Source organism: Lysobacter humi (ex Lee et al. 2017) (assembly GCF_054781815.1).
On record NZ_BAAGTR010000012.1, the window covers coordinates 671402 to 767649 of the forward strand.

At 70.3% G+C, this 96248-nt stretch carries 93 protein-coding genes, 1 tRNA gene and 1 riboswitch (1 of these 95 cut by a window edge); of the genes, 67 read left to right on the plus strand and 27 right to left on the minus strand.

Annotated features, from left to right (window positions below; genetic code table 11):
• Nucleotides 1–1125: the 3' portion of a sulfotransferase family protein gene (locus tag ACYVJJ_RS14170; RefSeq protein WP_460834517.1), read on the plus strand. It extends 399 nt beyond the left edge of the window; 1125 of the gene's 1524 nt are visible here — the last part of the coding sequence; its start codon lies beyond the left edge, outside the window; it ends in the stop codon at nt 1123–1125.
• Between the two features lie 68 nt (nt 1126–1193).
• Nucleotides 1194–1571, plus strand: a complete 378-nt coding sequence (locus tag ACYVJJ_RS14175) for a GFA family protein (RefSeq protein ID WP_460834519.1) — start codon at nt 1194–1196, stop codon at nt 1569–1571.
• 191 nt (nt 1572–1762) lie between these two features.
• Here the strand turns inward: ACYVJJ_RS14175 and ACYVJJ_RS14180 are convergent, their stop codons facing one another.
• Together ACYVJJ_RS14180 and ACYVJJ_RS14185 are read right to left on the minus strand one after the other, a co-directional pair.
• The gene (locus ACYVJJ_RS14180; RefSeq protein ID WP_460834520.1) at nt 1763–3562 is read right to left on the minus strand and encodes a phosphoenolpyruvate carboxykinase (GTP); all 1800 of its coding nucleotides are present in this window, start codon (nt 3560–3562) and stop codon (nt 1763–1765) included.
• Nucleotides 3563–3605: 43 nt separating this feature from the next.
• Entirely contained in the window at nt 3606–4190 is a 585-nt protein-coding gene (locus tag ACYVJJ_RS14185; protein ID WP_460834522.1) for a TetR/AcrR family transcriptional regulator, read from the minus strand.
• A gap of 209 nt (nt 4191–4399) precedes the next feature.
• Between ACYVJJ_RS14185 and ACYVJJ_RS14190 the strand changes: the two genes are divergently transcribed.
• Nucleotides 4400–6874, plus strand: coding sequence for an acyl-CoA dehydrogenase (locus ACYVJJ_RS14190; RefSeq protein WP_460834524.1), 2475 nt, complete (start codon nt 4400–4402; stop codon nt 6872–6874).
• 64 nt (nt 6875–6938) lie between these two features.
• The gene (locus tag ACYVJJ_RS14195; protein ID WP_460834525.1) at nt 6939–7403 is read left to right on the plus strand and encodes a hotdog fold domain-containing protein; all 465 of its coding nucleotides are present in this window, start codon (nt 6939–6941) and stop codon (nt 7401–7403) included.
• A 3-nt stretch (nt 7404–7406) separates the two neighbouring features.
• Here ACYVJJ_RS14195 and ACYVJJ_RS14200 read toward each other — a convergent pair whose 3' ends face one another.
• Nucleotides 7407–8279 carry a metallophosphoesterase gene (locus ACYVJJ_RS14200; protein WP_460834527.1) on the minus strand — a complete coding sequence of 291 codons (873 nt, stop codon included), beginning with the start codon at nt 8277–8279 and terminating at the stop codon, nt 7407–7409.
• Nucleotides 8276–9559, minus strand: a complete 1284-nt coding sequence (locus ACYVJJ_RS14205) for an NTP/NDP exchange transporter (protein WP_460834529.1) — start codon at nt 9557–9559, stop codon at nt 8276–8278. The genes ACYVJJ_RS14200 and ACYVJJ_RS14205 overlap by 4 nt, the downstream gene beginning before the upstream one ends.
• An 86-nt stretch (nt 9560–9645) precedes the next feature.
• Here ACYVJJ_RS14205 and ACYVJJ_RS14210 point away from each other — a divergent pair, with 86 nt between their 5' ends.
• Both ACYVJJ_RS14210 and ACYVJJ_RS14215 read left to right on the plus strand, forming a co-directional pair.
• Nucleotides 9646–11268 carry a GMC family oxidoreductase gene (locus ACYVJJ_RS14210; RefSeq protein WP_460834530.1) on the plus strand — a complete coding sequence of 541 codons (1623 nt, stop codon included), beginning with the start codon at nt 9646–9648 and terminating at the stop codon, nt 11266–11268.
• Between the two features lie 174 nt (nt 11269–11442).
• Complete coding sequence (locus ACYVJJ_RS14215) at nt 11443–12789, plus strand: serine hydrolase domain-containing protein (RefSeq protein ID WP_460834532.1); 1347 nt, start codon at nt 11443–11445, stop codon at nt 12787–12789.
• Between the two features lie 739 nt (nt 12790–13528).
• Here ACYVJJ_RS14215 and ACYVJJ_RS14220 read toward each other — a convergent pair.
• The 5 genes from ACYVJJ_RS14220 to ACYVJJ_RS14240 all read right to left on the minus strand — a co-directional run bounded on the left by ACYVJJ_RS14220 (nt 13529) and on the right by ACYVJJ_RS14240 (nt 18335).
• Nucleotides 13529–14116 carry a histone H1-like repetitive region-containing protein gene (locus ACYVJJ_RS14220; protein ID WP_460834533.1) on the minus strand — a complete coding sequence of 196 codons (588 nt, stop codon included), beginning with the start codon at nt 14114–14116 and terminating at the stop codon, nt 13529–13531.
• A gap of 1075 nt (nt 14117–15191) precedes the next feature.
• Entirely contained in the window at nt 15192–15584 is a 393-nt protein-coding gene (gene gcvH / locus ACYVJJ_RS14225; RefSeq protein ID WP_460834535.1) for a glycine cleavage system protein GcvH, read from the minus strand.
• Nucleotides 15585–15694: 110 nt separating this feature from the next.
• On the minus strand, nt 15695–16798 hold the full coding sequence (gene gcvT, locus ACYVJJ_RS14230; RefSeq protein WP_460834536.1) for a glycine cleavage system aminomethyltransferase GcvT: 1104 nt from the start codon (nt 16796–16798) through the stop codon (nt 15695–15697).
• Between the two features lie 138 nt (nt 16799–16936).
• Nucleotides 16937–17377, minus strand: a complete 441-nt coding sequence (locus ACYVJJ_RS14235; protein WP_460834538.1) for an NfeD family protein — start codon at nt 17375–17377, stop codon at nt 16937–16939.
• A gap of 1 nt (nt 17378) precedes the next feature.
• A complete protein-coding gene (locus tag ACYVJJ_RS14240; RefSeq protein WP_460834539.1) occupies nt 17379–18335 on the minus strand; it encodes an SPFH domain-containing protein in 957 nt (318 codons plus the stop codon).
• Nucleotides 18336–18421: 86 nt separating this feature from the next.
• Here ACYVJJ_RS14240 and ACYVJJ_RS14245 point away from each other — a divergent pair, with 86 nt between their 5' ends.
• The 3 genes from ACYVJJ_RS14245 to ACYVJJ_RS14255 are packed head-to-tail and all read left to right on the plus strand — an operon-like array spanning nt 18422 to nt 21167.
• Complete coding sequence (locus tag ACYVJJ_RS14245) at nt 18422–19045, plus strand: RNA polymerase sigma factor (protein WP_460834541.1); 624 nt, start codon at nt 18422–18424, stop codon at nt 19043–19045.
• Entirely contained in the window at nt 19038–19856 is an 819-nt protein-coding gene (locus ACYVJJ_RS14250; RefSeq protein WP_460834542.1) for a hypothetical protein, read from the plus strand. Before ACYVJJ_RS14245 ends, ACYVJJ_RS14250 begins: the two co-directional genes overlap by 8 nt.
• 36 nt (nt 19857–19892) lie before the next feature.
• Complete coding sequence (locus ACYVJJ_RS14255) at nt 19893–21167, plus strand: PDZ domain-containing protein (RefSeq protein ID WP_460834544.1); 1275 nt, start codon at nt 19893–19895, stop codon at nt 21165–21167.
• Between the two features lie 43 nt (nt 21168–21210).
• Here the strand turns inward: ACYVJJ_RS14255 and ACYVJJ_RS14260 are convergent, their stop codons facing one another.
• Nucleotides 21211–22185, minus strand: a complete 975-nt coding sequence (locus ACYVJJ_RS14260; protein ID WP_460834545.1) for an aldo/keto reductase — start codon at nt 22183–22185, stop codon at nt 21211–21213.
• A 298-nt stretch (nt 22186–22483) separates the two neighbouring features.
• Here ACYVJJ_RS14260 and ACYVJJ_RS14265 point away from each other — a divergent pair, with 298 nt between their 5' ends.
• The 7 genes from ACYVJJ_RS14265 to ACYVJJ_RS14295 all read left to right on the plus strand — a co-directional run bounded on the left by ACYVJJ_RS14265 (nt 22484) and on the right by ACYVJJ_RS14295 (nt 30288).
• Complete coding sequence (locus tag ACYVJJ_RS14265) at nt 22484–23044, plus strand: TMEM165/GDT1 family protein (protein WP_460834546.1); 561 nt, start codon at nt 22484–22486, stop codon at nt 23042–23044.
• A gap of 106 nt (nt 23045–23150) precedes the next feature.
• A complete protein-coding gene (locus tag ACYVJJ_RS14270; RefSeq protein ID WP_460834548.1) occupies nt 23151–24446 on the plus strand; it encodes a NupC/NupG family nucleoside CNT transporter in 1296 nt (431 codons plus the stop codon).
• Nucleotides 24447–24449: 3 nt separating this feature from the next.
• A complete protein-coding gene (locus tag ACYVJJ_RS14275; protein WP_460834549.1) occupies nt 24450–25415 on the plus strand; it encodes a ribokinase in 966 nt (321 codons plus the stop codon).
• 48 nt (nt 25416–25463) lie between these two features.
• Nucleotides 25464–26459 carry a tRNA dihydrouridine synthase DusB gene (dusB, locus tag ACYVJJ_RS14280; protein WP_460834551.1) on the plus strand — a complete coding sequence of 332 codons (996 nt, stop codon included), beginning with the start codon at nt 25464–25466 and terminating at the stop codon, nt 26457–26459.
• Between the two features lie 152 nt (nt 26460–26611).
• Nucleotides 26612–27439 carry a methyltransferase domain-containing protein gene (locus ACYVJJ_RS14285; RefSeq protein ID WP_460834553.1) on the plus strand — a complete coding sequence of 276 codons (828 nt, stop codon included), beginning with the start codon at nt 26612–26614 and terminating at the stop codon, nt 27437–27439.
• A 63-nt stretch (nt 27440–27502) separates the two neighbouring features.
• Nucleotides 27503–29410 (plus strand): 3-oxoacyl-[acyl-carrier-protein] synthase III C-terminal domain-containing protein, encoded by a 1908-nt coding sequence (locus tag ACYVJJ_RS14290; RefSeq protein ID WP_460834554.1) that lies wholly within the window; start codon nt 27503–27505, stop codon nt 29408–29410.
• A complete protein-coding gene (locus tag ACYVJJ_RS14295; protein WP_460834556.1) occupies nt 29407–30288 on the plus strand; it encodes a DUF6999 family protein in 882 nt (293 codons plus the stop codon). The genes ACYVJJ_RS14290 and ACYVJJ_RS14295 overlap by 4 nt, the downstream gene beginning before the upstream one ends.
• An 18-nt stretch (nt 30289–30306) precedes the next feature.
• Here the strand turns inward: ACYVJJ_RS14295 and ACYVJJ_RS14300 are convergent, their stop codons facing one another.
• Complete coding sequence (locus ACYVJJ_RS14300; protein ID WP_460834558.1) at nt 30307–31347, minus strand: metal-dependent hydrolase; 1041 nt, start codon at nt 31345–31347, stop codon at nt 30307–30309.
• Nucleotides 31348–31483: 136 nt separating this feature from the next.
• On the opposite strand from ACYVJJ_RS14300, the gene metK reads away from it, so the two are divergent.
• The 3 genes from metK to ahcY all read left to right on the plus strand — a co-directional run bounded on the left by metK (nt 31484) and on the right by ahcY (nt 36298).
• A complete protein-coding gene (metK, locus tag ACYVJJ_RS14305; RefSeq protein ID WP_460834559.1) occupies nt 31484–32695 on the plus strand; it encodes a methionine adenosyltransferase in 1212 nt (403 codons plus the stop codon).
• Between the two features lie 242 nt (nt 32696–32937).
• Complete coding sequence (locus ACYVJJ_RS14310; protein WP_460834561.1) at nt 32938–34548, plus strand: SDR family NAD(P)-dependent oxidoreductase; 1611 nt, start codon at nt 32938–32940, stop codon at nt 34546–34548.
• Between the two features lie 187 nt (nt 34549–34735).
• A riboswitch (S-adenosyl-L-homocysteine riboswitch) is annotated at nt 34736–34829 on the plus strand.
• Between the two features lie 35 nt (nt 34830–34864).
• Nucleotides 34865–36298: an adenosylhomocysteinase gene (gene ahcY, locus ACYVJJ_RS14315; protein ID WP_460834563.1), complete on the plus strand. Its 1434-nt coding sequence runs from the start codon at nt 34865–34867 to the stop codon at nt 36296–36298.
• Between the two features lie 67 nt (nt 36299–36365).
• Here ahcY and ACYVJJ_RS14320 read toward each other — a convergent pair whose 3' ends face one another.
• Nucleotides 36366–36719: a hypothetical protein gene (locus ACYVJJ_RS14320; protein WP_460834565.1), complete on the minus strand. Its 354-nt coding sequence runs from the start codon at nt 36717–36719 to the stop codon at nt 36366–36368.
• 283 nt (nt 36720–37002) lie between these two features.
• Here ACYVJJ_RS14320 and ACYVJJ_RS14325 point away from each other — a divergent pair, with 283 nt between their 5' ends.
• Nucleotides 37003–37665, plus strand: coding sequence for a hypothetical protein (locus ACYVJJ_RS14325; protein ID WP_460834567.1), 663 nt, complete (start codon nt 37003–37005; stop codon nt 37663–37665).
• An 18-nt stretch (nt 37666–37683) separates the two neighbouring features.
• Here ACYVJJ_RS14325 and ACYVJJ_RS14330 read toward each other — a convergent pair whose 3' ends face one another.
• From ACYVJJ_RS14330 to ACYVJJ_RS14340, 3 genes are read right to left on the minus strand one after another with little or no spacing between them, the layout of a single operon-like run.
• Nucleotides 37684–38400, minus strand: a complete 717-nt coding sequence (locus tag ACYVJJ_RS14330) for a LytR/AlgR family response regulator transcription factor (RefSeq protein WP_460834568.1) — start codon at nt 38398–38400, stop codon at nt 37684–37686.
• On the minus strand, nt 38397–39440 hold the full coding sequence (locus tag ACYVJJ_RS14335; protein ID WP_460834570.1) for a sensor histidine kinase: 1044 nt from the start codon (nt 39438–39440) through the stop codon (nt 38397–38399). The genes ACYVJJ_RS14330 and ACYVJJ_RS14335 overlap by 4 nt, the downstream gene beginning before the upstream one ends.
• 7 nt (nt 39441–39447) lie before the next feature.
• Entirely contained in the window at nt 39448–40359 is a 912-nt protein-coding gene (locus ACYVJJ_RS14340) for an alpha/beta fold hydrolase (protein WP_460834571.1), read from the minus strand.
• Nucleotides 40360–40543: 184 nt separating this feature from the next.
• Here ACYVJJ_RS14340 and metF point away from each other — a divergent pair, with 184 nt between their 5' ends.
• The 4 genes from metF to ACYVJJ_RS14360 all read left to right on the plus strand — a co-directional run bounded on the left by metF (nt 40544) and on the right by ACYVJJ_RS14360 (nt 43779).
• Nucleotides 40544–41365 (plus strand): methylenetetrahydrofolate reductase [NAD(P)H], encoded by an 822-nt coding sequence (metF, locus tag ACYVJJ_RS14345; protein ID WP_460834573.1) that lies wholly within the window; start codon nt 40544–40546, stop codon nt 41363–41365.
• Between the two features lie 107 nt (nt 41366–41472).
• Nucleotides 41473–42114 (plus strand): hypothetical protein, encoded by a 642-nt coding sequence (locus tag ACYVJJ_RS14350; RefSeq protein ID WP_460834575.1) that lies wholly within the window; start codon nt 41473–41475, stop codon nt 42112–42114.
• A gap of 46 nt (nt 42115–42160) precedes the next feature.
• On the plus strand, nt 42161–42805 hold the full coding sequence (locus tag ACYVJJ_RS14355; protein WP_460834576.1) for a hypothetical protein: 645 nt from the start codon (nt 42161–42163) through the stop codon (nt 42803–42805).
• A 56-nt stretch (nt 42806–42861) separates the two neighbouring features.
• The gene (locus ACYVJJ_RS14360) at nt 42862–43779 is read left to right on the plus strand and encodes a branched-chain amino acid transaminase (protein WP_460834578.1); all 918 of its coding nucleotides are present in this window, start codon (nt 42862–42864) and stop codon (nt 43777–43779) included.
• A gap of 84 nt (nt 43780–43863) precedes the next feature.
• On the opposite strand, the gene ACYVJJ_RS14365 is transcribed toward ACYVJJ_RS14360, so the two are convergent.
• The 6 genes from ACYVJJ_RS14365 to ACYVJJ_RS14390 all read right to left on the minus strand — a co-directional run bounded on the left by ACYVJJ_RS14365 (nt 43864) and on the right by ACYVJJ_RS14390 (nt 49823).
• On the minus strand, nt 43864–45186 hold the full coding sequence (locus ACYVJJ_RS14365; protein ID WP_460834579.1) for a sensor histidine kinase: 1323 nt from the start codon (nt 45184–45186) through the stop codon (nt 43864–43866).
• Nucleotides 45187–45238: 52 nt separating this feature from the next.
• Nucleotides 45239–45922: a response regulator transcription factor gene (locus ACYVJJ_RS14370; RefSeq protein WP_460834581.1), complete on the minus strand. Its 684-nt coding sequence runs from the start codon at nt 45920–45922 to the stop codon at nt 45239–45241.
• A 309-nt stretch (nt 45923–46231) separates the two neighbouring features.
• The gene (gene rimK / locus ACYVJJ_RS14375) at nt 46232–47320 is read right to left on the minus strand and encodes a 30S ribosomal protein S6--L-glutamate ligase (RefSeq protein ID WP_460834582.1); all 1089 of its coding nucleotides are present in this window, start codon (nt 47318–47320) and stop codon (nt 46232–46234) included.
• The gene (locus tag ACYVJJ_RS14380) at nt 47317–47772 is read right to left on the minus strand and encodes an ATP-dependent zinc protease family protein (protein ID WP_460834584.1); all 456 of its coding nucleotides are present in this window, start codon (nt 47770–47772) and stop codon (nt 47317–47319) included. Before ACYVJJ_RS14380 ends, rimK begins: the two co-directional genes overlap by 4 nt.
• Before the next feature lie 61 nt (nt 47773–47833).
• Nucleotides 47834–47907: transfer RNA gene (locus ACYVJJ_RS14385), tRNA-Gly, on the minus strand.
• 62 nt (nt 47908–47969) lie between these two features.
• Nucleotides 47970–49823, minus strand: a complete 1854-nt coding sequence (locus ACYVJJ_RS14390; protein ID WP_460834585.1) for an autotransporter domain-containing protein — start codon at nt 49821–49823, stop codon at nt 47970–47972.
• 150 nt (nt 49824–49973) lie between these two features.
• On the opposite strand from ACYVJJ_RS14390, the gene thiS reads away from it, so the two are divergent.
• The 9 genes from thiS to ACYVJJ_RS14435 all read left to right on the plus strand — a co-directional run bounded on the left by thiS (nt 49974) and on the right by ACYVJJ_RS14435 (nt 56802).
• On the plus strand, nt 49974–50189 hold the full coding sequence (gene thiS / locus ACYVJJ_RS14395) for a sulfur carrier protein ThiS (protein ID WP_460834587.1): 216 nt from the start codon (nt 49974–49976) through the stop codon (nt 50187–50189).
• A 63-nt stretch (nt 50190–50252) separates the two neighbouring features.
• Nucleotides 50253–51047, plus strand: a complete 795-nt coding sequence (locus tag ACYVJJ_RS14400) for a thiazole synthase (RefSeq protein WP_460834589.1) — start codon at nt 50253–50255, stop codon at nt 51045–51047.
• A 9-nt stretch (nt 51048–51056) separates the two neighbouring features.
• Nucleotides 51057–51788 (plus strand): tRNA (guanosine(46)-N7)-methyltransferase TrmB, encoded by a 732-nt coding sequence (gene trmB, locus ACYVJJ_RS14405; protein ID WP_460834590.1) that lies wholly within the window; start codon nt 51057–51059, stop codon nt 51786–51788.
• A 65-nt stretch (nt 51789–51853) separates the two neighbouring features.
• Nucleotides 51854–53686 (plus strand): SLC13 family permease, encoded by a 1833-nt coding sequence (locus ACYVJJ_RS14410; protein WP_460834592.1) that lies wholly within the window; start codon nt 51854–51856, stop codon nt 53684–53686.
• A 108-nt stretch (nt 53687–53794) separates the two neighbouring features.
• Entirely contained in the window at nt 53795–54217 is a 423-nt protein-coding gene (locus ACYVJJ_RS14415; protein ID WP_460834594.1) for a YciI family protein, read from the plus strand.
• An 11-nt stretch (nt 54218–54228) separates the two neighbouring features.
• The gene (locus tag ACYVJJ_RS14420; protein WP_460834595.1) at nt 54229–54642 is read left to right on the plus strand and encodes a VOC family protein; all 414 of its coding nucleotides are present in this window, start codon (nt 54229–54231) and stop codon (nt 54640–54642) included.
• A 13-nt stretch (nt 54643–54655) separates the two neighbouring features.
• Nucleotides 54656–55060 carry a VOC family protein gene (locus ACYVJJ_RS14425; protein ID WP_460834597.1) on the plus strand — a complete coding sequence of 135 codons (405 nt, stop codon included), beginning with the start codon at nt 54656–54658 and terminating at the stop codon, nt 55058–55060.
• A gap of 43 nt (nt 55061–55103) precedes the next feature.
• Nucleotides 55104–56366 carry an RNA polymerase sigma factor gene (locus ACYVJJ_RS14430; protein WP_460834599.1) on the plus strand — a complete coding sequence of 421 codons (1263 nt, stop codon included), beginning with the start codon at nt 55104–55106 and terminating at the stop codon, nt 56364–56366.
• Nucleotides 56367–56427: 61 nt separating this feature from the next.
• Nucleotides 56428–56802 carry a YciI family protein gene (locus ACYVJJ_RS14435; RefSeq protein ID WP_460834601.1) on the plus strand — a complete coding sequence of 125 codons (375 nt, stop codon included), beginning with the start codon at nt 56428–56430 and terminating at the stop codon, nt 56800–56802.
• 36 nt (nt 56803–56838) lie between these two features.
• Here the strand turns inward: ACYVJJ_RS14435 and ACYVJJ_RS14440 are convergent, their stop codons facing one another.
• On the minus strand, nt 56839–57147 hold the full coding sequence (locus tag ACYVJJ_RS14440; protein ID WP_460834603.1) for a Rieske (2Fe-2S) protein: 309 nt from the start codon (nt 57145–57147) through the stop codon (nt 56839–56841).
• A gap of 74 nt (nt 57148–57221) precedes the next feature.
• Here ACYVJJ_RS14440 and ACYVJJ_RS14445 point away from each other — a divergent pair, with 74 nt between their 5' ends.
• From ACYVJJ_RS14445 to ACYVJJ_RS14475, 7 genes are all read left to right on the plus strand, one after another.
• Nucleotides 57222–57530 (plus strand): hypothetical protein, encoded by a 309-nt coding sequence (locus ACYVJJ_RS14445; protein ID WP_460834605.1) that lies wholly within the window; start codon nt 57222–57224, stop codon nt 57528–57530.
• Between the two features lie 2 nt (nt 57531–57532).
• Nucleotides 57533–58246 carry a fumarylacetoacetate hydrolase family protein gene (locus ACYVJJ_RS14450; protein WP_460834606.1) on the plus strand — a complete coding sequence of 238 codons (714 nt, stop codon included), beginning with the start codon at nt 57533–57535 and terminating at the stop codon, nt 58244–58246.
• A gap of 4 nt (nt 58247–58250) precedes the next feature.
• Nucleotides 58251–58673, plus strand: a complete 423-nt coding sequence (gene mscL, locus ACYVJJ_RS14455; RefSeq protein ID WP_460834608.1) for a large conductance mechanosensitive channel protein MscL — start codon at nt 58251–58253, stop codon at nt 58671–58673.
• Nucleotides 58674–58740: 67 nt separating this feature from the next.
• On the plus strand, nt 58741–60174 hold the full coding sequence (locus ACYVJJ_RS14460) for a M28 family peptidase (RefSeq protein WP_460834610.1): 1434 nt from the start codon (nt 58741–58743) through the stop codon (nt 60172–60174).
• A gap of 9 nt (nt 60175–60183) precedes the next feature.
• Complete coding sequence (locus ACYVJJ_RS14465; protein WP_460834612.1) at nt 60184–61923, plus strand: EAL domain-containing protein; 1740 nt, start codon at nt 60184–60186, stop codon at nt 61921–61923.
• Between the two features lie 123 nt (nt 61924–62046).
• Entirely contained in the window at nt 62047–62349 is a 303-nt protein-coding gene (locus tag ACYVJJ_RS14470) for a type II toxin-antitoxin system HicB family antitoxin (protein WP_460834614.1), read from the plus strand.
• A gap of 119 nt (nt 62350–62468) precedes the next feature.
• The gene (locus ACYVJJ_RS14475) at nt 62469–62795 is read left to right on the plus strand and encodes a hypothetical protein (RefSeq protein ID WP_460834615.1); all 327 of its coding nucleotides are present in this window, start codon (nt 62469–62471) and stop codon (nt 62793–62795) included.
• Nucleotides 62796–62802: 7 nt separating this feature from the next.
• Here the strand turns inward: ACYVJJ_RS14475 and ACYVJJ_RS14480 are convergent, their stop codons facing one another.
• From ACYVJJ_RS14480 to flgA, 4 genes are all read right to left on the minus strand, one after another.
• Complete coding sequence (locus tag ACYVJJ_RS14480) at nt 62803–64035, minus strand: ATP-binding protein (RefSeq protein ID WP_460834617.1); 1233 nt, start codon at nt 64033–64035, stop codon at nt 62803–62805.
• A complete protein-coding gene (locus tag ACYVJJ_RS14485) occupies nt 64032–64400 on the minus strand; it encodes a flagellar protein FlgN (RefSeq protein WP_460834619.1) in 369 nt (122 codons plus the stop codon). The genes ACYVJJ_RS14480 and ACYVJJ_RS14485 overlap by 4 nt, the downstream gene beginning before the upstream one ends.
• Before the next feature lie 4 nt (nt 64401–64404).
• A complete protein-coding gene (gene flgM / locus ACYVJJ_RS14490) occupies nt 64405–64719 on the minus strand; it encodes a flagellar biosynthesis anti-sigma factor FlgM (RefSeq protein ID WP_460834620.1) in 315 nt (104 codons plus the stop codon).
• 98 nt (nt 64720–64817) lie between these two features.
• On the minus strand, nt 64818–65483 hold the full coding sequence (flgA, locus tag ACYVJJ_RS14495) for a flagellar basal body P-ring formation chaperone FlgA (protein WP_460834622.1): 666 nt from the start codon (nt 65481–65483) through the stop codon (nt 64818–64820).
• An 81-nt stretch (nt 65484–65564) separates the two neighbouring features.
• On the opposite strand from flgA, the gene ACYVJJ_RS14500 reads away from it, so the two are divergent.
• The 23 genes from ACYVJJ_RS14500 to ACYVJJ_RS14610 all read left to right on the plus strand — a co-directional run bounded on the left by ACYVJJ_RS14500 (nt 65565) and on the right by ACYVJJ_RS14610 (nt 88697).
• Nucleotides 65565–66506 carry a chemotaxis protein gene (locus ACYVJJ_RS14500; protein WP_460834623.1) on the plus strand — a complete coding sequence of 314 codons (942 nt, stop codon included), beginning with the start codon at nt 65565–65567 and terminating at the stop codon, nt 66504–66506.
• Between the two features lie 172 nt (nt 66507–66678).
• Nucleotides 66679–67053: a flagellar basal body rod protein FlgB gene (flgB, locus tag ACYVJJ_RS14505; protein ID WP_460834625.1), complete on the plus strand. Its 375-nt coding sequence runs from the start codon at nt 66679–66681 to the stop codon at nt 67051–67053.
• A gap of 10 nt (nt 67054–67063) precedes the next feature.
• The gene (flgC, locus tag ACYVJJ_RS14510; protein WP_460834627.1) at nt 67064–67471 is read left to right on the plus strand and encodes a flagellar basal body rod protein FlgC; all 408 of its coding nucleotides are present in this window, start codon (nt 67064–67066) and stop codon (nt 67469–67471) included.
• A 20-nt stretch (nt 67472–67491) separates the two neighbouring features.
• The gene (locus ACYVJJ_RS14515) at nt 67492–68154 is read left to right on the plus strand and encodes a flagellar hook assembly protein FlgD (RefSeq protein WP_460834629.1); all 663 of its coding nucleotides are present in this window, start codon (nt 67492–67494) and stop codon (nt 68152–68154) included.
• A 31-nt stretch (nt 68155–68185) separates the two neighbouring features.
• The gene (gene flgE / locus ACYVJJ_RS14520; RefSeq protein WP_460834631.1) at nt 68186–69403 is read left to right on the plus strand and encodes a flagellar hook protein FlgE; all 1218 of its coding nucleotides are present in this window, start codon (nt 68186–68188) and stop codon (nt 69401–69403) included.
• 773 nt (nt 69404–70176) lie between these two features.
• Complete coding sequence (locus tag ACYVJJ_RS14525) at nt 70177–70923, plus strand: flagellar basal body rod protein FlgF (RefSeq protein WP_460834709.1); 747 nt, start codon at nt 70177–70179, stop codon at nt 70921–70923.
• A 24-nt stretch (nt 70924–70947) separates the two neighbouring features.
• Entirely contained in the window at nt 70948–71733 is a 786-nt protein-coding gene (gene flgG / locus ACYVJJ_RS14530) for a flagellar basal-body rod protein FlgG (protein WP_460834633.1), read from the plus strand.
• Between the two features lie 5 nt (nt 71734–71738).
• Nucleotides 71739–72515, plus strand: coding sequence for a flagellar basal body L-ring protein FlgH (locus ACYVJJ_RS14535; protein ID WP_460834635.1), 777 nt, complete (start codon nt 71739–71741; stop codon nt 72513–72515).
• Between the two features lie 10 nt (nt 72516–72525).
• Complete coding sequence (locus ACYVJJ_RS14540) at nt 72526–73674, plus strand: flagellar basal body P-ring protein FlgI (RefSeq protein WP_460834636.1); 1149 nt, start codon at nt 72526–72528, stop codon at nt 73672–73674.
• 136 nt (nt 73675–73810) lie between these two features.
• Entirely contained in the window at nt 73811–74806 is a 996-nt protein-coding gene (gene flgJ / locus ACYVJJ_RS14545) for a flagellar assembly peptidoglycan hydrolase FlgJ (protein WP_460834638.1), read from the plus strand.
• Nucleotides 74807–74809: 3 nt separating this feature from the next.
• Nucleotides 74810–76684, plus strand: a complete 1875-nt coding sequence (gene flgK, locus ACYVJJ_RS14550) for a flagellar hook-associated protein FlgK (RefSeq protein ID WP_460834640.1) — start codon at nt 74810–74812, stop codon at nt 76682–76684.
• A gap of 11 nt (nt 76685–76695) precedes the next feature.
• Nucleotides 76696–77898 carry a flagellar hook-associated protein FlgL gene (gene flgL, locus ACYVJJ_RS14555; RefSeq protein WP_460834642.1) on the plus strand — a complete coding sequence of 401 codons (1203 nt, stop codon included), beginning with the start codon at nt 76696–76698 and terminating at the stop codon, nt 77896–77898.
• A 61-nt stretch (nt 77899–77959) separates the two neighbouring features.
• Nucleotides 77960–78718, plus strand: a complete 759-nt coding sequence (locus ACYVJJ_RS14560) for a flagellar brake protein (protein WP_460834644.1) — start codon at nt 77960–77962, stop codon at nt 78716–78718.
• A gap of 76 nt (nt 78719–78794) precedes the next feature.
• Nucleotides 78795–79763, plus strand: a complete 969-nt coding sequence (locus ACYVJJ_RS14565; protein ID WP_460834646.1) for a sodium-dependent bicarbonate transport family permease — start codon at nt 78795–78797, stop codon at nt 79761–79763.
• Nucleotides 79764–80069: 306 nt separating this feature from the next.
• A complete protein-coding gene (locus tag ACYVJJ_RS14570; RefSeq protein WP_460834647.1) occupies nt 80070–81536 on the plus strand; it encodes a flagellin N-terminal helical domain-containing protein in 1467 nt (488 codons plus the stop codon).
• 276 nt (nt 81537–81812) lie between these two features.
• Nucleotides 81813–83150: a flagellar filament capping protein FliD gene (gene fliD / locus ACYVJJ_RS14575; RefSeq protein WP_460834649.1), complete on the plus strand. Its 1338-nt coding sequence runs from the start codon at nt 81813–81815 to the stop codon at nt 83148–83150.
• 14 nt (nt 83151–83164) lie between these two features.
• On the plus strand, nt 83165–83578 hold the full coding sequence (gene fliS, locus ACYVJJ_RS14580) for a flagellar export chaperone FliS (protein ID WP_460834652.1): 414 nt from the start codon (nt 83165–83167) through the stop codon (nt 83576–83578).
• Complete coding sequence (locus ACYVJJ_RS14585; protein ID WP_460834653.1) at nt 83575–83859, plus strand: hypothetical protein; 285 nt, start codon at nt 83575–83577, stop codon at nt 83857–83859. The genes fliS and ACYVJJ_RS14585 overlap by 4 nt, the downstream gene beginning before the upstream one ends.
• Complete coding sequence (locus tag ACYVJJ_RS14590) at nt 83856–84431, plus strand: PilZ domain-containing protein (RefSeq protein ID WP_460834654.1); 576 nt, start codon at nt 83856–83858, stop codon at nt 84429–84431. The genes ACYVJJ_RS14585 and ACYVJJ_RS14590 overlap by 4 nt, the downstream gene beginning before the upstream one ends.
• A 62-nt stretch (nt 84432–84493) precedes the next feature.
• Entirely contained in the window at nt 84494–85138 is a 645-nt protein-coding gene (locus ACYVJJ_RS14595) for a response regulator transcription factor (protein ID WP_460834655.1), read from the plus strand.
• 246 nt (nt 85139–85384) lie between these two features.
• Nucleotides 85385–86794 (plus strand): RNA polymerase factor sigma-54, encoded by a 1410-nt coding sequence (rpoN, locus tag ACYVJJ_RS14600; protein WP_460834657.1) that lies wholly within the window; start codon nt 85385–85387, stop codon nt 86792–86794.
• A gap of 23 nt (nt 86795–86817) precedes the next feature.
• Nucleotides 86818–87216: a response regulator gene (locus tag ACYVJJ_RS14605; protein ID WP_460834659.1), complete on the plus strand. Its 399-nt coding sequence runs from the start codon at nt 86818–86820 to the stop codon at nt 87214–87216.
• A complete protein-coding gene (locus ACYVJJ_RS14610) occupies nt 87213–88697 on the plus strand; it encodes a sigma-54 dependent transcriptional regulator (protein ID WP_460834661.1) in 1485 nt (494 codons plus the stop codon). The genes ACYVJJ_RS14605 and ACYVJJ_RS14610 overlap by 4 nt, the downstream gene beginning before the upstream one ends.
• 387 nt (nt 88698–89084) lie before the next feature.
• Here ACYVJJ_RS14610 and ACYVJJ_RS14615 read toward each other — a convergent pair whose 3' ends face one another.
• Complete coding sequence (locus tag ACYVJJ_RS14615; protein ID WP_460834662.1) at nt 89085–90134, minus strand: integron integrase; 1050 nt, start codon at nt 90132–90134, stop codon at nt 89085–89087.
• A 482-nt stretch (nt 90135–90616) separates the two neighbouring features.
• On the opposite strand from ACYVJJ_RS14615, the gene ACYVJJ_RS14620 reads away from it, so the two are divergent.
• From ACYVJJ_RS14620 to ACYVJJ_RS14635, 4 genes are all read left to right on the plus strand, one after another.
• Entirely contained in the window at nt 90617–90877 is a 261-nt protein-coding gene (locus ACYVJJ_RS14620) for a hypothetical protein (RefSeq protein ID WP_460834664.1), read from the plus strand.
• A 69-nt stretch (nt 90878–90946) separates the two neighbouring features.
• Nucleotides 90947–91348, plus strand: coding sequence for a hypothetical protein (locus ACYVJJ_RS14625; protein WP_460834665.1), 402 nt, complete (start codon nt 90947–90949; stop codon nt 91346–91348).
• Between the two features lie 1510 nt (nt 91349–92858).
• The gene (locus ACYVJJ_RS14630) at nt 92859–93146 is read left to right on the plus strand and encodes a hypothetical protein (protein WP_460834667.1); all 288 of its coding nucleotides are present in this window, start codon (nt 92859–92861) and stop codon (nt 93144–93146) included.
• 1446 nt (nt 93147–94592) lie between these two features.
• Entirely contained in the window at nt 94593–95153 is a 561-nt protein-coding gene (locus ACYVJJ_RS14635; protein WP_460834669.1) for a hypothetical protein, read from the plus strand.
• The last annotated feature ends 1095 nt before the right edge of the window (nt 95154–96248 follow it).

Below are 96248 nucleotides of genomic sequence, written 5' to 3' on the forward strand. Positions count from 1 at the left end.
CGCGCGATCGCCGTCGGCGAAGCGGGTCGCGGCGGGCGCGATGCCGAGCTGCAGTACGAGGCGCTCGCCCGCAGCGCGCGGCTCGCACCGCCCGCGGGCGTCGACGATCCCGTCATCGCGCGCCTGCAGGCCGCGGCTGCGGCGCCCACCAGCATCCTTGTCCGCGCGAACGTGCTGTTCGCACTCGGGCAGACGTTCGAAAAGCTCGGCGCGCACGACGCGGCCTTCGATGCGTTCGCACGTGCGAACCGCTGGCTCGTCCGCGAGCACGGTCGGCGCTACGACCGGCCTCGCATGGAAGCCACGATGGCCGCGATGCGCGAGGCCTTCGCGACGCCGGCGCAGGCGGATGCGGCGCCCACTTCGCCGGAGCCGCTCTTCGTCCTCGGTATGTGGCGATCGGGCTCCACGCTGATCGAGCAGGTGCTCGGCTCGCATCCCCAGGTGACGGCGGGCGGCGAGCTCGACTTCCTGCCGCGGCTGGCCGTCGAGCGGCTCGCGCCGTTCCCGCAGTCGATGGCGTCGCCCGACCCCGTGCGGGACGCCGAGCTCGCGAAGGACTACCGCGCGCACCTGCTGCGTCTGTTCCCCGACGCCGCGGGCGATCGCTACATCACCGACAAGCGGCCCGACAATTTCATGCTGGTCGGGCTCATCAAGCGGATGTTCCCGCGCGCGAGGATCGTCCACACGATCCGCCACCCGGTCGACAACGGCCTGTCGGTCTTCATGCAGCACCTGCACCTGCAGGTGGCAGGCTATTCGGCGGATCTTGCCGACATCGGCCACTACTACGGGCAGTACCGTGCGCTGATGGCGCACTGGAAGGCGCTGTACCCCGAAGACATCCTCGACTTCGAGTACGACGCCTTCGTCGCCGACCCGCGCCCCCATCTGGCGCGATTGCTCGAGTTCCTCGGCCTACCGTGGGACGAGCGCTGCCTGTCGTTCCACGAGCTCGGCAACACGGTCAAGACGGCGAGTTACTGGCAGGTGCGCCAGCCGCTCAATACGAGCGCGTCGGGTCGCTGGAAGCGCTACGAGCGTCACCTGGCGCCGCTGGTCCGCGAGCTGCGCGCCGCGGGTATCGAGGTCGACGACACGGTGCGCGATCGCGACGTCTGAGCCGCGGCCGCCTACGCTCGCTGCGCGCTGGGCTATTAGCCTCGCATCTCCCCTAGCGGAGGCCTGTCATGCATCGCGGATCCTGCTTATGCGGTGCCGTGCGCTTCGAGATCCGCGGCGAGCTCGCGCCGCCCGACGCCTGCCATTGCTCGCAGTGCCGCAGGGCCTCGGGCCATGTCTGGGCCTCGACCGACGTCGCCGAGCACGACCTGCACGTCGAGGGCGATGACCGCCTGACCTGGTATGCCTCGTCCGAGAAGGTGCGCCGCGGATTCTGCTCGACCTGCGGCTCCGCCCTGTTCTGGAAACCCCTGGGGCAGGGCAGGATTGCGGTGGCGATGGGCGCGCTGGAGGCGCCGACCCGTACGCACCTCGCCATGCACATCTTCGTCGCCGACAAGGGCGACTACTACGCGATCGCCGACGACGCGCCACAGCGGCCCTGATCGGACGGCGACGGCGACCCGGGCGCCCACGATGAGCCCGCGTGCCGGCCCACGGGCCGAGCGCCAGCGGATGTGGACCCCAACTGCGGGCGATGCCCTGTCCGGGCATCGCGAGTTCCCCGACGCCGACGGCGCGGCTTCAAACGAAACGGCGGCCCGCAGGCCACCGTTTCGCCGAGGTGCAGCGCGGATCAGCGCAGCTGCTGCGCGATCCGCTGCTGCTCGTCATGCAGCGCCTGCGGCATGCGCGGGCCGTACTCGCGCAGGTAGTCGCCGATCGATTCGAACTCGGCGCTCCAGCCGGCACGGTCGAAGCCGAACAGCTTCTCGCGGGCTTCGTCGGAGAGCGTCACGCCGTCGAGGTCGAGATCGACCTCGCGCGGCAGCGCGCCGATCGGTGTCTCCACCGCATCGGCCCGCCCTTCGACGCGCTTGATCATCCACTCGAGCACGCGCAGGTTGTCGCCGAAGCCCGGCCACAGGAACTTGCCGCCGTCGCCCTTGCGGAACCAGTTGACGTGGAAGATCTTCGGCAGCCTGTTGGCGCCTTCGTCGAACGACAGCCAGTGCGCGAAGTAGTCGGCGAAGTTGTAGCCACAGAAGGGCTTCATCGCCATGGGATCGCGGCGCATCACGCCGACCGCGCCCGTCGCGGCGGCGGTGGTCTCCGAACCCATCGCCGCACCGACGAGCACGCCATGCGTCCAGTCGCGGGCTTCGAACACAAGCGGGACCAGCGAGGCGCGGCGGCCGCCGAAGACGATCGCGGAGATCGGCACGCCCTGCGGGTCCTCGGCCTTCTCGCTGTAGCTCGGGCACTGCTTGGCCGAGACGGTGAAGCGCGCATTCGGATGCGCGGCGGGACCGCCGTTGCAATTGTAGTCATTTCCGCGCCAGTCAAAGACGGGCTGGCCTTCGTCGAGACCCTCCCACCACGGCTGGCCGTCGGCGGTCAGTCCGACGTTGGTGAAGATGGTGTTCCTGCGGATCGTCTCGAGCGCATTCGGGTTCGATCCGGCCGACGTGCCCGGCGCGACGCCGAAGAAGCCCGCCTCCGGATTGATCGCGTACAGGCGGCCGTCCGGGCCCGGGCGCATCCAGCAGATGTCGTCACCGATCGTCCAGACCTTCCAGCCCTTCTCGCGGTAACCCTCGGGCGGGATCAGCATGGCGAGGTTGGTCTTGCCGCAGGCCGACGGGAACGCGGCGGCGATGTAGTGCGTCTCGCCCTGCGGATTCTCGATGCCGAGGATCAGCATGTGCTCGGCGAGCCAGCCCTCGGTGCGCGCCTGGTGCGAGGCGATGCGCAGCGCATGGCACTTCTTGCCGAGCAGCGCGTTGCCGCCGTAGCCCGAGCCGTACGACTTGATCGTCAGCTCTTCGGGGAAATGCATGATGAAGCGGCGGTTCGGGTCGAGTTCGCCCGTCGAGTGCAGGCCGCGGACGAAGGTGCCCTCGCGCTCGATGCGCGCCAGCGCCGGCGCGCCCATGCGCGTCATCATGCGCATGTTGGCGACGACGTACGGGCTGTCGGTGATCTCCACGCCGCAACGCGAGATCGGCGAGTCGATCGGCCCCATGCAGTAGGGGATGACGTACATCGTCCGCCCTTCCATGCAGCCGTCGAACAGCGCGTCCATCTGCGCATGGCCGTCGGCCGGCGCCATCCAGTGGTTGTTCGGGCCGGCGTCGTCCTGGCTGGACGTGCAGACGAAGGTCAGGTGCTCGACGCGCGCGACATCGTCCGGATGCGAGCGGTGCAGCCAGCTGCCCGGGTTCGTCTGCTCGTTGAGGCGGATCAGCGTGCCGTCGGCCTCCATCTGCGCGATGAGCGCGGCGTTCTCGGCATCCGAGCCGTCGCACCAGTGGATCGCGTCCGGGCGCGTGAGCGCGGCGACGCCGGCGACCCACTGCGCGAGGCTCTGGAGGGAGGTCCCTGTCGCGGCTCCCGGTTTCGGCGGGTGGGCGACATCCTGTACGAGGGCGTTCATCGTGGACCTCCGGTCGGTACTTGAGAAAGGAGCAGCCGATCCCTCAGGGAATCAGCGTGGCCATCATGTGTTCCACATAGGCCTCGAATTCGTCGTGCTGCAGGCGGGTCTGGTTGAGCTGCAGGTTGAGCTGCAGGAAACCCACGTAGGCGGCATACGCCAGGCGCGCGCGGTGCAGCGCGTCGGTCGGTGCCAGCCCGGCCTGCCGGAAGGACGCGGCGAGCCATTCCAGGCGCCGCTGGGAGACGCGCCCGATGACCGGGGCGACGATCGGATGATCGAGCGCCTTGAGCAGCGCCGAATAGATGATGTGCGAGGTGACCTCGTGCGCGACGAGGTTGAACAGCTCGCGCAGGCGCTGGCGCGGGTCGGCGATCTCCTCGAGCTGGCCGAAGATCGCCTCCTGCTCGGTCTTTTCCCAGCGCTCCAGCGCGGCGACCAGCAGCGACTCCCGCGACGGAAAGTGCCAGTAGAACGACCCCTTGGTGACGCCTAGGCGCCGTGCAAGCGGCTCGACCGCCACCGCCGCCACGCCCTGCTCCGCGATCAGGTCCAGCGCCGCCTGCGCCCAGTCGTCGGCGCTGAGGCGCCCGGTTCGGTCGGACTTCGCGGGCGTGTCGGTCGTCATGTGATCAGTTTAACCGTACGGGGGCGGCCGGGACAGTATGTATTCAGGAATTCGCGCTTCCGGCCGCTTTCCATCGATTGACAGGGGCCGATCGACGTTACCATACTCGCCCGTATGTCAGGCGTTTCATGCTGCCGTTTGAATCGCCCGGCTGACACGACCCCGAGACCGTATGACCTGCGCGGACGCACCGTCCGCTGGAGCGCTCCATGAGCATCGCCGCACCGTTCCTCGTCCTGCTGATCCTCGGCGGCGTGGCCGCCTACCACCGCCTGCGCCTCGCGCCGTGGGTGGCGCTCTCGGCCGCCGGCCTCGTCGCCTGCTGGCTGTTGGGGGCCGATCGCACCGCGACGACCGTCGCAGCGGTCGCCCTCGGCGTCGTGGCCATCCCGCTGCTGATCCCGCCACTGCGGCAGGCGCTGTTCACCGGTCCGCTCTTCGGCTTCTACAAGAAGATCCTGCCGCCCCTCTCGGAGACCGAGCGCGTCGCGCTCGAAGCCGGCACGGTGGGCTGGGAAGGCCAGCTGTTCTCGGGCAAGCCCGACTGGAACGTGCTGCTCTCGCAGCCCAAGCCGACGCTCCGCGAGGACGAGCAGGCCTTCCTGGACGGCCCGGTCGAGGAGCTCTGCCGGATGGTCAACGACTGGGAGATCACCCACGTCCATGCCGACCTGCAGCCCGAGCTCTGGGACTACATCAAGAAGAACAAGTTCTTCGGGATGATCGTGCCGAAGGAGTACGGCGGCCTCGGCTTCACCGCGCTCGGCAACCACAAGGTGATCGAGAAGCTGGCGTCGATCTCCTCGGTGGTGAGCTCGACGGTGGGCGTGCCCAACTCGCTGGGCCCGGCCGAGCTGCTGATGCACTACGGCACGCAGGAGCAGAAGGACTATTACCTGCCGCGCTTGGCCGACGGCCGCGAGGTCCCCTGCTTCGGACTCACCGGCCCGTGGGCGGGCTCGGACGCGACGTCCATCCCCGACTTCGGCATCGTCACGATGGGCGACTGGAACGGCGCGCGCGTGGTCGGCGTCAAGCTCACCTTCGACAAGCGCTACATCACGCTCGCGCCGGTGGCGACGCTGATCGGCCTCGCCTTCCGCATGTACGACCCGGACAGGCTCTTGGGCGAGAAGGAGGACATCGGCATCACGCTCGCGCTGCTGCCGCGCGACACGCCGGGCGTCGACATCGGCCGCCGCGCGATGCCGCTCAACTCGACGTTCCAGAACGGGCCGATCAAGGGCCGCGAGGTCTTCATCCCGCTCAGCCAGCTCATCGGCGGCGAGGCCTATGCGGGCAAGGGCTGGCAGATGCTGGTGGAATGCCTGTCGATCGGCCGCTCGATCACCCTGCCCTCCACCGCCTCGGGCGGCTCTCGCATCGGCGCGCTGGTGACGGGCGCCTACTCGCGCATCCGCAAGCAGTTCGGCCTGTCGGTCGGCCGCTTCGAGGGCGTGGAGGAAGCGCTCGCCCGCATCGGCGGCAATGCCTACACGATCACCGCGCTCGCCGAGGCCTCGGCCGCGGCGGTGGCGCGCGGCGAGCTGCCGGCGGTGCCGTCGACGATCTCCAAGTACCACTGCACCGAGATGGGCCGCGAGCTCATCCAGGACGCCATGGACATCCACGGCGGCAAGGGCATCATCCTCGGCCCGCGCAACTACCTCGGCCGTGCATGGCAGGCCTCGCCGATCTCGATCACCGTCGAAGGCGCGAACATCATGACGCGCTCGCTGATGATCTTCGGCCAGGGCGCGATCCTCTGCCATCCGTGGGTGCTCGCGGAGATGAAGGCTGCGAACAACCCCGACCGCGCGGCTGGTCTGCGCCAGTTCGATGGCGCGCTGTTCGGCCACATCGGCTTCGCGATCTCGAATGCGTTCCGCTCGTTCTGGTACGGCCTGACCGGTGCGACGATCGGCAGCGCGCCGGGCGATGCCTACACCAAGCGTTACTACCGCAAGCTCAATCGCTACTCGGCGGTGCTGGCGCTGCTGGCGGACACGTCGATGCTGCTGCTCGGCGGCAAGCTCAAGTTCAAGGAGTCGCTGTCGGGACGCCTGGGCGACGTGCTGAGCCAGCTCTACATCGCCAGCGCGATGCTCAAGCGCTACGAGGACCAGGGCCGCCCGGTGGCCGACCAGCCGCTGCTCGCGTGGTCTTTCCACAATGCGATGCACAAGCTCGAGCTTGCACTGTCGGCCGCGCTTCGCAACTTCCCGGTGCGCCCGGTGGGCTGGCTGCTGTGGGCGTTGGTGTTCCCGCTCGGCCGTCGCGCGGTCGCCCCGAGCGATCGCCTGAGCCACAAGGTCGCGTCGATCCTGATGACGCCGAACGAGGCCCGCGACCGCCTCGGCCACGGTGCCTTCCTCGCGCCGACCGAGAACCACCCCGCGGGCCGCATCAACAGCTACCTCGCCGCCGTCATCGCCGCCGAGCCGGTGGAGCGCAAGTTCCAGAAGGCGATCAAGGCCGCCGAGTTCGGCACGCTCGACTACGCGGGCCAGCTGTCGCTCGCGGTCGAGCGCGGCCTGATCACCGCCGACGAGCGTCGCCAGCTGGAGGAGCTGCGCCGCATCACGATCGACACGATCGCCGTCGACGACTTCGATCCCGAGGAGCTGCGCTCGGCGGGCTACGCGAAGCTCGTCGAGAGCCCGGCGCCGCGCGCCGCGGCCTGATCGCCACCTCGTCACCACGCGACGGCGGGCTCCGGCCCGCCGTCGTCGTATCCGGAGACCGGACATGCACCTGCTCGACCTGCACGCGCGCCTGACGCGCCTGCCCCTCGGCCGCGCGCTGTTCTCGCGCGCCATCTGCTGGAAGGCGCCCTACTTCGCGAGCATCGCACCGCGCATCGATGCACTCGCACCGGGGCACTGTGTCGTCTCGTTCGCGCACCGGCGTCGCGTGACGAATCACATCGGCACCGTGCATGCGATCGCGCTGTGCAATGCGGCCGAGCTGGCGGCGGGCCTTGCGACCGAGGCCAGCGTGCCGGCGTCGATGCGATGGATCCCCAAGGGCATGCAGGTGGTCTACCTGCACAAGGCGGTGGGCCGAATGACGGCGACCGCACGCGTCGCCGCCGCGCTCGATGCCGGTGACGCGCGCGAAGTGCCGGTCGAGGTCGAGATCAGCGACCCCCGGGGCACGCCGGTGTTCCGTGCGACGGTCGCGATGTGGATCTCGCCGCGCCCTGCCCGGTGATGCCTAGCGCGCAGCGCGCAGCGTGAGCTGCGAGATCTCCGGCGGCACGCCGATGCGCACCGGCAGGATGCTCGTGCCGATGCCGGGCGAGACGAACAGGTTCCGCCCGCCGTCGACATAGTGGCCGACGACGTAGCGCCCCTCCTCGCCCTTGCCCCACATCGCCGGCTGGCCGACGCCCGGCAGCGAGATCTGCCCGCCATGCGTATGGCCCGCGAGCATGAGCACGCCGCGCGGCGGCAGGCGTGGGAACAGCGCGGGGTTGTGGGTGATCGCGATCGCGGGGTCGCCGCCCGTCACCGTCGAGAAGGCCTTGCCGACGTCGTGCGGCGTCTCCCAGAGGTCACCGATGCCCACGATCCACAGCGGGCAGCCACCGAGGCGCACGTGGCGTGCCTCGTCCTCGAGCATCACCACGCCCGCCGCCTCGAACGTGCGACGGATGTGCGCGCCGTTTTTCCACCAGTCGTGGTTGCCGAGCACCGCGTACACCGGCTTGCGCGCGGTCAGCCGCCGCAGGCGCTCGGCGATCGGCTCCGGCCCGACGTAGGTGCCGAGAAGCACGCTCAGGATCACGTAGTCGCCGGTCATCACCACCGCCTCGGCATCGCTGGCGACCAGGCGGTCGACGATGCGATCGAGGTTGCGGAGCCCGTTGTGCGGCGAGCCGGTGTGGACGTCCGTGATGTGGTCGATGCGCAGGCCGTCGCAGGCGGCCGGCCAGCGCGGCAGCGCGATCTCGTGCGGACGCTCGACGAGCCGCGTGGGCTCCCACGCGAGCCCGTACACCGCGAGCGCGCAACCGGCCCCGATCCACAGCATGAGCGTGCGTCGCAGCCAGGGCCGGCGTCGCAGGACGTCGACGAAGCGCCTCATGCGTTGCGCATTCGCTCGCCACCGGACCGCGACAGGCGCCAGCCGATACCGGCCGCGAGGGCCGCGACCCCGGCACCCAGCGCCGCGAACCCGGCGACGCCGACGCCCGCCGCGCGTCCTGCATTCATCAGCACTGCGACCACCAGATCACCGAAGCGCCAGACGGCCGTGTCGACCGCGTTCTGGCCCTTGTAGCGCTCGTTGCGCGCGACCTGCGTGAACAGCGCATGGCGCGCGGGCTCGGCCATGCCGTAGGCGAGCGCGCGGCTCACGATCGTCGCGATCGCGACCGCCGGCATCCCGGCGAGCACCGCGGCATACGGATCAGCGGCGACCACCACGACCCCGAGCGCCAGCATCGCGATCGAGGCCCAGACGATCAGGATGCGGCCGGGACCGAGCAGCGGCAGCAGCCACCAGGTGATCAGCGCCTGCAGGCCGATGATGATGCCATTGGTGTAGAGGTCGACCGTCGCGAAGAAGGCGGTGCGCGCGGCCTCGTCGGCGAAGGTCGCACGCGCATAGTCGGCGAGCAGCGCGTAGTTCACGCCGCCGATGCCGTCGGACAGGATGAGCAGGATCGCCATGTAGCGCATGAAGGGCGTGGCGATGATCTGCTTGAGGCCGTCGAACATCCCGCCGCCGAGGGGCGCATCGTCGAGCCCGGCCATCCGCGTATGGTCGCGCGCCCATCGCCCGATCAGTACCGACAGCAGCGTCGCGGCGGCAAGCAGCCCGGCCGACACGAGCAGCAGCGAGGCGACCCCGATCACCTCGACGAGCGAGCGCGTCAGCACCGGCCCGACGAGCGAGCCGAGCGTGCCGGCGAGCGCGATGATCGGAAAGAGCCGGCGCGCCTGCACGGGTGTCCAGACGTCGGACATGAATATCCAGAACACCGAGACGACGAACAGGTTGAAGACGCTCACCCAGACGAAGAACACGATGCCGAGCGTGCGCGCACCGAGCAGCGCGGTGTCGAGGAACAGCGGGACGAAGCCGAGCAGGCAGGCGACGAACACGCCGTAGACCACCGGCACCATCACGCGGCGCGGCCAGCGCGAGACCAGGCCGGCGAACAGGGGCGTGAGCGCGAGCGTGGCGATGAACGTGGCCGCGTAGAACCACGGCAGCTGGGTGGAACCGACGGCGCCGACGAGCTGTTCGCGCAGCGGACGGATCACGTAGTAGGCCGTCAGCACGCAGAAGAAGTAGGCGAGCGACACGGCGAGGGCCGGCCATTCGCCATGTCGCACACGCCCGCCGTCGGATGGGTTCACGGAGGTCGACCGCCGGGGAAAGCGCGCACCCTACTCCGCGCGGCGGCGTGCCGCCACCTCCCGTATGCTCGCCGCAGGAGGGGTGCATGTACGACTACATCATCATCGGCGGCGGCTCGGCCGGCTGCGTGCTCGCCAACCGCCTCTCGGCCGACCCCGACGTACGCGTGCTGCTGCTCGAGGCCGGTCCCGCCGACCGCAGCCCGTACATCCACATGCCCGCGGGCCTCGCCAAGCTCGCGACGCGGCGCGACATCAACTGGAACTACGCGACCGAGCCCGAACCGCAGCTGGGCGACCGTCGCCTGTGGTGGCCGCGCGGCCGCGTGCTCGGCGGCTCCAGCTCCATCAATGCGATGTGCTACGTGCGGGGAAACCCCGCCGACTACGACGAATGGGCCGCCGACGGCGCCGACGGCTGGAACTGGGCCTCGGTGCGCCCGGCCTTCCTGCGCGCGGAGTGCAATACGCGCGGCCCCGGCGAATGGCATGGCGACGCCGGCCCGCTGCACGTCGCCGACCTGCGCCACGTCAATCCGCTCTCGCGCATGTTCATCGAGGCCGGCGTCCAGGCGGGCTATCCGCGCAACGAGGATTTCAACGGCGCCACGCAGGAGGGACTGGGGCTGTACCAGGTCACGCAGAAGGACGGCGCGCGCTGCTCGAGCGCGGTGGCCTACCTGCATCCGGTCCGGCAGCGGCGCAACCTCGTCGTGGAGACGGCGGCGCATGCCACGGGCATCACCTTCGACGGCCGCCGCGCGAGCGGTGTCACCTACGTGCAGCGCGGCCGCGCGCACCACGTGCGCGCCGGGCGCGAGGTCCTGCTGTGCGGCGGCAGCCTCAACTCGCCGCACCTGCTGATGCTCTCGGGCATCGGCCCCGCCGGCATGCTGCGCCGCCACGGGATCCGCGTGCTGCACGACGCGCCCGGTGTCGGTGCCAACCTGCAGGACCATCTCGACATCTGCACCCTGCATGCCGCCACGCGCCGCATCACCTACGACCGCGCGAGCGACCTCGCCATCGCCTTCGACTACTACCTGCGCGGGCGGCGCGGCATCGGCACGAGCAACATCGCCGAGGCCGGCGGTTTCGTCCGCTCGCCGCTTGCGCCCGACGACCGCCCCGACATCCAGCTGCACTTCGTCCCGGCGCAGCTCGACGACCACGGGCGGCGACGCCTGCCCGGCGACGGCTACACGATCCACGCCTGCCACCTGCGACCGCGCAGCCGCGGGCGCATCGAGCTCGCGAGCGCGAGCGCCGGCGACGCGCCGAGGATCTTCGCGAACTATCTGTCCGACGACGGCGGCTTCGACCTGAGGATGATGCTGGAGTGCGCGCGCCTGTCGCGGGCGCTGCTCCGCCAGCCCGCGTTTGACGGCATCCGGGCCGGCCCCGTCATACCGGCGCGTGACGACCTCGACGACGCGCAGCTCGTCGACTTCATCCGCGCGAAGGCCGAGTCGGTCTACCACCCCGTCGGCACCTGCCGGATGGGGCGCGACGACCGCAGCGTCGTGGATCCGGAGTTGCGGGTGCGCGGGGTCGAGGGCCTGCGTGTGGTGGACGCCTCGGTGATGCCCCGCATCGTCGGCGGCAATACCAATGCACCCACGCTGATGATCGCCGAGCGCGCGGCCGAGCTCATCCGCATGGCCGCCTTTACGGAATCCTCACGAATCGCGAACAGCATTCACGCCTGAATTGCCGTTCAGCGCCGTGCCCTGTCGCCCGCAACTGTGGACGCGCGTGTGAAAGCGGCCGGCGTGACATCACTAAACCCAACAGAAACAGAAACGTGAACGCTGTTTCTGTAGCGGGACGTGAGCACGGCGTTATGATCGATCCTCGTGAATGTCCTGTGGAAAGCCCCGCCCATGACTGACGCCGCTCCCCGCTCCGTCGCCCGTCGCACCTGGTCCGTCGGTGCGCTCGCGTTCCTGCTGCCGATGGCACTGGGTTCGGGTGCCGGCGCGCAGACGTCGTGGTCCGCGGGCAATGCCGCGGCGACGCGCCCGGCGATGCCGGCGGTGGTGCGCAATCCGCTGCCCATCGCGCCCGAGTTCAACGTCGCGCAGATGGAGAGCCTGGCGCAGACACTCGTCGCCGGCCAGAAGGTGCCGGGCCTGGCGATGGCGATCGTGCACAAGGGTCGTGTCGTCAGTGCACGCGGCTACGGGATTACCGATGTCGCCGCCGCCGAGCCGGTCGACGCGCACACCGTGTTCCGCCTCGCCTCGCTGTCGAAGGGCTTCGCAGGCACCCTCGCCGGCCTGCTCGTGCAGGACGGCTCGCTGCGCTGGGACGGCAAGGTCTCGCAGTACGTGCCCGACTTCCGCCTGAGCGATCCGAACGCCTCGCAGATGGTCACCGTCGCCGACGTGCTGAGCCATCGCGTGGGCCTGGGCCGCAATGCCTTCGACCGTGACCTCGAGGCCTACGTCGATTACCCGACGCTCACCCGCCGCCTCGCGAACGCGCCGCTCAAGTGCGCGCCGAGCACCTGCTACGCCTACCAGAACGTGGCCTTCAGCCTGATCGGCGACGTCGTCTTCGCTTCGACCGGCAAGTTCTACGGCCAGGAAGTGCAGCGCCGCATCCTCAAGCCGCTCGGCATGAACGACGCGAGCGTCGGCCTGGAGGGCATCCTCGCGAGCCCGCGCTGGGCGCGTCCGCACGTGCATGCGCGCGGCGGCTGGGTGTCGGTGCAGCCGAAGTCGACCTACTACCAGGTGCTGCCGGCCGCAGGCGTCAACGCGAGCGCGAGTGACATGGCGCAGTGGCTGCTCGCACACACGGGCTATCGCCCCGACGTGCTGCCGGCCCCGCTGCTCGCCACGCTCCACCAGCCACTGGTGGACACCCCCGGCGAGACGCGTGCGTCGGCCTGGCGCCGCGAGCGCCTGAACTCGGCCGGCTACGGTATCGGCTGGCGCGTCTACGACTACTCCGGCAACAAGCTGGTCTTCCACGGCGGCGCGGTGCAGGGCTACCGCGGCGCGGTGGCGATCCTCCCCGACCGCGACTTCGCCGTGGCGCTGATGTGGAACAGCGAGAGCTCGCTCCCGAGCGCGCTGGTGCCGACGATCCTCGACCGCGCGCTGGGCATCCCGGGCAGCCGCTGGATGCGCGACGACTTCGACGAGCCGACGCTCTACGTGCAGCAGGAGGCCGACGGCGCGCCGGGCACGACCGCGACCAAGTCCACCGCCGCGCCGCACTGAGGTTACTGGCGGGTCGGAAAACGGCCGGCCGATGCCGGCCGTTTTTGTTTCTGCGCGAAGGCGGGCGCCCGGGTCGTCGGACGCATCGGTGCTTCAGCTGCCGTGATGTGAGGAGTCCGGGCCGAGCCGTCGCTCCGAGGACTCTGGCACATCCCTCTACGTGCGGGGCGCTCGCCTCCGCTTGGCCGGAGCGTCGCGATCACGGTCCAACGGGTGCGTGATCGGCGCGGATGCTCGGCAGCCGTTCTACGGTAATCGGTGACTACTGGTCGGTGGTCGGTGGTCGCGACGATCGCCTACAGCCGCGGCACGCGACGTGATCCGCACGTCCCGTCGCCCCACCGGCAGGTGGGATGGCTCGTCATGCCGAATACGGCGTTTCTCGCGCCGTCCCGGACCCTCGGATCGGCAGCGCTGTAGCCGAGCACGAGCGGCGCACTGCAGTCACAGGTCTCCAAACTGTGGTTGACGTCCTGCATCGTGCCACTGCCGCTTGAGACACCCGTCGTGCCCACGCGCGCGCGACGACGACGACCGTCTCGTTCGCCCCCGATCACCGGTCCCACAGCGCCTTCGCGATCGCGACCGCCATCGCTACCACCATCGCGAACCCCGCCGAGCCAAGCTGCGCGGCAATGCTTTGCCGACGAACCCGTCCGAGGAAAGCGCAAAAAAAACTCTCCCCCGCCTGGGCCGCGGGAGAGAGTCGGGTGTCGCGATAACCGGGGTCTGTTTCTTCTTAGATCATCGGCGCCGGGGTGGCCGGCATCGTCATCGGGCTGGCGTCAGCCGAGTTGCGGGTGCGACGCGAGGACGACTTCCGCGCGCCGCCGGCCTTCTTCGCCGTCGACTTGCGAGCGCCGCCGGCCTTCTTGGCGGCCGACTTGCGGGCGGTCGACTTGCGCGCGCCGCCGGCCTTCTTGGCGGTCGACTTGCGCGCGCCGGCCTTCTTCGCGGTCGACTTGCGTGCGCCGCCGGCCTTCTTGGCAGCCGACTTGCGGGCGCCGCCGGTCTTCTTGGCAGCCGACTTGCGGGCGCCGCCGGTCTTCTTGGCGGTCGCCTTCTTCGCGGTGGACTTGCGCGCGCCGGCCTTCTTGGCCGTCGACTTGCGGGCGCCGGTCGCCTTCTTGGCAGCCGACTTGCGGGCGCCGCCGGTCTTCTTGGCGGTGGCCTTCTTGGCGGTCGACTTACGCGCGCCGGTCGCCTTCTTGGCGGTCGACTTGCGGGCGCCGGTCGCCTTCTTGGCGGCGGTCGACTTGCGCGCGCCCGCCTTCTTCGTGGCGGACTTCTTCGACGCGGACTTCTTCGTTGCCTTCTTCGTGGCCATGGGGTGGCTCCTCGTTAGTGGTCTATCGGGGTATTGCCCAGTTCAAGACGACGTCGCGGGAACAGCCCGGCGACTGACCGCCCTTCCGATGGAGGGAAGGACGGAAGCGACGGCGGGACATCGGAACGCCCGCCGAAATCGACAGCACCTGTCTGGTCTGCAGCACGCATGCGCTTACGAAAAAGCCCGCCTCGCCAAGGGCGAGCCGGGCTGTCGGAAGTGCGTGGTGCGTTTTCGCGAGGGAAACGGATCCTGCGTCCACCGTCATCTGTCGCCGGGCGGAGGTCCGTTTTGTGGTGCGCGTTGTCGCGTCTGATTTGATCACTCGCTTTCGCAGGTTTCGCTGCTGGGGCGAAACCTAATCACGGTTTTTTGGTGTGTCAACAACTTGGAACATTTTTTTTCGCACCGCGTGCTCGCACCCGGCGTCCGATCACCCGCTCGGCCCGACGACGATGTCGCCGATGCCGCGCGTCGTCGATTCGCCGCGATGGACGACGCAGAAAAGAAACCACTTTTTTTCAGCGGTTTTTTTCATGCACCGCTCCGTGCACGCCGTCGCACACGCTCGCGACGCGCGCTCGCGGCGAACCCCAACGGCAGCCCAACGGAGCACTGCGGCGACGTGTGCGTCATGCGAAGAAAACCGACCTGCTTGCGCGTCGCACAAGCCCGAATGCGCAAAATTGCGCGAACTCCGCGCGGGCGCGGAACCGGTGGTGTGCCGCATTCGCGAGCGCCGAGCGGCTGCATCGCGACGCGTCGGGCGTGCGGTGCATCACCGGCGCGCGCCATCGGATCGCGCTGCCGAGCACCACATCGAACGTCTGTTCCGAGAGCGACCCCGCGCATGCCGGCTGCGTCCTCGGCGATGGCGATGGCCGGCCGGACGATGCCCGGGTGCCGACATCGACGGCGCTCGCGATCGCTCGCGAGCGCGACCACGTCATGTCGGGTGCGTGCCGCTCACGGCCGGGCTGGCGTCCATCGCGCCACGCACGCCGTTCGCAAAGGGAAAAACGAAGAAGGCCGCGGAGTTCCGCGGCCTTCCGAAGGTGACGCCTGAGCTCTCGACTCAGTGGTCGTCGTCGAGCTGCTCGGCGTAGTCGTCGGGCTCGAGCAGCTCGTTGAGCTGCTCGGCGTCCTCGATCTCCAGGGTAAACAGCCAGCCCTCACCGTAGGCGTCCTCGTTGATCGTCTCCGGCTTGTCGGCGAGCGCGGTGTTGACCGCGAGCACCTTGCCGCTCACCGGTGCGTAGACGTCGGAAGCGGCCTTGACCGACTCGACGACGGCGCAGGCATTGCCCGCCTCGACCCGATCGCCGACGCCCGGCAGTTCGACATAGACGAGGTCGCCGAGCAGACCCTGCGCATGGTCGGAGATGCCGACGGTCACCTTGCCGTCGCCCTCGACGCGGGCCCATTCGTGGGTCTTGAGGAACTTCAGGTCGCCAGGGATCTCGCTCATGGGGGCTCCGGGTGCGCGGCAGGTGTGCGTGGGCAGGTGGGGGTACGACGCGGCGCTAGTGTAGCGGCGCGATGCCGGCGCGGCAGCCGCCGGTCGGCATCGATGACGCATCAGGCATCGGGGACGAGGCAGGCGCCCTCGCGCACGAAGGGATACTTCACCACGCGCACCGGCACCTCGCGGCCGCGGATGTCCACGCGCACGTCGCCGAGCTCGCCCGCCGGCACGCGCGCGAGCGCGATCGCCTTGCCGATCGTCGGCGAGAACGTGCCGGAGAGGATCTCGCCTTCGCCCGCCGCCGTGAGCACGCGCTGCCCATGGCGGAGCACACCCTTCTCGTCCATCACGAGGCCCACCATCTGCCGCGCGGTGCCTTCGGCGAGCTGCCGCTCGAGCGCGGCGCGGCCGATGAAATCGCGGCCCTCGTCCATCGACACCGTCCACGCCAGACCCGCCTCGTACGGCGTGATCTGCTCGTCCATGTCCTGGCCGTAGAGGCACATGCCCGCCTCGAGGCGGAGGGTGTCGCGCGCGCCGAGGCCCGCGGGTTTGACGCCGGCGTCGAGCAGCCGATCCCAGAAGTCGCTGGTGCGGTCTTCGGGCACGAGCACCTCGAAGCCGTCCTCGCCGGTGTAGCCGGTGCGCGCAACGAAGACCTCGAGGCCGTCGTCGGTCGACGCGCTGCCCGCGGAGAAGCGCGCGAGCCTGTCGATCGAGGCGCGGTCGGACTCGCGCAGCAGGCCGATGACCTTCGCGCGCGCCGTCGGGCCCTGGACCGCGATCATCCCGTAGTCGGCGCGCTCGGTGACCTCGACGCCGAAGTCGAGCGCCCGCTCGCGGATCCAGGCGAGGTCCTTCTCGCGGGTGGCGGCATTGACCACCAGCCGGAAGAAGGTCGCGTCCATGTAATAGACGATGAGGTCGTCGATCACGCCGCCCTGCTCGTTGAGCATGCAGGTGTAGAGCGCCTTGCCCGGCTTCTTGAGCTTGTCGACCGAGTTGGCCACCAGCCGGCGCAGGAAGTCGCGCACGCGCTCGCCGCGCAGGTCGACCACGGTCATGTGGGAGACATCGAACATGCCGGCGTCGCGGCGCACCTGGTGGTGCTCCTCGATCTGCGAGCCGTAGCTGATCGGCATGTCCCAGCCGCCGAAGTCGACCATCTTGGCGCCGAGGGCGCGGTGGGCGTCGTTGAGGACGGTCTTGCTGGGCATGGCGGACGGATCGCGGCGTGAGGGAACGCGATTATCGCCGAGCCGCGCCGCGGTGCGGGGCGGCGCCGTATGGCCGGGTTCGCGAGCGGCGATCGCCGTCAGGCCACCGGCCGCGACGACGCGCGGCGGCGCGGGCGATCAGCCCTGTGCGCGCACCAGCAGCGTCATGCCGCGCGCGCCCACGATGCGCACGCGGCTGCCGGCCGGAAGGTCGGGCCCTTCGACATCCCAGAACGCATCGGCGATCTGCACGCGGCCGCGGCCATGCTCGATCGCCTCGAGCAGCGGCACGACGCGTCCCACCAGTTGCTCGGCGCGGCGATTCAGGGCCGGCTGGTCGGTCTCGCGCTGCTGGCCGGCCCAGCGCAGGCGCAGGAAGCGGATGGCGAGGAAGCTCAGCACCGCGAAGGCGATGCCCTGCACGACGAACGGGGTCTCCGGCAGCACGATGACGATGACGCAGACCGCCGCCGCCGCGACGCCGAGCCACAGCAGGAAGGCACCGGGCGCGATCGCTTCGGCGGCGATCAGCACCACCGCGATCACCGCCCAGACCGTGGCCTCGAAACCCCAGCGCACGTCAGCCCCGCTCGCGCGGCAATGCGGGCGGCGTCGCCTTCGCCGGTGCGTTCGCGAAGGCTTCCTTCGCGAGCTCCGCGATGCCGCCGAGCGAGCCGACGATCGCCGACGACTCCATCGGCATCATCACGAACTTCTGGTTGGGGGCCTCGGCGAGTGCCTTGAAGGCCTCGATGTACTTCTGCGCGACGAAGTAGTTGATCGCCTGCACGTCGCCCTGCGCAATCGCGGTGGACACAAGCTGCGTGGCCTTCGCCTCGGCCTCGGCGAGGCGCTCGCGGGCCTCGGCTTCGCGGAAGGCGGCCTCGCGCTTGCCCTCGGCCGCGAGGATCGCGCCCTGCTTCTCGCCCTCGGCGCGCAGGATCTCCGACTGGCGATGGCCCTCGGCCTCGAGGATGTTCGCGCGCTTCTCGCGCTCGGCCTTCATCTGCCGCGCCATCGAGTCGACGAGGTCGCGCGGGGGCTGGATGTCCTTGAGTTCGATGCGGTTGACCTTGATGCCCCACGGATGCGTGGCCTGGTCGACCGACAGCAGCACCTTGGCATTGATCTCGTCGCGTTTGGAAAGCGACTCGTCGAGGTCCATCGAGCCGATCGAGGTGCGGATGTTGGTCATGACCAGGTTGAGGATGGCGATCTCCAGCGTCGCGACCTCGTAGGCCGCCTTCGCCGCATCGAGCACCTGGAAGTAGACGACGCCGTCCACCTTCACCACGGCGTTGTCCTTGGTGATCACGTCCTGGCTGGGGACGTCCATCACCTGCTCCATCATGTTGATCTTGCGGCCGACGCCGTACATGACCGGGATCAGGAAGTGCAGGCCCGGGTCCAACGTGTGCGTGTACTTGCCGAACCGCTCGACGGTCCACTCATAGCCTTGCGGCACCATCCGCACGGCCTTGAAGACCATGATGACGGCCGCGAAAACGAGCACGGCGCCCAGGATCGTTCCGAACATGACACCCCTCCCCAGGTGGATGCGACGAGTATAGGCATCGTCGCGGGGCTGCGACGCTTTTACACCCCCGTGCATCCATGAGCCCGATGCCGCCCGAAACCGCCCTCGCCGCGCCGCCTGCCCGCCCCGCCCCCGCGGTGCGCAGCAGCTTCGCGCTCGACGTGCCCGATGCCGTCCTGGCGCGCGCGCGCGCCGGCGAGCACGCCGCCTTCGAGCAGATCTACCGCTGGTTCGAGCGGCCCGTGTACACGCTCGCGCTGCGTCTCTGCGGTGGGCCCGACGATGCCGCGGACGTGCTGCAGGAGACCATGCTCAAGGTCTTCAGCGGGCTGCACGGCTTCCGCGGTGGCAGCCCGTTCTGGGGCTGGCTGCGCCAGGTCGCGGTCAACGAGGCACTGATGCGTCTGCGCAGGCGCCGCCAGCTCGATGACGAGCTGCCGATCGGCGGTGCGTTCGGCGAGCGCGAGTTCGAGGACACCGCGCCGCCGCCGGCCGCGGCCGCCGACGCCGCGCAACTCGCCCGTGCACTGCTGAAGCTCCCGCCCGCGACGCGCACCGTGCTCTGGCTCTACCACGCCGAGGGCTACACCCACGAGGAGATCGCGGACCTGATGCAGCGCACCGCGAGCTTTTCGAAATCCCAACTCGCGCGCGGCGGCCGTCGCCTGCGCGCGCTGCTCGAAACCCCCACGGAGACCGCCCATGGCTGACGCCGGCATCGCCCCGCGCCCTGCGCCGTCGAGCTGGAGCGAGGCCTTCGCCTCGTTGCCCCTCGAGCATGCGCCGCACGGCGGCTGGTCGCGGATCGCGACGCGCCTGCCGGTCGCGGCATCGGTGCCGCGACGCGCGCGGCGTCGACCGTGGACCATCGCCGCACTCGCAGCGACGCTCGCCATCGCATTGCCCGTCGCATGGCAACTGATGCGAGAGCCGTCGATGCCCATGCCGCGGACGACGACGGTGCGCAGCGCCGCCGACACCCCACGCGCCGCGCAGCGCTCCGATGCAGCGCCGCGCGCCGCGGCCGTGGCGGAGGGACCGCGCATGGCCGCCGCCGTTCCCGTAGACCAGACCACCACGGCGCGCCCCGCACCGCGCAGCGCCCGTTCCGACCTGCCACGTCGCGCCGCGACGACGCGACGCACGGTTACCGCCCGCCCCACACTCGCGGCGGACGTCGCGAGCATCACCGACCGCTCCAACGACGCGTCACCCACCACCACGCCGGCGGCCGACCTCGCCGCGCTGCGCGACGAGTCCGCGCGACTCGAGGCGCTGGTCGCCTATGCACGCGACGAGACGATGGCGAGCGGACCGGCGGCGGTGATGAGCGCCGCCGTCGACGACCGGCTGCGGCTGATCGATGCAGCGCTCTCCCAGCCCGGCACGGACGACCGCGCGCTCGCCGCGCTCTGGCGCGGACGCGTCGACGCGCTGCAGGAGCTCGCCGCGCTCGAAGGCACGCAGCGCTGGATGGCGGTCCACGGCGCCTCCATGGACACCGTCGCCCGCGTCGACTGACTCCCTCCGACACCCGATTCCGACACCGAGGTCACCATGCGAGACACGCCCATCTACCGCTCCCTGCTCGCCACCGCCGTGGGCAGCCTGGTCGCCTTCGCGGCGGTCGCCCAATCCGGCGACCGCGCCGCCAAGGAGAAGGAGCTCGAAGCCGCGCGTGCGCAGCTCGAGCAGTCCGCGCGCCGCGTCGCCGAACTGTCCCGCGAGCTCGGGCATCCGGGCGACGGGCCCTTCATGTTCGAGCGACGCCTGCTCGCCAAGCCCCGGCTCGGCGTGCTGCTGGACGCCGATGATGCGAAGGGCGTGCGCATCACCGGCGTCACCCCCGACAGCGGCGCGGCGAAGGCCGGGCTGCGCACCGGCGACCGCATCCTCAGCATCGATGGCGCCACGCTCGCCGGTGCGAACGGCGCCGAGCGCCTGGAACGCCTGCGCGTGCGTCTCGACGGGCTGAAGGAAGGCACACCGGTCCGGATCGGCTATGAGCGCGACGGTCGCGCGGCGACCGCGTCCGTGACGCCGTCGAAAGGCGCATCGGTCGCGATGCTCGACGTCGACGGCGCGCCCGGCATGCGCCGCCTGATGACGGGCCCCGGTTCGCTCGAGCACGACGGCCACCGCATCGAGATCCACCGCGCGCCCGGCGCGCCCGGCGGCGCCACCGTCACCGAGCACGAGGTCGACGGCAAGAAGATCCGCCGCGTGATCCGCCACGACCTCGCGGGCGCGGAGGGCATGCCCCACCCCATCGAGATGGGGCCGCCCGGCGTGGCGCCGGAGGTGCATCGCGAGATCATCCGCCTCGCGCGCGATCCGATGTGCAAGGACGGCAAGGACTGCCGCACGCTGGCGCTCGCCGAGGCCTTCCGCTGGAACGGGCTGAACCTCGCCTCGGTCGACGCACAGCTCGGCCGCTATTTCGGCGCCACCGACGGCGTGCTCGTCGTGCGCGCGGGTCCGCAGATGGAGGGCCTGCAGTCGGGCGACGTGATCCGCTCCGTCGCGGGGACGCGCGTCACCACGCCGCGGGAGGTGATGGACCTGCTGCGCGACCGCCCCGAAGGCGCGACGGTCGCCGTGGAGTACCTGCGCGACCGCAAGCCGGGCACCACGCAGATCCGGGCGCCGAAGGCGATGCGGATCCCACTCGCCCCGCCTGCGCCCCCGGCGCCGCCCGCACCGCCGCGTCAGGTGCCGCCGCCTGCCCCACCCGCGCCGCCGGCACCGCCCGCCGCCGCGCGACTCCCGGCCCCGCCGGCCTTCGCGAGTGCGCCGCCTGCGCCGCCCGCACCCGTTTCACGCGTCGACTGATCGCGACGCGGGTCCCGACGCGCCGGTCCTGCCGGCGCGTTTTTTATGCGGCCGCGGCCTCGACCTGCTGCCACTGCGCCGGGTCGAGCGCATCGACCAGCGCGAGCGCCTCCAGGTTCTGCAGCAGCTGCTCGACGCGGCTCGCGCCGAGGATCACCGTCGACACGTGCGGATTGCGCAGGCACCAAGCGATCGCGAGTGTCGCCGGCGGATGGCCGAGCGCACGCGCGGTCTCCGCGAAGCGCTGCGCACGCGGCAGCCGTCGCTGGCTGGCATCGCCGACCACGATCCGCTTGAGCCAGCCCATGCCCTCGCGCTCCAGGCGCGCGGGCTCGTCGGCTGCGGACTCGGCGTACTTGCCGGTCAGCAGGCCCGAGGCGAGCGGCGAGAACGTGGTCGTGCCGAGTCCGAGCTCGGCATACAGCGGCGCGTACTCGAGCTCGACCCGCTCGCGATGCAGCAGGTTGTACTGCGGCTGCTCCATGGTCGGCGCATGCAGGTGGTGCGCGCGCGCCACGCGGTGGGCCTCGCGGATGAGCGCAGCGGGCCATTCCGACGTGCCCCAGTAGAGCACCTTGCCCTGGCGCACCAGCGTGTCCATCGCCCAGACCGTCTCCTCGATCGGCGTGTCCGGATCGGGGCGATGGCAGAAGTAGAGGTCGAGCGCGTCGACGCGCAACCGCCTGAGCGCCGCGTTGCAGGCATCGTGCACGTGCTTGCGCGAGAGGCCGCGCTGCGTCGGGCGCGGCTCGTCGGCCGCGCCGAAGAAGACCTTGCTCGAGACGCAGTAGCCGTCGCGCGGCAGGCGCAGGTCGGCGATGACGTCGCCCATCACGCGCTCGGCGTCGCCGTTGGCATAGCCCTCGGCATTGTCGAAGAAGTTGATGCCGTGGTCCCAGGCAGCGGCGACCAGGTTGCGGCATTCGCTGCGCGGCACCTGGTTGCCGAACGTGAGCCACGCGCCGAACGACAGCGCGGAGAGCTGGAGGCCGGAGGCCCCGAGGCGGCGGTACTGCATGGACGGCTCCTGCGCGATGGGCGAGGCATCCTAAACCGCAGGCATCGGCGCCGCCGCTGCATACGGTTGCAGGCGCGGGGTGTGGTCCGCGTCGCGTCGCGCAGGGCGCGGCGCCGTATAATGCGCGCTCCTCTCGGGGAGTAGTCCGCCGTCGCAACGACGGCCCGCGCGTCAACACACTCGGCCGGCCGGCCGTGGTGCGCGGAGGATCCATCGGATCTGGGGCAAGACCGAAGGCGGACGCGACCGACCGGGCGCGACCGCCTTCGCGTCCGCCGCCCGGTCCGGAGTCCCCGATTTGAGCGCCCTGCTCGTCTCTACCGCCACCGTCGCGCTCGCCGAGATCGGCGACAAGACGCAGCTGCTCGCGCTCCTCCTCGCCGCGCGCTACCGCCGGCCGTGGCCGATCGTGGCCGGGATCACCGTCGCCACGCTGCTCAACCACGCGCTCGCCGCCTGGCTGGGGCATTGGGTCGCCGGTGCGATCTCGCCGTCGGCGCTTCGCTGGCTCGTCGCGGGGAGCTTCCTCGCCGTCGCGCTGTGGACGCTGAAACCCGATCGCCTGGACCACGCCGGGCCGTCCACGCTGCGCGGGGCGTTCATCGCGACGACCATCGCGTTTTTCCTGGCCGAGATCGGCGACAAGACGCAGGTCGCCACCGTGCTGCTCGCGACCCGCTTCGACGCGCTCGCGCAGGTGATCCTCGGCACGACCCTCGGCATGTTGCTGGCGAACGTGCCCGTCGTCGCGCTGGGGAGCCGCTTCGCCGACCGGCTGCCGTTGCGCGCCGCGCGGCTGGCGGCCGCCGCGGTGTTCGCGGCGCTGGCGGCGTGGGTGGCCGTCCGCGGCCTCGGCTGAGGCGATCCGGAATGCGTTAAGCGACCGGCGCTTGCCGCCCGCGCGGCGCCTCGTCTAGGCTGCCCGGTCGCCGTCACGTCGGCATAACGATTTTCTCGGGGGTTCCGTGGACGCATTGGCCCGCATCGGATTCGGCCTGTTCGGGCTGGCCGTGCTTCTCGGCATCGCCTGGTTGTTCTCCAACAACAAGCGCGCGGTCGACTGGAAGCTCGTCGCCACCGGCGTGGCGCTGCAGATCGGCTTCGCCGCGCTCGTGCTGCTGGTGCCGGGCGGCAAGGACGTCTTCGACGCGATCGGCCAGGGCTTCGTGCGCATCCTCTCGTTCGTCGGCGAAGGCTCGAAGTTCATCTTCGGCGACCTGATGGACACGACGAAGTTCGGCTTCATCTTCGCGTTCCAGGTGCTGCCCACCATCATCTTCTTCGCCGCCTTCATGGGCGTGCTCTACCACCTCGGCGTGATGCAGTGGATCGTGCGCGGCATGGCCTGGGCGATCACGCGAGTGATGCGCGTATCCGGCGCGGAAACCACCTCGGTCTGCGCGAGCGTCTTCATCGGCCAGACCGAGGCGCCGCTCACCGTGCGCCCGTACATCCCTCGCATGACCGAGTCCGAGCTCATCACGATGATGATCGGTGGCATGGCCCACATCGCCGGCGGCGTGCTCGCGGCCTACGTCGGCATGCTCGGCGGCGGCGATCCGGTCGCGCAGGCCTTCTACGCCAAGCACCTGCTCGCGGCCTCGATCATGGCCGCGCCGGCCACGCTGGTCATCGCCAAGATCCTCGTCCCCGAGACACAGGAGCCGCTCACGCGCGGCACCGTGAAGATGGAAGTGGAGAAGTCCACCGCGAACGTCATCGACGCCGCGGCCGCGGGCGCGGGCGACGGCCTCAAGCTCGCGCTCAACATCGCCGCGATGCTGCTGGCCTTCATCGCGCTGATCGCGATGGTCAACGCGCCGCTCACCTGGCTCGGCGAAGTGACGGGCCTCTCGGCCGCGATCGGCAAGCCGACGGACCTCGCCACGATCTTCGGCTTCGTGCTTGCGCCGATCGCCTGGGTGATCGGCACGCCGTGGCAGGACGCGCAGGTGGTCGGCTCGCTGATCGGCCAGAAGATCGTGATCAACGAGTTCGTGGCCTACCTGCAGCTCGCCGACATCATCAATGGCAAGACGCCCGGCGTCGTGCTGACCGAGCAGGGCCGCCTGATCGCGACCTACGCGCTCTGCGGCTTCGCCAACTTCAGCTCGATCGCGATCCAGATCGGCGGCATCGGCGGCCTCGCGCCCGAGCGCCGTGGCGATCTCGCGCGGTTCGGCCTGCGCGCGGTGCTCGGCGGCTCCATCGCCACCTTCATGACCGCGACCATCGCGGGCGTGCTGACCTACTTCGGCTGAGCCATGGGCGCGGGTGTGCTGGTGGTCGGCAGCTTCAACGTCGACCACGCCTGGACGCTCGACGCACTGCCCGTGCCGGGCGAGACGCGCTCGGCGCGGTATGCGAGCGGGCCCGGCGGCAAGGGCTTCAACCAGGCCGTGGCGGCGGCGCGCTCGGGTGCCGCCACGCGGTTCGTCTGCGCGCTGGGCGACGACGCCGGCGGCCAGCTCGCGCGCGCGCTCGCGGTCGCCGACGGCATCGACCTGCGCGATGCTATCGCCGCGGCGCCCACCGGCAGCGCCGGCATCTTCGTCGATGCGGCGGGCCGCAATTCGATCGCGGTGGCGGCGGGCGCCAATGCCCTGCTGGGTGCGGCGCACGTCGAGCACGAATTCGGCGGCGATGCCGGCGTCGTGCTCGTGCAGCTCGAGACGCCATCCGCCGCCGCATCGCGTGCGCTCGAGCTCGGCCGTGCGGCGGGCGCGACAACCGTCCTCAACCCCGCGCCCGCCGATGCACCCACCACCCCCTCGCTGATCGCCCTCGCCGACGTGCTGACGCCCAACGAGACCGAGTTCGCCGCGCTCCTCGCGCGGCACGGCGGCGGGGCGCTCGACCCGAACGCCGTCGCCGGCTCACCGGACGAGGTCCTGCACGCGCGATGTCGTGCGCTCGCGCCGGAGGCTAGCGTCGTGGTGACGCTCGGCGCGGCCGGCTGCTTCGTCTCCCACCCTCCGGACCGGCTCCGCGGCGATGCGGCCGACCGCTACCGCATGCCCGCGCTCGCGGTAAAGGCGATCGACACCACCGGCGCGGGCGACGCCTTCAATGGCGCGCTCTGTGCCTCGCTCGCGAATGCGCCCGGGCGGCCCTTCGCCGAGCACGTGCGGCGCGCCGGGGCGTATGCCTCCGTCTCCACCGAGCGCACCGGCGCTGCCCTGGCCATGCCGCTGGCGGCCGAGGTGGAGCAGCGCCTCGCGGCCGGCTGATCGCCGGCCCGCGCCGGGCCTGGCCGCGACCCGCTTTACAATGGCGGCATGCGCATCGGAGCCCATGAGATCACCCCGCGGGTGATCCTCGCCCCCATGGCGGGCGTCACCGACAAGCCGTTCCGCCTGCTCTGCAAGCGGCTCGGCGCGGGACTCTGCGTGTCCGAGATGACGACGTCCGATCCGCGCTTCTGGAACACCGCGAAATCGCGCCATCGCATGGACCACGTCGACGAGCCCGCGCCGATCAGCGTGCAGATCGCCGGCACGGTCCCCGAGGTGATGGCCGAGGCCGCGCGATACAACGTCGACCACGGCGCGCAGATTATCGACATCAACATGGGCTGCCCGGCCAAGAAGGTCTGCAATGCCTGGGCGGGTTCGGCGCTGATGCGCGACGAGGCACTCGTGGGGCGCATCCTCGACGCGATGGTCGCGGCGGTCGACGTGCCGGTGACGCTCAAGATCCGCACCGGCTGGGCGGCCGACGCGAAGAACGCGCTGCGCATCGCGCGCATCGCCGAGAGCGCCGGCATCGCCTCGCTCGCGATCCACGGCCGCACGCGGGACCAGCAGTACACCGGCGTCGCCGAGTACGACACGATCGCCGAGGTGAAGGCCGCGCTGTCGATCCCGGTGGTGGCCAACGGCGACATCGACTCCCCGCGCAAGGCCGCCGAGGTGCTCGCGCGCACCGGCTGCGATGCGGTGATGATCGGCCGCGCCGCGCAGGGGCGGCCGTGGATCTTCCGCGAGGTCGCGCACTACCTCGCCACGGGTGAGGAACTGCCGCCGCCCTCGCTCGAGGAGGTGCGCGACGTGCTGCTCGGCCATCTCGAGGCGCTGCACGGGTTCTACGGGGAGGTTTCCGGCGTGCGCATCGCGCGCAAGCACCTGGGCTGGTATGCGAAGGACCGCCCCGAGAACGCGGCCTTCCGCGCCGTCGTCAACCGCGCGGAGACGGCCGATGCGCAGCTGCGGCTGACGCGCGAGTACTTCGACGCGCTCCTCGCGGGCGGCACGCCCGTACCGCAGGCCGCCTGAGCGACATCCCGCGACCGGCGGGCCGCCGGCGCTGCGCAGCGCGTTGCAGCGGCAAGCCGGATGCAAGCGAGTGGCATGCTGAATCGCCTGCATGTTGACGACGCACACCGCCCCGAAGGGCTAGCCTGCGCGTCACCGCCGGAGCCGCGACGATGACCGAACGACCGCACGACACCCGCTACCTCCACGGCTTCTCGAAGACCGAGCAGGCCCGCCTGCTGCGCCAGGCACGCATCGCCGAGCCGCTGGTCTTCCGCGACATCGACTACACGGGCGCGCGGCGCCTGCTGGAGGTCGGCAGCGGCGTCGGCGCGCAGACCGAGATCCTCATGCGCCGATTCCCGGAACTCCACGTCACCTGCGTGGACCTCAGCGAGGCGCAGCTCGCCACCGCACGCGAGCAGCTCGCCGCGAAGCCGTGGCTCGAGGGCCGCTACGAACTCCACCAGGCCGACGCGGGCGACCTGCCCTTCGAGCCGCGCAGCTTCGACGGCGCGTTCCTGTGCTGGGTGCTCGAGCACGTGCCGTCCCCGGCGCGCGTCCTGAGCGAGGTCCGGCGCGTGCTGATCCCCGGCTCGCCGGTCTACGTCACCGAGGTGATGAACTCCGCGCTGCTGCTCGATCCGTATTCGCCGAACGTCTGGCGCTACTGGATGGCCTTCAACGACTACCAGTTCAATCAGGGTGGCGACCCGTTCATCGGCGGCAAGCTCGGCAACCTGCTGCTGGCGGCCGGGTACCGCGACGTCGAGACCGCGATCAAGACGTTCCACCTCGACAACCGCGAGCCCGCGCGGCGGAAGGAGCTGATCGCGTTCTGGGGCGAACTGCTGCTCTCGGCGGCCGACAAGCTCATCGAGGCCGGCGCCGTCACCTGCGAAGTGGTCGACGCGATGAAGCGCGAGCTCGAGCTCGTGCAGAACGATCCGAACGCGGCGCTCTTCGACGCCTTCGTGCAGGCGCGCGCCGTCGTCTACTGAGCCGGGGATGCCCGCCGCGGCGGGAGCCGTCAGAATGCGCGCACCGGGGACACGATCGCGCGCATGCCCACCTATTTCGAACGCACCTGGGTGACGGCCACGGGCCGCCACCTGCCGGGCCCGCCTGTCGACAACGAGGGCATGGACGCCTACGTGGCGCCGCTGGACCGGCTCTCGCCGCGCATCAAGCGGCGCATCCTGGGCGAGAACGGCATCCGCACGCGCCACTACGCGCTCGATGCCGAGGGCCGCACGGCGATCAGCTGCGCTGGGATGGCCGCCGCGGCCGTCGGCGACTGCCTCGCCCAGACCGGCCTGCCCCTCGACCGTATCGGCCTGCTCGCCTGCGCCACCTCCGGCGGCGACACGCTCATGCCGGGCTTCGCGAGCATGGTGCAGGGCGAGCTCGCCGCGCCGCCGATGCAGACGCTCTCGGCGCACGGCATCTGCGCCTCCGGAATGGGTGCACTCGAAGCGGCCGCGTCGGCGATCGAGCTCGGCGGGCATGCGCATGCGCTGGTCGCCGCGGCCGAGATGCCCTCGCGCCTGTTCAAGCGCTCGCGGTACGCCGCCTGCGGCTACAGCACGGATTTCGACGCGCACTTCCTGCGCTGGATGCTCTCCGACGGCGCCGGCGCGCTGCTGCTCACCTCGGCGCCCCAGCAGGGGCTTCGACTGCGGCTGCGCTTCATCCACCAGCGCTCGTTCGCCGGCGACTACCCGGTGTGCATGCAGGTCGGCCTGACGCCGGATCGCATGCGCTCCCACCTCGACTTCGACGCGTGGAGCGATGCCGAGGCCGCCGGCGCGCTGCAGCTTCGGCAGGACATCCGCTTGCTGCCTCACCTGTTCGACGTCGGCGTGCACGAGTACGCGCGGCTCGCGCACGAGGGGCACATCGACCCGTCGCGAATCGACCACTTCCTCTGCCACTACTCGTCGGAGCGCTTCGCGCCGGTGGTCGACGAGCTCATGCAGAAGGCGGGCCTCGCGATCCCGCGCGAGCGCTGGTACAGCAACCTCGTCACACGCGGCAACACGGGCGCGGCGTCGATCTTCATCATGCTCGACGAGTTCGTGCGCAGCCGTGAGCTCAAGGCCGGCGAGCGGATCCTGTGCTTCGTGCCCGAATCCGGCCGGTTCACCGTGGCCTTTGCATTGCTGGACGTGGAAGCCGCCGACGGCCCAGCGCCGGCATCAACGTCGCGGCCCGCGCACGCCCCGGTCTCGACCGATACCGCTGCCGTCCCGCCCCCGCACGATCCCGACGCCGCCCCGCCCGCCCTGCGCCACGTGCTCGGCGAGCTGGCGACGATCTGGCACGACTACCGATCGCGCGTCTGGCGCACACCGATGATCCGCGCACTGCGCGAGGGCCGCTTCACGGCATCCGACTACCGTGCCTGGATGCGCGACTGGATCCCGCAGGTGCGCGAGGGCAGCAAGTGGATGCGCGAGGGCGCCGCGTCCGTGAGCGCGCCCTACGAGGCACTCGCAGCACTGATCGAGACCCATGCAGGCGACGAGCAGGACGACTTCAGGATCCTCTTCGACGACTACCGCCGCGCCGGCGGCGAAGTCGACGACATCGACCTGCTGCGCCGCAACCCCGGCGGCGAGGCGCTCAACAGCTACCTGCACGCGATGGCCGCGCGCCCGAACCCGGTCGGGCTGCTGGGCGCGATCTACGTCATCGAGGGCACCGGCCAGCGCATCATTCCGGCACTGCTGCCGCTGATGAAGGCCGCGCTCGACCTGCCCCCCGATGCCTACCGCTTCCTCGACTACCACGGCGCGAACGATGAGCACCACCTCCTGCGCTGGCTGCGCGGCGTGGAGATCGTGCTCGAGCACGATGGCGAGGCCGTGCCGGGGCCCGGCGCGCGTGCAATCGTCGAGACCGCGCGACGCACGGCCGAGCTCTATCTGATGCAGTTCGAGCACCTCGAAGTGGGAGGCGCGACCCCGTGAAGCGCGCCGACTTCCTCGATCGCCCCTACGACCCCCGCGACCCCGACCCGTGGCTCGCGCTCTACCTCGACCGCAGCACCCCGATCGACGACGAGGTCAAGCGCGCCTGGCTCGCGGATTCGAGCTCGTGGTCGCGGCAGTTCGTGCTGCCCTTCGTGCGGCCGTTCGCGCGGCTCGCGATCATCCTGATCCAGGTCATCAAGCTGTTCATGCCGCGCACCGCCTACTCGCGCACGCTGCACCGGCTGCTCGCCTGGGGCATGGAGAACTTCATCCGGCCGGAGGCCAACTGGCTGATCCTGCGCCACTTCCACCTGGGCTCGCAGGTGCTCGAGTTCATCGGACGTAATGCGCCCGTGGAAGTACCCGTGAACCCGCTGCGCCCGATGGCGCCGTGCGACGTGCGCGAGGACATGTTCCTCGTGCACGACCTCAACCTCTACAACTTCGTGATCCGGCTCAACCTCGCGCTGCGGGAGAAGGGCCTGCAGCTCGAGCACGTGCGCGAGCCCGACCTCTCGATGATCGTGGACCCGCCCGTGCGGCTCGAGGACATGCCCGCGCGCGGCCGCAATTTCCTCGACCTGCAGAGCTCGATCGAGCTGTTCACGCCGATCTACCAGCTGCTGCTCACCGACAGCGACTTCTGGCGCGCGACCAACTCGCTGCAGCTCGACGAGACGATCGGCATGTACGCCGCGACGTTGCTGGACGCGCGCAACCATCTGGTGCTTGTGAACAACCGGCATCCGCTGGTGCCGATGTCGACGCTCCGCGCCGGCTTCCGGCTGAGCCTCCATGGCCTGTCGACCGAGATGCTGCACGGGCTGCTCCGCCAGCTGCGTGTCTCGCGGGAGGCGCGCGCTGTAGTCATCTGATCGCGGCAGCGGCCGCGCTCAGGGTGTCCGACCGCCCGCGGCTGCCGGTTCGCCCGGCGCCGGGTTCCAGATCCGCGTCCACATCTGCGAGAGCCGCTTTCGCGCCTCCCACGGCCATTCGGGCTGCTCGACCGGGACGGGCACCCAGCGGTCACCGTCGCGGCGTGCCACGACGAAGCGGAAGGTGTAGTCCGGCTCGCTGCCCATGCGCAGGTCGCTGAGCACGAGGCGCCCCTCGCGCACTTCGGCCTTCATGAAGCCATGGTTGAACCAGGCGAGCTCGCGCACGATCGGCCAGCCGCGCACCGCCGCGAGCGCGGCGACGTCGGAGCGATAACGCCGGAACCGCATCGGGCCGTCATCGGCGACGATCGAGCGTTCGCCCTCCACGAAGCCATCGGGCGTCATCGCGACGACGCGCCAAAGCAGCGTGTTGAACGGCATCGGCACCGAGAAGCGTGGCGCATCGGCCAGGCCCATCGTCGCGAGGCTGCGCTCGGCCGCGCGCTCCACCATCGACTTCGCCAGCAGCGACCAGCCCAGGTAGGCGCTGCTGATCGCGAGCGCGGCCACCAGCGCCCGCTGCGCGCCGCGGCGCTCGCCGAGCCACGCGGCGATCGTACAGGCAGCGAGCAGCCAGACCGTATAGAGCGGATCGATGATGAAGACGCTCGCGCCCATCGTCGGCGGCCGGCGCAGCGGCCAGAGCAGTTGCGTGCCGTAGACGGTGAAGGCATCGAGCAGCGGATGCGTGACGAGCGCCAGCTGGATCGCCCAGAACCAGCGCGTCGGCGCTTCGCGCACGCGCCATCCCCAGCGCCGGAACGCTGCCCACAGCAGCAGCCCGATCACCGGCAGCACCAGCAGCGAATGGCTGAAGCCGCGATGCCAGGTCATGCGGTGCACCGGGTGCTCGGTCAACGCATTGATGACGAGGACGTCGAGGTCGGGAAGCGTGCCGAGCGCGGCACCTGCGAGCAGCGCGGCACGCCGATGACGGGGCGGCGCGATGGCGGCGGCGACGGCCGCGCCGAGGACGAACTGGGTGACGGAATCCATCCGCCGATGCTACCGGCCGTGGGCGCGGCACGTGGCTTAACCGTTGGACGACCCGGCTGGGTGCAGAATGCGCGGCCGGTCGCGAATCTGTATGATGCGCGCCCATCCTTCTATCCGGATACGAGGATATATCCCGATGTCCAGCTACCTCTTCACCTCCGAATCGGTCTCCGAAGGCCATCCGGACAAGATCGCCGACCAGATCTCCGACGCCGTCCTGGACGCGATCCTGGCGCAGGACAAGCGCGCGCGCGTGGCCTGCGAGACGCTGGTGAAGACGGGCGCGGCCATCGTCGCGGGCGAAGTCACCACGAGCGCGTGGGTCGACATCGAGCAGCTCGCGCGCAACGTCATCAACCAGATCGGCTACGACAATTCGAACGTCGGCTTCGACGGCCACACCTGCGCCATCATCAACATGCTCGGCAAGCAGTCGCCGGACATCGCCGCGGGCGTGGATCGCACCTCCCCCGAGGAGCAGGGCGCGGGCGACCAGGGCCTGATGTTCGGCTTCGCCTGCGACGAGGCCCCCGAGTTCATGCCGGCGCCGCTGTACTACAGCCATCGCCTCGTCGAGCAGCAGGCGCGCGTCCGCAAGGACGGCACGCTGAAGTGGCTGCGCCCGGACGCCAAGAGCCAGGTCACGCTGCGCTACGACGCGAACCACAAGGTGATCGGCCTCGACGCCGTGGTGCTCTCCACGCAGCACGATCCGGAGATCTCGCAGAACGACCTCGTCGAGGCCGTCTACGAGACGATCCTCAAGCCGGTGCTGCCGGCCGAGTGGCTCGCGAACCTGCCGAAGAACAAGGTGCACATCAACCCGACCGGCATCTTCGTGATCGGCGGCCCGGTCGGCGACTGCGGCCTGACCGGTCGCAAGATCATCGTCGACAGCTACGGCGGCATGGCCCGCCACGGCGGCGGCGCGTTCTCGGGCAAGGATCCGTCGAAGGTCGACCGCTCGGCCGCCTACGCCGCGCGCTACGTCGCCAAGAACATCGTCGCGGCCGGCCTCGCCGAGCGCTGCGAGGTGCAGGTGTCCTACGCGATCGGCGTCGCCGAGCCGACCTCGATCTCGGTCACCACGTTCGGCACCGGCAAGATCAGCGACGACAAGATCGAGCAGCTGATCCGCGCGCACTTCGACCTGCGCCCGTACGGCATCGTCAAGATGCTCGACCTGATCCACCCGGTCTACCAGCCGACCGCCGCCTACGGCCACTTCGGCCGCGCGCCGTACGAGCTGACCTACACCGGCCAGGACGGCAAGTCGGAGACCGCCACGGCCTTCTCGTGGGAAAAGACCGATCGCGCCGAGGCGCTGCGCAAGGAAGCGGGGCTGTAATCGGCTTCGCGATGCGACGACAGAACGGGCCGCGAAAGCGGCCCGTTCTGCTTTCGGGGCCGCGTGGACCCGGCGCACGAAGTCAGCCCTCGGTCGCCCGGCCGGCCCCAAGAGGCGGGGCCAGGCACCCGTTCAGGCAGTCGATCCGCCTCGCGGGGCCATCGATGCGAGAATGCGCACCCGCCGGCCATTCGGCCCGGCCCGACGCGAACGCAGCCTGCGTCGCCTGAGCGCTACCTACCATGACCGACACCATCGCCGCCCGCCGGGCGGACGCGCACGCCGATGCGCCCTCGCCTGCACGCGAGCTCGTCGAGCGCGTACGCGACGCCGCCGCTCTGCTGGCCGACATCGCGAGAGATCGAACGCTGCTGGACGGCGTGCCCGCCGAAGACCGCGCGCGGCTGCATGCTTACGTAGCGGAAGTCTTCCTGCCGGACCCTAAGGCCCGCCGCGCGCGCCTGAAAGCGCTGGAGCGCGAGCGCGCTGCAGAGAAGGTGCGTCGCACCGAGGCGCTGCTCGACTCCACCGGTATCCGAGAACTGCGCCGCAAGCCGGTCTTCACCACGCCCAACTATTTCCCGCCGACTGCTCCCGGCCAGCCGATGCTCGAGGCGTACGCGCCGCATATCGCCACCCCCGGGCGCGAATCGCCCGAGCTGCTGCACTGCTACGTCTGCAAGCAGAAGTACACGCAGGTCCATCACTTCTACGACCAGCTCTGCTCGCCGTGCGCGGACTTCAACTTCTTCAAGCGAACGGAGCTGGCGGACCTGAGCGGTCGCGTGGCACTCCTCACCGGCGGCCGCGTGAAGATCGGCTACCAGGCCGGCATGAAGCTGCTGCGCGCCGGTGCACGGCTGATCGTCACCACGCGCTTTCCGCGCGATTCCGCGATGCGCTATGCACAGGAGCCCGACTTCGAGGACTGGGCGCACCGGCTGGAGATCTTCGGCCTCGACCTGCGCCACACGCCCAGCGTCGAGGCGTTCTGCACGGAGCTGCTCAAGACCCACGACCGCCTCGACTTCATCATCAACAATGCCTGCCAGACCGTGCGCCGCCCCCCCGAGTTCTATGCGCACATGATGGAAGGCGAGACCGCGGCGCTGCACGAGGCGCCCGAGCGCATCCGCCGCCTGATCGGCCGCTACGAGGGCCTGCGCAGCTACACCATGCTGCCCGAGGGTGATGGCACGCACGGGCTGGTCGCGCGCGACAGCGGCGCGTTGCGCGAGGCACCGGGGCTCGCGCGTGCGGCCGAGCTCTCGCAGATCCCGCTGCTCGCCGAGGAGCTGCTCGGCCAGAAGCACCTGTTCCCCGAGGGACGCCTCGACGCGGACCTGCAGCAGGTCGACCTGCGCGGCCGGAATTCATGGCGTCTGCTGATGCACGAGGTGCCGACGGTCGAGCTGCTGGAGACCCAGCTCGTCAACGCGATCGCCCCGTTCATCCTCAATGCCCGCCTGAAGCCGCTGATGCTGCGCACCCCGGGCCGCGACAAGCACATCGTGAACGTCTCGGCCGTCGAAGGGCAGTTCTATCGCAACTTCAAGACGACCAAGCATCCGCACACGAACATGGCGAAGGCCGCGCTGAACATGATGACGCGCACGTCCGCCGCCGATTACCAGGCCGACGGCATCCACATGAATGCTGTCGACACCGGCTGGGTGACCGACGAGGATCCGGTCGAGATCGCCGCGCGCAAGGTCGTCGAGGAGCGCTTCCACCCGCCGCTCGACATCCTGGACGGCGCGGCGCGGATCGTCGATCCGATCATCCATGGCCTCAACACCGGCGAGCACGTCTGGGGGCAGTTCCTGAAGGATTACAAGCCGACGGACTGGTGAGGCCGGGTTCCCCGCAGCGGTCGCGGACTCCAGGTGCCGGCGTGCGACGCCGGCCGGACAGGGCGAGGTGACTGTTCCGCCGCATCAAGCGGCCGCGGCTGGGCGCGAACTGCCGCTAGTCGCGCACCCGGTGCGTTCCGGGCGTGTTGCACGTGCGGAGCTGCGCGGCGCGATAGAATGGCGGCGCCCTGCCGAGGGGCGCTGCAAGTCCGGCCGCCGTGCAGGCGTGTCCAACCGGAATCAGGCTCGGCAAGGTTTTCCTGCAACGGCGCCCGTTTGACGCGAGTCCACGTCGGACTCCTGAACGGAGCAATCCATGAACGCACAGATCAAGACCTTCTCCACCGAGGGCGACTACAAGGTCGCCGACATCGCGCTGGCCGACTGGGGTCGCAAGGAGATCGACATCGCCGAGCAGGAAATGCCGGGCCTGATGTCGATCCGCCGCAAGTACGCCGCGCAGCAGCCGCTCGCCGGCGTGCGCGTGACCGGCTCGCTGCACATGACGATCCAGACGGCCGTGCTGATCGAGACGTTGAAGGACCTCGGCGCCGACGTGCGCTGGGCCTCCTGCAACATCTTCTCGACGCAGGACCACGCCGCGGCCGCGATCGCCGCCTCCGGCACCCCGGTGTTCGCCTGGAAGGGCGAATCGCTCGAGGAGTACTGGGACTGCACGCTCGATGCGCTGACGTTTCCCGGCCAGCTGGGCCCGCAGCTGGTCGTCGACGACGGCGGCGACGTCACGCTGCTGATCCACAAGGGCTACGAGCTCGAGCAGGGCGACGCGAGCTGGGTCAACGCGCCGGCTTCCTCGCACGAGGAGCAGGTGATCAAGAACCTCCTCAAGCGCGTCGCAAAGGAGCGTCCGGGCTTCTGGGGCACCGTCGTGCGCGACTGGAAGGGCGTCTCCGAGGAGACCACCACCGGCGTGCACCGCCTCTACCAGCTCGCCCAGCAGGGCAAGCTGCTGGTGCCGGCGATCAACGTCAATGACTCGGTGACGAAGTCGAAGTTCGACAACCTCTACGGCTGCCGCGAGTCGCTGGCCGACGGCCTGAAGCGCGCGCTCGACGTGATGCTTGCCGGCAAGGTCGCGGTGGTCTGCGGCTATGGCGACGTCGGCAAGGGCTCGGCGGCTTCGCTGCGTGCCTACGGCGCGCGCGTGGTGGTCACCGAGATCGATCCGATCAACGCGCTGCAGGCCGCGATGGAAGGCTTCGAGGTCAACACGATCGAGTCGACGCTCGGCCGTGGCGACATCTACGTGACGACGACCGGCAACAAGGACGTCATCACGCTCGAGCACATGCAGCAGATGAAGGACCAGGCGATCGTCTGCAACATCGGCCACTTCGACAACGAGATCCAGGTCGATGCGCTGAACCAGTCGGGCGCGCAGCGCACCAACATCAAGCCGCAGGTCGACAAGTACACGTTCGCGAACGGCAACTCCATCTTCCTGCTCGCCGAAGGCCGCCTGGTGAACCTCGGCTGCGCCACCGGCCATCCGAGCTTCGTGATGTCGAACTCGTTCTCGAACCAGACGCTCGCGCAGATCGACCTGTGGGCGAAGAAGGACGAGTACGAGGCGAAGGTCTACATCCTGCCGAAGAAGCTCGACGAGGAAGTCGCGCGCCTGCACCTGGAGAAGATCGGCGTGGTGCTCACGCGCCTGACCGACGAGCAGGCCGCCTACCTCGGCGTCGATCCGGAAGGCCCGTACAAGCCGGACCACTACCGCTACTGATCGCGGTCCACGCATACGGAAACGGGCGCCTCGGCGCCCGTTTCTCGTTTCGGCCTCCCGCGTCCGGTCAATGGCGGAACGGCGTGGTCGTGCCGTTGCCCGGCCCGTTCCAGCGCCCGGAGCGTTCGGCCTGCGGGCAGATGCGCAGGTAGACGAAATAGGACTGGATCTCCGTCTGCGTCCATCCGCGCAGGTAGGGGCCGCAGTTCGGGGTCGGACCCGGGCAGTACCCCGGCGTAATCGCGAAAGCGCCCGTGTAGTTCGGCACCGGAAACCAGGCCTTGGGCGTCTGGTCGAGGCCGTAGCGGCAGAAGACGAAGGGATCGCCCGCACGCCACATCAGGCCCTGTTCGCCCTGCTGGGCGGCGGAGGTCGACGGCCACAGCGCGGCGGCCAGGAGAAACGGGATCCAACGCGTCACGACACGCTCCTCGGTGAGTCCATTCACGCGGGCAGTCTAGCTGACGGCCGTGGGTAGGGCGCAAGCGCCGCCAGTCGACGCCCGCGCCGCTCGCACGAGCTGCCGAGCGCGCCGTCCGCCACCAACGGCCGCTAAAGATCTGCGCCCCGCGGCCGGGGGTCGGCAGTGAGCTTCGCGACCATCACATTGCCTTCACTCACTGGTCGGATGTGCGACGCGCGACACACCGTTGCCTTTCCCGGCGACCAAGGATTGGCCCGGGGGATCAACCGGTTCGACGTACGTGAAACACCATCTCATCAAGGCCGCGCTCGGCGCCCTTATTGCCATTAGCAGTGCCATGGCCGCGGGGAGCGCGCCGGCATCCGACCTCGGGGACGCGAGCGTGATCGCCGACCCGGCGCACCGCAGCGTCATGGTCGACGGGCCGATCGGGCCGAAGTTCGAATCGCACGTGCAGGCGATGCTGCGCGAGCATCCGCAGACGCGCTGGCTGGTGCTGCGCAGCCCCGGCGGCATGCGTGGGCCCGCGCTGCGCGTCGCGCAGCTGGCGAACCGGCGCGGGATCACGGTGCGCATCGCGGGACGCTGCTCCAGCGCCTGCGCGCTCCTGTGGGCCGCCGCCCGTTCGCGTGAGATGACCACCGACTCGCGCGTCGGCCTGCATCGCAGCAGCCTCGACGCCACGCTGCCGATCACCGAGGGCATGCGCCAGCAGCTGATGGCCCGCAACGATCGCGAGACGGACGACGTGCTGCGGCGCGCCGGCTTTCCCGAGGCGGTGATCGCACAGGGCTCGGCGACGCCGCCGACCACGATGAGCTGGTTCGGCGCCGTCGAGCTGCAGCACGGCGGCGTGCCCTTCGTGCTGCTCGATGCCGCGGGGATCGCGTCGGCGTCGAGCGGCGGAGGGAGCATCGCGCTGGAGACGTCCGCGCCCCACTGAGCGGCGCGCCGCCGTCCTTCAGAGCGCGAGCTTCTCGCGCAGCTCGCGCGCCTGCCGCCGCGAAACCTCCACTTCCGCACCATCGCGCAGCGTGAGCGTGTAGCCGTCGCCGACCGCGAGGTCGATCGCCTGCACCATGCGCAGGTTCACCAGCGTATTGCGGTTGGCGCGGAAGAACAGGGACGGATCGAGCCGCGCCTCCAGCGTCGCGAGGCTGCGGCCGAGCATGGCCTTCTCGCCGCGGAAGTGCACGGTGGCGTAGTTGCCGTCGACCTCGATGCGGCTGATCTGCGCGAGCTGTACGAACCAGCAGCGTTCGCCGTCGCGCAGGAAGACCTGGTCCTCGCCGCGCAGCAGCTCACGCGCGGCGTCGGGCGGTGCCGCGCCACGCGCCTTGGCGAGTGCCGCGGCCAGCCGGTCGGCCTGTACCGGCTTGAGCAGGTAGTCGAGCGCGTTCGCCTCGAAGCCCTTCACCGCGTACTGGTCGTAGGCCGTGGTGAAGATGACCTGCGGCGCGACCTCGAGGCTGTCGAGCAGGTCGAACCCGGTGCCGGAAGGCATCTGGATGTCGAGCAGCACGACGTCGGGTGCGAGGCGCTCGATCGCCTCGCGGCCGGTCGGCACGTCGTCGGCCTCGCCGACGCAGTCGATGTCGGGGATGTCGCGCAGCAGCGTGCGCAGCTCCTGGCGCGCCAGGCGGGTGTCGTCGACGATCAGCACGCGCAGCGGCTTCATTGCGGGATCTCCATGCGGGCGACGACGTCGGCGCCGTCCTGCGCGATCGAAAAGCGCCCGCCCGCCTGCTGCAGGCGATGGCGCAGGAAGGCATGGCCGACGCCGGTGCCCTCGCCCGCCGCCTCGAGGCGGCCCGGATTGCGAACGTCGACCACCAGCGTGGCGCCCTTGCGACGCGCCGCGAGGGCGAGCACGCCGCCACCGGGCGTGCGCGAGATACCGTGCTTGATCGCGTTCTCGACGAGGAGCTGCAGGGCCATCGGGGGGAGGCGTGCGTCGAGCACGTCGGCCGGAACGTCGATCAGTGGACGCAGGCGTGTCTCGTAGTGCACCGCCTCGACCGCCAGATAGTCGTCGACCACCGCGCACTCCTCGCGCAAGGTCGTCCAGTCGCGCTGGCTGTGCTCGAGCGCATGGCGCAGCGTGCCGGACAGGCGCGTGACCAGCTCCCGCGCGCGCTCCGGATCCTCGAGGATCAGCGCGCGCAGGTTGTTGAGGGCATTGAAGACGAAGTGCGGATTGAGCCGCGCACGGAGCGATTCGAGCTCCAGCGCGCGCCGCTCGGACTCCGCGCGCAGTGCCGCGAGCTCGCTCGTGCGCGCACGCCGCAGGATGCGCCAGCCGGACCATGCGCCCGTCCACAGGCCCAGCACGATGACCGTATTGATCCAGTACCCGAGCACCTGCCCGACGCCGTAACCCGTGTAGGCGGGAAACGCGATGAGGCCCAGGCGCACCGACGGGATGGTGATCGCGGCGACCGCCACCTGCACCAGCGCGGCGCCGACCGCGACCGATGCGAGCAGCCGGACGGCGATCGCGCCCCCGTCCCGCTCCAGCCATCGTTGCCGCAGCGCGACCGCGCGGATCGCGCCGCTGATGACAAGCAGCGACGCGCTCAGCGCGACGCTCACGATCACGATCCCCGACGACAGGGCCCCGCCGAACACCCGCCCCATCCCGATCGACAGCAGGCCGTAGAGGGCCCACACCGCGACATTGGCGATCCAGAAGCGGCGTGCGGACGGGGCGGTCGTCATGTCGGGCTCACTTGGCCGGGGGATTGGCTTTCAGGAAGCCGGCGACCTGCGACTGCAGCCACTTCGGGTCGTCCCACATCAGGAAATGGTAGCCGTCCTCGCTCATCTCCAGGCGCATGCCGTCGAGCTTCGCGAACTGCGTGCGGAAGATCTGCGCGGTGGATTCCTTCGTTGAGCCGTAGGGCTTGTAGGCCGACCAGGCACCGAGTACGAGCGTCGGCGACTTCACCGCGCCCAGTTGCGGCCGCAGGTCCGTCGTCATCAGCTCGTACATCGCCTGCGAAGTCACGCGGCGATCGCTCTGCGCGCCCCACGTCCTGATCTGCTCGGTGCGCGCGGCATCGTGCGTCATGTTGCGGATCGCGGCCTGCGCCTGCTGGCGGTACGTCGCGTCGTCGGCGGCATCCATCTGCGCGCGCATCGCGGCGGCCATCGGGCGTGCGCTTTCCTCCGTTGCGGCCGGGTTGGTGATGGCCGACATGAAGGGCAGCGAGTCCACGATGACGAGCGGTCCGACGGCCTCGGGCTGCCGGATCGCCATCTGCAGAGCGAGTACACCGCCGAGGCTGTGGCCGACCACGGCAGGGCGCTTGAGGCCCTTGGCCTTCGCGTAGGCGAGCAGGCGATCGCGCATCGCCTCGAGGAACGGGCCTTCCGTGGCGGCCGGCAGGCCGGCGAAGCCCGGCAGGTGGACGAGGTGGCATTGCACCTTTTCCGCCTGCAGCGCGGTGCAGGTGTCGCGCCACGTGTCCGGGCCGCTGTTGAGGCCCGGGATCATCAGCACGGGGCGGCCCTTGCCGACCACTTCGACCTTCAGGCCCTGGAACTCGGCAGGCGCGGCGCGCACGGCGGTCGCCGTGGTGGCCAGGATGCCGGCGACGATGGCGGTGCGGAACGTGGCGGCGATGAGCTTCTGCATGGCGGGTCCTCCGTGGAAAGTGGGCCCAGGTTGCCGACGCCCGGCGGGCTGGCGGCCGGAAAAATGACGAGCGGCCGGGGGCGTCCACGAGCGGTCGCGGAGGCGGGCGCCCCGGGCGCCACGGCCTGTTCCTATCCATCGCGATGGAGAGATACAATTCCGGCACCTTCCGGTGGCGAGCGCCATGGTCCCCGTCAGCTTCGAGTTCTATCCGCCGAAAACCCCCGACCAGCATGCGCAGCTCGACAAGACCGTGGCGAAGCTGCGCGCGCACGGCCCCGAGTACGTCAGCGTGACCTTCGGTGCCGGCGGCTCCACGCTCAGCCACACCCCCGAGACGATCCAGAAGCTGCGCGCCACCGGCTTCGATGCCGCGCCGCACATCACCTGCATGGGCGGCTCCCGCGAGGAGATCCGCGGCCTGCTCAAGCTGTACCGCGCGCTCGGCGCCAAGCGCCTCGTGGCGCTGCGCGGCGACCTGCCTTCGGGCATGGTCAGTGCCGGCGAGCTGCGCTACGCGGACGAGCTCGTGGCCTTCGTGCGCGAGGAAACAGGCGATCACTTCCACATCGAGGTCGCGGCGTATCCGGAGATGCATCCGCAGGCACGCGATGCGCAGGCCGACCTGAAGAACTTCGTCGGCAAGGTGCGCGCGGGTGCGAACGGCGCGATCACGCAGTACTTCTACAACGCGGACGCGTATTTCCGCTTCGTCGACGACGTGCGGCGCCAGGGCATCGACATCCCGATCGTGCCGGGCATCATGCCGATCGCCAACTTCAGCCAGATCCGGCGCTTCTCGGAGCTGTGCGGCGCCGAGATCCCGCGCTGGATCGCGCAGCGCATGCTCGCCTATGCCGATGACGCGGACAGCATCCGTGCATTCGGGGCCGAGGTCGTCGCGCAGCTGTGCCGTCGCCTGATCGAGGGCGGCGTGCCGTCACTGCACTTCTACACGCTCAATCTCTCCAAACCGACTCTGAACGTGCTCGCACAGATGCGCTGAAAACCCGGGATTTATTGAAAGTCGATTCAGTTACGGACGTCCGTCACACTTCGTGTTGACGCAGGCGCGCCGAGCATTCGTGGCGTCTCCCGCCGCAGGTGCGCGCCATGAAAGTCCCGTCCGCCGTCGCCACGATCACGCTCGGCCTCGCGCTCAGCGTGCCCGCCGTGCAGGACGTCCAGGCGGCCTACACGGGCATCCAGCGCTGCCGCGCCGCCGACGGCACCGCGGTCTACACCGACAAGCCGTGCACGATGGTCGGTGCGCAGAGCGACGTGATGTCGGGCGAGCTCTCGATGCGGCTGCGCAGCGAAGCGATGCGCGATCCGGCAGCGGAGGGGCTGCACAACGCCTCCTTCGCGCAGGCGGCTTCGATGCCCGTCGGGCGTCGCTCCGCGGCCTCGGGCTGCGCGCGCAGCACCACCCAGCTGGCCATGGACATCCAGGGCTCGGTCGCGCTGCACGACGTCAATCGCCTCGCCGAGAGCTACCACTGGGTCGGCATGGGCCATCGCGAGTCGATCCCGGTGATGCAGCGGCTCGATCGGGTCAGCCGCGGCCAGGTGGTCGCCACCCAGTACTTCGATGCGCAGATCGGATCGGCCTACGGCTTCGCCTCGAACGGCGAAGGCTTTCCCGACGACGGCGCGGCCGGAATCCTGCAGGTGCAGCTCGCCGGCAATGACGGCGCGCAATCGCTGGAACTGAACGTCGAGCGCTACGCGGGCTGCTACTTCATCCGGTTCTGAGGCATCGCCCCTGCCGCGCGGCGCGCGGTCGCACTACCCTTGGCGGGTGCGCATCGCCCTGCCCGTCCTCGCGCTCTGGATCGCGTCCACCGTGCCCGTCGCACCGGCAGTGGCGCAGGTGCGCCGTTGCGCGCTCGCGGACGGCACGACGGTCTATACCGATCGTCGATGCGACAGCCTCGGCGCCGTCGAGCAGAAGCCGTCCGCACCCGGGGCCGCGCAATTGCGTAACCACCGCGCGGCCTGCCCCCGCACGCTGCGTGATCTCGCCTTCGAGGTGTCCGCGGCGATCGAGTCGAAGGACGTGAACCGCCTCGCCGCGGTTTACCACTGGCCCGGCATGTCGACGTCGCAGGGTTATGCGCAGATGGCGCGCCTGCAGGCGATCGTCGATCGCCCGCTCGTCGACCTGCAGCCGATCTACGCCGGACAGTCGGCGGACGAGCCGTATCCGCCGATCGAAGTGCGGCGCGCGCCCATCGGGCTGCGCGTCGAGCAGGTCTCGCGCGGGGGCAGCACGCCGGTGCGGGCGGTGCTCGGCCTGCGCAAGCACCTCGATTGCTGGTGGGTGACGGAGGGCGGGCTGCGGCGCGTACCGCCGCCGCCCGTGCGTGGCCCCAATGGCGAGATCGACCTGCCCGATACCGGGCCGCAGGTGCCCGTCGACGTGCCGCCGGCCGCGGCCGACTGAGCGTCCGAAGCGGCCGCGAGGCACAATACGCGCTCTTTTCGACCGGATGCGCGCGCATGCAATACCCCGAATGGATCTGGCACAACGGCTCGATCAAGCCGTGGGCCGAGGCCACCACCCACGTGATGTCGCATGCGCTGCACTACGGCTCGTCGGTGTTCGAGGGCATCCGCTGCTACGAGACGCCGAACGGCCCGGCGATCTTCCGCCTGACGGACCACAACCGGCGCCTGTTCGCGTCGGCGCGGATCTACGACATGGCGATCCCGTATTCGCTCGACGACATCAACGCCGCCTGCCGTGACGTGATCCTGCGCAACGGCCTGACGCGCGCCTATCTGCGCCCGCTCGCCTACCGTGGGCTTGGCGGCTTTGGCCTGTCCGCGGAGACGCCCGTGGACGTCTCCGTCGCGTCCTGGTTCATGGGGCCCTACCTCGGCGAAGGCGTGCTCGAGCAGGGGATCGACGCCTGCGTCTCGAGCTGGCAGCGCTTCGCGCCGAACACGATTCCGGCCGGTGCAAAGGCCGGCGGCAACTACCTCTCCGGCCAGCTCATCGCGCGCGAGGCCCGGCGTCTCGGCTTCGGCGAGGGCATCGCGCTGGCCTCCACCGGCCTGCTGAGCGAGGGCGCCGGCGAGAACCTGTTCCTCGTCTTCGACGGCGCGCTGCACACCACGCCGGTGAGCGCGGCGCTGCTCAACGGCATCACCCGCAATTCGATCATCACGCTCGCGCGCGACGCGGGCATTCCTGTGGTGGAGCGCGACCTGCCGCGCGAATACCTCTACCTGTGCGACGAGCTCTTCATGTGCGGTACCGCGGCGGAGATCACGCCGATCCGCTCGGTCGACGGCCGTCAGGTCGGCAGCGGCCAGGCCGGTCCACTCACGCGCCGCATCCAGTCGATGTTCTTCGGCCTGTTCGACGGCACCACGCCGGACCGCTACGGCTGGCTCGAGCCGTTGAACGGCTGAGGCAGCATGCATCGCACGATGACGGCGCCTCCGGGCGCCGTTCTCGTTGGTGCGCTCGATGACGCGTGTACCGTCGTCCCGTCGTCAGCCGAACGTCAGGGTGGCCACGACCCCGCGCGTCGCCCCGGGCTGCACGCGGACGTCCCAGCCGTAGAGCTCGCAGAGCCGGCGCACGATCGACAGGCCGATGCCACCGCCCTGCGAATGCCCGGCATGCGTGCCGCGGTAGCCACGCTCGAACAGGCGCGCGGCGTCCTCCGCGCTCAGGCCCGGGCCGGAGTCTTCAACCACCACCGCGTGCGGCGACAGGCGCACGACCACGTCGCCCTCGGCCGTGTACTTCACCGCATTGCCGATCAGGTTGCCGAGCGCGACGGTCACCGCCGACTCCGGTGCATCCACGCGCAGCCCGCGCTCGCCCTCGACGCGCAGCGTGACCGGCTTGCCCGCGATCTGCGCGCGATGCGCATCGAGCAGCTGCTCGGCCACGCGGCCGACATCCGTCGTGCCCTGCCCGCGCTCGCCACGCGAGAGCAGCAGCAATGCCCCGATCAGGTCGGTGCATTGCTGCTCGGCGCGCTGGATGCGCAGCAGGCGGCCGCGCGCCTTGTCGTCGAGGTCGGTCTTGGCGAGCAGCAGTTCGACCGCGCCACGGATCACCGCAAGCGGCGTGCGCAGCTCGTGGCTCACGTCGGCATTGAACTCGCGGTCGCGCTGCACCACCTGCGTGAGCCGCGCGGCGTAGTCATCGAGCGCCGATGCGAGCTGCCCGACCTCGTCCTCCGCGAAGTCGTTCGCCAGCGGCTCGGTGAGCCCCCCGCGCGAGCGCTTGAGACGCTTGGCGAGCTCGAGCACCGGACTCATGACGCGCGAGGCGGACCACCAGCCGATCAGGAACGAGAGCACCGTGAAGAACACCACCACGACCACGAGCTGCTGGTTGAAGCGCTCCTTGCCGCGCTCGGAACTGGTGAGGTCGTAGGCGAGGAAGAACCAGGCCTCGGGCGTCTTGCGCACTGCGAGGCGGTAGGTAAACGGCGCGCCGGCTTCGTCGACGCCATGCACGGTGTGCAGGCCGTCGCCGAGCGAATACCACTCGGGATACTCGGCGCGCAGTTCCTGGAACTTGTCGCGCGTCACCACGCGCCCGCGCATCTGCTCGACGGGCAGGTCCGGATTGCGCCCCGGATCGGCATAGAAGCGCCGCGCGTACTCGTCGATGTTGCGGTTCATCACGTCGGAGACGAGCTCGTCCTCGACGCGGTCACGCACCCAGTTCGTCGCGAAGACGAGCATCAGCGTCAGGCTGAAGCCGAGCAGCACGAAGCCGAAGATGATTCGGCTGCGGAGGCGGCGGCGGTAGCGGGTGCGCCCCCGCGCACGGACGGGGGACGAGGCGGTGGCCATCGGAAACCGGCGGTTCGGCGGGCCGCCAGTCTAAGCGGCGGCCCGGCGGGCGTCAGGCGCCGCCGTCGGGCGCCGCGATGCGGTAGCCGATGCCGTGGCGGGTCTGGATCAGCGGCTGCCCGAACGGCTTGTCGACGACGGAGCGCAGGCCGTGGATGTGCACGCGCAGGGAGTCGGAATCCGGCAGCTCCTCGCCCCATACGCGCGTCTCGAGCTCCTGCCGCGTGACCACCGCCGGCGAGGCTTCCATCAGCGCCTGGAGGATCTTGAGCGCGGTCGGATTGAGCTGCAGCAGCTTGCCCTGGCGGCGCACCTCGAGCGTATCGAGGTTGTACTCGAGGTCGGCGGTGGTCAGCACGCGCGTCTGCACGCCGCGCCCGCGACGGGAGAGCGCCGCGAGCCGGACCTCGACCTCCTGCAGCGCGAACGGCTTGATGAGGTAGTCGTCCGCGCCCGAATCGAAGCCGGCGAGCTTGTTGTCGAGCGAATCGCGCGCGGTGAGCATCAGCACCGGCGTCTGCTTGCGCGCCTCGTTGCGCAGCTTGCGGCACACCTCCAGGCCGTCGAGGCCCGGCAGGTTGAGGTCGAGCACGATGGCGTCGAAGTCGTGGACCACCGCGAGGTGGAGCCCGGTGATGCCGTCGGCGGCGAAATCGACGGTATGGCCGCGGTCTTCGAGGAAGTCGCCGAGATTCGCGGCGATGTCCTGGTTGTCCTCGATGACGAGAATGCGCATTGCGGTTTCCTGGGGCTGGAGCCGGCCACCGGCGAGCACCGCGGGAGACGGGCCGGTGGAGGGGCGGGATTCGGTGGGGTACGTAGGCATCGGCCGGATTGTGTCAGACGGCTGTTCATGGATCGTCTTCACGTCCGACCGCCGACACCAAAAAAAGTGCCCGGGCATGGTGGCCCGGGCAAAAAGTGTTACCCCGATTACCGCGGCCTCGCCGAGGAGCCACCCCGGGGTGAGTCGCGGTCGGGGCACGCTACGCCCCGGAGGCTTAAACGCGGGTTAAGGGCGGCCGGAATTCAGGTTAATGACGCGTTATTTCCGACGCGCGCGGGGATTGGCCGCCGCGGCCCGGTCCGGGCGGCTGCGGGCCGGTTCCCGATCCGTGGCTGCCTTGGGGGCGGACGGCTTCGGTTTTTTCGCCGGCCGGTCGGGCGCCGGGGCGACCGCGACCCCGCTCGACCGGGCGGCCTTTCCTGGCCTGGGCGCCGCGGTGGCGCGTGGCGCGGCCCGGGTCGGCTTTCCGCGGGGCCGGCAGCCCTGTGCAACGAACCGCACGATCTCGCCGGCCACGTCCTCGCCGGAGGCCTTCTCGATGCCTTCGAGGCCGGGCGAGGCGTTCACCTCGAGCACGAGCGGGCCGCGGGCCGAGCGGATGAGGTCGACGCCCGCGACGCCGAGGCCGAGGACCTGCGTCGCGCGGATGGCGACCTCGGACTCGGCCGCACTGGGCTCGACGCCGACGGCACTGCCGCCGCGATGCAGGTTCGAACGGAACTCCCCCGCGGGCGCCTGGCGGCGCATCGCGGCGATCACCCGGTCACCCACCACGAAGCAGCGCAGGTCCGCGCCCTTGGCCTCGGCGACGAATTCCTGCACGAGGAAATTCGCGTAGAGCCCGCGCAGCGCCTCGGTGACGCCCTTGGAGGCGGAGAGCTTCTCCGTGAGGATCACGCCCGCGCCCTGCGAGCTCTCGGTGAGCTTGATCACGTGGGGCGCCGGCCCGAGCAGGTTCAACAGGTCGGCCGTGTCGTCGGGGTTGTCGCCGAAGACCGTCACCGGCATGTGGATCCCCTGCGCGGCGAGGAGCTGGTGGGCGCGCAGCTTGTCGCGCGCCTTGACGATCGCGTCGGACGGATTCGGCGTGCAGGTGCCCATGTGCTCGAACTGCCGCAGCACCGCCGTGCCGTAGCGGGTGACCGACGCGCCGATGCGCGGGATCACCGCGTCGTAGCCGGTGAGCGGCTTGCCCTTGTAGTGCATGTCGAAGCCATCGCTGGCGATGCGCATGTAGCAGCGCAGCGGGTCGAGCACGCGGACGGTGTGGCCCTGTTCGCGGGCGGCTTCCACGAGCCGTCGCGTCGAATAGAGCGAGCTGTTGCGCGAGAGGATCGCGAGTTTCATGCAGGTGGTCGTCCCCGGGTGGACCGGCGCTTCGGGCGCCCGTGCAGGAAGGAGCGTGACGGATCGACGGTGAAGAGCCCGGCGAGCGCGCTGCGCCCGACGAGCATCGGAAAGCGCATGCCGCGGCGGTCGGTGAGATTGATCTCGGCCTCGCGGTCGACGCCGGCGATGCGCAGGCGCGTGCGGAGGAAGATCCGGCAGGTCCGATGGCCGCCGGAGTCCACCACGTCGCGCTCGTCGTGGATCGGCGCCGCGGTGTCGACGGTGAGCCCGCGCCCCGGGCTGAGGCGGAACCCGACCCAGGGCCCGCCGCCCTCGGTGAAGCGCCAGTAGGCATCGACGTGGAGCGACGAGCTGCGCGCGCCGGTGTCGACCTTCGCCCGCACCGTGGCGAGCTCGAGGTCCGGCAGTGTCACGCATTCGCGCCAGCCCAGCACGATCGGGGTCGACATCGAGTCCTCCGACAGGCCCGGAAACCGAAACGGCGGCCACGAGGGCCGCCGTCGGGAAAACTGGAGCGGGTGATGGGAATCGAACCCACGCTAGCAGCTTGGGAAGCTGCAGTTCTACCATTGAACTACACCCGCATGCGGCGAAGTCTAGGCCGCGCGCGCCGTGCTTGGCAACGCGCGACCCGGACCCGGCGACCTCAGAAGCGGCCGCCGACCGTCATGAACAGCGTGGCGTCGTTGCCGCCCTTCTGCGCGGTCGTGAGGTTCGCGCCGATGTCGGTCTCGAAGCCGAACATCTCGCCGCGCACGCCGAACTGCGCGGTCGCGTAGCGCTCGTCGAACTCCACGCCCGGCACGGCGTAGTCGCCGGTGGCGGGAAGCGACTGCACGCGCGCGAAGGCCTCGCCGCCCTCGTCCTCGAACTCGCGGTCGAAGGTGATGCGGGCGTACGGGTTGAAGTGGCCCGTCTCCAGGCGCATCTGCCAGCCGATCTTGCCGATCAGCGAGTCGATGTCCTGCTCGCGGTAGGCGAGCGAGGTCGACAGGTCGGCCTGGTCCTCGGCGAAGCCGTCGATCTCGATGCGCTGCGAGAGCACGCCGAGCACCGGGCCATGCTTCAGCGCGCCCGAGCCGAACTCGAAGCCGCCCTCGACGCCGACGCTCACGTTCGAGCCGTCCGCCGAGCCGCGATGCACGCGCTCGGCGACACCGAGCTGCACGCGGCGCTCGATGTCGAAGTCCAGGCTCGTGTAGCTCGCCTGGCCGTTGACCCAGGCGCCACCCGAGCGCCAGCCGATGTAGCCGCCGAGGGCGGCCTCGCTCTGGTCGAACTCGCCGCCGCGGCGACCCCAGTCGAGCATGCTGCGGCCGAAGCCGCCGAAGCCGCCGAAGGTCAGGCCACCGGTGCGCCAGTCGACGCCCGCGGTGAGCGCCGGACCGGCGCCGTCATAGAGGTTGCCGTGCTCGTAGCGCTGGAAGTCGCCGCGCACGTCGGCCCACCAGCGCATGCCCTCGCCCTCGGCCAGCGTGCCGGCCTCGGCCTGCGCGAGCACGCGGTCGGCGCGCGAGCGGCCCACGGTCGACGCCGAGTGGCCGAGGATCGCCACCTGGCGCGGCGCCTCGAGGATCGACAGCGCGTAGTCGGCGAGGATCTCGTGGCTGGCCTGCGACGGATGCACGCCGTCGGCGAAGGCGTAGCTGTACGGCGCGTTCGGCGTGGCGTAGGTGCCCGGGTTGCAGGTCAGCGACGAGGCCGTGATCTGCGGGTTGCAGGCGGTGCCGGTCACGTTGGCGATGCCGAACTGCGCCGGGTTCGCCGTGACCTCGCGCAGCAGCGCGAAAGTATTGAGCGGGATCACGCGCAGGCCGGCCGACGCCAGGCCGCCGAACAGCGCGGTGTTGTACTGCGTCGACAGCGCGGTGCCGGTGGCCTGCGCCGTCGCGCCCTGTGCGCGGAACGCGGGGGTGCCGCCGATGTCCGGCAGCGTCGGCACCAGGATGTAGCGCGCACCGGCGGTGGTGAGCGTGTTGACGATGCCGACCTGCGCGGTCACCGCGGACCCGATCGTGGCCGCGGCCGGTGCGCCGGCGTTGGTGATCGCGAAGATGTCGTTCGCGCCGCCCCAGACGGTGTAGAGCGCGTTGGCGTCGGCGCGGCCGCCGTTGGCGGCGAGGTAGGCATTCACCTGCGTCTGGAGCGAGGGCACCGCGCCGAACGGGCTGGCCGCGGTCGTACCCACGCGCGCGCCGCCGACGGCGAAATTCGTGCCCGCCGCGTTCTGCACGCTGCCGTTGGCGCCGTAGTACGGGTTGGCCGCGGTGCCGTAGTACTCCGCGATCAGCTCGGCATAGACCAGGCCGGGGTTGGTGGTGAAGCGGCCGAGGCTGGCGGCCTGCGGCCCGCCCTGCTGGATCAGCGCGGGGCGGAACGCGCCGGCGTCGGTCAGGCTGTCGCCGAAGAAGACGGTCTGCGTGTAGGGGCTCTGCTGCGCGAAGGCCGGCGCGGCGGCGAGCGCGAGGGCCGCGGCGAGGGCGGTACGGACGGGTTTCATGCGTTGCATCCTTGGAATCGTCGGGAAACCGCCGGACGGTGGGGCGTACGCTGGCGGATGGGCGGGCATCGAATCATGAGCCTGCACGGTCCGCAAGCGGCGAGCGTCATGCCGGTTCCGCCGGAAGCGTCCCGCGGCGACAATGCGCGGATGACCGACGCCGCCCTCCGCCTGACCGTCAACGGTGAACCGCGCGCCTTCGAGGCGCCGCTCGACATCCCCGCCCTGCTCGTCGCCGAGGGCCTCGGCGAGCGCCGCGTCGCGGTCGAGGTCAACGGCGAGATCGTGCCGCGCAGCCGGCATGCGGGCTTCGCGCTCGCGACCGGCGACCGCGTCGAGATCGTGCATGCCCTCGGTGGGGGCTGACGCCGCGGCGCCGCGCGAGAAGCCGGCCCCCGCCCGCCGCCGCGCGGGTGCGATAATCGCCGGATGATCGATCTCGCCACGACCGACCCGCTCGTCATCGCGGGCACCGCCTACGGATCCCGCCTGCTGACCGGCACCGGCAAGTTCAAGGACCTCGACGAGACCCGTCGCGCGACCGAGGCGGCCGGCGCGCAGATCGTCACCGTCGCGATCCGCCGCACCAACATCGGCCAGAACCCGGGCGAGCCGAACCTGCTCGACGTGCTGCCGCCGGAGCGCTACACGATCCTGCCCAACACGGCCGGCTGCTACACCGCCGACGACGCCGTGCGCACCTGCCGCCTCGCCCGTGAGCTGCTCGACGGCCACAGGCTGGTCAAGCTCGAGGTGCTCGGCGACCAGCGCACGCTGTATCCGGACGTCGTGCAGACGCTCGCCGCCGCCGAGCAGCTCGTCGCCGACGGCTTCGACGTGATGGTCTACACGTCCGACGACCCGATCCTCGCCAGGCGCCTGGAGGAGATCGGCTGTGTGGCGGTGATGCCGCTCGCCGCGCCGATCGGTTCGGGCCTGGGCATCCAGAACAGGTACAACCTGATCGAGATCATCGAGAACGCGAAGGTGCCGATCATCGTCGATGCCGGCGTGGGCACCGCCTCCGATGCCTCGATCGCGATGGAGCTCGGCTGCGACGGCGTGCTGATGAACACCGCGATCGCCGGCGCGAAGGATCCCGTGCTCATGGCGCATGCGATGAAGCTCGCGGTCGAGGCCGGTCGTGCCGCGTTCAAGGCCGGGCGGATCCCGCGCAAGCGCTTCGCGAGCGCGTCGTCGCCGGTCGACGGCCTGGTCGGCTGACGCGCGGGCATGACCTCGCCTTCCGACGCCCACGGCCCCGGCAGCAAGCCGTTCACGGTCGAGGCGGGCCACCGCCGGATCCGCAGCTTCGTGCTGCGCCAGGGGCGCTTCACCGCCGCGCAGCAACGAGCGTTCGACGAGCAGTGGCCGCGCTATGGCCTCGACTACGCCGGCACGCCGCGCGACTTCGATGCCGCGTTCGGCCGCGCTGCGCCACGCGTGCTCGAGATCGGCTTCGGCAACGGCGAGGCACTGCGCTTCGCGTCCGCGAACGATCCGGCGCGCGACTACATCGGCATCGAGGTGCATGCGCCGGGTGTCGGACGCCTGCTCAACGGGCTCGCCGCCGATGGCGCGACGAACGTGCGCGTCTACCACCACGATGCGGTCGAGGTGCTGGAGAACGAGGTCGCCGACGCGGCGCTGCAGGAAGTGCGCATCTACTTCCCCGATCCGTGGCATAAGGCGCGGCACAACAAGCGCCGCCTGGTGCAGCCCGCGCTCGCGGCGCTGCTGGTGCGCAAGCTCGCGCCGGGCGGCCTGCTGCACCTCGCGACCGACTGGGAAGCCTATGCCGAGCACATGTGGGACGTGCTCGATTCGACGCCGGGCCTGGCCAATCGCGCCGGCCCGCGCGGCCATGTCGAGCGCCCCGCCTGGCGTCCGCAGACGCACTTCGAGTCCCGCGGCCTGAGGCTCGGCCACGGCGTCTGGGACCTGCTGTACGACCGGGTGGGATGACGGCCCCGCGTGCCCGCGTCCCGCACCGCCCGCGACCTGCGCGCCGCAGGCGCATCGGCTGAGCGATGGACGACACCGCGCTTCCGCTGACCCGCGACATGGTGATGGTGCTCGGCTTGGCCGCGTTCACCATGATCATGTTCCTGTTCGAGCGGATCCGCGCGGACGTGGTCGCACTCGTGGTGCTGGTGCTGCTCGGCCTCACGGGCCTCGTCGAGCCGGAGGCGCTGTTCGGCGGTTTCTCGGGTAACGCGGTGATCTCGATCATCGCCACGATGATCCTCGGCGCCGGCCTCGACCGCACCGGCGCGCTCAATCGCCTCGCCGGCTGGCTGCTGCGGCGCTCGCACGGCGACGAGCAGCGCCTGCTGCTGCTCACCACGGCGGTGTCGGGGCTGAACTCGTCCTTCATGCAGAACCCCTCGGTGATGGCGCTGTACATGCCCGTCGCCGCGCGTCTGTCGTCGCGCACCGGCCTGTCGCTGCCGAAGCTGCTCCTGCCGATCGCCGCGGCGATCATCATGGGCGGCGCGCTCACGATGGTCGGCAATTCGCCGCTGATCCTGCTCAACGACCTGCTGGTGGCGGCGAACGCCAACCTGCCCTCGGGCGCGGCCACGCTCGAGCCGCTGCAGATGTTCACGCCGCTGCCGATCGGCCTGGTACTGCTGGGTGCGTCGCTCGCCTACTTCCACTATCGCGGCCTGCGCGCGCTGCCGGACGACGACGGCAAGGGCGCGACCCCCGGCCGCACCGAGAGCTACTTCGCGCAGGCCTACGGCATCGAGGGCGACGTCTTCGAGCTCGAGATCACGGCCGACAGCCCGCTCGTGGGCCTGACCATCATCGAGGTGGAGAAGCTGCGCGGCGCGCCGCTGATGCTCGCGCTGCGCACCGGCGACGACAGCCGGCTGTCGCCGCCGGCGGACTCGCGCGTCTGGGTGGGCAGCGTGCTGGGCGTGATGGGCACGCGGCAGCAGGTGACGGACTTCGCGCAGACCCACTTCCTGCGGGTCGGCGTGCGGCTGCGGCACTTCGGCGACCTGTTCAATCCGGCGCGGGCAGGCGTCTCCGAAGCCGTGGTGCCGGCCACGTCGCGCTACATCGGCAAGACACCGGGCGAGCTGCAGCTGCGCCGCCGCTACGGGCTCAACCTGCTCGCGATCAACCGCGACAAGGACGTCATCCGCGACGTGCGCGACGTCCCGCTGCGCGCCGGCGACATGCTCGTCTTCCATTCGATCTGGGCGGACCTCGCGCAGGTGGGCCGCGAGCTGGTGGTCGTCACCGACTACCCGAAGGGCAAGCAGCGCCCGCACAAGCTGCGCGCGGCGCTGGTGATCTTCACCGTGGCGATGCTGCTCGCGCTGTCGTCGCGGCTGCCGGTCTCGATCGCGCTGATGACGGGCGTGGCCGGCATGCTGATCGCGGGCGTGCTCGACATCGACGAGGCCTATGCGGCGATCAGCTGGCGCACGGTGTTCCTGATGGCCTGCCTGATCCCGCTGGGGTGGGCGATGGACTCCAGCGGCGCCGCGGCCTGGCTCGCGGGACACACGGTCGAGCAGCTCCCGCGCGCGACACCGCCGTGGCTGCTGCAGATCCTCATCGCGCTCGGCACGACGGCGTTCTCGCTGGTGATCAGCCACGTCGGGGCGACGATCGTGGTGGTGCCGCTGGCGATCAACCTGGCGCTCGCCTCCGGCGGTGATCCGACCGCGTTCGCGCTCACGGTGGCGCTGTCGGCCTCGAACAACTTCATGACCGCGTCGAACCCGGTCATCTCCATGATCACCGGTCCGGCCGGTTACACGGCGCGGGATCTGTGGCGCATCGGCGGGCCGCTTTCGCTGGGCTATGCGGTCATCACCGTGGCGATGGTCAACCTGCTGTTCTGAGCGCCGATCGACCGTTCGTCGGCCGGCGCGCGGCCGATGTCGAAATCGCGCCACCCCGTTCGTCGTACCCCTGAAGGCCCGGCACTCCGCCGGCCAAAGGAGAGTCCGATGCGCGTCATGGTGATCGTCAAGGCCACCCCCTCGTCCGAAGCCGGCGCCCCGCCGAGCACCGCGCTGATGGAGGCGATGGGCCGCTACAGCGAGGAGCTGGTGAAGGCGGGCGTGATGCTCGCGGGCGAAGGCATCAAGCCGTCCTCGGCCGGCGTGCGCCTGCGCTTCTCGGGCGACGCGCGCAGCGTGGTCGAGGGCCCGTTCGCCGCCACCGGCGAGCTCGTCGCCGGCTTCTGGCTGTGGCAGGTCGCCTCGATGGACGAGGCGATCGCCTGGGCGCGTCGCTGCCCGAATCCGATGCCGGAAGAGTCCGAGATCGAGATCCGGCCGCTGTACGAGGCCGAGGACTTCGGCGCCGAGTTCACGCCCGAGATGCGCGAGCAGGAAGCCCGGCTGCGCGACCAGCTCAGCGCGGCGTGAGGACGACCACCATGCAGCTGATCGCCTACCTCGCCTTCGACGGCACCTGCCGCGAGGCCTTCGACTTCTATCGCGGCGTCTTCGACGGCGAGATCGTGGCCCGCTTCACCTACGGCGAATCGCCGATGGCCGCGGAGATTCCCGCCGACGGCCACGATCGCATCATGCATACGCACCTGCAGGCGCGCGGCGCCGAGCTGATGGGCGCCGACGGGCCGCCCGGCAGCGGCCCCGGCCGAACGTGCGTGAACGTGATGGCCGACAGCGTCGAGGACGCCGAGCGCATCTGGTCGCGCCTCGCCGACGGTGCGAACGTCTCGATGCCGCTCGCCGAGACGTTCTGGGCCGAGCGCTTCGGCATGCTCGTCGACCGCTTCGGCACGCCGTGGATGGTCAACCGCGTCCGCCCCTGCGAGACCCCTTGATCCCGGAGCCGCCATGTCCCGCCAACTCTTCGTCAACCTGCCGGTGCGCGACCTCGCGCGTGCGGTCGACTTCTTCACCCGCCTCGGCTTCACCTTCAATCCGAAGTTCACCGACGCCAACGCGACCTGCATGGTCGTGTCGGACAGCGTGCAGGTGATGCTGCTCGTCGAACCGTTCTTCGCCGGCTTCACCCGCAAGCCGCTGGTCGACGCACATTCGGCGACCGAAGTGCTGCTCGCCATGTCCGTCGACAGCCGCGACGAGGTCGACGCCCTGCACGCCCGCGCCCTCGAGGCCGGCGGCACCGACGTGCTCGAGCCGAAGGACTTCGACTTCATGTACCAGCGCAGCTTCGCCGACCCGGACGGCCATCAGTGGGAGCTGTTCTGGATGGACGAGAGCCGGATGCCGGGGTGAGGCCGCTTGTCGGCGCACCGGGCGGGTGCTGTGATCATGCGCGATGACCGCGATCCCCGACCTGCTCGCCGCGCTGTCCCGCAGCGAATCGCCCCGCCTGATCGCCCGCACCGCCCGCGTGACCGGCGACATCGCCGTGGCCGAGGAACTCGTGCAGGACGTCCTGCTGCAGGCGCTGCAGCACTGGCCGCGCCGCGTCCCCGACAACCCCGCGGCATGGCTCATGACCGCGGTGCGTCGTCGCGCGATCGACCACCTACGGCAGCGCGCTCTGCATGCCGACCGCACGCAGGACTACGGCGTCGAGCTGGAGGCGCAGGGCCGGCACGCCACCGCCGACGAAGCCGCGATGCTCGCCGATGACGACATCGGCGACGACCTGCTGAGGCTCGTTTTCGTCGCCTGCCACCCGGTGCTGCCGATCGCCGCGCAGGTCGCGCTCACCCTGCGCCTTCTCGGCGGCCTGCGCACCGACGAGATCGCGCGCGCCTTCCTCGTGCCGGAGCCGACCATCGCTCAGCGCATCGTGCGGGCCAAGCGCATGCTCGGCGCGGCGCGCGTGCCCTTCGAGGTGCCACGCCGCGAGGAACTCGGCGAACGCCTCGCCGCGGTGCTGCACGTGCTCTACCTGATCTTCAACGAGGGCCATTCGGCGACATCGGGCGATGCCTGGACGCGCCCACCGCTGTGCGACGAGGCGATCCGCCTCGGCGGCGTGCTCGCCGACCTGCTGCCGCACGAACCCGAAGTGCATGGCCTGCTCGCGCTGATGGACCTGCAGGCCTCGCGACTCGAGGCACGCCAGGACGCGGACGGCACGCCGGTGCCGCTCGCCGAGCAGGATCGCAGCCGCTGGGACGCGGCGCGGATCGAGAGGGGCCTGCAGTCACTCGCACGTGCCGAGCGCCTCGGTGGACGCGACGGGCCGTATGCGCTGCAGGCCGCGATCGCCGCGTGCCATGCGCGCGCGGGCACGGCGGATGCCACCGACTGGCCACGCATCGCGGCGCTCTATGCGCGGCTCGCAGCGCTCACGCGCTCGCCGGTGGTGGAGCTCAATCGCGCGGTCGCCGACGCGATGGCCTTCGGACCGGAGGCGGGACTCGCGCGCATCGAGCCCCTGCGCGACGATCCCGCGCTCGCGCAGTACCATCTGCTGCCGGGCGTGCGCGGCGACCTGCTCGAGCGGGTCGGGCGCCTGAGCGAGGCCGCCGCCGAGTTCGGCCGCGCCGCCGCGCTCACCCGCAACGAGCGCGAGCGCCGCGTGCTGCTCGACCGTGCCGCGCGTTGCGCGCCCGCCGATTGAGGCGCCACTGGCGCGCCGCGTGCGGGCATCGCAGCATGGGCGCCCCGAGGAGGCACGCCCGATGAAGTTCATGCTGCTGGTCCACATCGACGAGGCGCGCATCGCCGAGCTGCCGGAGGGCGAGTTCGACCGCCTCATGCACGGGTGTTTCGCCAAGGCCGACGCCCTACGCGAGGCCGGCTGCCTGCTCGATTCCCAGCAGCTCGAGCCGGCGTCGACCGCGCGCACGCTGCGGCAGCGCGAGGGCCGCATGGCGATCACCGACGGGCCCTTCGCCGAGACGAAGGAATTCCTGGCGGGCTTCAACCTGATCGAGGCGGCCGACTACGACGAGGCGCTGCGGATCGCGGCGGACTTTCCGTGGACGCAGCTGGGCTCGATCGAGGTGCGTCCGGTGCGCGACATCGGCGCGGTGCGCGCCCGCGTCGGTGCCTGACGCGTCGGCGCCCGCGGACTGCTGGCCGCAGCGATCTCAGCCCGCGCCGCCGTCCACCGCGCGCAGCGAAGCACCCTTGCACGGCCCGGCAACGCAGACGCCGGTCGCCATGTCGAACGACGCGCCGTGCGCCGCGCAGACGAGCAGCCCGTCGCGGCTCAGCAGGAACTTCCCGGGCGCGTAGTCGAGGCGGCGCCCGGCATGCGGGCAGACGTTGAGCCAAGCGCGACGCGTGCCGTCCACCTGGACGAGGATCACCGACTCGCGGCCACCGTCCACGAGGGCTTCGGACTCGACCGGCTGGCGGTCCTGCAGGGGCTCGTCGCCGGATTCGATCGCACTCATGCCTTAACGTTTCCCTCACACCCTCGGCGATAGGGCGCCGGATACTCGACCGCCCGCGTGCCACGAAGTCTCTCATGCGCCCCCAGACGCTGCTCCGCGCCGCCGCCCTCTACGCCCGATTCGAACGCCCGGTCCGCAGCGTGCTGCGCGCCGTGATCGAGCCGCGCAAGCCGCGCCACCGCGTGCTGCGCGTGCTGCTCGCGGCAGTGGGCCTGGTGGTGCTCGCCGGCCTGCTCGTGGTCGGGCTCGTGCTCGGCACGCTCGCGATCGTCGGTGGCCTCGCCTGGCGCCTGCTGCGCCCGTCGCCCGCGCCGCGCACGCGCCCGAGCCGCGTCTTCGACGCCGACTACCGCATCGTCGGCCGCCAGCTGCTGCCGCGCTGAGGATGCGCGACCTGTTCGAGGCGCCCGTCGCGCCGCGTATCCCGTTCGCCGATGGCGGGGCCGCCTTCCCGGTGCGCCGCATCTACTGCGTCGGCCGCAACTTCGCGGACCACGCCCGGGAGATGGGGGCGAGCGTCGCCGCGACGGCGGCCGAGCGCGGGACGCCGATCTTCTTCCTCAAGCCCGCCGACGCGATCGTGCTCGACGGGCAGGTGCCCTATCCGCCCGGCACGTCCGACCTGCACCACGAGGTCGAGCTGGTCGTCGCGATCGGCCGCGACGCGGGGCCGGGCGTGCTCGATCCCGCCACCGCGGTCGCCGGGCTCGTCGCCGGTTACGGCGTCGGCCTCGACCTCACGCGTCGCGATCTGCAGGCCGCCGCGAAGGCACGCGGCCTGCCCTGGGATACCGGCAAGGCCTTCGACCATTCCGCGCCGGTGAGCGCCCTGCTCACGCCCGACCGCGTCGGCGCGCTCGATGCGCGCTCGATCTGGCTCGACGTCGGCGGCGAGCGGCGCCAGACCGGCGCGCTGTCGGATCTGGTCTGGGGCGTCGGCGAGATCCTGCACGAGCTTTCGAAGCTCTATGCGCTGCGCGCCGGCGACCTCGTCTTCATGGGCACGCCGGGCGGCGTGGCGGCGCTGCGCCCCGGCGACGTGTTCGTCGCGGGGCTCGACGACGTGCTGCGGCTCGAAGGCCGCATCGTCGGACGCTGAGCCGATGCGCCTCGTCGACGAGTTCAAGGCCTTCATCGCGCGCGGCAACGTGGTCGACCTCGCCGTCGGCGTGGTGATCGGCGCGGCGTTCGGCAAGATCGTGAGCGCGCTGGTGGACGGCGTGGTGATGCCTCTCCTGGCGATCGCCACGGGCGGCATCCGCGTCGACCAGTGGAAGCTCGTGCTGCGCGCCGCGGAGCTCGATGCCGCGGGCAAGGTGATATCGCCCGAGATCGCGCTGCGCCACGGCCTGCCGCTGCAGGCCCTGCTGGATTTCCTGATCATCGCCGCGGTGATCTTCCTGGTGCTGCGCGCCTACAACCGCATCCGCGCCCGGCGCGACGAGGCGCCCCCGCCGCCCGCCGAGGACGTCCTCCTGCTGCGCGAGATCCGCGACCTGCTGGCGAGGCGCGACGACCGGGCATGACGATGGTCATGCGGCAGTGCACGGCCGCATTGCTAAGCTCGGCAGCTCCCCGGTGCGAGGTGCTGCGATGCGGAAGTGGGCGATGGCGACGGCGGTCGCAGTGGCGGTCTCGATGCTGGCTCCCCTTCCGCGCACGGCCGATGCCGCGCCCCCGCGCCCGGCCTCGATCCCGGATTCCGCGGCCGCGCATGCCGAACGCCTGCGCGACGAGGCACTTAAGAGCGACCTCGCCTACCGCATCGTCGAGTCGCTCACGACCGAGGTCGGCCCGCGGCTGGCCGGCAGCGAAGCCGATGCCCGCGCGGTCGAATGGGCGAAGGCGAAGTTCCGCGAGCTCGGCTACGACCGCGTGTGGACGCAGCCGGTGACCTTCCTCAAGTGGGAGCGCCGCGGCGAATCGGCCGCCGTACTCGGCCGCAATGCACAGCCGCTCGCCCTGAGCGCGCTCGGGGGCAGCCCGGGCGGCACGGTCGAGGCCGAGATCGTCCGCTTCCCCGACCTCGCCGCGCTCGAGGCGGCCCCGGCCGGCTCGCTGACGGGCAAGATCGCCTACGTCGACTTCCCCATGGCGCGAGCGCAGGACGGCAGCGGCTACGGCGCGGCCTCGCGCATCCGCAGCCGCGGTCCCACCATGGCGGCGACCAAGGGCGCGGCCGGCTTCCTGATGCGCTCGGCCGGCACCGACTCGCACCGCATGCCACATACCGGCATCACGCGCTTCGACGACGGCGTCACGCCGATCCCGGCGGCCGCGCTTTCCGTCCCCGATGCACTGCAGCTCTCCCGCCTTCTCGCCATGGCGCCGCAGCGCGTGCGCATGGCGCTCGACTGCGGCTGGACCGGCACCGCGACGTCCTACAACGTGATCGGCGAGATCCGCGGCACGCGTCACCCCGACGAGGTGGTGGTCATCGGCGGGCATCTCGATTCGTGGGACCTCGGCACCGGCGCGGTCGATGACGGCGCGGGCATAGGCATCACCATGGCCGCCGGCGCGCTGGTCAAGCGCATCGTGAAGGCACCGGAACGCACGATCCGCGTGATCGCGTTCGCGAACGAGGAACAGGGCCTGCACGGCGGGCGCGTGTACGCCGAGTCGCAGAAGGGCGCGATCGCGAAGAACGTGATCGGCGCGGAGAGCGATTTCGGCGCCGGCCGCATCTACGGCTTCGCCACGTCTGCCCCCGCGCAATCGCAGGCCGCCACCGCCGCGATCGCGCGCGCGCTCGAGCCGCTGGGCATCCGGGCGATGCCGGAAGGCGGCCCGGGGCCCGACATCGGCCCGATCGCGCAGCTCGGCATGGCCTGGGCGCAGCTCAAGCAGGACGGCACCGACTACTTCGACCTGCACCACACGCCCGACGACACGCTCGACAAGATCGACCCCGCGGCGCTCGCGCAGAACACCGCCGCCTATGCGGTGTTCGCCTACCTGGCCGCATCGACGGACGGCGGTTTCGGCAGCGCGCCCGTGACGCCGGCCGCGCCGCCGGCGCGCTAGTCTCGGCCGATGGAGCAGCGCTACGACGAGTACGGCAGCGTCCCGGTCGACCCCGTCACCGGGCTCTACCGCCTCGGCGCCAACGGGCCGAGCCTGGCGACCGCGATCGCCGCGGCCGCCGCCACGCGGCGAAAGGTCGCCTTGCTGCACATCGACATCGACATGTTCGGGTCGATCAACAGCAACATGGGCGAGAACGTCGGCGACCAGGTGCTCGCAGCGGTCGCGCAGCGCCTGAAGAACGCGATGCCGACCGACGCGTGGATCTGGCGTCGCGGCACCGACGAGTTCATCGCCGGCATCGGCTACCGCGAGGGCGAGACCGATGGCGAGGCGCTCGCCGAACGCATGCGCGATGCCTTCGAGATCCCGCTGTCGATCCCGCCCTACACGCTGCCGGTCACCCTCTCGATCGGCATCGCGGTGTTCCCGGACCACGCGCAGAACGCGGCCGCGCTGCTCGCCTCGGCCGAGCATGCGCTGCGGCATGCGAAGCAGACCGGTCTCGACAACGTGGGCCTCTACAGCGGGCGCCCGGAGCGCGGACCGATCAACGACGGCTTCGCGCAGCGCTTCGCCGATGCCTTCGACCGCGACGAGTTCCGCCTCTACTTCCAGCCGTTCGTGCACGGCCACGACGGCTCGCTCGCGGGCTTTTCCGCGCTGCTGCGCTGGAACTCGGAGAACAGCGGCCTGCTGCGGCCCAACCGGTTCCTGGACATCGTGGAGCGCGTCGGCCTGTCGGCGCGCCTGGGCTCTTGGGTGGTCGAGGCCGCGGCACGCCAGCTCGCGCAGTGGCGCATGCAGGGGTTGGATTACCTCACGATCTCGGTGCACCTGCCCACCACCCTGCTGTCGCAGCCCGACTGCCGCGACCGCGTCGGCGAGCTGCTGCACGAGCTCGACCTGCCCGGCAATGCGCTCGAGTTCGAGGTGCCGGAGGGCGCGCTCTCGCTCGACGCGCGCCACACCTTCGAAACGCTCGTCGGCCTGCGCGAACTCGGTGCCACGCTCACCGTGCAGGACTTCGGCCTGGGCGGCCTGTCGTTCGCCGCGCTCGCGCAGTACCCGCTCGACCGCCTCAAGATCGATCGCAGCTTCATCCGCAACGTCACCAGCGACACGCGCTCGGCGGCGATCGTGCGCGGCATCATCGCGATGGGCCACCGGCTCGACATGAAGGTGTGCGCGAAGGGGGTGGAGAGCGAGGCCGAGCTCGGCTTCCTGCGCCGCAACCACTGCGACTTCTTCCAGGGCTACATCTTCAGCCCGCCGCTGCCGGCCGAGCAGCTCGGGGACGTGATCCGCAAGCGCTTCCTGCTGCCCGAGGCCTTCGCACAGACGCGTCCCGAACGCACGCTGCTGCTGCTCGACGACGAGGAGAACGTGCTGCGCTCGCTCGTGCGCCTGTTCCGCCGCGACGGCTACCAGATCCTTACCGCGAACTCCGTGCGCGAGGCCTTCGACCTGCTCGCGAGCAACACGGTGCAGGTGATCCTCTCCGACCAGCGCATGCCCGACATGAGCGGCACCGAGTTCCTCGGCCGCGTGCGCGACCTCTACCCCGATACGGTGCGCATGATCCTGTCGGGCTACACCGACCTCGCGACGATCACCGACGCGGTGAACCAGGGCGCGATCTACCGCTTCCTCACCAAGCCATGGAACGACGACGAGCTGCGCGAGCACATCCAGGCGGCGTTCCGTGCGCACGAGCGGCGCGCGGCCGGCGAGGAAGTCGGGTTCTAGCGGACGCCGCCTGCGGCACGACGGCCGCTTCATGAACCGCGCCCGACGCAAAGCGGCCGCGGTGATGCGGCACTCACGGCACGCTGCCTAGGCTCGATCGCAACGCATCACGGAATCAAACGCGTGGAGTACGTCGCCTACGTGCAGCGCGATCAGTCGGGCCTCTATCGCGCGACGCTGCCGGATTTCCCGGGCTGCGTGGCGCTCGCGGGTTCCTGGTTGCAGGTCGAGGACGCGGTGCGCGATGCGGTGCGTTCGCACGTGCAGATCGCGGACCTGCCCGACCCGACGCCCATCGATGCCCTCAGCGAAGCAAGCACCCCGCGCGATGCGTGCTGCATGTACGTTCGCCTGTTCGCGCACGAGGCCATGCCGCCGCCGATCGTGCGGTCCGTGGACGCGACCACGCGTGTACTCGCCCGCTGAACGGTTCCGCAACCGCGCACTGCGCGAACGGGCGTCGTGCGAGCTGAACGGGAGGCCGTGACGGAATGGTGACGCTCGGCCCCTCAGACTCGCCTGTGTTTCCGCCGTGCGATACCCCGATGCAGGACGCTTCCTCCGCGCCCCCGCTGTATTCGCGTTCCGAGCTGGAGCTGGAACTCGGTCGGCTGGCGCTCGCGATCATGCGTGCCGCGCCCGACGCGTTCGAACTCGAGGCGCCCGAACTCGCCGGCCCGATGACGGCCGAGCGCTTCGCGAAGGTCGCCGACGAACTGCTCACCCGCACGCGCGACGAGCATCGGGGCTTCGTGATCGCTCGCCTGCGCGAGCTCGCCGACAGTTCCGCCGGATTGCGGCTGGACGGCTTCGAGCGCGATGCCTTCACGATCCCGCGGCCCGGTGCGGGGACCGGGCCCCTGCACCGCTGAGGCGTAATCAGGGGGCGGGAGCGTCGACCGGCTGCTTCACCGGCAGTACCACGCGGAACGTGCTGCCCTGCCCGGCCGTGCTGCTGACCTCGATGCGGCCGTGGTGCTTCTCCACGATCCGGTACGAGATCGCGAGGCCGAGCCCGGTACCGCGGCCGATCGGCTTGGTCGTGTAGAACGGATCGAAGATGCGGCCGAGCGTCTCCTCCGGGATACCGCAACCCGTGTCGGTGATCGCCACCCAGGCCTCGTCGCCTTCGCTGCCGCAGGCGAGGGTGATCGTGCCGCGCTCGGAGATCGCCTGCCCGGCATTGATCAGCAGGTTCATGAAGACCTGGTTGATCTCCGACGGCAGGCATTCCACCTGCGGCATCTCGCCGTAGAGCCTTTCCAGGCGGACCTTGTACTTGAGGTCGTTCCAGACGATGTTGAGCGTGGACTCCAGCCCCTTCACGAGGTCGGAGGGGCGCATCGTCTCGTTGCGGCCGACGTGCGAGAACTCCTTGAGGTCCTGCACGATGCGCGTCACGCGCTCGATGCCCTCACGGGATTCGTCGAGCAGCTGCGGCAGGTCGCCCAGGATGAATTCGATGTCGAGCCGCTGGCGCTGCGCGCGCAGCTCCTCGCGCAGTGCCGCCGGATCGGGCGCGGCCATGGCGTTCGCATAGCCTTCCAGCATCGCGAACAGCGAACCCATGTATTCGCGCAGCGTGCCGATGTTGGAGTGCACGTAGCCGATCGGGTTGTTGATCTCGTGCGCGACGCCGGCGGCGAGCTGGCCGATCGAGGCCATCTTCTCGGATTGCAGCAACTGCTCCTGCGCACCGGCGAGCGAGCGGTAGGCGCGCTCGAGCTCGTCGTGGCGCTGCTGCAGCTCGCGCTCGCGCGCCGAGCGCGCGGAGATGTCGGTGATCGCGACGAAGCGCAGGCCCTCGTTCTCGCCGGTGCCGCAAAAGGCCTCGACGGCGAGCGTGAAGCCCGGCTGGACCTCGAGGTCCTCGCGTGCGTGGCCCTGCACGCAGGCGCGCTCCCAGCTCACCGCGCTTACGAGGTCGAGCAGGCGCGCGAGCGCGATCGACTCGTCGACGTCGGGGGCGAGGCGCGCCGCGAGCCGATGCGCGCTGCGGTTCGCATAGCGCAGCTCGTCGCCTTCGCCGAGCAGCAGCACGGCCATCGGCGTCACATCCGCCGCCCAGCGCATCTGCGCGGTCCAGGGATCCTTCGTATCGACTTGCGTCATCCCACGCCCAGGTATCGCGACTGCGGGCGGGCGCCCGCCTGTCCGCCCGCATCGTACACGCCGACGCTGTCCATGCGGCCGAGGTGCCGCAGGGCCCAGCTGACTTCGCGACGGCGCCGCGACAGCAGGATGCTGTTGGCGCGGTTGAGCTCCGCGAGCGCGGTGACACGCGTCGCATCGGCGTAGCCGGGCGGGACGCGCTCGGCCTGCCGCAAGGCCACGAGCTTGGCCTGCGTCGAGCGCAGGAGCGCTTCGGCGTCGTTGTCGAGCAGTGCACGCCGCTCGTCCTGGAGCGCCTGCTCGAGGGCATCGAGCACGTCGGCCGCCGGGGCGGCCTGCGGGACGTTCATCGCGGCGGCGTACATGGCATCACCCCATCAGCTGGCGCTCGAGCGCCATCAGGCGCGTCGCGATCTCCTGCGGGTTCACCTGGTAGGAGCCCCCCGCGATCGCGGCGCGGATCGCATTGATCTTCTCGACGTTGAAGCTCGCAGGCATCTGCAGCTGCTGGTCCACTGCGGCCTTGAGGCCGGTGGCCTCGCCGGTCAGGCGCAGGCTGTCGGCCGCGGGTGCGGCGGCTACGGGCTCCGAGCGGTCCCCCCCCGCACGGGCAACGGAGGCGCCCTTCGCGGCATCTACAGGCCGGGCCGGGGGAAGGCTCGGTCCATCGATCTTGGTGGTCATGTCGAACTCCGGTGTGAGCGGTCAGGGCCAGTAACGGCGCCCGCCGGCCGGACTTGAGGCCTGGTCCGCATTTTTTTCGACGCGGTTCAGCCATGGCCTTACTGGAGCACCTCGACCACGCCCTCGCCCACCACCCGGCCGCGCACGATCCGCTTCGACTGCAGGTTCTCGACCGCCACCACCGCGCCGGGCAGGGCGCTCCCCAGCGCCCGCCCGCCCATCCGCACCTCGATGCCCCCGGCCTTCGAGACCAGCACGACGGGATCCCCGCGCTTGAGCGCCCCCGCGCCGTCGGCGAGATCCCCGGCCGACACGACCGCCCCCGCGGGTAGTGCGCGGCGCGCGATGCGGCCGGCCACCTGCGCCGGATCGGCCATGCCCGCGCCGGTGCCCCCGACATCGCGGCGCTGCACGGTGATCTGCGTGGCATCGATCGGCTGGCCGACGCGCACGGGCGCGGTCAGCACCACGACCTCGGCCTCGCGGCGCACCCGCGCCGGCACCGTGAGGCGCCAGCCGGGCGTGGCCGGGCAGCGCACCTCCGCCATGCGCGGGCCGGTCGCCACCGCCTGCAGCGGCGCCGGGCAGGCCGGCATCCGCAGCGACGCGTCGACGCTCGCCTCCACCTGCGCACCCCCCACCGCGAGGGCCCCCTCGGCCGCGCGGACGATGTCGGCCACCGGCGTGAAGCCCGCCGCATGCACCGGCGCGAGCGCCGTGAGCAGCAGCAGGAGCGACAGCAGGTGGCGACGGAGAGCGTGCATGCCGGGGCTCCAGCAAGCGCCGTGCCGAAGCCTGCGCTGCGAGGTGCTCAAGGAAGCCGCGGGCACGCCGACAACGCCTCCATGAGCCGCGACCTCCTCGACCGCATCGATCAACGCACGCGCCTGGCCGGCCACAACCGGCTCGCCCTGCTGCTGTTCCGGCTGGGCTCGCGTCAGCTTTTTGGCGTGAACGTCTTCAAGGTGCAGGAGGTGATCCCGCGCCCGCCGCTGTTCACGCTGCCGCAGCTGCCGCCCGCTTTCAGCGGCGCGGCCGACGTGCGCGGCCGCACCGTGCCCGTGCTGGACCTCGCGCGGGCGGTGGGCCACGCCGCGCCCGTCGGCGCGAGCGAGCCGCCCTACCTGGTGGTGACCGAGTTCAACCGCACCGTGCAGGGCTTCCTCGTGTCGGGCGTGGAGCGGATCGTGAACATCGCGGTGGAGGACATCCACCCGCCGCCGGATCTGGGTGGCGAGTGCCATTACCTGACCGGCGTGACGCGCTTCCAGGGCGAGCTGATCCAGCTGCTGGACGTGGAATCCGTACTCGCAGAATCCGCCCCCCGCGCGATCGAGACCAATGGCCTGCAGCCGCTCGCGCTTGGCGCCGGCGTACCGCGCGAGGTGCTGGTGGTCGACGATTCCCGCGTGGCGCGCAACCAGATCCGCCAGTTGCTCGAGCAGCTCGGGCTGGGCTCGACGCTGCTGTCCGACGGCCGCCAGGCGCTGGAGCACCTGCAGCAGCTCGCCGACGGCGGCCACTCGCCCGAGCGGCGGTACGCGATGGTGATTTCCGACATCGAGATGCCCGCGATGGACGGCTACACGCTCACGACGGAAATCCGGCGGAGCCCCGCCCTGCGCAGCCTGCACGTGCTGCTGCACACCTCGCTTTCCGGCGTCTTCAACCACGCGATGGTCGAGCGCGTGGGCGCGGACGACTTCGTGCCGAAGTACTCGGAGCGCGAACTCGCCGGGCGGATCACCGACCGGCTGGTCGCGCTCCAGCGGCAGTTGGCCGCCTGATCCATCCCGCTTGGCGCTGATGCGACGGCCGCTGCGGCGGCCGTCGCCGTTTCCGCAACCGGGCGCTTGGGGCGCCGTCCGTCGCCCTGATTGGTCATCGGGGCGGCCCGCGGGCGGCCGTGGCACGCCGCTTGCCTCGTGCCCGGCGTACGTCAAGCCCCTCGGAGGGCCCATGGCTTCGCCGGACTCCTCGTTCCTCGGCATCCACGGCACCGCGCTCGCGCTCCGCGAGCAGCGGCTGCAGCTGCTGTCGGCCAACATCGCCAATGCCGACACGCCCGGTTTCCGGGCGAAGGACCTCGACTTCAACGCGGCCCTGCAGGCCGCCCTCGCCCCGGGTGCCGCGGCGAGCGGCGACGCGATCCGCAGCGCCGCGCAGGCCGCCGGCTTCGACGCGCCGTCCGCGCAGCCGAGCCTCGACGGCAACACCGTCGACGCCGAGCGCGCCAAGGCCGCGTTCGCGCAGGCCTCGATGGAATACCAGGCCTCGATGCGCTTCGTCGAATCGAAGGTGCGCACGATGCTCACCGCGATCACCGGGCAGTGAGGGCTGACGCATGAGCAACCTGCCCATCTTCGACGTGGCCGGCAGCGCGATGACCGCGCAGTCGGTGCGCCTGTCCACGGTCGCCTCCAACCTCGCAAATGCCGACTCCGTCGCGGGAAACCCCGACGCGGTCTTCCGCGCCAAGATGCCGGTCTTCGAGGCCACGCCCGTCGAGGGCAACGACGCGCTCGCCGGCGTCAAGGTGCAGGCCGTCACCGAGTCCAACGCCGCGCCGGTCAAGCGCTACGAGCCGGGCCATCCGCTCGCCGACGCACAAGGTTACGTCTATGCGCCGGACGTCGATCCGGTCGCGCAGATGGTCGACATGATCTCCGCCTCGCGCAGCTACCAGGCGAACGTCGAGGTCTTCAACACGGCGAAGGAACTCGCCCTCGCCACCCTCAACATGGGCCGTTGAGGCCCGGAGCGGACATCACGATGAGCATCATCGGCGCCACCTCGAACGATTTCGCCGCCCACGGCCTCGCCGTCACGCAGGAAGCGCGCAAGTCGCAGCTCGGCCAGGCCGATTTCCTGCGCCTCATGACCGAGCAGCTCAAGAACCAGGACCCGCTCAAGCCGCTGGAAGGCACGCAGATGCTCGGCCAGCTCGCGCAGTTCTCCACGGTGCAGGGCATCGAGAACATGCAGAAGGCGATGGGCGCCGTCGCCACGGTGATGGAGTCCGACCAGACGTTGCGCGCCGCCGCGCTCGTCGGCCACAACGCACTGGTGGATGTCGACAGCGTCGAGCTGAAGGCCGGCGCGGGCGTGGCCGGTGAAGTCATCGCGCGCGGACCCGGCACGGTCCAGCTCGAGGTCGTCGACGGCGCCGGCCAGGTCGTGCGCCGCGTGCCGGTGCAGGCCACCGCCGCGGGCCCGGTCAGCTATCGCTGGGACGGCACCACCGGCGACGGCAGCACCGCGCCCGCGGGCCGCTACACGTTGCGCGCGGTCAGCGGCACCGGGCCGGACGCGCAGGCGCTCTCGGTGCGCGTGGCCGCGCGCGTGGACAGCGTCTCGATCGAACAGAGCGGCCTGATGCTCAACCTCGCCGGCATCGGCGCCCAACCGCTGTCCGCCGTGCGTCGCATCGGCTGATCCGCGCACCACGAATTCCACGGAGCACACCATGTCCTTCCGCATCTCGCTCAGCGGCATGAACGCGGCCTCGGCCGACCTCAACGTCACCTCGAACAACATCGCCAACTCGAACACGACCGGCTTCAAGCAGTCGCGCGCCGAGTTCGCGGACGTGGTGCCGACCTCGGCCTACGGCCTGTCGAAGACCACCGTCGGCGCCGGCGTGCGCCTGCAGGCCGTCGCGCAGCAGTTCTCGCAGGGCACGGTGGAGAACACCGGCAACGCGCTGGACCTCGCGATCAACGGCAAGGGCTTCTTCACCCTGTCGGCGAACGGCACCACCGTGTATTCGCGTGCCGGCAACTTCGGCACCGACCGCGACGGCTTCGTGGTGAACCCCGCGGGCCAGCGCCTGCAGGTCTACCAGCCGAACGTCAACGGCGGCTTCGACATGGGCAGCGTCGGCGACCTCCAGCTCAGCACCGGCGACGCCCCGCCGAGCGCGACGACGCGCGCGTCGATCGGCACCAACCTGCCGGGCAATGCCGCGGCGCCGACGGTGACGCCGTTCGCGCCGACCGATCCGAACACGTACAACCACACCACGTCGATGACGATCTACGACTCGCTGGGCGCGCCGCACAGCCAGTCGATCTACTTCGTCAAGACCGCGAACCCGAACGAGTGGCAGGCGCATACGTACATCGACGGCAACGCCGTCGGCGGCGCGCAGACGCTGCAGTACTCGCCGACCGGCGCGCTGGCCTCGCCGTCGCCGGGCCAGATCGCGCTGCCGGCCTACACGCCCGGCACGGGCGCGGCGCCGCTGTCGATCACGCTGGACCTCGGCAATTCCACGCAGTACGGCAATTCCTTCAGCGTCTCCGAGCTCACGCAGGACGGCCACACGACGGGTCGCCTGACCGGCATCGAGGTCTCGAGCGCGGGCGTGGTGCAGGCGCGCTACTCGAACGGCGTGTCGACGCCGCTCGGCCAGGTGGTGCTGACCAACTTCGCGAATCCACAGGGCCTGCAGCCCGTCGGCGACAACGGCTGGGCCGAGACGTTCGACTCCGGGCAGCCGCGGCGCGGCTTCGGCGGCTCGTCGGAATTCGGCGCGGTGCAGGGCGGCGCGCTCGAGGCGTCCAACGTGGACCTGACCGAGCAGCTGGTGAACATGATCACGGCGCAGCGCAACTTCCAGGCGAATGCGCAGATGATTTCGACGCAGGATCAGATCACGCAGACGGTGATCAATATCCGCTGACGCGTCACAAGTCTCCTGTGGGGGGAGTGGGCCGCTCCGGCCGGGGGATATCCCGGGCGGGGCGGCTTTTTTGTGTTCGCTTGTGTGCTTAGTCGTGCGCCTTTGGAGCAAGGCCAAAGCGTTTCGTGCGCTGACGCGCCCGAGTCACTTTTCTTTGCGGCTGCAAAGAAAAGTAACCAAAAGAAAGCAGCTTCCCCGACGGATCTGCAGCTCGCGATCGGGCGACTACGCCGGGGATCGCCACACTCGCCATCCTGGCTCGGGTGGCGACGGCGCGCGTCCTGCGCGCCGCCCTTCGGGTCTCACGGTTGGCACCGGCACTTGCAAGCTCGCATAGGCGAAAAGGCGAGAAGAGGCAACGGGAGGGACGGCAGGACGGCGTCCTCTGCTCTTCCGAGCAGTAACGTGAGCCGAGCGAACCGGAGGCCCGGAGGGCGGCGGCCATGGATGGTCGCCGCGTCCACCCGAGGCAGGATGCCGAGTGTGGACGCCGCCCGCGCCTTATCCGGTCGCCTGCTGTGGGCTCCACCCGGGGAAGGCCCTTTCTTTTGGTTCCTTTTCTTTGGGCCAGCAAAGAAAAGGAACTCGGGCGCGCCAGCGCACGAAACGCCTTCGCATCAAAGCTATGCCAAGCGGCAGTGACGCGACGCCGGTGACAACTGATTTCGCGAAAGGGGAGCGTTGCGCGAGAGAGAACCGCCCCGCAGGAACGCCCCTTGCAAGGCCTCCCCCGCCGGCCCCAAGCGGCCACACCACCACCCGGCGGGACCATGATCGACAAGTCGCTCTACATCGCCATGACCGGCGCCAGCGCCTCGCTCCGCGCGCAGGCCGGCGTCGCGCAGAACCTCGCGAACGCCGACACCGTCGGCTTCCAGGCGACGCTCACCGCGACCACCGCCGTCCCCGTCACCGGCCAGGGCCTCGGCTCGCGCGTCGCGGCGATGCCGCAGATGGCGGGCGTGAGCGGCGCGCCGGGCCAGATCCGCACCACCGGCAACGACCTCGACGTCGCGCTGCACCCGGATCGCTGGCTCGCCGTGCAGGCGCCCGACGGCAGCACCGCCTACACGCGCGCCGGCGACCTCCAGCTCACGGCGAACGGCCTGCTCACCACCGCCGGTGGCCTGCCGGTGCTCGATGCCGGCGGCGCGCCGCTGTCGGTGCCGCCGCACCAGACCATCTCGATCGGCGGCGACGGCACGATCTCGATCGTGCCGCAGGGCCAGCCGGCGAGCACGATCACCGAGGCCGGCCGCCTGCAGGTGGTCGCGGCGAAGACGACCGACCTCGTCCGCGGCGAGGACGGCCTGTTCCGCACGCCGCCGGGCGCGGATGCGCCTCCGCCTGCCGCCGGGGCCGCCCTGGTTTCCGGCGCGGTCGAAGGCAGCAACGTGCAGGCCACCACGATGCTCGTCTCGATGATCCAGCTCGCGCGCCAGTTCGAGATGCAGGTACGCGTCTTGCAGAGCGGTGACGAGAACGCCCGCTCTTCCAACTCCCTCCTCTCCTCGCGCTGATCGCGCACCTGACGGGACACCGCCATGACCCAGGCACTCTGGATCGCCAAGACCGGCCTCGATGCGCAGCAGACGCGCATGGCCGTCACCTCCAACAACCTGGCGAACGTCAACACGGCCGGCTTCAAGCGCGACCGCGCGAGCTTCGAGGACCTGCTGTACCAAACCGTGCGCCAGCCCGGCGGCTCCACGTCCGAACAGACGCAGCTGCCCACCGGCCTGCAGGTCGGTACGGGCGTGCGCGTGGCGGCCACGGCGAAGAGCTTCTCGCAGGGCAACCTGTCGACCACCGGCAACGCACTCGACGTGGCGATCAACGGCCGCGGCTTCTTCGAGGTGCTGATGCCCGACGGCTCGTCGGCGTACACGCGCGACGGCACGTTCCAGGTGAACTCGCAGGGCGAGCTCGTCACCAATTCCGGCTATCCGGTGCAGCCCGGCCTGCAGCTGCCGCAGGGCACGCAGTCGCTCACCATCGGCGCGGATGGCACCGTGACCGCGCAGGTCGCCGGCCAGGCCGAGGGCGTGCAGGTCGGCTCGCTCACGCTCGTCGACTTCGTGAACCCCGCGGGCCTGCAGGCGAAGGGCGAGAACCTGTTCGCCGAAACCGGTGCCTCGGGCCCCGCGCAGCAGGGCAATCCGGGCAGCAGCGGCCTCGGCACGCTCGTCCAGGGTTCGGTCGAAAGCTCGAACGTCAACGTGGTGGAAGAGCTCGTGTCGATGATCGAGACGCAGCGCGCCTACGAGACCAATGCCAAGGCGATCAGCACCGTCGATTCGATGCTCGCCTACCTCAACAACAACCTGTGACCGCGATGAAGACGACCGCCCTGCTCCTCGCCCTCGCCTCGCTCACCGGCTGCGCCGCGGTGGTCGGCGACGTGCGCACGTTCCGCCAGGACGAGACCGTGCCGACGCCTTCGCAGATCCACGCGCGGATGGCCGCGCAGGCACAGGCCTACCGCGCGGCGACCGCGCAGCCCGTGGCACCGGCAGTGCAGCCGGTCACGCTCGCGTCGGCGGGCGACGGCGGCGGCTCGATCTACGCATCGGCCAGCGGCGGCGGCACGCGCCGCATGCGCCTGTTCGAGGACAACAAGGCGCGCGAGGTCGGCGACATCCTCACGATCATCCTCGTCGAGAACACCGCCTCCACCACGCAGGCACAGACGGCCGTCACAAAGAGCTCGTCGATCGACATGGCGGCGCCGACCATCGCGGGCCAGTCGGTCACCTACAAGGGCCGCAACATCCTGCAGGTCGGCGTGGAAGGCTCGCGCGACTTCGCCGGCGGCGGCGACAGCAAGCAGAGCAATTCGCTCGACGGCACGGTGAGCGTCACCGTGGTGCAGGACCTCGGCAACGGCAACCTGCTGGTGGCCGGCGAGAAGAAGCTGCGCCTCAACCAGGGCGACGAAGTCGTGCAGGTGCAGGGCATCGTGCGCACGTCCGACATCGCCGCCGACAACACCATCAGCTCCGAGCGGGTGGCCGACGCCAAGATCGTCTACGGCGGCCGCGGCACGCTCGCGCGGTCGAACGCGATGGGCTGGCTCGGCCGCTTCTTCAACTCGGCCGTGATGCCGTACTGAGGCCACCGACATGACCGCCGCGACCTTCTTCCGCCGCACCGCGCCGACGCGCAGCGCGCGTCTGACGTTCCTGCAGGCCGCGCTCGCCGTGCTCGGCCTGTTCGCGATCGGCGCGCCCGCGCAGGCCGAGCGCATCAAGGACCTCGCGCAGGTCGCCGGCGTGCGCGGCAATCCGCTGGTCGGCTACGGCCTGGTCGTCGGCCTCGACGGCTCGGGCGACCGCACCTCGCAAACGCAGTTCACCGTGCAGTCGCTCAAGTCGATGCTCGACCAGCTCGGCGTGACCATCCCGCCGGGCGTGAACCCGCAGCTCAAGAACGTGGCCGCGGTGGCGATCAGCGCCGAGCTGCCGGCGTTCGCCAAGCCGGGCCAGACGATCGACATCACCGTCTCCAGCATCGGCAATGCCGGCTCGCTGCGCGGTGGCCAGCTGCTGATGGCGCCGCTCAAGGGCGCCGACGGGCAGGTCTATGCCGTCGCGCAGGGCGCACTCGTGGTGAGCGGCTTCGGCGCGCAGGGCAAGGACGGCTCGCGCATCTCCGTCAATGCCACCAACACCGGCCGCATCCCGAACGGCGCGATCGTCGAGCGCGCGGTGCCCGGCGGCGCGCAGGGCGGCACGGTCACGCTCAACCTCAACCAGTCCGACTTCACCACCGCCACGCGCATCGTCTCGGCGATCGACGGCGCCTTCGGCCCCGGCCATGCGCGCGCGCTCGACGGCGTCACCATCGAGATCAATCCGCCGACGGGCGACCGCATCGCCTTCCTCGCGCGGCTGGAATCGCTCGACATCGCGCCCGGCGCCGCGGCGGCGAAGGTGATCGTGAACTCGCGCACCGGCACCGTCGTGATGGGCGGCCAGGTCTCCGTGCTTCCGGCGGCGGTCTCGCACGGCTCGCTCACCGTCTCGATCACCGAGTCCACGCAGGTCAGCCAGCCGAACGCGCTCGCCGGCGGCGGCACCGCGGTGATCACGCAGTCGACGCTCGAGGCCACGCAGTCCGGCGGCCGCATGTTCAAGTTCGAGGGCGGTGCGTCGCTCGACGCGATCGTGCGCGCGGTCAATGCCGTCGGCGCCGCGCCGGGCGACATCGTCGCGATCCTCGAGGCGCTCAAGCGCGCCGGCGCCCTGCGCGCCGAGCTCGAAGTCATCTAAGCCCGCGCCCCAGCGGCCGTTAACGATCCCGGGCCGGCCCTCTCCGGCCCGTCGTCCCTGCCCCGCCCGAGTTCCGATTCCCGCGCCAAGACCCCGTCACCGCCGCCTGCGGCATGCCCTTTGCATCGGTCCTGCCATGCGCCTCCAGACCGCCATCGCCCTCGACAGCGCCGCCGCCAAGGCGACGTCCCGGCCCGCCATGGAGAAGGCCGCGCAGGAACTGGAGACCCAGTTCGCGCACATGATGATCAAGTCGATGCGGGCCACGACCGGCGGCGATCCGCTCGGCGGGAACAATTCGACCTACCGGGACATGTACGACCAGCAGCTGTCGCGCGAGCTCACCAGGGGCCGCGGGCTGGGCCTGACCCCGATGATCATGCGCCAGCTCGAGCGCTCGACCGCCCCGCAGGGGCCGATCGCGCCGACCGCCCCGCTGCCGCTCGCTCGGCCGTCCGCGCCGCTCGCAATGGCGCAGCCCGCCGGCGGTGGCTTCCGTCTCGACTTCGGCAGCAGCCTCGGCCTCGCCCCGACGAACGCCGGCGTCTCCATGCCCGCCGCCACGCCGCTGCCCACGCCGCCCGCGCCGCGCATCGGCAAGAGCACTGCGGCGAGCGCGGCCGACTGCGGCCCGCTCACCCCGCTCGACTGCAGCAGCCCCGAGGCCTTCGTCAAATCCCTCTGGCCGCATGCGAAGAAGACCGCTGAGGAGCTCGGCGTGTCGGCGAAGGCGCTGATCGCGCAGGCCGCGCTCGAGACCGGCTGGGGCCGTCGCCTCGTCGGCGGCGACAAGGGCGCGGTCTCGCACAACCTGTTCGGCATCAAGGCGACGGGCTGGAACGGCGCGAAGGTGGCCTCGGGCACGCACGAGTACGTCAACGGCGTGCGCCAGAACATCCGCGACAGCTTCCGCGCCTATGCCTCGGCCGCCGAGAGCTTCGCCGACTACGCGAAGCTGCTCGGCCGCTCGCGCTATGCCGACGCCCGCGGCACCGGCGAGGACGTCCACCGTTTTGCGAGCGCGCTGCAGAAGGGCGGCTATGCGACGGACCCGTCGTACGCCAACAAGATCACCGCGATCGCGAACGGCGCCACGATGCGCCGCGCGCTCGCCTCGCTGGAGCAGGGATAAGCCATGAGCGTGCTCTCCACCGGCTCCTCCGCCCTGCTCGCCTTCCAGCGCGCGCTCGGCACCGTCGGCCACAACGTCGCCAACGTCAACACCCAGGGTTATTCGCGCCAGCGCGTCGAGCTCGAAAACCGCGTCGGCCAGAACACCGGCGTGGGCTACGTCGGCAACGGCGTATCGGTGGCGCGGCTGCAGCGACTCGCCGACGGGCTCGTGTTCGCGCGGCAGGTCGACAGCAGCGGCGAGATGGGCCGCCTGCAGCAGCTCAACGACGCCGCCGGGCGCCTGGACTCGGTGCTCGGCAATCCCGCCACCAGCCTGTCGAAGCCGTGGGCCGCTTTCTTCGGCGCGGCGAAGTCGGTCGTGGCCGAACCGGGCTCGTCGATCGCGCGGCAGTCGATGATCGATGCCGGCGACGCGCTCGCCAGCCGCTTCCGCACGCTCGACGCGCAGATGGCGACGCTCGGCCGCGACACCGAGGACCGCCTCGCCGGCCAGGTCGACATGGCCAACCAGCTCGCGGGCGAGATCGCGCGGCTCAACCGTGACATCGTGGTCGCCGGGCCGAATGCCAGCAACGACCTGATCGACCAGCGTGATCTGCGGATCACCCGGCTCGCGGGCCTCACCGGTGCCGAGATCGTCGAGCAGGACGACGGCGCCATGAACGTCTTCGCCGGCGGCCAGCCGCTGGTGCTCGGCGACCGCGCCGGAAAGCTGGCGCTCACTGCCGATCCCTTCCGCGCCGACCGCAAGGTGCTCGCGCTCGACAGCGTCGGCGGCCCGGTGCAGCTGCCGCCGGGCGCGGTCTCCGGCGAGATCGGCGGCATCCTCGAATTCCGCGGCCGCGTGCTCGACCCGGCGCGCGCCGAGCTCGGCCGCCTCGCCACCGCGTTCGCCGCCAGCTTCAATGCCACGCACCGTGGCGGCGTCGACTACAACGGCGCGCCCGGCACGGACTTCTTCTCGATCCCGGCGCCGCCGGTGCAGGGCCACGGCGGCAACACGGGTACCGCGACCTTCACCACCGGCATCGCCGACGTCGGTGCGCTCAAGGGCCTCGACGTCGAACTGCGCTTCGCTGGCGGCAGCTGGAGCGCCGTGCGCCCCGGCACCGGCGAGCCGGTCGCGATGGCCGGTGCGGGCACCTCGGGCAGCCCGTTCGTGATCGAGGGCGTGTCGCTGGTGGTGGGCGGCGCGCCCGCGAACGGCGACCGCTTCAGCCTGCGTCCCACGCTCGACGCCGCCGCGGGCCTCAAGGTCGCGCAGCGGGATCCGAATGCGATCGCCGCCGCCGCGCCGTTCCGCGTGGCCGTCGACGCGACGAACCTCGGCAATGCGCGCCCCGGCAGCATGCAGGTGACGAATGCCGCGGCCTTTTCCGGCTTCACCACCGCGCGCATCGACTTCATCGACGCGACCAACTACACCGTCGACGGCGCCGGCCCGTTCGCCTACACCGCCGGCCAGCCGATCACCGGCGCGGGCTGGTCGGTCACGTTCGACGGCGCGCCCGAGGCCGGCGACACCTTCGACCTCTCGCGCACGCCCGCGCGCAGCACCGACAACGGCAATGCGCGCCTGCTCGGCGGGCTCGACCAGCGCGGCCTGCTCGACGGCGGCGCCACCGGGCTCACCACGGGCCTGAGCCGCCTGACCGCGCGCGTGGGCAGCGAGGCGCAGCACGCCGCGCTCAACCTCGAGGCGCAGACCGCCCTGCACGACCAGGTGATCGCCGAGCGTGATTCCACCAGCGGCGTGAACCTCGACGAGGAGGCCGCCGACCTGCTGCGCTTCCAGCAGGCTTACCAGGCCGCGGCGCAGGTGATCTCGACCGCCGACAACATGTTCCAGACCCTGCTCGGCGCCGTGAGCCGCTGACGGAGACGACGATGACCATGCGCATCTCCACCGCCGGGCTGCACCAGCAGGGCCTCACCGCACTGCTCAACCGCCAGAGCGAGCTCGCCAGGACGCAGCAGCAGCTCTCCACCGGCAGCAAGCTGCAGCGCGCGGCCGACGATCCCACCGGCATGGCGCAGACGCAGCGGCTGGATCACGCCGTCGCCTCGCTCGAGCATTTCGGCCGCAGTGCCGACCTGCTCGACAACCGCCTGCGCGCCCAGGAAGGCGCGCTCGGCGATGCCGGCGACTACCTCAACCGCGCGCGCGAGCTCGCGGTGCAGGCCAACAACGCCACGATCTCGCGCCAGGACCGCGCGCTCATCGCCACCGAGATCCGCCAGTTGCGCTCGAGCCTGATCGCCGTCGCCAACCGCACCGACGGCAACGGCCGCGCGCTGTTCGCCGGCCAGCGCGACGGCGTCGTGCCGTTCACCGACGCCGCGGGCACGGTCACCTACCACGGCGACGACGGCCAGAACCGCGTGGACGTGGGCCCCGACGTCGCCCTGATAGACGCCGATCCCGGCAGCGAGGTGTTCATGCGCGCGCTCGGCGGCGACGGCGAGATCCGCGGCCGCGCCGGCGCGTCGAACACCGGCACCGGCGTGCTGCAGTCGGTCGTCGCGAGCGACCCGTCTGTCTGGGCGGGCCGCAGCCTGAGCCTGCAGTTCACCTCGCCCACGCAGTGGCAGGTCGTCGACGCCGCCAACGCGGTGGTCGGCACCGGCACGTATGCCGGCAGCGATGCCACCCTCACCGTGGCCGGGGTGACCACCCGCATCACCGGCAGCCCCGCCACCGGCGACAGCTTCGCGATCGCGCCGGCGCCGCGGCAGGACGTCTTCTCCACCCTGCAGCAGCTCGCCGACGTGCTCGTCGCGCCGCAGGCCACCCCGGCCGAGCTGGCGCGCGTGGGCAACGGCGTGGGCGCCGCGCTGCGTGACATCGCCACCGCGCAGGAGCATTTCATCGGCTTCCGGACGTCGACCGGCGCGCGGCTCGCCGCCCTGGAGGCCACCGCCGACGACCGCGCCGAGTCCGACATCAGCCTGCGCTCCACGCTCTCGGGTCTGCGCGACGTGGACTATGCCGAGGCGAGCAGCCGCCTGAGCCTGCAGCTCACGGCGATCGAGGCTGCCCAACGCAGCATGCTCCGGGTACAGTCCCTGTCCCTGTTCGACAAGCTGTAAGGCCCGACCGATGTCGAACCTGCCCGGAGCCGAAGGCTCCGCCCCGCCCCTGGACGACCGCATGACCGAGGCCCTGACCGGCCCCGCCGCCGACGGCGAAAGCCTGTACGAGAAGTACATGCTTCATCACCCCGCCGACATCCGCGGCTGCCTGCGCCAGCTCGTCGACAAGCGCTGCACGCTGCTCGTCCACGCGGCCGGCACCGCGCAGGCCGTCTCCGCCGTGCTCGGCTTCGGCGAGGGCTCGCTGTGGGTCGACGTGCCTCGCGACGACGCACTCACCGAGCGCCTGCTCGCCGCCGATCGCCTGCGCTTCGAGAGCTCGGTCGACCGCATCACCGTGCGCTTCGCCACCGGCGCCGCGCGTCGCGGCACGTTCGAGGGCCATCCGGCGCTCGAGGTCGCGCTTCCGCAGAAGGTGATGCACCTGCAGCGCCGCGAGTTCGTGCGGCGCGAGCCGGCCGGCCAGCTGCACTGCCTGATCCCCGCGCAGTCGCCCGACGGTAGCGCGCGAACCACCCGCGCGACCATCGCCGACATCGGCGGCGGCGGCCTGGCGGTGCTGTCGAGTGACGACCATTCGCTCGTACTCACCACCGGCGGGACGATCCCGGGCGTCGTGCTCGACCTGCCGGAGCAGGGCCCGATGACGGTGACGCTGCGCGTGCAGCATGCCGAGCGCATCGACCAGCGCGGCCGCAAGGTCTGGCGCGCGGGCTGCAGCTTCGTCGACCTGCCCGTGCAGGACCAGGCACGCCTGCTGCGCTACGTGATGCAACTCGACCGCCTGCACGCCGCGAAGCTGCGCGACCCGGACTGAGCCGCCCGTACGGCGCCGTCCCGCGGCGGCGCGGACGACGTATATCCTCGCGCCCGCCTTCGACCCGGTGCCGCGCATGCAGAGCTTCCTCGACCCCGCGATCCTGTTCTTCGTCTTCGGGCTGATCGCGGGCACGCTGCGCTCGAACCTCGAGATCCCGCAGCCCGTCGCGCGCTTCCTCTCGCTCTACCTGCTGATGGCGCTCGGCCTGAAGGGCGGGTTCGCGCTGCACAAGTCGGGCCTCACCGCGGACGTCGCGCTCGGGCTGGCCTGCGCGCTCGCGCTCGCCGTGATCGTGCCGGCGGTCGGTTACGTGCTGCTGCGGCGGCGCTTGGACGGGTTCAACGCGGCGGCCATCGCCGCGACCTACGGCTCGGTCAGCGCGGTCACCTTCATCACCGCCGTGCAGCACATGGACACGCACGGCCTGCCCTACGGCGGCCACATGGCGGCGGCGATGGCGCTCATGGAATCGCCGGCGATCATCATGGCGGTGCTGCTCGCGAACCTCGTGCGGCATCGCCAGGCGCGCGTCGCATCGACGCAGGCCGCGTCCATGCCGATCGGCAGGGTGCTGCACGAATCGTTCACCGACGGCGCGCAGCTGCTGCTGCTCGGCGCACTCGTCGTCGGACTGCTCACCGGCCCCTCGGGCGAGGCGGCGATGAAGCCGTTCGCGGGCGACCTCTTCAAGGGAATGCTCGCATTCTTCCTGCTCGACATGGGCCTGTCGGCGTCGCGCCATCTCGGCAGCCTGCGCGGGCAGTCGCCCTGGCTGCTCGCCTATGCGCTGTTCGCGCCGCCGGTGCACGCGATGCTGGCGCTCGGCCTGTGCCGCACGCTCGGGGTCGCCGAGGGCGACACCGCCCTGCTGATGGTGCTCGCGGCGAGCGCGTCGTACATCGCGGTGCCCGCGGTCGTACGCCATGCGATTCCGGAGGCGAATCCGTCGCTGTATTTCGGCATGTCGCTCGGCATCACGTTCCCGATCAACATCCTCGTCGGCATCCCGCTGTACGTGGGGATCGCGCACGGCACTGCCTGACGCACGACGGCCTCCAGCCGGCCGCGCGCTGGCCGATACCGACGCGGGCACCTGCGGACGACGTTCCGCAACGGCGGCCGCCCGCCCCGCCTAAAGTTTTCGCGCGCCGCGCCGAACGTGCGTACGCGTTGCTGCCGCTTGCTTCGCAAACGCCTGCACGTCAAGCGTTTTTTCCGCAAGCGGCCTAAAGCCCGCGAGGGAGGTGCCGTTACTCCTCACAGCAGCGGCGAAGGCAATCCCGCCGAACCCTGCAAAGCCGGCACAAAGGGCCTTCGCCGCCGCCGGCATTCACTGGGAGACAAGACGATGTCCATCATCAATACCAACGTGATGTCGCTGAACGCGCAGCGCAACCTGTCGACGAACAGCGCGAGCCTCTCGACCTCGATCCAGCGCCTGTCCTCGGGCCTGCGCATCAACAGCGCCAAGGACGACGCCGCCGGCCTCGCGATCTCCGAGCGCTTCACGACGCAGATCCGCGGCATGAACCAGGCCGCCCGCAACGCGAACGACGGCATCTCGCTGGCGCAGACGGCGGAAGGCGCCCTCGGCGAAGTGTCGAACAACCTGCAGCGCGTCCGTGAGCTGGCCGTGCAGTCGGCCAACGCCACGAACTCCGATTCCGACCGCGCCGCGCTCCAGGCCGAAGCCTCGCAGCTGACGTCGGAAATGAACCGCGTCGCTTCGCAGACCGAGTTCAACGGCCTCAAGCTCCTCGACGGCTCGTTCGCCAACAAGGACTTCCAGGTCGGCGCCAACAGCGGCCAGACGATCAGCGTCGCCGGCATCGTCGATGCCCGCACCGCCTCGCTCGGCGCGCACACCCTGACGGCCGACGGCACGATCACCGGCAATGTCGTGACCGGCGCGTCCGGCGCGGTGACCAACGGCGTCGACGCCGCCACCGCCGCCACGGCGTTCACCATCACCACCGCGCAGGGCGGCACCACGAGCCCGATCACCTACGCCGCGAACTCCGGCGCCGATGCGATCGCCGCGGCGATCAACACGGCCGGTTCGGGCGTGGGCGTCACCGCCACGGCCTCGAACAGCACCACGCTCTCGGGCATCAGCGCCGCCGGCGCGGTCTCGTTCACGCTCAACGGCTCGGCGGTCTCGGCGAACGTCGCGGATCCGAACGACCTGTCGAACCTGGTCTCGGCCATCAACGGCGTGTCGAACAACACCGGCATCACCGCGACGTTCACGTCCTCGTCCTCGAAGAACTCGATCACGCTGTCGACCACCGACGGCCGCAACATCGAGCTCCGCGACTACGCCAACGGCGGCGGCGCGACGGAGACGGCCAACTTCGGCGGCACCACGCTGACGGAAGGCACCACGGTCTCGGCGATCAAGACAGGCACGGTCTCGCTGTCGAGCAGCAAGGGTGCGATCGCCACGGCGAACGCCAATGCCGAGGTGTTCGGTTCGGCCGGCGTCAACAACTCGAGCTTCAGCTCGGTCGCCGCGCTCAACATCAGCACGGCCCAGGGCGCGAGCGCTGCACTGAGCACGATCGACTCGGCCCTCGCGCAGATCAACAGCTCGCGTGCCGACCTCGGCGCGGTGCAGAACCGCTTCCAGTCGGTGATCTCGAACCTGACGACCACCTCCGAGAACCTGTCGGCCTCGCGCAGCCGCATCCGCGACACCGACTACGCGAAGGAGACCGCCGAGCTCTCGCGCACGCAGATCCTCTCGCAGGCCGGTACCGCGATGCTCGCCCAGGCCAACCAGGCCACCCAGAGCGTGCTCAGCCTCCTGCGCTGATCCCGGCGACGGCGGGCGCTCCGGCGCCCGTCGACCCCGCGGGCCGATCCGGCCGCGGCTCGCAGCTCCACGAAGAACCCCGCTCCGGCGGGGTTTTTCTTTGCGTGCACGGTCGCTGGCGCGCGCATTGCATGGCGGGGACGCGTGCAGCGTGTCGCCGGTCGCCCTTCGGTCGATCGGTGCGCGCGCGTTCTCAAGGCGCGTCCGGGCAGGCCGATAAAGCCTCCACGAGGAACGGCATCCCGCCGCTCCGGCCCGATCAGCAGGAGGTGCGTCATGGCGATATCCAGCCCCGGCGTCGGGTCCGGCCTCGACGTCAACTCGCTCGTCTCGCAGCTCGTCGCCGCCGAGCGCGCGCCGACCGATGCACGCTTCGCGCGCATCGAGAAGACGACGCAGGCGCAGATCTCGGCCTTCGGCGCGCTCAAGGGCGCGATGAGCGGTCTGGAGAGCGTGCTCAAGCGCTTCGAAGGCGCCGGCTCCACCCTCGGCCGCAAGACCGGCGTGGCGGCCGACGCGGGCTACACCGCGAGCGCCGCGGCCACCGCGTCGATCGGCAAGTACCAGGTCAGCGTCGAGCGTCTGGCGACCGCGCAGAAGCTGCAGTCGGCGCCGGTCGCCGCGGCGACGCAGGTCGGCCACGGCACGCTCGAGATCCGCATCGGCAGCGGCGATCCGATCCGCGTGACCGTCGAGCCGGGCAAGGGCACGCTGTCGGACATCCGCGACGCGATCAACAAGGCATCCGGCAACCAGCTCGGCGCCACCGTGGTCCGCGGCGACGCGGGCGACGTGCTCATGCTCGCCTCCAACAAGGTCGGCACCGCCGGCACGCTCGCGATCACGGCGAGCGGCGGCGACGGCGGCCTCGCGGTGCTCGCCACCCCGGGCGGCACGATGACCGAGACGGTGCAGGCGCGCGATGCGCAGGTGATCGTCGACGGCGTGACCCGCACCGTGACCTCGAACACGCTCACCGACGTCATCGACGGCGTCACGCTCAACCTCACCAAGGCCGACCCGGGCAAGACGTTCCAGCTCGAGGTCGCCGGCGACACCAGCCCGCTCAAGGCGTCGGTGCTGAGCTTCATCAGCGCCTACAACGTGGCGCTCTCGCAGCTGCGCACGCAGGGCGCGGCCGGCGGCGAAGGCAAGGTCGCCGGCCCGCTCAGCGGCGATCCGGCGCCGCGCTCGATCACGCAGAACCTACGCAATGCGGTCGTCTCCAGCTACGACGCGCTGACCGCGCTCGGGGTGAAGTCGTCCGTCGAAGGCTCGCTGAGCCTGGACGGCGCGAAGTTCGACGCCGCCATGGCCGCCGATCCGGCCGCCGTCCGCAAGCTCCTGGGCGACGACAGCAGCCTCGGCGCCACGATGCGTTCGCTCGCGAAGAACTACGGCGGCGACAAGGGCCTGCTCGAAGGCCGCAGTTCCGCACTCACTTCGCGCATGAAGTCGCTCTCGACCGAGAAGCTCAACTTCGAGAAGCGCATCGAAGGCTTCGAGGCGGCCTACCGCCGCCAGTTCACCCAGCTCGACACGCTCGTCTCGAAGATGCAGAGCATGAGCAGTTACCTCACCCAGCAGATCGCCGCGCTGCCGAAATCCTCCTGACCGAATCCTCCGCCATGAACGTCCGCGCCTACGCCAACCAGTACCGCCAGACCGCCGTCAGCAGCGCCGTGCTCGACGCCGATCCGCATCGACTGATCTCGCTGATGTTCGCCGGCCTGCGCGAGCGCCTGCGCCGCGCCGCCGCCTGCATCGAGGCCGGCAACCAGCCGCGCAAGGGCGAGGCGATCAGCGAGGCCTCGCTGATCGTCGGCCACCTCGACGGCTGCCTCAACCACGACGCCGGCGGCGACATCGCCGGCAACCTCGCCGCGCTCTACGACTACCTGCAGCGCCGCCTGCTCGAGGCGAACGTGCGGAACGACGCGTCGATCCTGCTCGAATGCGACGGCCTCGTCGCCGACATCGAATCGGCCTGGAACGCGATCTCGCCGGCGCCCGCGCCCGCCGCCGACGGGGCCGCCGCATGACGGTGGTGCTGCCGACAGAGGCGCTGCGCGAGGCGATCGCCGCGGGCGACTGGGATCGCGCGCACGCGCTGCTCGAACACCACGAGACCGGCCTGCGCGCCGCGCTCGAAGGCGGCTCGGCCGCGGAGTCCGGCGCCCGGCAATCGTGGGTCGACCTGCTCGCCGCGCAGCGCGCGCTGATCGACGAGCTGCGTACCGCCCGTGACGAGGCCGGCCGCGCGCTCGAGCGCCTGGGCCGTGACCGTCGCGGCATGGCCGCCTACCAACGCGACGGCGGATGAGCCCGGAAAGCGCCCGCGACACGCTGTTCGGCGATGCGCTCAGCTGCGACGAGACACGCCCCGTCGCGGTGCTGCCGGAATGGCCCGATGACGCGCGCCGCCGTGCGCTCGTCGCCCGCGCCGAGGCCTTCGTGCGCGCGCTCGCCCTGATCGAGGACAGCCGCGCCGAGGACCCGGAAGACCACGGCCCGGCCGCGGACGCGATCCGCCGCGTCGAGGCGAAGGTCGACCTGCTCGTCGGCCTGGTCGCCACGCTCGTGCAGCGCGACCTGCCCGCCGACCCCGTGCGCCCGCTGCAGTGGTCCGAGCGGGGCCTGGTGATCGACCTGCCGTTCGCCGACGCCAGCGGCTTCGTGCAGGACGCGCCCGCGGTGGTGCGCATGGGCCTGTCCGATGCCCTGCCCCAACCCCTCGTCCTGCCGGTCACCGTGCTCGCCCTCGAGCCCACGCCGAGCGGGCGCCGCCTGTGGCTGCGCTTCGACGGGCTCACGCCCGCGCTCGAGTCGCTGCTCGGCCGGCACCTCTTCCGCGTGCATCGCCGCGCCGTCGCCGAGAGCCGGCGCCAGCGCTGAGCCGGCTGGCGGAGCGCGCGGCCGCTCGGCTAAGGTGCGGCAAACCATCGGCGGGACATCGCGTGCGGGTCCTCATCTGCGACGACCACACCCTCATCCGGGCCGGCCTGCGCCGGCTGGTCGCCTCGTTCGAGGGGATGGAGGTGGTCGCCGAGGCCGCAAATGCCGACGAGGCGGTGATGCGCACGCGCGAGCACCGGCCCGATGTCGTCCTGCTCGACCTCTCCATGCCCGGCCGCAACGGCTTCGACGCGCTCGACGAGTTGCAGCGCACCTGCCCCGACGTCGCCGTGGTGATCATGTCGATGCACGACGACGCCGGCCACGTGCGCGAGGCGCTGGCCCGCGGCGCGCGCGGCTTCGTGGTCAAGGAGGCCGCCCCCGCGGAGCTCGAGATCGCCCTGCGCGCGGCCCAGGCCGGGCGCATGTTCCTGAGCCCGCAGGTGTCCGCGTCCGTGATCGAGGGCGCCGGCAACGGCGCGGCGCGTGCCGCGCGCCGCGCGCCCGACGCCACCGCGCTCTCGCCCCGCCAGCGCGAGATCCTGGCCGCGCTCGGCGCCGGCCGCACCACCAAGCAGATCGCCGCCGAGCTCGGCATCTCGGTCAAGACCGTCGAGACGCACCGCGCGCGGCTCATGGAGGCGCTTGGCTGCCGCAATGCGGTCGAGCTGCTGCGCGCCGCGATGCAGTGGGCCGAGCGGATCTGACCGGCGCGGTGTGACCGCGTCCGTAGTTCGCGAAAGCCGGTCTTACCGCGCCGACTGGGACAGCGTCCACGGAACACGCCGGAAATCCGGCGGTCGTGTCGGGGATTCCCCGACATCCCCGACGCGCCATACCGCCGCTTCGTAGGGATCGCCCCGATTCGGGCTCTGGCACGCATCCTGCACGCTCGCCTGCAGGATTCATGCCGCGCTAACGAACAGCACTTAGCCCAACCCCCGGGGAGTTCCATGAAGGCGACCGTCCGCGCCCAGATGTCGCAGTCGCTCAACCTGACGCCGCAGTTGCTGCAGTCGATCCGGTTGCTGCAGCTGACGGCGCCCCAGCTCGAAATGGAGCTGCGCCAGGCGCTGGACCGCAATCCGATGCTCGAGGTGGACGAAGGGGACGAGGCCGGCGAGACCGATGCCGACGGGCACGAGGCCGGGCAGGACGAGGCCGCGCTCGACGCCGCGGCCTGGGACGAGTTGCCGGAACCTGCATTCCTCGCCGGTACGGGCAGCGGCGCCGTCGTGGGGGACGACGACGCGACCGCGCGCATCGCCGACGGGGAGTCGAGCGATTTCCGCGTGCGGGTGCTGAAGGCGCTCGAGCTCTCGTGGCGGCCGGCCGACCTCGCCATGGCCGCGTTCTGGCTCGACCACACCAGCGACTTCGGGCTGCTCGAAGCGCCGCTCGCCGAGCTCGAGGCCGTGGGGACGGCCTCGCTCGGCGTGCCGGCGCGCGCGCTCGAATGCGTGCGCCAGCGCCTGCTGCACGGCGAGTGGCCGGGCCTGTGCGCGGTCGACGCGGCCGAATGCCTGTGCGCGCAACTCGACCTGCTCGCCGACAGCGAGGAGAAGGTGCTCGCCCGTCGCATCGCCCGCGAGCACCTCGCCCTGCTCGCCCGCCACGACGGCCGTGCGCTCGCGCAGGCGCTCGGCGTGTCCGTGGCCGAGTCCGATCGCGCGGTCGCCCTCCTGCTCTCGCTCAATGCCTGCCCGGTGCCCGAGCCCGCGCATGCCGGCGACGAGCACGTCATCCCCGACGTCGTCGTGCGCAAGCTGGGCGGCACGTGGCGCGTGAACCTCAACGGCCGCACCCTGCCGAAGGTGCGCGTCTCGCCGCATTGCGAGCAGGGCCTCTCGGGTGCGCCGGGCGACGTGTCGGCCCTGCGCGGCCTGCTCGACGAGGCGCGCTGGCTGGTGCGCGGCATCGCCATGCGCAACGACACCCTGCTGCGGACGACGCAGGTGCTCATCGAGCGCCAGCAGGCCTTCCTCGAGCAGGGCGAGGAAGCGATCGCCCCGCTCACGCTGCGCGAGGTCGCCGACGCGATCGGCATGCACGAGTCCACCGTCTCGCGCATCACCACCGGCAAGTACATCCAGACCCCGCGCGGCACCTTTGAGCTCAAGCGCCTCTTCGCCGTGCGCCTGGAGGGCGCCGAGGTCTCGGGCGCCGCGGTGAAGGCGATGGTCAAGCGCCTCATCGACGCGGAACCTGCTCATGCCCCGCTCGCCGACGAGACGATCGCCGGGCTCCTCGCGCGACAGGGGATACGCATCGCCCGCCGGACGGTGGCAAAGTACCGGGACCAGCTGGACATCGCCCCCGCCCGGGCGCGCCAGCGTCCGCTGCCGGCACTCGCCGGCAAGTGATCCGAGGGTCAGGGAGATCCACCATGCTCAGCGTGCTGCTCGTCGACGACCACGAAGGCTTCATCAACGCGGCCGTCCGCCACCTGCGCCGGCTCGACTGGGTCACCATCGCGGGCTCCGCGTCGAACGGCATCGAGGCGATCGCCCAGTGCGAGGCGCTGCGCCCGGACGTCGTGCTGATGGATCTCGCCATGCCCGAGATGGGCGGCCTGCAGGCTACGCGCCTGATCAAGGCGCAGGATGCCCCGCCCTACATCGTCATCGCCTCCCATTTCGACGATGCCGAGCACCGTGAGCACGCGCTCCGCGCCGGCGCCGACGCCTTCGTCAGCAAGCTGTCCTATATCCACGACGTGATGCCGCTGCTCGAGAAACTCGCCGGCCGCACGGACACGGGGGCGCCTGTCGGGGCCGGCGAATGAGCGAGTCGCGCATTCTGGTGATGGATGGCGACATGTCGCGCGCCGAGCGCGTCGCCACCCTGCTGGAATTCATGGACTTCACCCCGCGGCTCGTGGCCGACGCCGCGGACCTCGACCCCGCGCGCGCGAAGCCCACCGACTGGGTCGCGATCGTCGTGGGCGACGTCGGCGATCCCGATGCCTGGCTGAAGTTCGTCGACTGGCTTTCGCGCCAGCCGCTGCATCCGCCGCTCATGCTCCTGCCGGGCCATGAGGAATCCGCCGCCTGGCGTGCCCGCGTGCATCCCGACGCCGTCTGGCCCCTCGACTACCCGATCCGCCGCACGCAGCTGCAGGAAGCGCTGCGCCGCGCGAGCCTCAAGCGCATCGACGACGAGGAGCGCGCCGAGTCCTCGCCCGGCACCGGCCCGACGGGCAGCAGCGAGGCGGTCACGCGGCTCAATCGCATGATCGACCAGGTGGCCGGCTTCGACACCACCGTGCTCGTGCTCGGCGAATCCGGCACGGGCAAGGAAGTCGTCGCCCGCACCATCCACGAGCGCTCCAGGCGCGCGGCCAAGCCGTTCGTCGCGATCAACTGCGGCGCGATCCCGCCGGACCTTCTCGAGAGCGAGCTGTTCGGCCACGAGAAGGGCGCCTTCACCGGTGCGCTCACGCAGCGCAAGGGTCGCTTCGAGATGGCCGAGGGCGGCACGCTGCTGCTCGACGAGATCGGCGACATGCCGATGGCGATGCAGGTCAAGCTGCTGCGCGTGCTGCAGGAACGCACGTTCGAGCGCGTCGGTGGCACGCAGCTCTACCACTGCGACGTGCGCGTGGTGGCGGCCACGCACCGCAACCTCGAAGACCAGATCGCGAAGGGCGGATTCCGCGAGGACCTTTTCTATCGCCTCAACGTCTTCCCGATCGAGATGCCTGCCCTGCGCGAGCGCACCGAGGACCTCCCGGACCTGATCGCCGCGATCACGCGCCAGCTCGCCGAGAGCGGGCGCGGGCGCGTTTCGCTCACCGGCGAAGCCGTCACGGTGCTCAAGCACTACCACTGGCCCGGCAACGTGCGCGAGCTGCACAACCTGCTCGAGCGCCTCGCGGTGCTGCATCCCAACGGCCAGGTGCGTGCAGCGGACCTCCCCGCCCGCTATCGCGCGGGGATGCCCGACCTGCCCGTCGAGCCGGCGCCGGCGCCGCCGATCGCGCCGGCGCTCGCCGCCCCGCCCGCGGCGAGCCGTGTCGCGGCGAATGCGTCGCCGCAGCAGCCCGTCGCGCCCGTGGACCCGGCATCGATGTCCGCACGCGCCACGCTTCCGCCCGAGGGCATCGACCTCAAGGGCCACATGGCCGAGCTCGAGCTCGAGCTGATCCAGGCCGCACTCGCACAGGCCAACGGCGTGGTCGCCCACGCCGCGCCCCTGCTCGGCCTGCGCCGCACCACGCTCGTCGAGAAACTGCGCAAGTACGGCATCGAGCGCGATAGCGACTGACCGGAGTCGGTCGGTCCGATTTGGCGGGTGCAGCTGGATCGTGGCGTCGATCCGACCGGCCAGCCTGTTGCGCAAGGGCGCTTGCACTGATCGGAAATCGAGCGCGAGGGCGACGGATCGAGAGCTGTCGGGCCCCTCCCTGCGGGCGTGGCGCCGGTTCGGGTGCCGATGAGATCGGCAAGGCCTCTCGCGCAACGGCGCGGCGACTGACCGATCGCTGATCCTATTCCTGCTGGAAGAGCGAAGTTGCGGCTGTGATCACCGCGATGGCCAGCAGCGAGGAAGGCGCGGCGCCCGGCCGGTGACCCTCCGAACGCCCGACCCGTGCTGCATCACGGGCCCGCGCCGTGCGCACCGATGCGTCGACAAGGGGATGCCGCATCGGCATCAGCGATCGAGCGGACTCAGCACCGCCCCTGCGCCGCGGCCGAGCACGTGGGTGTAGATCTGCGTCGTCCCGAGGTCCTTGTGGCCGAGCAGCTCCTGCACCGTCCGGATGTCCTGCCCGGCCTCGAGCAGGTGCGTCGCGAACGAGTGCCGGAGCGTGTGGCAGGTCGCCGGCTTGTTGATACCCGCGATGTCGCGCGCACGCCGCACCGCGCGCTGCAGCGCGCTTTCGTCGATGTGATGCCGGTGGATCGCGCCGGTCCGCGGATCCGGCGATCGCTGCCCCGACGGAAAGACGAACTGCCAGCCCGGCTCGCGCGCCGCCGTCGGATACTTCTTCGCCAGTGCATGCGGCAGCCGCGCCTCGCCGAAGCCTTCCGCGAGGTCGTGGCGGTGCAGCAGCAGGGCCCGCTCGATCGCACGCTCCAGATCGTCACGCAATGCGTTCGGCAGCGGGACGCGTCGATCCTTGTCGCCCTTGCCCTCGCGGACGATGATCTCCGAGCGCTCGAAGTCGACGTCCTTCACCCGAAGGCGCGTGCACTCCATCAGCCGCATCCCCGTGCCGTAGAGAAGCGCGGCCATCAGTCGAGTCTGCCCGTCCATGGCCGCGAGAAGCCGGTCCACTTCGCCACGCGACAGCACCACCGGCAGCCGCCGCGGCCGTTTCGCACGCACGACGTCCTCCATCCACGGCAGCCGGATGCCGAGCACCTCGCGATACAGGAAGAGCAGCGCCGCGAGCGCCTGGTTCTGCGTACCGGACGCGACGTCGTCGCGCGCCGCGAGGTCGGTGAGGAACCGCTCGACCTCCGGCCCACCGAGTTCGCGCGGATGGCGCCGCCCGTTCGCCAGGATGAAGCGACGCACCCAGCTGACGTAGGCTCGCTCGGTGCGCAGGCTGTAATGCCGCACCCGCACGCGGTCGCGGACCTGGTCGAGAAGCCGCCCGCCCTGTTCCGCGGCCGGTCTCAGCGCGGGGCCCGCGGGCTGCGAAGGCCAGCCGGGTGACGCATGGCCGGAAGCCGGCATGTCCCCGCGGCCCGTCATCAAGGCGTCGAACTCGGGTTCAGGATCCCGATAGCGTCGCCGCGGTGCGGGATCGGCACCCGGCCCTGAAAACCGCCCGTCCACCCGCCGGTCCCGCGGCTCCTGCAGGGGCGCAACCGCCTCCCTGCGGGGACGAAGGCGGTGGTAAAGCTTTACCAATGCTTCCATGCTTGCGTAACCCGTTACACCGCGTCCTTACGGTATCTACAGGATCCGTCGGCGCGGGACGTGGCAGTCAGTGGACAAGGCTGCAGTGCAATGTAGGAAAAGCCCGCGCAACAGGGCTGCTACACCGCGCTTGCCGGGTTGTAAGGATTTAGCGTGGCGCGTGTTGTGGTAAACGTGACGTGCGCTGGGGCAGCCGGATTGCAGATATAAGATGTTGGATCTAAAGGCGTTTTTGATGTGCTCGCGGCATGCACTGCCAGATGGGCGTTACCGTGTCACTTTTGGAACAGAATCGGTGTTAGGCCTCACTGCGAATGTCCGAGCTCTACATCCATACATCGGGAAACACGCTGGCTCCGGCGCTGGCGGTGCTTCGCCAGCGGGGCTATTCAGTGGAACTGCTGTCTAAAGACCCGGAAATGATCCAAGCGAGCAAACCGGGCATCCGGCTCATTGCCGAGGACCCGCTTTACCTGCTGGGCCTAGCTTCCATAGCTGAGGCCAGAGGATCCCAGTGGCCGCCCACTGATGGAGAAGTGGATGCGCTACTGAACTTGCTCGAGCTGGCACGGTAGAGTGAGGCCTAACAATTCGTCCAAGCCGACGCCGCTTCGCGGCGCGGCTTAACTCAGGTGTTAGGCCCCTTGAACAAGACCTACGATGACGTCCGGATCGCATTCGACACGGGCTCTGTGGCCGAGGCCTCAAAGGTCGAGCTCGAGCAACTCTTGCTTGCGATAGGTCGCGAGCGAATCCAAGACCCGATCAATCAGGCTCGTGCGTCGCAGATGGGCGAGACCATGCGTCAGCTTTTGGCAGCCCGGCAGAGCCAGGAAATGCACGGGCAAGCCCTGCGCATATCCAAGCTTGCGCTGTGGGTATCGGCGCTGGCGTTCGTGGCATCTTTGGCGCAGCTTGCCGTCGCCGTTTATCAGGTGCGCTCCTCGGCTCCGCCTGCCGCGGAATCAAAGCGTGCTCCAGCGGTACCAAGCGGCAAGGGGCCTAACAATTCGTCCAAGCCGACGCCGCTTCGCGGCGCGGCTTAACTCAGGTGTTAGCGCTCACACTGGTTGCAACCTTCCTAGCGGCTCCCTAGGCGGCGCACCCTTCTGTATCTCACGGTCGCATCAGGCGGATGGCTTCTCGCCCGCGGTTCAGCATCTCCCGCCCAGACCGGTCAGTGCCCGCGGTGAAGGCGCTCGGCGCCTGTAGTTCCGGCGCCGCTGCGGATCCATCGCGCCCCATGGCACACTCCGGGTTCCCTGCGGTCCATTCCGGCTGGCTCCTCGGCGTGTGATCGCTAACTAGTCATTCAACCCGACGCCACTTCGTGGCGCGGGTTAATTCCGGTGTTAGGCCACAGAGGTCCCCATGTCGCACTTGTTGGTCCGAGCTGCGTGTATCGCCGGAGCCGGGCTGGGAGTGAGCTGGCTCCTGCTGGCCGGCAATTCCCCGCTTTCGAGCTTCCTGGTAGGCCAGCCGCTCATCACCAACTTCGCGTCTGCCATAAACCTGCCCACTACTCTCTTCGCACTCGGCGGGTTTCCGGGGCGCGCGGCTCCAACGGATCTGGCGGTCGCTCTAGTGGCAGCCGGCCAATGGCTGGCTTACGGCTTGGCGGCTGCTTGGGTATGGCGCAAGCTGTGGCCTAACAATTCGTCCAAGCCGACGCCGCTTCGCGGCGCGGCTTAACTCAGGTGTTAGGCCGCGGTGTGGTTCTTGCCGCAGTTCGTCTAGTCCGGGGCCTGTCGCCTCACCGAGGTGCGCTGCAGATCAAGAGCTCGCCTCGGGCGGCATCAGCGGCGCCGCCGCTAGCGGGCTGCCCTGCTCCACTTCCCGCAGGTTCGCTCGCATTCGTCTGTATCCGCACGATTGCCCGGGCTTCGGCTAGCCCACGCAGTCACGCAAGGCGGCGCCACAGCTCTTCGGGAACGGCAGCGCCGGCCGTCGTACCCCGCGCCCCGCTGAGGTGATGGCAAAGTCCCAACCCTCGCCGGCCCGGTTGCATCGTCGCTCCGCCCGCTTCAGGCTACGGCCTAACAATTCGTCCAAGCCGACGCCGCTTCGCGGCGCGGCTTAACTCAGGTGTTAGCGCCCTTGAGAAAGGTCACAGCTCTTGCAGCATTGCTTAGCGGCTGCACCCTCTCGGCGCCGGATGCGCCGTCTATTTCACAAGCAACTTGGCGTCGCGCGTCAGACCTCGAGCGCGTCATAACGCTCGTGAACTCGCGGGCCACGCGTGTGGAGCACAAGGCACACGAGTCGCTGGTCACTGCATGGGGCACGATGTACCTCGGGGTACAACTTGAGCGTGCTACCGCACACCTTTCCCCCGAGCCGGATGGCTATTCGCTCTGCTACACAGCGCCTGAGCTCCCCGTCGGGCCGAATGAGGGCATACCGTCTTCGGCAGCGCCGGCGGAGTTCCGGTTTACGATCCTGAACTTGCCGAAGGGTTCGAAAGTCCGCTTCTTGGAGCGCTGCCGCCCGGGCGCTAACAATTCGTCCAAGCCGACGCCGCTTCGCGGCGCGGCTTAACTCAGGTGTTAGGTGCCCATGCCGGTCTTTCGTTGTTTCATTCGCGGTGAAAACTTTCCCGGCTCGCTGCTTGGACAGGCTGAGCCGATCGGCTTCTTCGCAACTCGCTTCGTCGAGGCAGCGTCGGCGGCCGAAGCCGAGATGGTCGCCCTAGACCTGTTGCGGCAAGATCCAACGTTCGATGCGGTCGGCCCAGAAGACCGGATGGAGGACGCGAGGGTGTACTTCGAGGAGATTGATGAAGAACCCGCCGACTTTGAACGCGGCCCTGGGAAGGGGTTTTCATTCTTCCCGATGGGCACCTAACAATTCGTCCAAGCCGACGCCGCTTCGCGGCGCGGCTTAACTCAGGTGTTAGGCGCCACATGATTGTTCGCCGTTGCCCAGCTTGCCGAAGCTGCCAAGTACCGACGTGGCTGCTCGCGGCTGCTTCCCGCACCCACTGTCGCAGCTGCTGCGCCAAGCTCCGAGTGCATTGGCTCGTCAGTCTGGTGCTGTCGGTGCTCATGCCGGTATTTCTAGTGCTCTTTGGTATCTACCTTCTAAGTGCCGGGCAGCCGGTCGCAATGATTGTCGGGCTCCTTCTTGCTGCGCTCGTTGCCACGGGGCTACTCCAAGCGGCGTTCGCGCCACTTGTGGGCTGTGGCTCCACCAGGGACCTATAGAGTGTGGCCGCTGTTGCTCGTGAGCCCGCAGGTTCGTAGTGTGGCGCCTAACAATTCGTCCAAGCCGACGCCGCTTCGCGGCGCGGCTTAACTCAAGTGTTAGGTGCACTATGGCGTGGCTTCCCGTATATGCAGTTCAGGAAGACTGGGGCGCATTATTGGCCCGCTTGAACGAGTCCGCTGAGATTGCATTCATCGTCTCATCCGGGAAAGGTGCGTGGCGTGCCGTGAGGTCGCTGCCGGCGTTAGCGCCGGGACGCTACTGTTTGTGGCATATCCCCAGCGGGTCTCTTCCGTTGGTCCGCCGAGCCGGTGCTCCTCCGGGTGAAATCGCAGACCCGTTCTGTGGCTGGGCTGAAGAACGAGCCGGCGCGGATCCGACTACACCTTATTTCGGGGCAGGTCATCCAGGCGTCATTTGGCTCAACGTCCGCCCAACTTGCACTCACCCGAGTACAAGCCAGCCCATCGTAGGGCTGTGTTCGTTCGAATGGATTGGAAATCACTACAAGATGCTGGGCGCTCCGGCTGATCCGCGGACAACCTCATACTGGAACGCGCTGGGTCGTTGGGTAAAGAAGCAGGCGTCGCGCGTACCACGTGGTGGCCCCCGGCAGGGTACGGCACCGGAAATCTGGGCCTTACCCGCTGCTCTGCGCCTGTTTGAAGAGGGTGCATCCGGTGCCGTCGCGTAGTGCACCTAACAATTCGTCCAAGCCGACGCCGCTTCGCGGCGCGGCTTAACTCAGGTGTTAGGCCGTAGAACAAGGAGTCGCTATCCGTGAACCATCTAGAGCGGTACCCAAAGTGGCGGGTGCTGCGCGCTTGGTTTTTCTTGGTGGGCTCTGTCGCACTCGTACTGCGAACTGGCATCTACCTCGGGGCGAAGGTCTACTACGATGTCCCGTGGGAGAGTTCCGACGCCATCATCGCGTTCATGGGCGTTGGCGGCGCCTGGGTCGCATATGTCTGCGTCCGCGTGTTGCGCTCTCGCCGAAAGGCCGTCGCCGGCGCGTAGCCTACGGCCTAACAATTCGTCCAAGCCGACGCCGCTTCGCGGCGCGGCTTAACTCGGGTGTTAGACCTTATGAAAAACATCATCGCTGCCACCGTCCTCGCCTTGGCGCTCCTCGGCCCCATAGGGAAACTGCTGGCTGCCGAAAGCCCCGAGGACGTTGAACGCCAGTACGTCGAGGCTGTTCGTTCCAAAGGGCTCACCGCGGTCCCTGAGTTCATTCACCCTGACGAACTCGAGAGGTTCCGCGAAATGCTTCTCCCAGTGTTGGGCGACGACCTACCTGTGGGAAAAAACCTGAGGGCGGCCTTCTTCGGCCCCTCGGCAACCGCAGAGTCCGTGCGAACGCTCGATGGTCCGGAGTTCATGCGTGGCTTCATGGGCTTCGTGGCCGGTCAGATGAAGACCATGGACCTAACCATCGGCAAGCCGGAAATCCTTGGAAGCGTCAAGGAAGGTGAAGTCGTACACCTCGTGACCCGAAACACGGCAGGTGCTGGAGCCCTTCAGCTCACGCAGTTGGAGGTGGTTAGCCTCAAGCCCTATAAGGGTTCGTGGCGCCTACTTCTGTCGGGCAAACTTGACGGCATGGCGCAGGCCCTTAAAGCTCAGGCTGCGGCTCCGTCCCCATAAGGTCTAACAATTCGTCCAAGCCGACGCCGCTTCGCGGCGCGGCTTAACTCAGGTGTTAGGCCGCTATGGATAGTTCTCTGCTGCATGTAGTGGCTGTTGTCGCGGCACTCGTCGCCGCCGGCCGTTTCAGCACATTCGCGCGGCTGGCCAGAGTTTTCCCCGCAGGGAGCCGCCCGGCCGGTCAGCGTTTTCGCTTCGAAACCGCGCAGCTCGGTCCACTCACCTGGACATACTCGCTGGACCTAACGGTGGCCCCTGCCGGGCTGTTCCTCGCCCCGATCCCGCCGTTTCGCTTCTTTCTTCCCACATCGTTCCTGCCGTGGGATCGGGTCGCAATCATGCAAGACAACCCCTACTTCGTTGATAGGGTGTCCGTAAGCGTGCCAAGCCAAGGCTTTAAGGCTACCTTCTGGGGCAGGTCGGGCGCGGCTATCGTCAATGCTCACGTAGCCGCCACTGGTTCGCGGCCTAACAATTCGTCCAAGCCGACGCCACTTCGTGGCGCGGCTTAACTCAGGTGTTAGGCGCATGAGAACAGGGCTGGTCGCGCTCATGGCATTCACTCTGGTGGGCTGCGCGTCCAAGCCAGCCGCCACGCTGTCTGGTGTGGAAGTCCGCTTGGGTAGTTGCATACCGCCCGGCTCTGTCCTCGTCCGCCTCCAACTCTTCAATGGGTCGGAAGAGCGTGTGGCGTTCCGTACGTACGGCCCTGCAGGGCCGCCGTTCAAGCTGCACCCGGCCGCAGTGCAACTGCAGCGATCTGCGACGGGCGAGCCTTGGCAGATAATCCTTGAGCACTTTGTGCCGGCCAGCCATGAGGTTTCGCTAGGGGCCGGCGACGAGGCCGGCTTTGTCGTCCAGCCGAGCCCTTGGCCATCCCTGTACGAGCCCGGCCTGTTCAGGGTTGAGGTCCGCGATACTGTGGGGCGACCGCATTATTCCAAGGAGCTGGGCCTGTGCCATCCGGGCTCAGCGCCTAACAATTCGTCCAAGCCGACGCCGCTTCGCGGCGCGGCTTAACTCAGGTGTTAGGCGGTGGAACAAGTGTCTGTGGAGTCCGGAATGAAAGCATTGATCGTGCTGTTGGCGCTTACC

Excerpts from the sequence above, each read along its gene's own strand:
- ACYVJJ_RS14220 (WP_460834533.1), bottom strand. The coding sequence starts at position 14,116 with ATGGCCACGAAGAAGGCAACGAAGAAGTCCGCGTCGAAGAAGTCCGCC.
- ACYVJJ_RS14330 (WP_460834568.1), bottom strand. The coding sequence starts at position 38,400 with ATGAAGCCGCTGCGCGTGCTGATCGTCGACGACACCCGCCTGGCGCGC.
- ACYVJJ_RS14250 (WP_460834542.1), top strand. The coding sequence starts at position 19,038 with ATGGCTGACGCCGGCATCGCCCCGCGCCCTGCGCCGTCGAGCTGGAGC.
- rimK (WP_460834582.1), bottom strand. The coding sequence starts at position 47,320 with ATGAAACTCGCGATCCTCTCGCGCAACAGCTCGCTCTATTCGACGCGA.
- ACYVJJ_RS14240 (WP_460834539.1), bottom strand. The coding sequence starts at position 18,335 with ATGTTCGGAACGATCCTGGGCGCCGTGCTCGTTTTCGCGGCCGTCATC.
- fliD (WP_460834649.1), top strand. The coding sequence starts at position 81,813 with ATGGCGATATCCAGCCCCGGCGTCGGGTCCGGCCTCGACGTCAACTCG.
- ACYVJJ_RS14340 (WP_460834571.1), bottom strand. The coding sequence starts at position 40,359 with ATGCAGAAGCTCATCGCCGCCACGTTCCGCACCGCCATCGTCGCCGGC.
- flgA (WP_460834622.1), bottom strand. The coding sequence starts at position 65,483 with ATGCACGCTCTCCGTCGCCACCTGCTGTCGCTCCTGCTGCTGCTCACG.
- ACYVJJ_RS14425 (WP_460834597.1), top strand. The coding sequence starts at position 54,656 with ATGTCCCGCCAACTCTTCGTCAACCTGCCGGTGCGCGACCTCGCGCGT.
- flgJ (WP_460834638.1), top strand. The coding sequence starts at position 73,811 with ATGCGCCTCCAGACCGCCATCGCCCTCGACAGCGCCGCCGCCAAGGCG.
- ACYVJJ_RS14635 (WP_460834669.1), top strand. The coding sequence starts at position 94,593 with ATGAAAAACATCATCGCTGCCACCGTCCTCGCCTTGGCGCTCCTCGGC.
- ACYVJJ_RS14535 (WP_460834635.1), top strand. The coding sequence starts at position 71,739 with ATGAAGACGACCGCCCTGCTCCTCGCCCTCGCCTCGCTCACCGGCTGC.
- ACYVJJ_RS14200 (WP_460834527.1), bottom strand. The coding sequence starts at position 8,279 with ATGAGGCGCTTCGTCGACGTCCTGCGACGCCGGCCCTGGCTGCGACGC.
- ACYVJJ_RS14420 (WP_460834595.1), top strand. The coding sequence starts at position 54,229 with ATGCAGCTGATCGCCTACCTCGCCTTCGACGGCACCTGCCGCGAGGCC.
- ACYVJJ_RS14285 (WP_460834553.1), top strand. The coding sequence starts at position 26,612 with ATGACCGAACGACCGCACGACACCCGCTACCTCCACGGCTTCTCGAAG.
- ACYVJJ_RS14300 (WP_460834558.1), bottom strand. The coding sequence starts at position 31,347 with ATGGATTCCGTCACCCAGTTCGTCCTCGGCGCGGCCGTCGCCGCCGCC.
- gcvH (WP_460834535.1), bottom strand. The coding sequence starts at position 15,584 with ATGAGCGAGATCCCTGGCGACCTGAAGTTCCTCAAGACCCACGAATGG.
- flgG (WP_460834633.1), top strand. The coding sequence starts at position 70,948 with ATGACCCAGGCACTCTGGATCGCCAAGACCGGCCTCGATGCGCAGCAG.
- ACYVJJ_RS14400 (WP_460834589.1), top strand. The coding sequence starts at position 50,253 with ATGATCGATCTCGCCACGACCGACCCGCTCGTCATCGCGGGCACCGCC.
- ACYVJJ_RS14475 (WP_460834615.1), top strand. The coding sequence starts at position 62,469 with ATGCAGGACGCTTCCTCCGCGCCCCCGCTGTATTCGCGTTCCGAGCTG.
- ACYVJJ_RS14585 (WP_460834653.1), top strand. The coding sequence starts at position 83,575 with ATGACGGTGGTGCTGCCGACAGAGGCGCTGCGCGAGGCGATCGCCGCG.
- ACYVJJ_RS14175 (WP_460834519.1), top strand. The coding sequence starts at position 1,194 with ATGCATCGCGGATCCTGCTTATGCGGTGCCGTGCGCTTCGAGATCCGC.
- flgM (WP_460834620.1), bottom strand. The coding sequence starts at position 64,719 with ATGACCACCAAGATCGATGGACCGAGCCTTCCCCCGGCCCGGCCTGTA.
- ACYVJJ_RS14380 (WP_460834584.1), bottom strand. The coding sequence starts at position 47,772 with ATGTCGACCCCGATCGTGCTGGGCTGGCGCGAATGCGTGACACTGCCG.
- ACYVJJ_RS14365 (WP_460834579.1), bottom strand. The coding sequence starts at position 45,186 with ATGGCCACCGCCTCGTCCCCCGTCCGTGCGCGGGGGCGCACCCGCTAC.
- flgB (WP_460834625.1), top strand. The coding sequence starts at position 66,679 with ATGGCTTCGCCGGACTCCTCGTTCCTCGGCATCCACGGCACCGCGCTC.
- ACYVJJ_RS14480 (WP_460834617.1), bottom strand. The coding sequence starts at position 64,035 with ATGACGCAAGTCGATACGAAGGATCCCTGGACCGCGCAGATGCGCTGG.
- rpoN (WP_460834657.1), top strand. The coding sequence starts at position 85,385 with ATGAAGGCGACCGTCCGCGCCCAGATGTCGCAGTCGCTCAACCTGACG.
- ACYVJJ_RS14360 (WP_460834578.1), top strand. The coding sequence starts at position 42,862 with ATGCAATACCCCGAATGGATCTGGCACAACGGCTCGATCAAGCCGTGG.
- flgK (WP_460834640.1), top strand. The coding sequence starts at position 74,810 with ATGAGCGTGCTCTCCACCGGCTCCTCCGCCCTGCTCGCCTTCCAGCGC.
- ACYVJJ_RS14610 (WP_460834661.1), top strand. The coding sequence starts at position 87,213 with ATGAGCGAGTCGCGCATTCTGGTGATGGATGGCGACATGTCGCGCGCC.
- ACYVJJ_RS14615 (WP_460834662.1), bottom strand. The coding sequence starts at position 90,134 with ATGACGGGCCGCGGGGACATGCCGGCTTCCGGCCATGCGTCACCCGGC.
- ahcY (WP_460834563.1), top strand. The coding sequence starts at position 34,865 with ATGAACGCACAGATCAAGACCTTCTCCACCGAGGGCGACTACAAGGTC.
- ACYVJJ_RS14335 (WP_460834570.1), bottom strand. The coding sequence starts at position 39,440 with ATGACGACCGCCCCGTCCGCACGCCGCTTCTGGATCGCCAATGTCGCG.
- ACYVJJ_RS14465 (WP_460834612.1), top strand. The coding sequence starts at position 60,184 with ATGGAGCAGCGCTACGACGAGTACGGCAGCGTCCCGGTCGACCCCGTC.
- thiS (WP_460834587.1), top strand. The coding sequence starts at position 49,974 with ATGACCGACGCCGCCCTCCGCCTGACCGTCAACGGTGAACCGCGCGCC.
- ACYVJJ_RS14185 (WP_460834522.1), bottom strand. The coding sequence starts at position 4,190 with ATGACGACCGACACGCCCGCGAAGTCCGACCGAACCGGGCGCCTCAGC.
- ACYVJJ_RS14390 (WP_460834585.1), bottom strand. The coding sequence starts at position 49,823 with ATGAAACCCGTCCGTACCGCCCTCGCCGCGGCCCTCGCGCTCGCCGCC.
- ACYVJJ_RS14605 (WP_460834659.1), top strand. The coding sequence starts at position 86,818 with ATGCTCAGCGTGCTGCTCGTCGACGACCACGAAGGCTTCATCAACGCG.
- ACYVJJ_RS14415 (WP_460834594.1), top strand. The coding sequence starts at position 53,795 with ATGCGCGTCATGGTGATCGTCAAGGCCACCCCCTCGTCCGAAGCCGGC.
- ACYVJJ_RS14630 (WP_460834667.1), top strand. The coding sequence starts at position 92,859 with ATGCCGGTCTTTCGTTGTTTCATTCGCGGTGAAAACTTTCCCGGCTCG.
- ACYVJJ_RS14210 (WP_460834530.1), top strand. The coding sequence starts at position 9,646 with ATGTACGACTACATCATCATCGGCGGCGGCTCGGCCGGCTGCGTGCTC.
- flgC (WP_460834627.1), top strand. The coding sequence starts at position 67,064 with ATGAGCAACCTGCCCATCTTCGACGTGGCCGGCAGCGCGATGACCGCG.
- flgE (WP_460834631.1), top strand. The coding sequence starts at position 68,186 with ATGTCCTTCCGCATCTCGCTCAGCGGCATGAACGCGGCCTCGGCCGAC.
- ACYVJJ_RS14190 (WP_460834524.1), top strand. The coding sequence starts at position 4,400 with ATGAGCATCGCCGCACCGTTCCTCGTCCTGCTGATCCTCGGCGGCGTG.
- ACYVJJ_RS14515 (WP_460834629.1), top strand. The coding sequence starts at position 67,492 with ATGAGCATCATCGGCGCCACCTCGAACGATTTCGCCGCCCACGGCCTC.
- ACYVJJ_RS14460 (WP_460834610.1), top strand. The coding sequence starts at position 58,741 with ATGCGGAAGTGGGCGATGGCGACGGCGGTCGCAGTGGCGGTCTCGATG.
- ACYVJJ_RS14565 (WP_460834646.1), top strand. The coding sequence starts at position 78,795 with ATGCAGAGCTTCCTCGACCCCGCGATCCTGTTCTTCGTCTTCGGGCTG.
- ACYVJJ_RS14560 (WP_460834644.1), top strand. The coding sequence starts at position 77,960 with ATGACCGAGGCCCTGACCGGCCCCGCCGCCGACGGCGAAAGCCTGTAC.
- dusB (WP_460834551.1), top strand. The coding sequence starts at position 25,464 with ATGCGCATCGGAGCCCATGAGATCACCCCGCGGGTGATCCTCGCCCCC.
- mscL (WP_460834608.1), top strand. The coding sequence starts at position 58,251 with ATGCGCCTCGTCGACGAGTTCAAGGCCTTCATCGCGCGCGGCAACGTG.
- ACYVJJ_RS14260 (WP_460834545.1), bottom strand. The coding sequence starts at position 22,185 with ATGCAGTACCGCCGCCTCGGGGCCTCCGGCCTCCAGCTCTCCGCGCTG.
- ACYVJJ_RS14180 (WP_460834520.1), bottom strand. The coding sequence starts at position 3,562 with ATGAACGCCCTCGTACAGGATGTCGCCCACCCGCCGAAACCGGGAGCC.
- ACYVJJ_RS14500 (WP_460834623.1), top strand. The coding sequence starts at position 65,565 with ATGAGCCGCGACCTCCTCGACCGCATCGATCAACGCACGCGCCTGGCC.
- ACYVJJ_RS14450 (WP_460834606.1), top strand. The coding sequence starts at position 57,533 with ATGCGCGACCTGTTCGAGGCGCCCGTCGCGCCGCGTATCCCGTTCGCC.
- ACYVJJ_RS14310 (WP_460834561.1), top strand. The coding sequence starts at position 32,938 with ATGACCGACACCATCGCCGCCCGCCGGGCGGACGCGCACGCCGATGCG.
- metF (WP_460834573.1), top strand. The coding sequence starts at position 40,544 with ATGGTCCCCGTCAGCTTCGAGTTCTATCCGCCGAAAACCCCCGACCAG.
- trmB (WP_460834590.1), top strand. The coding sequence starts at position 51,057 with ATGACCTCGCCTTCCGACGCCCACGGCCCCGGCAGCAAGCCGTTCACG.
- ACYVJJ_RS14440 (WP_460834603.1), bottom strand. The coding sequence starts at position 57,147 with ATGAGTGCGATCGAATCCGGCGACGAGCCCCTGCAGGACCGCCAGCCG.
- ACYVJJ_RS14195 (WP_460834525.1), top strand. The coding sequence starts at position 6,939 with ATGCACCTGCTCGACCTGCACGCGCGCCTGACGCGCCTGCCCCTCGGC.
- gcvT (WP_460834536.1), bottom strand. The coding sequence starts at position 16,798 with ATGCCCAGCAAGACCGTCCTCAACGACGCCCACCGCGCCCTCGGCGCC.
- ACYVJJ_RS14570 (WP_460834647.1), top strand. The coding sequence starts at position 80,070 with ATGTCCATCATCAATACCAACGTGATGTCGCTGAACGCGCAGCGCAAC.
- ACYVJJ_RS14410 (WP_460834592.1), top strand. The coding sequence starts at position 51,854 with ATGGACGACACCGCGCTTCCGCTGACCCGCGACATGGTGATGGTGCTC.
- ACYVJJ_RS14430 (WP_460834599.1), top strand. The coding sequence starts at position 55,104 with ATGACCGCGATCCCCGACCTGCTCGCCGCGCTGTCCCGCAGCGAATCG.
- ACYVJJ_RS14620 (WP_460834664.1), top strand. The coding sequence starts at position 90,617 with ATGTCCGAGCTCTACATCCATACATCGGGAAACACGCTGGCTCCGGCG.
- ACYVJJ_RS14540 (WP_460834636.1), top strand. The coding sequence starts at position 72,526 with ATGACCGCCGCGACCTTCTTCCGCCGCACCGCGCCGACGCGCAGCGCG.
- ACYVJJ_RS14255 (WP_460834544.1), top strand. The coding sequence starts at position 19,893 with ATGCGAGACACGCCCATCTACCGCTCCCTGCTCGCCACCGCCGTGGGC.
- ACYVJJ_RS14275 (WP_460834549.1), top strand. The coding sequence starts at position 24,450 with ATGGGCGCGGGTGTGCTGGTGGTCGGCAGCTTCAACGTCGACCACGCC.
- ACYVJJ_RS14445 (WP_460834605.1), top strand. The coding sequence starts at position 57,222 with ATGCGCCCCCAGACGCTGCTCCGCGCCGCCGCCCTCTACGCCCGATTC.
- ACYVJJ_RS14370 (WP_460834581.1), bottom strand. The coding sequence starts at position 45,922 with ATGCGCATTCTCGTCATCGAGGACAACCAGGACATCGCCGCGAATCTC.
- ACYVJJ_RS14245 (WP_460834541.1), top strand. The coding sequence starts at position 18,422 with ATGCCGCCCGAAACCGCCCTCGCCGCGCCGCCTGCCCGCCCCGCCCCC.
- fliS (WP_460834652.1), top strand. The coding sequence starts at position 83,165 with ATGAACGTCCGCGCCTACGCCAACCAGTACCGCCAGACCGCCGTCAGC.
- flgL (WP_460834642.1), top strand. The coding sequence starts at position 76,696 with ATGACCATGCGCATCTCCACCGCCGGGCTGCACCAGCAGGGCCTCACC.
- ACYVJJ_RS14590 (WP_460834654.1), top strand. The coding sequence starts at position 83,856 with ATGAGCCCGGAAAGCGCCCGCGACACGCTGTTCGGCGATGCGCTCAGC.
- ACYVJJ_RS14350 (WP_460834575.1), top strand. The coding sequence starts at position 41,473 with ATGAAAGTCCCGTCCGCCGTCGCCACGATCACGCTCGGCCTCGCGCTC.
- ACYVJJ_RS14485 (WP_460834619.1), bottom strand. The coding sequence starts at position 64,400 with ATGTACGCCGCCGCGATGAACGTCCCGCAGGCCGCCCCGGCGGCCGAC.
- ACYVJJ_RS14435 (WP_460834601.1), top strand. The coding sequence starts at position 56,428 with ATGAAGTTCATGCTGCTGGTCCACATCGACGAGGCGCGCATCGCCGAG.
- ACYVJJ_RS14215 (WP_460834532.1), top strand. The coding sequence starts at position 11,443 with ATGACTGACGCCGCTCCCCGCTCCGTCGCCCGTCGCACCTGGTCCGTC.
- metK (WP_460834559.1), top strand. The coding sequence starts at position 31,484 with ATGTCCAGCTACCTCTTCACCTCCGAATCGGTCTCCGAAGGCCATCCG.
- ACYVJJ_RS14290 (WP_460834554.1), top strand. The coding sequence starts at position 27,503 with ATGCCCACCTATTTCGAACGCACCTGGGTGACGGCCACGGGCCGCCAC.